This is a genomic window from Geodermatophilus sp. URMC 65, assembly GCF_053502545.1.
In genome coordinates, this window is sequence record NZ_CP199954.1 from 2,721,064 (window position 1) to 2,834,664 (window position 113,601).

105 protein-coding genes, 4 pseudogenes and 1 riboswitch (2 of these 110 cut by a window edge) are annotated in these 113,601 nt (G+C 74.5%); of the genes and pseudogenes, 58 read left to right on the plus strand and 51 right to left on the minus strand.

Annotated features, from left to right (window positions below; all coding sequences use genetic code 11):
- The 4 genes from ACWIX7_RS13205 to ACWIX7_RS13220 all read right to left on the minus strand — a co-directional run.
- Positions 1 to 52: the start of a hypothetical protein gene (locus ACWIX7_RS13205; RefSeq protein WP_448621986.1), read on the minus strand. 413 nt of this gene lie to the left of the window's left edge; only the first 52 of its 465 coding nucleotides appear in the window; the start codon lies at positions 50 to 52; its stop codon lies off the left edge, out of view.
- A 235-nt stretch (positions 53 to 287) separates the two neighbouring features.
- Positions 288 to 488, minus strand: a complete 201-nt coding sequence (locus ACWIX7_RS13210; RefSeq protein WP_448621987.1) for a hypothetical protein — start codon at positions 486 to 488, stop codon at positions 288 to 290.
- A 99-nt stretch (positions 489 to 587) separates the two neighbouring features.
- On the minus strand, positions 588 to 1,796 hold the full coding sequence (locus tag ACWIX7_RS13215) for a fatty acid desaturase family protein (RefSeq protein WP_448621988.1): 1,209 nt from the start codon (positions 1,794 to 1,796) through the stop codon (positions 588 to 590).
- Positions 1,797 to 1,822: 26 nt separating this feature from the next.
- Complete coding sequence (locus ACWIX7_RS13220; protein ID WP_448621989.1) at positions 1,823 to 2,923, minus strand: ferredoxin reductase; 1,101 nt, start codon at positions 2,921 to 2,923, stop codon at positions 1,823 to 1,825.
- Between the two features lie 105 nt (positions 2,924 to 3,028).
- Here ACWIX7_RS13220 and ACWIX7_RS13225 point away from each other — a divergent pair, with 105 nt between their 5' ends.
- Positions 3,029 to 4,216, plus strand: a complete 1,188-nt coding sequence (locus ACWIX7_RS13225; RefSeq protein ID WP_448621990.1) for a PucR family transcriptional regulator — start codon at positions 3,029 to 3,031, stop codon at positions 4,214 to 4,216.
- A gap of 93 nt (positions 4,217 to 4,309) precedes the next feature.
- On the opposite strand, the gene ACWIX7_RS13230 is transcribed toward ACWIX7_RS13225, so the two are convergent.
- Positions 4,310 to 4,915 (minus strand): class I SAM-dependent methyltransferase, encoded by a 606-nt coding sequence (locus ACWIX7_RS13230; protein WP_448621991.1) that lies wholly within the window; start codon positions 4,913 to 4,915, stop codon positions 4,310 to 4,312.
- 134 nt (positions 4,916 to 5,049) lie between these two features.
- Here ACWIX7_RS13230 and ACWIX7_RS13235 point away from each other — a divergent pair, with 134 nt between their 5' ends.
- Positions 5,050 to 5,310: a hypothetical protein gene (locus tag ACWIX7_RS13235; RefSeq protein ID WP_448621992.1), complete on the plus strand. Its 261-nt coding sequence runs from the start codon at positions 5,050 to 5,052 to the stop codon at positions 5,308 to 5,310.
- On the opposite strand, the gene ACWIX7_RS13240 is transcribed toward ACWIX7_RS13235, so the two are convergent.
- Positions 5,282 to 6,661: a DNA polymerase IV gene (locus ACWIX7_RS13240; RefSeq protein WP_448621993.1), complete on the minus strand. Its 1,380-nt coding sequence runs from the start codon at positions 6,659 to 6,661 to the stop codon at positions 5,282 to 5,284. The two genes, ACWIX7_RS13235 and ACWIX7_RS13240, sit on opposite strands and share 29 nt — an antisense overlap.
- Positions 6,662 to 6,926: 265 nt before the next feature.
- On the opposite strand from ACWIX7_RS13240, the gene ACWIX7_RS13245 reads away from it, so the two are divergent.
- Positions 6,927 to 7,406, plus strand: a complete 480-nt coding sequence (locus ACWIX7_RS13245; protein WP_448621994.1) for an NfeD family protein — start codon at positions 6,927 to 6,929, stop codon at positions 7,404 to 7,406.
- A 69-nt stretch (positions 7,407 to 7,475) separates the two neighbouring features.
- Here the strand turns inward: ACWIX7_RS13245 and thiD are convergent, their stop codons facing one another.
- From thiD to thiM, 3 genes are all read right to left on the minus strand, one after another.
- Entirely contained in the window at positions 7,476 to 8,354 is an 879-nt protein-coding gene (gene thiD, locus ACWIX7_RS13250; protein WP_448621995.1) for a bifunctional hydroxymethylpyrimidine kinase/phosphomethylpyrimidine kinase, read from the minus strand.
- Positions 8,351 to 9,025: a thiamine phosphate synthase gene (thiE, locus tag ACWIX7_RS13255; RefSeq protein ID WP_448621996.1), complete on the minus strand. Its 675-nt coding sequence runs from the start codon at positions 9,023 to 9,025 to the stop codon at positions 8,351 to 8,353. Before thiE ends, thiD begins: the two co-directional genes overlap by 4 nt.
- A gap of 73 nt (positions 9,026 to 9,098) precedes the next feature.
- A complete protein-coding gene (gene thiM, locus ACWIX7_RS13260; protein WP_448621997.1) occupies positions 9,099 to 9,887 on the minus strand; it encodes a hydroxyethylthiazole kinase in 789 nt (262 codons plus the stop codon).
- Positions 9,881 to 9,976, minus strand: a riboswitch (TPP riboswitch). (Overlaps the previous gene by 7 nt.)
- A gap of 80 nt (positions 9,977 to 10,056) precedes the next feature.
- Between thiM and ACWIX7_RS13265 the strand changes: the two genes are divergently transcribed.
- Positions 10,057 to 10,791, plus strand: a complete 735-nt coding sequence (locus ACWIX7_RS13265; RefSeq protein ID WP_448621998.1) for a TSUP family transporter — start codon at positions 10,057 to 10,059, stop codon at positions 10,789 to 10,791.
- 130 nt (positions 10,792 to 10,921) lie between these two features.
- Here the strand turns inward: ACWIX7_RS13265 and ACWIX7_RS13270 are convergent, their stop codons facing one another.
- The gene (locus ACWIX7_RS13270; RefSeq protein WP_448621999.1) at positions 10,922 to 12,664 is read right to left on the minus strand and encodes a helicase; all 1,743 of its coding nucleotides are present in this window, start codon (positions 12,662 to 12,664) and stop codon (positions 10,922 to 10,924) included.
- A 70-nt stretch (positions 12,665 to 12,734) separates the two neighbouring features.
- Here ACWIX7_RS13270 and ACWIX7_RS13275 point away from each other — a divergent pair, with 70 nt between their 5' ends.
- From ACWIX7_RS13275 to pgm, 5 genes are all read left to right on the plus strand, one after another.
- A complete protein-coding gene (locus ACWIX7_RS13275) occupies positions 12,735 to 13,583 on the plus strand; it encodes an alpha/beta fold hydrolase (protein WP_448622000.1) in 849 nt (282 codons plus the stop codon).
- A 262-nt stretch (positions 13,584 to 13,845) separates the two neighbouring features.
- Positions 13,846 to 15,372, plus strand: coding sequence for a methyl-accepting chemotaxis protein (locus ACWIX7_RS13280; RefSeq protein WP_448622001.1), 1,527 nt, complete (start codon positions 13,846 to 13,848; stop codon positions 15,370 to 15,372).
- A 165-nt stretch (positions 15,373 to 15,537) separates the two neighbouring features.
- Positions 15,538 to 17,289: a 5,6-dimethylbenzimidazole synthase gene (gene bluB, locus ACWIX7_RS13285; RefSeq protein WP_448622002.1), complete on the plus strand. Its 1,752-nt coding sequence runs from the start codon at positions 15,538 to 15,540 to the stop codon at positions 17,287 to 17,289.
- Positions 17,290 to 17,424: 135 nt separating this feature from the next.
- The gene (locus ACWIX7_RS13290; RefSeq protein WP_448622003.1) at positions 17,425 to 17,853 is read left to right on the plus strand and encodes a DUF4190 domain-containing protein; all 429 of its coding nucleotides are present in this window, start codon (positions 17,425 to 17,427) and stop codon (positions 17,851 to 17,853) included.
- 91 nt (positions 17,854 to 17,944) lie between these two features.
- On the plus strand, positions 17,945 to 19,579 hold the full coding sequence (pgm, locus tag ACWIX7_RS13295) for a phosphoglucomutase (alpha-D-glucose-1,6-bisphosphate-dependent) (protein ID WP_448622004.1): 1,635 nt from the start codon (positions 17,945 to 17,947) through the stop codon (positions 19,577 to 19,579).
- Positions 19,580 to 19,643: 64 nt separating this feature from the next.
- Here pgm and glpK (ACWIX7_RS13300) read toward each other — a convergent pair whose 3' ends face one another.
- The 4 genes from glpK (ACWIX7_RS13300) to ACWIX7_RS13315 all read right to left on the minus strand — a co-directional run bounded on the left by glpK (ACWIX7_RS13300) (position 19,644) and on the right by ACWIX7_RS13315 (position 24,417).
- Positions 19,644 to 21,161, minus strand: coding sequence for a glycerol kinase GlpK (gene glpK, locus ACWIX7_RS13300; RefSeq protein ID WP_448622005.1), 1,518 nt, complete (start codon positions 21,159 to 21,161; stop codon positions 19,644 to 19,646).
- A gap of 44 nt (positions 21,162 to 21,205) precedes the next feature.
- Positions 21,206 to 21,928, minus strand: coding sequence for an MIP/aquaporin family protein (locus ACWIX7_RS13305; protein WP_448622006.1), 723 nt, complete (start codon positions 21,926 to 21,928; stop codon positions 21,206 to 21,208).
- Positions 21,929 to 22,082: 154 nt separating this feature from the next.
- Entirely contained in the window at positions 22,083 to 23,591 is a 1,509-nt protein-coding gene (gene glpK / locus ACWIX7_RS13310; protein ID WP_448622007.1) for a glycerol kinase GlpK, read from the minus strand.
- A 73-nt stretch (positions 23,592 to 23,664) separates the two neighbouring features.
- Positions 23,665 to 24,417 carry an IclR family transcriptional regulator gene (locus ACWIX7_RS13315; protein WP_448622008.1) on the minus strand — a complete coding sequence of 251 codons (753 nt, stop codon included), beginning with the start codon at positions 24,415 to 24,417 and terminating at the stop codon, positions 23,665 to 23,667.
- A 111-nt stretch (positions 24,418 to 24,528) separates the two neighbouring features.
- Between ACWIX7_RS13315 and ACWIX7_RS13320 the strand changes: the two genes are divergently transcribed.
- Complete coding sequence (locus ACWIX7_RS13320) at positions 24,529 to 26,256, plus strand: glycerol-3-phosphate dehydrogenase/oxidase (RefSeq protein WP_448622009.1); 1,728 nt, start codon at positions 24,529 to 24,531, stop codon at positions 26,254 to 26,256.
- Positions 26,257 to 26,636: 380 nt separating this feature from the next.
- On the plus strand, positions 26,637 to 27,782 hold the full coding sequence (locus ACWIX7_RS13325; protein WP_448622010.1) for a M20 family metallopeptidase: 1,146 nt from the start codon (positions 26,637 to 26,639) through the stop codon (positions 27,780 to 27,782).
- Between the two features lie 48 nt (positions 27,783 to 27,830).
- Here the strand turns inward: ACWIX7_RS13325 and ACWIX7_RS13330 are convergent, their stop codons facing one another.
- A complete protein-coding gene (locus tag ACWIX7_RS13330) occupies positions 27,831 to 28,721 on the minus strand; it encodes a diguanylate cyclase domain-containing protein (RefSeq protein WP_448622011.1) in 891 nt (296 codons plus the stop codon).
- 134 nt (positions 28,722 to 28,855) lie between these two features.
- Here ACWIX7_RS13330 and ACWIX7_RS13335 point away from each other — a divergent pair, with 134 nt between their 5' ends.
- Positions 28,856 to 29,794 carry a hydroxymethylglutaryl-CoA lyase gene (locus ACWIX7_RS13335; protein ID WP_448622012.1) on the plus strand — a complete coding sequence of 313 codons (939 nt, stop codon included), beginning with the start codon at positions 28,856 to 28,858 and terminating at the stop codon, positions 29,792 to 29,794.
- Between the two features lie 28 nt (positions 29,795 to 29,822).
- A complete protein-coding gene (locus tag ACWIX7_RS13340) occupies positions 29,823 to 30,338 on the plus strand; it encodes a flavin reductase family protein (protein WP_448622013.1) in 516 nt (171 codons plus the stop codon).
- Here ACWIX7_RS13340 and ACWIX7_RS13345 read toward each other — a convergent pair.
- A complete protein-coding gene (locus tag ACWIX7_RS13345; RefSeq protein ID WP_448622014.1) occupies positions 30,335 to 32,644 on the minus strand; it encodes a SpoIIE family protein phosphatase in 2,310 nt (769 codons plus the stop codon). The genes ACWIX7_RS13340 and ACWIX7_RS13345 overlap by 4 nt on opposite strands.
- Positions 32,645 to 32,793: 149 nt before the next feature.
- On the opposite strand from ACWIX7_RS13345, the gene ACWIX7_RS13350 reads away from it, so the two are divergent.
- Positions 32,794 to 33,537 carry a hypothetical protein gene (locus tag ACWIX7_RS13350; protein WP_448622015.1) on the plus strand — a complete coding sequence of 248 codons (744 nt, stop codon included), beginning with the start codon at positions 32,794 to 32,796 and terminating at the stop codon, positions 33,535 to 33,537.
- A 33-nt stretch (positions 33,538 to 33,570) separates the two neighbouring features.
- Here the strand turns inward: ACWIX7_RS13350 and ACWIX7_RS13355 are convergent, their stop codons facing one another.
- The 3 genes from ACWIX7_RS13355 to ACWIX7_RS13365 all read right to left on the minus strand — a co-directional run bounded on the left by ACWIX7_RS13355 (position 33,571) and on the right by ACWIX7_RS13365 (position 35,498).
- Positions 33,571 to 33,981 carry a hypothetical protein gene (locus ACWIX7_RS13355; protein ID WP_448622016.1) on the minus strand — a complete coding sequence of 137 codons (411 nt, stop codon included), beginning with the start codon at positions 33,979 to 33,981 and terminating at the stop codon, positions 33,571 to 33,573.
- A complete protein-coding gene (locus tag ACWIX7_RS13360; protein ID WP_448622017.1) occupies positions 33,974 to 34,339 on the minus strand; it encodes a hypothetical protein in 366 nt (121 codons plus the stop codon). Before ACWIX7_RS13360 ends, ACWIX7_RS13355 begins: the two co-directional genes overlap by 8 nt.
- 166 nt (positions 34,340 to 34,505) lie before the next feature.
- Positions 34,506 to 35,498, minus strand: coding sequence for an aldo/keto reductase (locus tag ACWIX7_RS13365; RefSeq protein WP_448622018.1), 993 nt, complete (start codon positions 35,496 to 35,498; stop codon positions 34,506 to 34,508).
- Positions 35,499 to 35,605: 107 nt separating this feature from the next.
- On the opposite strand from ACWIX7_RS13365, the gene ACWIX7_RS13370 reads away from it, so the two are divergent.
- Genes ACWIX7_RS13370 through ACWIX7_RS13385 form a run of 4 tightly spaced genes read left to right on the plus strand, consistent with a single transcriptional unit; the run spans position 35,606 to position 39,354 of the window.
- The gene (locus ACWIX7_RS13370; RefSeq protein WP_448622019.1) at positions 35,606 to 36,556 is read left to right on the plus strand and encodes a siderophore ABC transporter substrate-binding protein; all 951 of its coding nucleotides are present in this window, start codon (positions 35,606 to 35,608) and stop codon (positions 36,554 to 36,556) included.
- 4 nt (positions 36,557 to 36,560) lie between these two features.
- A complete protein-coding gene (locus tag ACWIX7_RS13375) occupies positions 36,561 to 37,589 on the plus strand; it encodes an ABC transporter permease (RefSeq protein ID WP_448622020.1) in 1,029 nt (342 codons plus the stop codon).
- Positions 37,586 to 38,599, plus strand: coding sequence for an iron chelate uptake ABC transporter family permease subunit (locus ACWIX7_RS13380; protein WP_448622021.1), 1,014 nt, complete (start codon positions 37,586 to 37,588; stop codon positions 38,597 to 38,599). The genes ACWIX7_RS13375 and ACWIX7_RS13380 overlap by 4 nt, the downstream gene beginning before the upstream one ends.
- Positions 38,596 to 39,354 carry an iron ABC transporter ATP-binding protein gene (locus ACWIX7_RS13385; protein WP_448622022.1) on the plus strand — a complete coding sequence of 253 codons (759 nt, stop codon included), beginning with the start codon at positions 38,596 to 38,598 and terminating at the stop codon, positions 39,352 to 39,354. Before ACWIX7_RS13380 ends, ACWIX7_RS13385 begins: the two co-directional genes overlap by 4 nt.
- A gap of 18 nt (positions 39,355 to 39,372) precedes the next feature.
- Here ACWIX7_RS13385 and ACWIX7_RS13390 read toward each other — a convergent pair whose 3' ends face one another.
- The 3 genes from ACWIX7_RS13390 to ACWIX7_RS13400 all read right to left on the minus strand — a co-directional run bounded on the left by ACWIX7_RS13390 (position 39,373) and on the right by ACWIX7_RS13400 (position 42,279).
- On the minus strand, positions 39,373 to 41,061 hold the full coding sequence (locus ACWIX7_RS13390) for an alpha/beta hydrolase (protein ID WP_448622023.1): 1,689 nt from the start codon (positions 41,059 to 41,061) through the stop codon (positions 39,373 to 39,375).
- A gap of 517 nt (positions 41,062 to 41,578) precedes the next feature.
- Entirely contained in the window at positions 41,579 to 41,917 is a 339-nt protein-coding gene (locus ACWIX7_RS13395) for a DUF1330 domain-containing protein (protein ID WP_448622024.1), read from the minus strand.
- Entirely contained in the window at positions 41,914 to 42,279 is a 366-nt protein-coding gene (locus tag ACWIX7_RS13400; protein WP_448622025.1) for a nuclear transport factor 2 family protein, read from the minus strand. The genes ACWIX7_RS13395 and ACWIX7_RS13400 overlap by 4 nt, the downstream gene beginning before the upstream one ends.
- Positions 42,280 to 42,435: 156 nt before the next feature.
- Between ACWIX7_RS13400 and ACWIX7_RS13405 the strand changes: the two genes are divergently transcribed.
- The 3 genes from ACWIX7_RS13405 to ngg all read left to right on the plus strand — a co-directional run bounded on the left by ACWIX7_RS13405 (position 42,436) and on the right by ngg (position 46,948).
- Complete coding sequence (locus tag ACWIX7_RS13405) at positions 42,436 to 43,227, plus strand: helix-turn-helix domain-containing protein (protein WP_448622026.1); 792 nt, start codon at positions 42,436 to 42,438, stop codon at positions 43,225 to 43,227.
- A 185-nt stretch (positions 43,228 to 43,412) separates the two neighbouring features.
- A complete protein-coding gene (locus tag ACWIX7_RS13410; protein WP_448622027.1) occupies positions 43,413 to 45,194 on the plus strand; it encodes an N-acetylglutaminylglutamine amidotransferase in 1,782 nt (593 codons plus the stop codon).
- A 38-nt stretch (positions 45,195 to 45,232) separates the two neighbouring features.
- Positions 45,233 to 46,948, plus strand: coding sequence for an N-acetylglutaminylglutamine synthetase (gene ngg / locus ACWIX7_RS13415; protein ID WP_448622028.1), 1,716 nt, complete (start codon positions 45,233 to 45,235; stop codon positions 46,946 to 46,948).
- A 63-nt stretch (positions 46,949 to 47,011) separates the two neighbouring features.
- Here the strand turns inward: ngg and ACWIX7_RS13420 are convergent, their stop codons facing one another.
- Positions 47,012 to 47,299, minus strand: coding sequence for a helix-turn-helix transcriptional regulator (locus ACWIX7_RS13420; protein ID WP_448622029.1), 288 nt, complete (start codon positions 47,297 to 47,299; stop codon positions 47,012 to 47,014).
- Between the two features lie 176 nt (positions 47,300 to 47,475).
- Here ACWIX7_RS13420 and ACWIX7_RS13425 point away from each other — a divergent pair, with 176 nt between their 5' ends.
- The 10 genes from ACWIX7_RS13425 (at position 47,476) to ACWIX7_RS13470 (ending at position 59,528) form a co-directional block, all read left to right on the plus strand.
- Positions 47,476 to 48,519: a TerC family protein gene (locus ACWIX7_RS13425; RefSeq protein WP_448622030.1), complete on the plus strand. Its 1,044-nt coding sequence runs from the start codon at positions 47,476 to 47,478 to the stop codon at positions 48,517 to 48,519.
- A 100-nt stretch (positions 48,520 to 48,619) separates the two neighbouring features.
- A complete protein-coding gene (locus tag ACWIX7_RS13430; protein WP_448622031.1) occupies positions 48,620 to 48,997 on the plus strand; it encodes a fluoride efflux transporter FluC in 378 nt (125 codons plus the stop codon).
- Entirely contained in the window at positions 48,994 to 49,347 is a 354-nt protein-coding gene (locus ACWIX7_RS13435) for a fluoride efflux transporter FluC (protein WP_448622032.1), read from the plus strand. Before ACWIX7_RS13430 ends, ACWIX7_RS13435 begins: the two co-directional genes overlap by 4 nt.
- Before the next feature lie 47 nt (positions 49,348 to 49,394).
- The gene (locus ACWIX7_RS13440) at positions 49,395 to 50,810 is read left to right on the plus strand and encodes an alpha,alpha-trehalose-phosphate synthase (UDP-forming) (RefSeq protein WP_448622033.1); all 1,416 of its coding nucleotides are present in this window, start codon (positions 49,395 to 49,397) and stop codon (positions 50,808 to 50,810) included.
- The gene (otsB, locus tag ACWIX7_RS13445) at positions 50,807 to 51,571 is read left to right on the plus strand and encodes a trehalose-phosphatase (RefSeq protein ID WP_448622034.1); all 765 of its coding nucleotides are present in this window, start codon (positions 50,807 to 50,809) and stop codon (positions 51,569 to 51,571) included. Before ACWIX7_RS13440 ends, otsB begins: the two co-directional genes overlap by 4 nt.
- A gap of 183 nt (positions 51,572 to 51,754) precedes the next feature.
- Positions 51,755 to 53,365 (plus strand): methyl-accepting chemotaxis protein, encoded by a 1,611-nt coding sequence (locus ACWIX7_RS13450; protein ID WP_448622035.1) that lies wholly within the window; start codon positions 51,755 to 51,757, stop codon positions 53,363 to 53,365.
- 286 nt (positions 53,366 to 53,651) lie between these two features.
- The gene (locus ACWIX7_RS13455; protein ID WP_448622036.1) at positions 53,652 to 55,262 is read left to right on the plus strand and encodes a methyl-accepting chemotaxis protein; all 1,611 of its coding nucleotides are present in this window, start codon (positions 53,652 to 53,654) and stop codon (positions 55,260 to 55,262) included.
- A 130-nt stretch (positions 55,263 to 55,392) separates the two neighbouring features.
- Entirely contained in the window at positions 55,393 to 57,777 is a 2,385-nt protein-coding gene (locus tag ACWIX7_RS13460; protein ID WP_448622037.1) for a chemotaxis protein CheW, read from the plus strand.
- Positions 57,774 to 58,229, plus strand: coding sequence for a chemotaxis protein CheW (locus ACWIX7_RS13465; RefSeq protein WP_448622038.1), 456 nt, complete (start codon positions 57,774 to 57,776; stop codon positions 58,227 to 58,229). Before ACWIX7_RS13460 ends, ACWIX7_RS13465 begins: the two co-directional genes overlap by 4 nt.
- Before the next feature lie 402 nt (positions 58,230 to 58,631).
- The gene (locus tag ACWIX7_RS13470) at positions 58,632 to 59,528 is read left to right on the plus strand and encodes a hypothetical protein (protein WP_448622039.1); all 897 of its coding nucleotides are present in this window, start codon (positions 58,632 to 58,634) and stop codon (positions 59,526 to 59,528) included.
- Positions 59,529 to 59,715: 187 nt separating this feature from the next.
- Here ACWIX7_RS13470 and ACWIX7_RS13475 read toward each other — a convergent pair whose 3' ends face one another.
- Positions 59,716 to 60,900, minus strand: a complete 1,185-nt coding sequence (locus ACWIX7_RS13475) for a glucose-1-phosphate adenylyltransferase family protein (protein ID WP_448622040.1) — start codon at positions 60,898 to 60,900, stop codon at positions 59,716 to 59,718.
- Between the two features lie 358 nt (positions 60,901 to 61,258).
- On the opposite strand from ACWIX7_RS13475, the gene ACWIX7_RS13480 reads away from it, so the two are divergent.
- From ACWIX7_RS13480 to ACWIX7_RS13505, 6 genes are read left to right on the plus strand one after another with little or no spacing between them, the layout of a single operon-like run.
- Positions 61,259 to 62,380, plus strand: coding sequence for a protein-glutamate methylesterase/protein-glutamine glutaminase (locus ACWIX7_RS13480; RefSeq protein ID WP_448622041.1), 1,122 nt, complete (start codon positions 61,259 to 61,261; stop codon positions 62,378 to 62,380).
- Positions 62,377 to 63,201 carry a CheR family methyltransferase gene (locus ACWIX7_RS13485; RefSeq protein ID WP_448622042.1) on the plus strand — a complete coding sequence of 275 codons (825 nt, stop codon included), beginning with the start codon at positions 62,377 to 62,379 and terminating at the stop codon, positions 63,199 to 63,201. Before ACWIX7_RS13480 ends, ACWIX7_RS13485 begins: the two co-directional genes overlap by 4 nt.
- 1 nt (position 63,202) lies before the next feature.
- A complete protein-coding gene (locus ACWIX7_RS13490) occupies positions 63,203 to 63,586 on the plus strand; it encodes a response regulator (RefSeq protein ID WP_091223508.1) in 384 nt (127 codons plus the stop codon).
- Positions 63,583 to 64,128: a chemotaxis protein CheX gene (locus tag ACWIX7_RS13495; RefSeq protein ID WP_448622043.1), complete on the plus strand. Its 546-nt coding sequence runs from the start codon at positions 63,583 to 63,585 to the stop codon at positions 64,126 to 64,128. Before ACWIX7_RS13490 ends, ACWIX7_RS13495 begins: the two co-directional genes overlap by 4 nt.
- Positions 64,125 to 64,487, plus strand: a complete 363-nt coding sequence (locus ACWIX7_RS13500) for a response regulator (RefSeq protein ID WP_091223512.1) — start codon at positions 64,125 to 64,127, stop codon at positions 64,485 to 64,487. The genes ACWIX7_RS13495 and ACWIX7_RS13500 overlap by 4 nt, the downstream gene beginning before the upstream one ends.
- On the plus strand, positions 64,484 to 64,984 hold the full coding sequence (locus tag ACWIX7_RS13505; protein WP_448622044.1) for a hypothetical protein: 501 nt from the start codon (positions 64,484 to 64,486) through the stop codon (positions 64,982 to 64,984). The genes ACWIX7_RS13500 and ACWIX7_RS13505 overlap by 4 nt, the downstream gene beginning before the upstream one ends.
- 118 nt (positions 64,985 to 65,102) lie before the next feature.
- Here the strand turns inward: ACWIX7_RS13505 and ACWIX7_RS13510 are convergent, their stop codons facing one another.
- The 3 genes from ACWIX7_RS13510 to ACWIX7_RS13520 form a co-directional block, all read right to left on the minus strand.
- The gene (locus tag ACWIX7_RS13510; protein WP_448622045.1) at positions 65,103 to 65,561 is read right to left on the minus strand and encodes an ATP-binding protein; all 459 of its coding nucleotides are present in this window, start codon (positions 65,559 to 65,561) and stop codon (positions 65,103 to 65,105) included.
- Between the two features lie 120 nt (positions 65,562 to 65,681).
- Positions 65,682 to 67,376 carry a SpoIIE family protein phosphatase gene (locus tag ACWIX7_RS13515; RefSeq protein ID WP_448622046.1) on the minus strand — a complete coding sequence of 565 codons (1,695 nt, stop codon included), beginning with the start codon at positions 67,374 to 67,376 and terminating at the stop codon, positions 65,682 to 65,684.
- Positions 67,377 to 67,532: 156 nt separating this feature from the next.
- Entirely contained in the window at positions 67,533 to 68,459 is a 927-nt protein-coding gene (locus tag ACWIX7_RS13520; protein ID WP_448622047.1) for an alpha/beta fold hydrolase, read from the minus strand.
- Positions 68,460 to 68,839: 380 nt separating this feature from the next.
- On the opposite strand from ACWIX7_RS13520, the gene ACWIX7_RS13525 reads away from it, so the two are divergent.
- On the plus strand, positions 68,840 to 69,403 hold the full coding sequence (locus ACWIX7_RS13525) for an alpha/beta fold hydrolase (protein ID WP_448622152.1): 564 nt from the start codon (positions 68,840 to 68,842) through the stop codon (positions 69,401 to 69,403).
- Here the strand turns inward: ACWIX7_RS13525 and ACWIX7_RS13530 are convergent.
- The 3 genes from ACWIX7_RS13530 to ACWIX7_RS13540 form a co-directional block, all read right to left on the minus strand.
- Positions 69,390 to 70,091, minus strand: a complete 702-nt coding sequence (locus ACWIX7_RS13530; protein WP_448622048.1) for a hypothetical protein — start codon at positions 70,089 to 70,091, stop codon at positions 69,390 to 69,392. The two genes, ACWIX7_RS13525 and ACWIX7_RS13530, sit on opposite strands and share 14 nt — an antisense overlap.
- A gap of 138 nt (positions 70,092 to 70,229) precedes the next feature.
- Positions 70,230 to 71,426, minus strand: coding sequence for an ATP-binding protein (locus tag ACWIX7_RS13535; RefSeq protein WP_448622049.1), 1,197 nt, complete (start codon positions 71,424 to 71,426; stop codon positions 70,230 to 70,232).
- 44 nt (positions 71,427 to 71,470) lie between these two features.
- Complete coding sequence (locus ACWIX7_RS13540; protein WP_448622050.1) at positions 71,471 to 71,908, minus strand: thiol-disulfide oxidoreductase DCC family protein; 438 nt, start codon at positions 71,906 to 71,908, stop codon at positions 71,471 to 71,473.
- A gap of 126 nt (positions 71,909 to 72,034) precedes the next feature.
- On the opposite strand from ACWIX7_RS13540, the gene ACWIX7_RS13545 reads away from it, so the two are divergent.
- The 3 genes from ACWIX7_RS13545 (at position 72,035) to ACWIX7_RS13555 (ending at position 78,209) form a co-directional block, all read left to right on the plus strand.
- On the plus strand, positions 72,035 to 72,403 hold the full coding sequence (locus ACWIX7_RS13545; protein WP_448622051.1) for a phage holin family protein: 369 nt from the start codon (positions 72,035 to 72,037) through the stop codon (positions 72,401 to 72,403).
- An 84-nt stretch (positions 72,404 to 72,487) separates the two neighbouring features.
- Positions 72,488 to 77,437 carry an NAD-glutamate dehydrogenase gene (locus tag ACWIX7_RS13550; protein WP_448622052.1) on the plus strand — a complete coding sequence of 1,650 codons (4,950 nt, stop codon included), beginning with the start codon at positions 72,488 to 72,490 and terminating at the stop codon, positions 77,435 to 77,437.
- 112 nt (positions 77,438 to 77,549) lie between these two features.
- Positions 77,550 to 78,209, plus strand: a complete 660-nt coding sequence (locus ACWIX7_RS13555; protein WP_448622053.1) for a maleylpyruvate isomerase family mycothiol-dependent enzyme — start codon at positions 77,550 to 77,552, stop codon at positions 78,207 to 78,209.
- Between the two features lie 96 nt (positions 78,210 to 78,305).
- Here ACWIX7_RS13555 and ACWIX7_RS13560 read toward each other — a convergent pair whose 3' ends face one another.
- The 3 genes from ACWIX7_RS13560 to yaaA form a co-directional block, all read right to left on the minus strand.
- Complete coding sequence (locus ACWIX7_RS13560; RefSeq protein WP_448622054.1) at positions 78,306 to 79,709, minus strand: amidase; 1,404 nt, start codon at positions 79,707 to 79,709, stop codon at positions 78,306 to 78,308.
- 136 nt (positions 79,710 to 79,845) lie between these two features.
- Positions 79,846 to 82,449 (minus strand): SpoIIE family protein phosphatase, encoded by a 2,604-nt coding sequence (locus ACWIX7_RS13565; RefSeq protein WP_448622055.1) that lies wholly within the window; start codon positions 82,447 to 82,449, stop codon positions 79,846 to 79,848.
- A gap of 162 nt (positions 82,450 to 82,611) precedes the next feature.
- Positions 82,612 to 83,370, minus strand: coding sequence for a peroxide stress protein YaaA (gene yaaA, locus ACWIX7_RS13570; RefSeq protein ID WP_448622056.1), 759 nt, complete (start codon positions 83,368 to 83,370; stop codon positions 82,612 to 82,614).
- 217 nt (positions 83,371 to 83,587) lie between these two features.
- Here yaaA and fdhA point away from each other — a divergent pair, with 217 nt between their 5' ends.
- Positions 83,588 to 84,808, plus strand: coding sequence for a formaldehyde dehydrogenase, glutathione-independent (gene fdhA / locus ACWIX7_RS13575; protein WP_448622057.1), 1,221 nt, complete (start codon positions 83,588 to 83,590; stop codon positions 84,806 to 84,808).
- A 73-nt stretch (positions 84,809 to 84,881) separates the two neighbouring features.
- On the opposite strand, the gene ACWIX7_RS13580 is transcribed toward fdhA, so the two are convergent.
- Complete coding sequence (locus ACWIX7_RS13580; RefSeq protein WP_448622058.1) at positions 84,882 to 86,273, minus strand: spore photoproduct lyase family protein; 1,392 nt, start codon at positions 86,271 to 86,273, stop codon at positions 84,882 to 84,884.
- A 1,100-nt stretch (positions 86,274 to 87,373) separates the two neighbouring features.
- On the opposite strand from ACWIX7_RS13580, the gene ACWIX7_RS13585 reads away from it, so the two are divergent.
- Complete coding sequence (locus ACWIX7_RS13585) at positions 87,374 to 88,126, plus strand: ANTAR domain-containing protein (RefSeq protein ID WP_448622059.1); 753 nt, start codon at positions 87,374 to 87,376, stop codon at positions 88,124 to 88,126.
- 548 nt (positions 88,127 to 88,674) lie between these two features.
- Here the strand turns inward: ACWIX7_RS13585 and ACWIX7_RS13590 are convergent.
- Both ACWIX7_RS13590 and ACWIX7_RS13595 read right to left on the minus strand, forming a co-directional pair.
- Positions 88,675 to 88,755: a cold-shock protein gene (locus ACWIX7_RS13590; RefSeq protein WP_448622153.1), complete on the minus strand. Its 81-nt coding sequence runs from the start codon at positions 88,753 to 88,755 to the stop codon at positions 88,675 to 88,677.
- A 58-nt stretch (positions 88,756 to 88,813) separates the two neighbouring features.
- Positions 88,814 to 88,873 (minus strand): annotated as a pseudogene (locus ACWIX7_RS13595) (cold-shock protein); the annotation flags it as partial.
- A gap of 1,074 nt (positions 88,874 to 89,947) precedes the next feature.
- Here ACWIX7_RS13595 and ACWIX7_RS13600 point away from each other — a divergent pair.
- The 5 genes and pseudogenes from ACWIX7_RS13600 to ACWIX7_RS13620 all read left to right on the plus strand — a co-directional run.
- A complete protein-coding gene (locus ACWIX7_RS13600) occupies positions 89,948 to 90,916 on the plus strand; it encodes a collagen-like protein (protein WP_448622060.1) in 969 nt (322 codons plus the stop codon).
- A 155-nt stretch (positions 90,917 to 91,071) separates the two neighbouring features.
- Entirely contained in the window at positions 91,072 to 91,299 is a 228-nt protein-coding gene (locus tag ACWIX7_RS13605) for a hypothetical protein (RefSeq protein WP_448622061.1), read from the plus strand.
- A gap of 117 nt (positions 91,300 to 91,416) precedes the next feature.
- Positions 91,417 to 91,710, plus strand: a pseudogene (locus ACWIX7_RS13610) (relaxase domain-containing protein); the annotation flags it as partial.
- A gap of 10 nt (positions 91,711 to 91,720) precedes the next feature.
- Positions 91,721 to 92,017 carry a tyrosine-type recombinase/integrase gene (locus ACWIX7_RS13615; protein ID WP_448622154.1) on the plus strand — a complete coding sequence of 99 codons (297 nt, stop codon included), beginning with the start codon at positions 91,721 to 91,723 and terminating at the stop codon, positions 92,015 to 92,017.
- Positions 91,960 to 92,124 (plus strand): annotated as a pseudogene (locus ACWIX7_RS13620) (tyrosine-type recombinase/integrase); the annotation flags it as partial. The gene ACWIX7_RS13615 and the pseudogene ACWIX7_RS13620, both read left to right, overlap by 58 nt.
- 164 nt (positions 92,125 to 92,288) lie before the next feature.
- Here ACWIX7_RS13620 and ACWIX7_RS13625 read toward each other — a convergent pair.
- Positions 92,289 to 93,092 carry an exodeoxyribonuclease III gene (locus ACWIX7_RS13625; RefSeq protein ID WP_448622062.1) on the minus strand — a complete coding sequence of 268 codons (804 nt, stop codon included), beginning with the start codon at positions 93,090 to 93,092 and terminating at the stop codon, positions 92,289 to 92,291.
- 211 nt (positions 93,093 to 93,303) lie between these two features.
- Between ACWIX7_RS13625 and ACWIX7_RS13630 the strand changes: the two genes are divergently transcribed.
- The 3 genes from ACWIX7_RS13630 (at position 93,304) to ACWIX7_RS13640 (ending at position 95,462) form a co-directional block, all read left to right on the plus strand.
- Positions 93,304 to 94,887 (plus strand): LCP family protein, encoded by a 1,584-nt coding sequence (locus ACWIX7_RS13630; RefSeq protein ID WP_448622063.1) that lies wholly within the window; start codon positions 93,304 to 93,306, stop codon positions 94,885 to 94,887.
- A 60-nt stretch (positions 94,888 to 94,947) separates the two neighbouring features.
- Entirely contained in the window at positions 94,948 to 95,142 is a 195-nt protein-coding gene (locus ACWIX7_RS13635; RefSeq protein ID WP_448622064.1) for a hypothetical protein, read from the plus strand.
- 119 nt (positions 95,143 to 95,261) lie between these two features.
- The gene (locus ACWIX7_RS13640) at positions 95,262 to 95,462 is read left to right on the plus strand and encodes a hypothetical protein (RefSeq protein WP_448622065.1); all 201 of its coding nucleotides are present in this window, start codon (positions 95,262 to 95,264) and stop codon (positions 95,460 to 95,462) included.
- Positions 95,463 to 95,477: 15 nt separating this feature from the next.
- Here the strand turns inward: ACWIX7_RS13640 and ACWIX7_RS13645 are convergent, their stop codons facing one another.
- From ACWIX7_RS13645 to ACWIX7_RS13680, 8 genes are all read right to left on the minus strand, one after another.
- Positions 95,478 to 95,852 carry a DUF1801 domain-containing protein gene (locus ACWIX7_RS13645; RefSeq protein WP_448622066.1) on the minus strand — a complete coding sequence of 125 codons (375 nt, stop codon included), beginning with the start codon at positions 95,850 to 95,852 and terminating at the stop codon, positions 95,478 to 95,480.
- A 58-nt stretch (positions 95,853 to 95,910) separates the two neighbouring features.
- The gene (locus ACWIX7_RS13650; RefSeq protein WP_448622067.1) at positions 95,911 to 97,122 is read right to left on the minus strand and encodes an acyl-CoA dehydrogenase family protein; all 1,212 of its coding nucleotides are present in this window, start codon (positions 97,120 to 97,122) and stop codon (positions 95,911 to 95,913) included.
- A gap of 61 nt (positions 97,123 to 97,183) precedes the next feature.
- Positions 97,184 to 97,519 carry a DUF3040 domain-containing protein gene (locus ACWIX7_RS13655; protein WP_448622068.1) on the minus strand — a complete coding sequence of 112 codons (336 nt, stop codon included), beginning with the start codon at positions 97,517 to 97,519 and terminating at the stop codon, positions 97,184 to 97,186.
- A gap of 225 nt (positions 97,520 to 97,744) precedes the next feature.
- Complete coding sequence (locus ACWIX7_RS13660) at positions 97,745 to 98,188, minus strand: DUF4383 domain-containing protein (protein ID WP_448622069.1); 444 nt, start codon at positions 98,186 to 98,188, stop codon at positions 97,745 to 97,747.
- Positions 98,189 to 98,551: 363 nt separating this feature from the next.
- Positions 98,552 to 100,195 (minus strand): carbamoyltransferase family protein, encoded by a 1,644-nt coding sequence (locus ACWIX7_RS13665; protein WP_448622070.1) that lies wholly within the window; start codon positions 100,193 to 100,195, stop codon positions 98,552 to 98,554.
- A 125-nt stretch (positions 100,196 to 100,320) separates the two neighbouring features.
- Entirely contained in the window at positions 100,321 to 102,024 is a 1,704-nt protein-coding gene (locus ACWIX7_RS13670; protein ID WP_448622071.1) for a RecQ family ATP-dependent DNA helicase, read from the minus strand.
- Between the two features lie 82 nt (positions 102,025 to 102,106).
- A complete protein-coding gene (locus ACWIX7_RS13675; protein WP_448622072.1) occupies positions 102,107 to 103,330 on the minus strand; it encodes a DUF2786 domain-containing protein in 1,224 nt (407 codons plus the stop codon).
- A gap of 93 nt (positions 103,331 to 103,423) precedes the next feature.
- Positions 103,424 to 105,751, minus strand: a complete 2,328-nt coding sequence (locus tag ACWIX7_RS13680) for a putative bifunctional diguanylate cyclase/phosphodiesterase (protein ID WP_448622073.1) — start codon at positions 105,749 to 105,751, stop codon at positions 103,424 to 103,426.
- A gap of 168 nt (positions 105,752 to 105,919) precedes the next feature.
- Between ACWIX7_RS13680 and ACWIX7_RS13685 the strand changes: the two genes are divergently transcribed.
- The 7 genes and pseudogenes from ACWIX7_RS13685 (at position 105,920) to ACWIX7_RS13715 (ending at position 110,159) form a co-directional block, all read left to right on the plus strand.
- Positions 105,920 to 106,312, plus strand: coding sequence for a TOBE domain-containing protein (locus ACWIX7_RS13685; protein WP_448622074.1), 393 nt, complete (start codon positions 105,920 to 105,922; stop codon positions 106,310 to 106,312).
- A 109-nt stretch (positions 106,313 to 106,421) separates the two neighbouring features.
- Entirely contained in the window at positions 106,422 to 107,204 is a 783-nt protein-coding gene (gene modA, locus ACWIX7_RS13690; protein ID WP_448622075.1) for a molybdate ABC transporter substrate-binding protein, read from the plus strand.
- On the plus strand, positions 107,201 to 108,001 hold the full coding sequence (locus ACWIX7_RS13695; RefSeq protein ID WP_448622076.1) for an ABC transporter permease: 801 nt from the start codon (positions 107,201 to 107,203) through the stop codon (positions 107,999 to 108,001). The genes modA and ACWIX7_RS13695 overlap by 4 nt, the downstream gene beginning before the upstream one ends.
- A pseudogene (locus ACWIX7_RS13700) lies at positions 107,968 to 108,474 on the plus strand (ATP-binding cassette domain-containing protein); the annotation flags it as partial. The gene ACWIX7_RS13695 and the pseudogene ACWIX7_RS13700, both read left to right, overlap by 34 nt.
- Positions 108,475 to 108,594: 120 nt before the next feature.
- Positions 108,595 to 109,050 (plus strand): TOBE domain-containing protein, encoded by a 456-nt coding sequence (locus tag ACWIX7_RS13705; RefSeq protein WP_448622155.1) that lies wholly within the window; start codon positions 108,595 to 108,597, stop codon positions 109,048 to 109,050.
- A gap of 120 nt (positions 109,051 to 109,170) precedes the next feature.
- Positions 109,171 to 109,752, plus strand: a complete 582-nt coding sequence (locus ACWIX7_RS13710) for a nucleotidyltransferase family protein (protein WP_448622077.1) — start codon at positions 109,171 to 109,173, stop codon at positions 109,750 to 109,752.
- Positions 109,749 to 110,159 carry a molybdenum cofactor biosynthesis protein MoaE gene (locus ACWIX7_RS13715; RefSeq protein WP_448622078.1) on the plus strand — a complete coding sequence of 137 codons (411 nt, stop codon included), beginning with the start codon at positions 109,749 to 109,751 and terminating at the stop codon, positions 110,157 to 110,159. The genes ACWIX7_RS13710 and ACWIX7_RS13715 overlap by 4 nt, the downstream gene beginning before the upstream one ends.
- Here the strand turns inward: ACWIX7_RS13715 and ACWIX7_RS13720 are convergent.
- The 6 genes from ACWIX7_RS13720 to ACWIX7_RS13745 form a co-directional block, all read right to left on the minus strand.
- Positions 110,156 to 110,485, minus strand: coding sequence for a hypothetical protein (locus ACWIX7_RS13720; RefSeq protein ID WP_448622079.1), 330 nt, complete (start codon positions 110,483 to 110,485; stop codon positions 110,156 to 110,158). The two genes, ACWIX7_RS13715 and ACWIX7_RS13720, sit on opposite strands and share 4 nt — an antisense overlap.
- A 193-nt stretch (positions 110,486 to 110,678) precedes the next feature.
- The gene (locus ACWIX7_RS13725; protein WP_448622080.1) at positions 110,679 to 111,182 is read right to left on the minus strand and encodes a GAF domain-containing protein; all 504 of its coding nucleotides are present in this window, start codon (positions 111,180 to 111,182) and stop codon (positions 110,679 to 110,681) included.
- A gap of 52 nt (positions 111,183 to 111,234) precedes the next feature.
- Positions 111,235 to 111,438 (minus strand): hypothetical protein, encoded by a 204-nt coding sequence (locus ACWIX7_RS13730; RefSeq protein WP_448622081.1) that lies wholly within the window; start codon positions 111,436 to 111,438, stop codon positions 111,235 to 111,237.
- A gap of 86 nt (positions 111,439 to 111,524) precedes the next feature.
- Positions 111,525 to 111,872 (minus strand): MoaD/ThiS family protein, encoded by a 348-nt coding sequence (locus ACWIX7_RS13735; protein WP_448622082.1) that lies wholly within the window; start codon positions 111,870 to 111,872, stop codon positions 111,525 to 111,527.
- 3 nt (positions 111,873 to 111,875) lie between these two features.
- Complete coding sequence (moaA, locus tag ACWIX7_RS13740) at positions 111,876 to 112,928, minus strand: GTP 3',8-cyclase MoaA (RefSeq protein WP_448622083.1); 1,053 nt, start codon at positions 112,926 to 112,928, stop codon at positions 111,876 to 111,878.
- A gap of 101 nt (positions 112,929 to 113,029) precedes the next feature.
- Positions 113,030 to 113,601, minus strand: partial view of a hypothetical protein gene (locus ACWIX7_RS13745; protein ID WP_448622084.1) — the 3' portion only. Its footprint extends 301 nt past the window's final position; 572 of the gene's 873 nt are visible here — the last part of the coding sequence; the start codon falls outside the window, past its right edge; the stop codon is at positions 113,030 to 113,032.

The window sequence follows — 113,601 nt, forward strand, 5'->3', positions numbered from 1 at the left end:
GCCCGATCGGGACCACCCGGGTCATCGTGGCCTCGAAGGCGTAACCGTCCACGCGTTGCTCCCCTCGCTCGGCAAGGCAGCCACGTCAGCGGCGCGGACGAGAGGACGACAGGGCCGTGGGACCCGGTGTGCGGGCTTGCACCACCCAACGGGGTCGCACGATGACGGAGGGTGGGCGGGTCGCGATCAGGCGGGCACGTCCGCAGCGGGCTGCGCGGTCGACCGGACGCTCCAGCACGGCGACGCGGGAGGTGACGTCGACGTCGGTGGACAGCGAGCTCGGTTCCTCAGGAGCCAGCCCGGTGAGCGGCGACTCGCACAGCAGTCCGGGGTCCATGGCGGTCCGTCCCGGCCAGGCGGTAGGGGTGCCGGGTCTGCACCCCGGCGCCGTACTGGACGATCAGCCGGGCCAGCCGGTCGCCGGCGATGAGGATGACGCGGGCGTTGATGGTCGCCGCCACCGAGCGCTCGGGCTCGGCGTCCGACACCGGAGGCCTCCCGGGTCCCGCGTCAAACTGTCACGACACAGGAACCGGGGCCGGGTTCCACGTGGAACCCGACCCCGGTCGACGAGGTGCGCAGCCGCGTCAGGCGGCGGCAGCCGCCGTCCACTCCGCCTGCAGGCGGCGGCGCATGCGCCGGTCGCCGGTCGTCGCCTTGTAGAGCTTCACCAGCTGCGACGGCAGGTTCTTCCGGTTGGTGGCGTCCAGCCAGCCGTTGGGCAGCGACAGCCGGATGATCTTGTGCCAGGCCGAGCCGACCTGCTTCGGCAGCGGCGCGGTGTGGTAGTTCAGGCCGTAGCGGTCGAACAGGTCGCGGATCTGCGGCGCGATCTCGGCGTACCGGTTGCTCGGCAGGTCCGGGAACAGGTGGTGCTCGATCTGGTGCGACAGGTTCCCGGTCATGATGTGCATGGCCTTGGAGCCGGAGATGTTGGCCGAGCCGAGCATCTGGCGCAGGTACCACTCGCCGCGGGTCTCGCCGTCGATCGACTTCTTCTCGAAGGTCTCGACGCCCTCGGGGAAGTGCCCGCAGAGGATGACCGAGTTCGACCAGAGGTTGCGCACCAGGTTGGCGGTGAAGTTGGCCGCCAGCGTGGACAGGAAGTTCGGGCCCGACAGCAGCGGGTGGGCGACGTAGTCCTTGGCCACCTGCTTGCCGATCTTGCGCAGCACGGCCTTGGCGCGCGCCCGGAACTCCGGGTCCCCGGTCCGCTTCTTGGCGATGGTCCCGGCGAGCTCCAGGTCGTAGGCGGCGATCCCGTACTCGAAGAAGCAGGCGTTGATGAAGCTCCACAGCGGCTGGCCGAGGTGGAACGGCTGCCACGGCTGGTCCTCGTCGACCCGCATGATGCCGTAGCCGAGGTCGTTGTCCTTGCCGACGACGTTCGTGTACGTGTGGTGCAGCTCGTTGTGCGAGTGCTTCCACTGGTCGGCCGGGCTGGCCATGTCCCACTCCCACGTCGTGGAGTGGATCTTCGGGTCCCGCATCCAGTCCCACTGGCCGTGCAGGATGTTGTGCCCGATCTCCATGTTCTCGAGGATCTTGGCGACCGAGAGGCCGATCGTGCCGACGATCCACGCGGGCGGGAAGCCCGAGGCGAGCAGGACGGCGCGGCTGCCCAGCTCGATCTTGCGGTGGACGTCGATGACCGTGCGGATGTAGCGGGCGTCGTCCTCGCCGCGGGTGTCGATCACGCTCTGGCGGATGTCGTCGAGCTCCTTGCCGAGGAGCTCGACGTCCTCGGCGGTGAGGTGCTCGATCGGGTTGTCGGCCTTCTTCTGCAGAACGGTCATGGGGGGCTCCCAGCGGGTCTCGGGGATCAGTGGTCGATGTCGCAGGCGCCGGCGGCGGCGCTGATGCAGGTCTGGATCAGGACGCCGTCGCCCGGCGCGGCCGTGGTGACCTCGCCGTTGCGCAGGTCCCGGACGGCGCCCTCGCGCAGCGGGAGGACGCAGCCGTAGCAGATGCCCATGCGGCAGCCGCTGGGCATGAGGACCCCGGCGTCCTCGGCGGCGTCGAGGATCGGGGTGGCCCCGTCGGCCTCGAGGCTCGTGCCGTTCCTCGTGAAGGTCACCGTGCCGCCCTCGCCGGCGACCACGACGGTGGGCCGGAAGCGCTCGGTGAACAGCCGGTCGGCGATGCCGGCGGCGCTCCAGTGCTCCTCCAGCGCCTCGAGCATGCCGACCGGGCCGCAGGCCCAGGTGGCGCGCTCGGCGAGGTCCGGGACCAGTTCGGCGATGGCGGCGGCGTCGAGCATCCCGGCGCTGTCGGTGTGCTGCTCGACGAGGCGGATGCGGCCGGCGGCGGCCAGCTCCCGCAGGTCCGCGCCGAAGACGACGTCCTCCGGCGTGGGAGCCGAGTGCACGACGACGACGTCGGCCAGCTCGTCGTGGTTGCGCAGGATGCCCATGACCGGGGTGATGCCGGAGCCGGCGGTGACGAACAGGACCTTGGCGGGGGCCTGCGCGGGCAGGACGAACTCGCCGGTGGCCTGGTCGAGGTGGACGAGGGTGCCGGGCTGCGTGCGGTGCACCAGGTGGTGGCTGACCTTGCCGCCCGGGATGGCCTTGACGGTGATGCTGATGCAGCCGTCGGGCCGGTCCAGGTGCGAGGTCAGCGAGTAGGCGCGCCACATGCGCACGCCGTCGACGTCGACGCCCATGCGCACCCACTGGCCGGGCACGTGGCGCTGCCAGTCGGCGCCCGGCCGGATGACCAGCGTGGCGGCGTCCCGGGTCTCCCGGTGGACGGCGACGATCCGGCCGCGCAGGTCCGCGCCCGCGCGCAACGGGTTGACCATGTCCAGGTAGTCGGCCGGCAGCAGCGGGGTGGTGACGAGCTCGGCCAGGCGCATCGCGCGGTCGCGCAGCGCGCTCAGAGCGGGACGGGCCGCAGAAGGGCGCGGGACGGTCGCGGTCATACCCCTGATGGTTCCCAGCGCCCCGCGCAATTACCTGTGCCCTGGACGTGAACGTGCGGCGGTCTACTGTTCCCTGCGAACAACGGCGGTCGACGAGGAGGTCCGGTGGCGCCCGAGCAGGACACCTTCGCCGCGGAGGTCGCGGCGGCGATGCACGCCGAGCTCCCCGCCGTCGCCGAGCAGACCGTCGCCGCGATCGTCGTGGAGGTGCCCAGCTACGCCGAGGCCTTCTCCGGGCCGATGGGCCGCCGGATCGAGAACGCCGTCCAGCTCGCCCTGGGCGGCTTCCTGGAGCTGGCGACGACCCCCGGCGGCGTCGACCCCAGCCGGCCCATCGGCCCGGCCCTGGAGGAGGCCTTCAAGCTCGGCCGGGGCGAGGCGCGCAGCGGGCGCTCGATGGACGCGCTGCTGGGCGCCTACCGGGTGGGCGCCCGGGTGGCGTGGCGGCACATGAGCGAGACCGCGGTGGCGGCCGGCATGCCCGCCGGGTCGCTGGCCCGCTTCGCCGAGCTGGTGTTCGCCTACATCGACCAGCTGTCGGCGGCCAGCGCCTCCGGGCACGCCGAGTACCTGGACAGCAGCGGCCGGCTGCGCCGCCGGAACCTGGAACGGCTGGCCGAGCTGCTGCTCACCGGCGCGCCCCCGTACGACCTCGCCGCCGCCGCCGAGCGCGCGGACTGGGCGCCGCCGCGGACCCTGACCGCCGTGCTGCTCCCCGAGTCCCGCGTGCGCGCCGCGCTCGGCGTGCTCGACGTCCGCACGCTGCAGGCCGGGGAGGACCTGCCCGGCACCGAGCCCGGCGCCGAGCGCGCGGTGCTGCTCGTGCCGGACGCCGACGGGTACGCCCGCACCCAGCTGGTCCGGGTGCTGAGCGGGCGGGAGGCCGTGGTCGGCCCGGCGCGGCCGTGGCAGCAGGCCCACTCCTCCTACTCGCGGGCGCTGCGGGCGCTGCAGCTGGACCTGGTCCCGGACGGCGACCTGCCGGTCGACACCGAGCTGCGGCTGGCCGACCTCGTGCTGCACGCCGACGGCGAGGCGCTCGCGGACCTGCGCGCCCAGGTGCTCGCCCCGCTCGACGGGCTGGGCCCCGGCCCCCGCGAGAAGCTGGTGGAGACGCTGCGCTCCTGGCTGCTGCACCACGGACGCCGGGAGAAGGTCGCCGCCGAGCTCTTCGTGCACCCGCAGACGGTCCGCTACCGCATGGGCCAGCTGCGCGACCTGTACGGCGAGCGCCTCGAGGACCCGCGGTCGGTCCTCGACCTGACCCTGGCCCTGGGTGCGGTGGAGCGCTGAGCGGCGGTCCTCCCGTCGAGATCACGTGATGTCGCCTGTCCGAAGCCCCGTGGGCGCCGAGATCGCGCGATCTCGACGGTCCGGCGCGGCGGCTCAGGCGGGGCGCAGGACGGCGACCAGGAAGTCCGACCCCGGCGTGAACGGCCGCAGGTCCCAGGTCGACAGCAGCAGGTCCTCCGCCCAGCCGGCCGTGCGGGCGTCGGCCCGGAAGTCGTCGAAGGCGTAGCCGCGGCCGGCGCCGAAGCCGATCGCCGCCCGCCCGCCGGGGGCCACGTGCGCACGCAGCCGCTGCAGGACGGCGACCCGCGTGCTCGGCGCCAGGAAGGCCATCACGTTGCCCGCCGACACGATGGCGTCGAACGGCTCGGGGATGCCCCGCGCGGGCAGGTCGAGCTCGGCGAGGTCACCCACCAGCCACCGCGGCCCGGGGTGGTCCTCCTCGGCGGCGACGATCAGCACCGGGTCGACGTCCACCCCGACGACGACGTGACCGGCGCGGGCCAGCCAGCCGCCGGTGCGCCCCGGCCCGCAGCCGGCGTCGAGCACGCGGGAGCCGCGCGGCAGCATCGCGTCGACCAGCCGCGCCTCACCGGCGAGGTCGAACCCCTGGGCGGCGAGGTCCCGGAACCGCTGCACGTAGGCGGCCGAGTGGCCGGGGTCCTGCTGGGTGATCCGCGCCCACGCGCTCTGCTCCGTCACCCGCCCATGGTCGCCGACCGGCGCAGACCCCTAGGCAACCGGCACCCGACGTCCAGCTGAGCCACAGGTGCGTCCCCGAGGCTCGACCCCACCAACGGCCCACCCGGGGCCGGAGGACGACGGGAGGCACCGCCATGACCCAGACCCTGACCGGACGCCGGTCCCGCGGCCGCACGCCGCTGCCGACCCCACCTGCCGCCGCCCTCGACCCCGACCTCGAGCTGCGGGTGGCGGCGGCCGCTCTCGGCGAGCACCCGGGCGCGACGGTGAACCGGGTCGAGGTGGACGGCGAGGGTCGCTACGCGGTCCACCTGGTCACCTGGTTCGGCCAGCAGATCGTCGTCCCGGTCGACCGGGACCTCACCGTCATGGGGTGGATGGCGCTGGCGCGCTGACCCGCCACTCCGGCGGCTCGGCCGGGTGCAGGGCCGGGTCGTCGGCGGTCAGCGTGCGCACCGGCCCGGGCGGGGTCAGCGGCCCCTCGAAGCGCACGGTGACCCGGCCGAGGCCGCGACCCCACACCCAGCCGGCGCCGTGCTCGTCGTGCCGCACGTCCTGGCCCGGCCACCAGCGCGCCTCCGCGGTCAGCGGCTCGGGGACCTCCTCGACCTCGGCGCCGGGCGCCTCCACGGCGTCGTCCACCGGCTCGTCGTCGGTGGCGAACAGGTCGCCCTGCGCGTAGAGCGAGAGCCCGGAGACCCCCACCCCGAGCAGCCGCAGGCCGCCCTGGGTGCCGGCCTCGGCCAGCAGCCGCGCGGCGATCGAGGCGATCACCCGCGGGTCGTCGGTCGGGTGGGGCAGCGTCTGCGAGCGGGTGAGCGTGGTGAAGTCGTAGCGGCGCAGCTTGAGCGTCACCGTCCGGCCCGAGTACGCGGACGCGCGCAGCCGGCTGCCGACCCGCGCGGCCATGCTGTCGACGTACCGGCCGAGCACCGTCAGGTCGGTGAGGTCGTGGGCGAAGGTCTCCTCCTGCGAGATCGACTTGGCCTCCCGCTCGGCGACCACGGGGCGGTCGTCCTCGGCGCGGGCCAGCGCGTACAGCCCCGTGCCGTGCGCCCGGCCGGCCAGCGCGACCAGGTCGGGCAGCGACTTGGCGGCCAGGTCGGCGACGGTCTTCACGCCCACCTGGTGCAGCCGCTCGGCGGTCGCCGGTCCCACACCGCCGAGCCGGGTCACCGGCAGCGGGTGCAGCACCTCGAGCTCGCGCCCCGGCGGGACGACGACCAGCCCGTCGGGCTTGTCGAGGTCCGAGGCGATCTTGGCCATCAGCTTGGAGCTGCCGATGCCGACCGACCCGGTCACCCCGCCGGTGGCCGCGGCGATCCGCTCCTTGAGGCCCCGGGCCAGCTCGGTGACGCCGCCCACCGACAGGTCGAGGCCGTCGCCGGGGTGGGTGGCTGAGCCGGCAGCGAGGTCGACGTAGGCCTCGTCGATCGACACCGGCTCGACCAGCGGGGAGAGCTCGCGCAGCAGCGCCATCACGACGTCGGAGGTGCGGCGGTAGGCGGCGAAGCGGCCGCCGAGGAACGCCGTCCCGGGCGGGCAGCGGCGGCGCGCCTCGGCGGTGGACATCGCCGAGCGGGCGCCGTAGGCCCGCGCCTCGTAGGACGCCGTCGCCACCACGCCGCGCCCGCCCACGCCGCCGACCACGACCGGCCGGCCCCGCAACGAGGGCTTGTCGCGCTGCTCGACCGCGGCGAAGAAGGCGTCGAGGTCCAGGTGCAGGATGCTCGCCTCCCGCCGCACGCCCCACCTCCTCGTCCTCGCCGCCGGCCCGCTCCATGGTCGCCCGTCCTCCCCAGGGGTGAGGACGGACGCACCGGTACAGCAATCGGTTGATCTTGAGCCGTCGCGGCTGCGCGGGTGCGTCGCCGGACACCGACGGGGAGGACAGCGTGGAGGCGGTCTTCCTCGTCGTGGGCGCGCTGGGCTCGAGCGTCCTGCTGCTGTCGCTGGTGGTCGGCGAGGTCGGCGACCTCGCGACGCCGACGGCCCTTTCTCCGTCCCGGCGGTGGCCGCGCTGCTCGGCGGGGTGGGCTTCGGCGGGGCCGCCGCGGCCACGCTGCTGCCCGAGACGCTCCCGGACGCCGGACGCGCGCTGCTCGCCCTGGTCGCCGGGCTGCTCCTCGCCGTCCCGCTGGCCTGGGCCGCGGTGCGGCTGTCCCGCGGGCTGCGCGACATGCCGACCGCCGAGACCCTGACCCGCTCCCACCTGGCGGGAACCCAGGGCGTCGTGGTCTCCGCGATCCCCAGCCCCAGCCCCGGCTACGGCGAGGTGCGGCTGACCGTCGCCGGGCAGTCCCTGAAGTTCGCGGCCCGCAGCGACGTCCCGCTGCGCGCCGGCACGCCCGTGTACGTCGTCGAGGCGCTCAGCGAGACCGCCGTCCACGTGGTCTCCACCGCGCCCGAGCTCGGTGGCGCGGCGCCCACCACGGACGGCGCCACCCGCGTCCCGATCAGGACGGCCGACGGGGAAGAGCCCACCCGCTGAACCCTGTCCACCGTGATCTTCGGCGTCTGGGTGCCCGACACGCCGACGCGGGCAGCCAGATGACGATGATCAACGCGGGAGTGGCGCCCAGATGCCGGCGAAGTGGTGCACCGGGCCGTGGCCGGAGCCGATGCCCAGGCCCTCCCCCGCCTCCAGCGCGCGGTGCAGGTAGTCGCGGGCGGGGTCGACCAGCCGGGACCAGTCGTCGGTGCGCTGGCGGGCGGCCAGGGCGGCGAGCGCCGAGGACAGCGTGCAGCCGGTGCCGTGCGTCGAGGTGGTGTCGACCCGCGGCCGCCGGGTGACCGTGACGCCGTCCGCGGTGGCCAGCACGTCGACGCTGTCGTCCCCACCCAGGTGGCCGCCCTTGAGCAGCACCGCGCGCGGGCCGAGCCCGAGCAGCGCGGTGGCCTGGCCGGGCAGCTGGTCGACGTCGGTGGCCGGGGACACGTCGAGCAGGACGGCGGCCTCCGGCACGTTCGGCGTGACCAGGTCGGCGAGGGGCAGCAGGTCGGTGCGGACGGCGTCGATCGCGGCGTCGTCGATGAGCCGGTCGCCGCTGGTCGCGACCATCACCGGGTCGCACACGACCGGGCCGCCCGGGCGGTCGGCCAGCCCCGCGGCGACGGCGCGCACCACGCCGGCGGTGCCGAGCATGCCGAGCTTGGTGGCGTGCACCTCGACGTCGGCGAACAGCGTCGCCAGCTGCTCGGCGACGAACTCCGGCGGGACGCCGTGCACGCCGGTGACGCCGCGGGTGTTCTGGGCGGTCAGCGCGGTGAGCACCGCCGTCCCGTAGACCCCCAGCGCGCTGAAGGTCTTGAGGTCGGCCTGGATGCCGGCGCCGCCGCTGGGGTCGCTGCCGGCGACGGTGAGCGCGACCGCGACGCCGCTCGGGCCTCCTGGTTCGCTCCCGCCCTGCGGAGCCGGCGAGGCGGCAGAGCCGCTCACCGGACCACCTGCGCGAGCCGGCCCCGGTCGATGGCCGAGCGGAGCGCGCGGGCGGCGGCGTCCGGATCGGGTGCCGCGCAGAGCGCGGAGACGACGCACACGCCGTCCACCCCGGTCGCGGCCACCTCGGCGGCCCGGTCGACGTCGATGCCGCCGATCGCGACGGTGGCGAACCCGGCGGCGCGGGCCGCCTCGGCCAGCCCGCGGACGCCGTCCGGGCCCAGGGCGCTGCCGGCGTCGGGCTTGGTGGGCGTCGTCCACACCGGGCCGATGCCGACCAGGTCGACGGTCCCCGCCGGCAGCGCGCGGGCGACGTCCAGCTCGGCGACGGAGGAGACGCTGAACCCGAGCAGCCGGTCGGGCCCGAGCAGGGTGCGCACCTCGGCCGGGGGCAGGTCGTCCTGGCCGACGTGCACGCCGTGCACGCCGGCGAGCAGCGCGACGTCGACGGCGTCGTTGACCCAGAGGACGACGTCCGGCCGGTCGGCCAGCGCCGCCTGCACCGCGCGGGTGAGCGCGAGCAGCTCGCGGCGGGAGGCGGTCTTGTCCCGGACCTGGACGGTGGTGACGCCGCCGGCGACCGCCGCGCGGACCACGTCGGCCACCGGCCGCGGGGCGGACAGCGCGGTGTCGGTGACCAGGTAGAGGGTCGGGTCGAAGCCGCGGCTCACGGGACCTCCTCGCCGGCGCTGGTCGCTCTCGTGACCCAGGCTGCTGTGCCCCTGCACGACCTCGCGAGCTCGGTCACGAGACGTCCGCCGCGGCCAGGGCCTCGCCGTCGACGGCGTCCAGCGCGTCGAGCCAGGCGGGTGCGAAGGTGCCCGGGCCGTGCGCCACCTGCGCGGCCCGCTCGGCGGCGACGGCGACGTGCGCGTGCGCGGCCACGGTCCCGGCCAGCGCGTCGCCGGTGGCCGCGACGTAGGCGGCGACGAGGGCGCCCAGCGCGCAGCCGGCGCCGGTGGTGCGGGTCAGCAGCGCCGATCCCCCGCCGACGCGGACGGTACGCCGTCCGTCGGTGACCAGGTCGACCTCGCCGCTGACCGCGACGACCCCACCGGTGCGCGCCGCGAGCTCGGCAGCCGCCTTGGCCGCGTCGTCGGTGCTGTCGGTGCTGTCCACGCCGCGACCGCCGCCACCCGCGCCGGTCAGCGCCATGACCTCCGAGGCGTTGCCGCGGACGACGGTGGGCCCCAGTCCGACCAGCTCGGTGGCCAGCCGGGTGCGGTAGACCAGGCCGCCGACGGCGACGGGGTCCAGGACCCACGGCGTCCCGGCGGCGCCGGCCGAATGGGCCGCCAGCCGCATCGCCTCGGCGGTGCGGGCGTGCACGGTGCCCACGTTGACCAGCACGGCGGAGGCGACGGCGGCGAAGTCGCCGGCCTCCTCCGGGGCGTCCACCATCGCCGGGGCGGCGCCCGCGGCGAGCAGGGCGTTGGCGGTGATCGTCTGGACGACGGTGTTGGTCAGGCAGTGCACCAGAGGGGTGCGTGCGCGCAGCGCCGCGCGGGCGGCGCGCAGGTCGACGGCCGGCATGCCGGTGACATCCCTTCGCCAGTGCGAACTGGAGCAGGTTCGACGGGTGTGCTCTCAGTCCCCGGTCGGGGACACCCCGTGCCACGTGCGCCTCCGAACGTAACACCGCTCCGCCGTGGTGCTCCCGCCGCGCGGAGCAGCAGCCGGGGCCTGCGACAGGATGGCCGGCGTGCTGCTCGCCTGCCTCGCCGTCCTGGTGGGCGCGACCGTGCAGTCCGCCGCCGGGTTCGGGCTGGCGCTCATCGCCGGACCCGCTCTCGTGGCCGTGCTCGCCCCCACGGAGGCGGTGACCACGCTGATCGTGCTGGCCACGACCACGACCCTGCTCCTGCTGCTGGTGCGCCGCGGGTCGCGGCCGGCCATCCGGTGGGCCGACGTCCGCGTGGTGGTCCTCGCCGCCGTCCCCGGGGTCCTGGCCGGCGTGCTGGTGCTCGCCGTGGTCAGCAAGCCGGCGCTGCAGTTGGCGGTGGGCGTGGGCGTGCTCGCGGCCGTGGCGCTGCAGGTCCTGCGGCGCCCGGTCCCCGGCCAGCCGAGCCCGTCCCGGTGGGCCACGCTCGGCGTGGGACTCCTCGCCGGCGTCCTCACCACCACGACCAGCACCAACGGGCCGCCGCTGGTGCTCTGGCTCGAGCGGCGGCACGTGCCCCCGGCGGAGATGCGCGACACCCTCGCGGCGCTGTTCCTCGCCCTCAACCTGCTCGGCGCCGCGGCGCTCACCGCGTCGGGGCGGGTCGGGCAGGCCTTCCGGCCGGAGGTCGTGCTGGTGCTGCTGGTAGCGGCCGTCATCGGCCACGCGGCGGGCCGCCGGCTGTTCCACCTGCTGGACGTCCGCCGGTTCCGGGTGGCCGGGCTGACGCTGTCGGCGCTGGCCGGGGTGGCCAGCATCGTCGCGGCGCTGGGCTGAGGTCGCCGTCCGGGGGGCGGCTCCTCCCTCCCCCTCCGGTGTTGATCATGGGGTCGTTGCTCGACGGCGTGCCAGAAGGCGGCGTGTCGTCCGACGACAACCCCGTGATCGACGCGAGCCGGAGGTGGTCTCAGGCGTCGGTGAGCGCGACCGGCGGCAGCCAGTCGGCGTCCAGCAGCTCGGCGATCTCCTGCAGCGCCGAGGTGTCCGCCCCGGCGGTGGAGCCGCTGACCGCCAGCCGCTCCACCATCACCCGGGCCACCTGCTCCTCCACGGTGTCCTCGGCGAAGGCCACCCGCCACGGGGAGACCTGGCCGTCGCGGTGCGTGCGACCGGTGACCTGGCGGGCCTGGATGCCGGAGAAGCGCGGCTGGTGGAACAACCCGACCCGCGGCGTGGTCGACGCCGTGCGCCCCGACGGCGGTAGCTCGCCGGCGTGCAGGCTGATCGAGGCGGTCACGGTGAACACGCACACCGGCGCCTCGCCCGTCTGGAACCGCAGCCGCTCGGCCTCGACGTCGAACCGATCGCGGCCGTAGATGGCGGCCACGCCGATGCCCGCGTCGAGCAGCGCCTCGCGGATCGGGTCGGCCGCCGTCTCGACGAACTCCACCGACACCGCGACCTGCCGCTCGGCCTCCACCTGGGCCTTGATCCAGTCGACGGTGGCCTGCGCGCGGATCAGCCCGGCCTTCTGCCGGAAGCGCAGCAGCGCGGCGCGCCCGCGCGCGGTCTGGCGGGCCTTCCGGGCCAGCTGCATCTCGGCGCGGAACTCCTGCCACCCGGACTCGTAGGCGGCCTGCTCCGCCGGCGTCAGGGCGACCGGCGTCCCGGTGACCGACACCGGCCCCCAGGGCGCCGGCCGGTGCAGCGTCGCGGGCGGCTCGCCGTCGGCCAGCCAGCCCTGCAGCCGGGCGAGGTCGGCGCGGCGGGCGTCGGCGTCCTCGGTCCACGCCCACCCGTAGCGGCTGCGTTCCACGTGGAACCCGTGCTCGGCGAGCTTCGCCGGCAGGTCGGCCCAGGCGCGCAGCGGCTCGCCGTGGCGCCGGGCGAACTGGGGGGCGAGGTAGGGCAGCTCCAGCGGCGTGTGCGCCGGGGTGGCGGTGGCGGCGATGACGAAGGGCACGTCCGTCGCCCGCCCGGCGCCGGAGACACCCTTCCAGTGCTTCCACCGCTGCGTCGTCGTGTGCCGGACCATGTGCGCCTCGTCGGCGATGACGACGTCGAAGCGCAGCTTCGCGACCTTGGCCAGCCGGTCCCAGGTGGTGACGCACCAGCGCAGCCCGCCGTCGCCGAAGCCGGCGATCGAGCGGGTCCAGTGCGGGATGGTGATCGCCGCCGGGCGGTCGGCCACGACCAGCACCCGGTCCCCGCCGCGCAGCTCGCAGACCTCCCGGGCGGCCAGGACGGCGGTCCCCGTCTTGCCCACGCCCGGGTCGTCACCGAGCAGGAAGACCCGGTGCCCGGCCGCCGCGGAGGCGACGACGGCCGCAGCACCCGTGGCCTGCTCCTCGCGCGGGACCAGGGGACGGCCCGGCGGCACCGGCCGCGGGGTCTCGTTGAGCTCGTCCTCGAGGAACCGCTCGAAGGTGTACGGGGGCGGGTCGTAGGCGGCCAGCTCCGGCGGCAGCTCCCGGCCCACCCACACGTGCGCCTGCAGGTCCGGCCGCCACTGGGCGCCCGGCGCCGGCGCGCGGAACGGGACGGCGAGCACCCACACCCGCTCCCCCGGCCCGGCGACCGGCCGCTCAGGTGCGGGCTTGGCGGTGCGGCGGGCCGGCGCCTCCCGGCGGGTCGTCGTCGTGGTGCGGGTCGTGCTGGTCGAGCGGCTCCGGCTCGTCGACCGGGCTGTGCGGCGGCGCCGTCCGGGCACGGGTGTCCTCCTCTGCGTCGGTCGACGACGGTAGGTCGGCGGCGCGACGGGATCTGGTGGAATCGCCGACGTGACGGCGAACTCCGAGGACGAACGGCTGCACGCCCGGACGCTGGGCTCCGCCGGGCCGCGGGTGGTGTTCGTGCACGGCCTGTTCGGACAGGGCAAGAACTGGACGACGATCGCCAAGGGCCTCGCCGCGGACCACCGGGTGACCCTGCTCGACCTGCCCAACCACGGGCACTCGCCGTGGACCGACCGGGTCGACTACGTCGACATGGCCGAGCTGGTCGCCGCGGAGCTGCGCTCGTTCGGCGAGCCGGCCACGCTCGTCGGGCACTCGATGGGCGGGAAGGTCTCGATGCAGCTGGCGCTGCGGCACCCCGAGCTGCTGCGCGCGCTGGTCGTCGTCGACATCGCCCCGGTCGAGTACCCGGTCTCCGGCGGCCGCACCGACGACCCCGACGAGGAGGCCTCGCCCTTCGCCGACTTCATCGCGGCGATGCGCGCCCTCGACCTCGACCGGCTGAGGACCCGTGAGGACGCCGACGCCGCCCTGCGGGCTGCCGTCCCGAGCCGGATGGTGCGCTCGTTCCTGCTGCAGAGCCTGGTGCGCGAGGGGGCGGGCGCCGACGGCGGGTGGCGGTGGCGGCTCAACCTCGAGCTGCTCGGTCGCGACCTGGGTGAGCTGCGCGGCTTCCCCGAGCCGCCGCCGGGCGCCCGCTACGACGGCCCGGTGCTGTGGATCGCCGGCGCCACCAGCCACTACGTGCTGCCCGAGGACCGGGCGCGCATGGAGGAGCTGTTCCCGAACACCCGGCTGGTGCGGGTGAAGAACGCCGGCCACTGGGTGCACTCCGAGCAGCCGGAGGTCTTCCTCCAGACGGTTCGGCTCTTCCTCGACGCAGTCGAGCGGTGACGGGGTCTCGACGCAGTCGAGCGGTGACGGGGTCTCGACGCGGTCGAGCGGTGACGGGGTCTCGACGCGGTCGAGCGGTGACGAACGGAGACCTCGGTCCCTGATCGCCGCGCACGGGTCCACTTCGGACGATGTCGGCCGAACCCCTCGGTTGCCCTGTCTCGTCGTCCCCGAGGTGCTCCGTGCGGCTCTCCGTCCCGTCCCGTCTGCTCGCGCTGCCCCTGCGCGTCAAGGTCCTCGCGGCGGTCGCCGCGGCCTGTGTGTGGTCGCCCTGACCGTCGGCATCGTCGGCGTCCTGCAGCTGGGCGCCCTCCAGCAACGCAGCCAGGAGATCAACACCGACGCGCTGGTGCCCTCCAACGAGATCGCCGAGGTGCGCCGGGCCTTCCTGCAGACCCGCATCGACGCCCTCGCCGACGAGCTCCTGCCCGACGCCGCCGCGGCCAAGGCCCACGAGCTGTACCTGGCCGACATCGAGGCCATGGACGCCGCGATCGAGGCCTACGCCGAGAGTGGACTGACATCCGCCCAGGAGCAGCAGGTCGCGGCGCTCTCCGACGCCTGGGAGCACTACGAGTCGCTGGTGAGCAGCGACGCCTACCGACTGGCGGTGCACCAGGGCCGGTTCGCGGACTTCCTGGCGATGCGCAGCAACACGATCGCCCCGGTGGCCGCGGAGGTCAACGCCGCACTGGACGAGCTGCTGGCCAGCGAGGCCGCGGCCGCCGAGTCCTCGGTCCAGGCGGCGACGGACACCTACCAGTCGGCCCGGACCCTCGTGCTGGTCCTGCTCGTGGTCGGGCTGGCCGCCGCCGTCGTGCTGGCGCTGCTGGTCGCGCGACTGATCACCCGGCCGGTGGTGGCCGTGCGCAACGGCCTCATGGCGATGGCCGCCGGTCACCTGACCGCCCGCGTGGAGGTCTCCTCCGGCGACGAGGTCGCCCAGAAGGCCGAGGCGCTCAACCAGGCGGCCGAGAGCCTGCGCGGCACTGTCTCCTCGACGGCCGAGTCGGCGTCCGCCCTCGCCACCGCGGCCGAGGAGCTCAGCGCCTCGTCGGAGTCCATCGCCGGCAGTGCGGAGGAGGCCGCGAGCCAGGCCGGCACCGTGGCCGCCGCCGCCGAGCAGATCTCCCGCAACGTGCAGACCGTCGCCTCCGGGTCCGAGGAGATGGGCGCCTCGATCAACGAGATCGCCCAGAACGCGTCCGAGGCCGCCCGCGTCGCGGGCACCGCGGTCCGGGCTGCCGAGGAGACGACGCAGACGGTGACCAAGCTCGGCGTCTCCTCGCAGGAGATCGGCGAGGTGGTCAAGACCATCACGAGCATCGCCGAGCAGACCAACCTGTTGGCGCTCAACGCCACCATCGAGGCCGCCCGCGCCGGGGAGGCCGGCAAGGGCTTCGCCGTGGTCGCCAACGAGGTCAAGGAGCTGGCCCAGGAGACGGCCAAGGCCACCGAGGACATCGCCCGCCGGGTCGAGGCCATCCAGGCCGACACCGCCGGCGCGACGACGGCCATCTCCGGCATCGCGGCGATCATCAGCCAGATCAACGACTTCCAGCTGACCATCGCCTCGGCGGTGGAGGAGCAGGGGGCGACCACCGCGGAGATGAACCGCAGCGTCAGCGAGGCCGCCACCGGCAGCGGCGAGATCGCCGGCAGCATCAACGGTGTCGCGCACGCCGCGTCCGCCACCACGTCCGGTGTCGCGCAGACCCGGCAGGCGGCCGAGGAGCTGGCCCGCATGTCCGGCGACCTGCAGGAGCTGGTGCAGCGCTTCCGCTACTGACCCCGAGGTGACCCCGATGCGCGTCCGACGGGCGCCGTGGACCTGCGTGTCCGCGGCGCCCGTCGTCGTCCCGGGGGCCGCTGGTGGCCCGTCGCAGGCCCGGCCGGACCGGAACTACAGTCGGCCCGCCCGGGACCCGGGCACACCGCGTGGGGAGGGGAGCCCGTGGCGGAGACGTGGCCGCGACCGGTACCGCTGGTCGGCGACGCGACCTCGGCGTCCCAGCGGGCCGCCGACCCCACCGGCTGGGCGATGGGCGAGCAGGTCCGGGACGCCCTGCACCGGGTGGTCGGCGCCCGCCGCGACGTCCGGCGGTTCCGGCCCGACCCCGTCCCGGCCGACGTCCTGGAGCGCGTGCTGTCCGCGGCGCACGCCGCCCCGTCGGTCGGCCACAGCCAGCCGTGGCGGTTCCTCGTCGTGCAGGACGCCGGGACCCGGGACCGGGCGGCGGTGCTCACCGACCGGGAACGGCTGCGCCAGGCCGCGCAGCTGGAGCCGGACGCCGCCCGCCGGCTGCTCGACCTGCAGCTCGAGGGCGTGCGGGAGGCGCCCCTCGGGGTGGTGGTCTGCTGCGACCGGCGGACCCCGGCGGCCGGGGTGCTGGGGCGGGCCACCTTCCCCGACGCCGACCTGTGGAGCTGCGCGGCGGCCATCCAGAACCTGTGGCTGGCGGCGCGGGCCGAGGGCCTCGGACTGGGCTGGGTGACCCTGTTCCGGCCCGAGGAGCTCGCCGGGTTGCTCGGCCTGCCGGACGGCGTCGTGACCCTGGGCTGGCTGTGCCTGGGCTGGCCCGACGAGCGGCCGCCCGCTCCGGGCCTGGAGCGGGCCGGCTGGTCCCGGCGGCTGCCCCTGTCCGACGTCGTGCTGCACGACCGGTGGCCCGTCGAGGACGCCGGTGCCCCGGCCGCGCCGCCGTCGCACCTGCGGGCGCCGGGCCGGCAGGCGGTCGTCGCGGCGCGGGACGAGGCCGACCGGCTGCTCACCCCGCCGGGCTCGCTCGGCGTCCTGGACCGGGCCGTGGACGGCGTGGTGGCGCTCGGTGGCGCCGGGGCCCCCGGCGGGACCCTGGTGCTCGTGGCCGCCGACCACCCGGTCGCCGCCCACGGGGTGTCGGCCTACTCCCCCGGCGTCACCCGGGACGTCGTCCGCGCGGCCGTCAGGGGGACCTCGCTGGGCGCCACGGCCGCCCGGACCGCCGGCCTCGGGGTGTGCGTCGTGGACGCCGGGGTCTCCGGCGACCCCGTCCCGGGTGCGACGGTGCTCCGTCCGGTCGACCCGCGCGGGGACCTCGTCGGCCGGCCGGCGATGACGCCAGGGGACGCCCGGCGGTCGCTGGACGCCGGCCGCGATCTGGGCCGGGCAGCGGCGGCCGCGGGACTGGTGGCCCTGGGTGAGGTCGGGGTCGGCAACACCACCGTGGCGGCGGCGCTCGCGTGCGGCCTGCTGGACGCCGACCCGACCGACGCCGTCGGGCTGGGGTCGGGCGCCGACGCAGACGTCCTCGCCCGCAAGCGGCAGGTGGTCGGCGAGGCCGTGGGCCGGGCCCGGCGGGACTCCCCGGCCCTGACGCGGGACCCGGTGGTGGCGCTCGCCGAGCTGGGCGGCCCCGAGCTCGCCGTCCTGGCCGGGGTGGTCCTGGGTGCGGCGGCGGCCGGGTCGGCCGTGGTGCTGGACGGCTACGCCACCTCGGTCGCCGCCCTCGTGGCCGTGCGGCTGGAGCCGGGTGTGCAACCCGCCCTGGTCGCGGGGCAGCGCAGCCGCGAGCGCGGGCACGAGCTCGTCCTCCAGGACCTGGGCAGGGAGCCGCTGCTGGACCTGCGGATGCGCGCCGGTGAGGGCGTCGGCGCGGCCCTGGCCGGTGGCCTGCTGCTCGCCGGGCTGGCGCTGCGTCGGGAGACCGCGCGCGTCGACTCCTGACCCGGCCGCGGATCCCGATCGGCCCCGGACATGTCTCCCCAGTCGGGGTGGCCGGGCCGCGCGCCGCGCCCCTGGGACCCCCACCGGCCGTCACCATGTGGTCGACCGCCGGACGCAGTGATCAGGAGCGAGCAGATGACACACCCAGGTCCGCACCCGCCCGGTGCCGAGGACCCGTACGGCACCCCGGGGCCGGTCCCGCCGGGTGGGTGGCAGCAGCCGGCCTCCTACGGCGGCTACCAGGGCGCGCCGCCGCAGGGCGGCTATCCGCAGCCCTACGGCCAGCAGTACGGCTCGCCCTACGGCGGTTACCCGTACGCGCCGCCGCAGCGCACCAACGGCATGGCCATCGCCTCGATGGTGCTGGGCATCCTCTGGCTGTACTGGATCGGCAGCATCCTGGCGCTGGTCTTCGGCTACACGGCCAAGAAGCAGATCCGGGAGCGCGGCGAGGCCGGGGGCGGCATGGCCACCGCCGGCATCGTGCTCGGCTGGGTCGGCGTCGGCTTCCTCGTGCTGGCCTTCCTCGTCGCGGCCGTCTCCTCCTCGTCCTCCGGCTTCTGAGCGGGACGGCGGCTCGGCGCACTCCCGCGCCGGGTCGCCGCCGCGCCGGCCGGGGTCGCGGGGGCAGCGGGTGGAGGGCCAGGATCGGCGCATGACCGAGCCCCGTGCCGGACAGCCGGCTGCCCCCAGCGACCTGGTCGACATCGCCTCGCTGGTCACCGCGTACTACACGCTCGAGCCGGACCCGGCCGACCCGGCCCAGCAGGTCGCGTTCGGCACCTCAGGGCACCGCGGGTCGGCGTTCGACCGGGCGTTCAACGAGGCGCACATCGTCGCCACCACGCAGGCGATCTGCGAGTACCGCACGGCGCAGGGCTACGACGGCCCGCTGTTCATCGGCCGGGACACCCACGCGCTCTCCGAACCGGCCTGGGCCTCGGCGCTGGAGGTGCTGGTCGCCAACGACGTGACCGTGCTGGTCGACGCCGCGGACCGCTACACACCCACCCCGGCGGTCAGCCACGCCATCCTGCGGGCCAACCAGGGGAAGACCTCCGGCCTGGCCGACGGCATCGTCGTCACCCCGTCCCACAACCCGCCACGGGACGGCGGCTTCAAGTACAACCCGCCCAACGGCGGCCCGGCCGACACCGACGCCACCAAGGTCATCGCCGCCCGCGCCAACGAGCTGCTGCAGGACGACCTGAAGGGCGTGCGGCGGATCCCGTTCACCCGCGCCCGGGCGGCCGCGCAGGCGCACGACTTCCTCGGGAACTACGTCGACGACCTGCCCTCGGTGCTCGACCTCGACGCGGTCCGGGACGCCGGCGTGCGCATCGGTGCGGACCCGCTCGGCGGCGCCAGCGTCGACTACTGGGGGGCGATCGCCGAGCGGCACCGCCTCGACCTCACCGTCGTCAACCCGCTGGTGGACCCGACCTGGCGGTTCATGACGCTGGACTGGGACGGCAAGATCCGCATGGACTGCTCCTCGCCGTCGGCCATGGCCTCGCTCATCGGCAAGCGGGAGCAGTTCCAGATCGCCACCGGCAACGACGCCGACGCCGACCGGCACGGCATCGTGACCCCTGACCGCGGGTTGCTGAACCCCAACCACTTCCTCGCCGTCGCGATCTCCTACCTGTTCGCGCACCGCCCGGAGTGGGGCGCCGAGGTGGCGGTCGGCAAGACGCTGGTGTCGTCGTCCCTCATCGACCGGGTCGTCGGCGGCCTGGACCGGCGGCTGGTCGAGGTGCCCGTCGGCTTCAAGTGGTTCGTCCCCGGCCTGCTCGACGGGTCGGTCGGCTTCGGCGGCGAGGAGTCCGCGGGCGCCTCGTTCCTGCGGCGGGACGGCGGCGTGTGGACGACCGACAAGGACGGCATCCTGCTGGCGCTGCTGGCCAGCGAGATCCAGGCGGTGACCGGCAGCTCGCCGTCCCAGCTGCACGCCGAGCTGACCGCCCGCTACGGCGAATCGGCCTACGCCCGCATCGACGCGCCGGCCACCCGCGAGCAGAAGGCGGCGCTCGGCAAGCTCTCCCCGGAGGACGTGACGGCGACCGAGCTGGCCGGCGAGCCGATCACCGCCAAGCTCACCCGCGCGCCGGGCAACGACGCGGCGATCGGCGGGCTCAAGGTGACCACCGAGAACGCCTGGTTCGCCGCCCGCCCGTCGGGCACCGAGGACGTCTACAAGGTCTACGCGGAGTCGTTCAAGGGCCCCGACCACCTGGCGCTGGTGCAGGAGGAGGCCAAGGCGGTGGTCTCCGCAGCGTTGGGCGCCTGACCTCTGGACGCCGAGGGCCCGTCCTCGCGGGGAGAACGGGCCCTCGGCGTTCAGCGCCCGGTCGTCACCGCACGTCCTCGTCCACCCAGTCGAGGCTCTTGGTGACCGCCTTCTGCCAGTTCCGGTAGTAGCGCTCGCGCTCCTCGGCCGGCATCTGCGGCTCCCAGCGCTTGTCCTCGGCCCACTTGGCGGTCAGCTCGTCCAGGTCGGACCAGAAGCCCACGGCCAGCCCGGCCGCGTAGGCCGCGCCGAGCGCCGTCGTCTCGGCGATCTTCGGCCGGATCACCGGGACGTCGAGGATGTCGGCCTGGAACTGCATGAGCAGTTCGTTGCCGACCATGCCGCCGTCCACCCGCAGCTCGGTGAGGTCGACCCCGGAGTCGGCGTTCATCGCGTCGAGCACCTCGCGGGTCTGGTACGCCGTGGCCTCGAGCACGGCCCGGGCCAGGTGCCCCTTGTTGACGTACCGGGTGAGCCCGACGATGGCGCCGCGGGCGTCCGAGCGCCAGTGCGGCGCGAACAGCCCGGAGAAGGCGGGCACGAAGTACGCGCCGCCGTTGTCCTCGACCGAGCGGGCCTGGTCCTCGATCTCCGGGGCGGTCTTGATCATCCCCAGGTTGTCCCGGACCCACTGCACCAGCGACCCGGTGACCGCGATCGAGCCCTCCAGGGCGTACACCGGCTTGCGGTCGCCGAGCTGGTAGCACAGCGTCGTGAGCAGGCCGTTCTGCGACGGGACGGCCTCCTCACCGGTGTTGAGCAGCATGAAGTTGCCGGTGCCGTAGGTGTTCTTGGCCATGCCCTTGGTGAAGCAGACCTGGCCGAAGGTGGCCGCCTGCTGGTCGCCGAGCGAGCCGGCGATGGGCACCCCGGCGAGGAAACCGGCCTTGCGGCCCCGGCCGTACTCCTCGGAGTTGGACCGGATCTCCGGGAGCATGGACGTCGGGATGCCCATCTCCTCGGCGATGTCGGCGTCCCAGGCCAGCGTCCGGTAGTCCATGAGCATCGTGCGGGAGGCGTTGGAGACGTCGGTGAGGTGCAGCCCGCCGTCGGCCCCACCGGTCATGTTCCAGATCAGCCAGGAGTCGATGGTGCCCATGAGCAGGTCACCGCGCTCGGCCCGCTCCCGGGCGCCGTCGACGTTGTCGAGGATCCAGCGCACCTTGGGTCCGGCGAAGTAGGTGGCCAGCGGCAGGCCGACCTTGTCCTTGTACCGGTCGGCGCCGCCGCCGAGGGCGCCGAGCTGCTCGACGATCGCCGTGGTGCGGGTGTCCTGCCAGACGATCGCGTTGTAGACCGGCCGCCCGGTGTTCCGGTCCCAGACGACGGTGGTCTCGCGCTGGTTGGTGATGCCGACGGCGACCACGTCCGAGTGCCCGACGTTGCCCCGGGCGAGCGCCTGGCCCACCACCTCGCGGGTGTTCGTCCAGATCTCGTCGGCGTCGTGCTCGACCCACCCGGCGCGCGGGAAGATCTGCTGGTGCTCCTTCTGGCCGACCGAGACCACGGCGCCGTCGTGGTCGAAGATCATGCAGCGGGTGCTCGTGGTTCCCTGGTCGATGGCTGCCACGTACTGGCTCACGGTGGTTCCTCTCGCTTCGTCGCGGTGGGGTTGGGGAGCTGCGGTCAGAGGGGGACGCGGGACAGCAGGCCGCCCAGGACGGCCCCGATCAGCGGGCCGACGATCGGCACCCAGGCGTAGCCCCAGTTGCTGTCCCCCTTGCCGCGGATCGGCAGCACGGCGTGGGCGATGCGCGGGCCCAGGTCGCGGGCGGGGTTGATGGCGTAGCCGGTCGGCCCGCCGAGTGAGGCGCCGATGCCGACGACGAGCAGCGCCACCGCCAGCGGGCCGAGCTCGCTGGGCGTGTCGCCGAAGCGCAGGATGAGGTAGATCAGGACGAACGTGCCGACGGCCTCGGTGACCACGTTCCACGCGGGGCTCGCGATCGCCGGGCCGGTGGAGAAGGTGCCCAGCACCGGCTCGGTGGCCGCGTCGTAGTGCCTGCGGTACGCCAGCCAGGCGACGACGGCGCCGAGGAAGGCCCCGATGAGCTGGCCGAGCACGTAGACCACCGACGACGCCAGGGTGATCGGCACGCCGGGCGCGTACTCGTTCGCACCGCTCACCGCCAGACCGAGGGTGACCGCCGGGTTGAGGTGCGCCCCGGAGCTCGCGCCGGCGAAGACGCCCGCGAAGACGCCGATGCCCCAGCCGAAGTTGATGAGCAGCCAGCCTCCCCCGTTGCCCAGGGTCTGGGGCAGGACGACGTTGGCGACCACGCCGACGCCGAGGAGTATCAGGACGCCGGTGCCGACGACCTCGCTGCCGAACACGGTCCACAGGCTCATGCGGTGCTCCTCATCGCCGGTGATGCGGGGGTGCCACGGGCTCGGCGCCGGACCGCGGGACGGCCGGTCGACGACTGGCGCGGTGACGCTATTCACACAGGTCGAGGGCGGACAACGGGCGCTGTACGACCATGTCGGACAGCGCGATCCCACGTCAGGGGCGTTCGCCCCAGGCGATGCTCAGCTGCACGGCGCGCTCCCACTCCGGGTAGGCGGCGTCGAGCGCGGCCACCCGCTTCGGGTCGGGCACCCACTGCGCGGAGCGGTGCCAGTTGCGCCGCAGCGCCTCGGTGTCCGACCACACCCCCACGGCGAGCCCGGCCGCGTAGGCCGCGCCGAGCGAGACCGTCTCCCCCACCATCGGGCGCACCACCGGGCTGTCGAGAACGTCGGCCAGGAACTGCATGAGCAGGTTGTTGGTGGTCATCCCGCCGTCCACCCGCAGCGCGGTGACCGGCAGGCGGGAGTCGGCGTCCATGGCCCGGACGACGTCGCGGGTCTGCCAGCCGGTCGCCTCCAGGACCGCCCGGGCCAGGTGCCCCTTGGTGACGTAGGAGGTCAGACCGGCGACCAGCCCGCGCGCCCGGCCCGCCCAGTGCGGGGCGAGCAGCCCGGAGAACGCCGGCACGACGTAGCACCCGCCGTTGTCCGAGACGCTGCGGGCGAGGGTCTCCACCTCGGGCGCCGAGCCGATCAGCCCGAGGCTGTCCCGGAGCCACTGCACCAGGGCGCCGGTGACCGCGATCGAGCCCTCCAGCGCGTAGTGCACCGGCTCCCCCGCCAGCTGGTAGGCCACCGTGCTGATCAGCCCGTGCGTGGAGCGGACCAGGTCGGTGCCGGTGTTCTGCAGCAGGAAGCTGCCGGTGCCGTAGGTGCACTTGGCCTCGCCGGGGGCGAAGCAGGTCTGCCCGAACAGCGCCGCCTGCTGGTCGCCCAGCGTGCCGCCGATGAGCAGCGGCACCGGCAGGGCGGTCGCGGTGCCCAGCACGCCGACCGACGGGCGGATCTCCGGGAGCATCGCGGCGGGGACGCCGAAGAAGTCGAGCAGCTCGGGGTCCCAGCGACAGCGGTGCACGTCCATGAGCAGGGTCCGGCTGGCGTTGGTCACGTCGGTGACGTGCACCCCGCCGGCCGGTCCCCCGGTGAGGTTCCAGACCAGCCAGCTCTCCATCGTGCCGAACAGCAGCTCGCCGCGTTCGGCGCGCGCCCGGGCGCCCCGGACGTTGTCGAGCACCCAGAGCAGCCGCGGCCCGGCGAAGTACCCGGCCAGCTCCAGCCCGGTGCGCTCGCGCACCACGGCGGCCTCGGGCCGGGCAGCCAGCTCCTCCACCAGCGGTCCGGTGCGGGTGTCCTGCCAGACCAGCGCGCGCACCAGCGGCCGGCCGGTGGCGCGCTCCCAGACCACCGTCGTCTCGCGCTGGTTGGCGATGCCCAGCGCCACCACCTGTCCGGCGGAGCCGGCGACGTCGCGCAGCGCCTGGGCGGCGGTGAGCTGGGTGTTGGCCCAGATCTCCTCCGGGTCGTGCTCCACCCAGCCGGGGCGGGGGAAGTGCTGGCGGTGCTCCCGCTGCCGGACGGCGACCAGCCGGCCGGCGCGGTCGAACACGATCGACCGGGTCGAGGTGGTGCCCTGGTCCACCGCGAGCACGTACCGCTCGGTCACGGACCCTCCTCGCCGGCGCTCGTCGTGTCCGTGCCCGGCGGTGCTGTGTCTCTGCGTGACCTCGCGAGCTCGGTCACGAGGCCAGCTCCCGGGAGACCGCGGCCGCGGCCTCGACCACCATCGCGCGCAGCGCCGGCCGCGCCGCGTCGGCGAAGAGCTCCTCGATCGGGCCGCTGACGCCCAGCGCGCCGACGACCAGGCCGCCCGGCCCGTGCACCGGTGCGGCGATCCCGCCCACGCCCAGCCGGTACTCCCCCAGCTGCTCGGCCCAGCCCCGCGCGCGGACGGTCGACAGCTCGGTCAGCAGCGCCGCCGGGTCGACGACGGTGCGCGGGGTCAGCACCTCGAGCCGGGTGTCGGCCAGCATCCGGGCGATCGCCGGGCGGGAGGCCAGCAGGACCTTGCCCACCGCGGTGGCGTGCGCCGGCAGCACGGACCCGACCTCCAGCTCCTGCGGCGAGTCGTCGGGCCGGAACACGTGGTGGACGACGACGACCTGCAGGCCCGCCGGCGTCCCGAGCCGGACGGCGAACCCGCTGCGCGCGGCCAGCGAGTCGGCCCAGTTCGACGCCCGGGACCGCAACTCGTTGGCGTCCAGGTAGTGCGAGCCCAGCCCCAGCAGGCCGGCGCCGAGGGTGTAGCGGCCGGTGCGCTGGTCCTGCTCGACGAACCCGACCGCCAGCAGCGTGCGCAGCAGCCCGTGGGTCGTCGTCTTCGGCAGCCCCACCGCACCCGCCAGTTCGGTGACGCCCATCTGGCCCCCCGACTCGACGATGGCGTGCAGCAGGGTGGCGGCGCGCTCGATCGACTGCACGGTGCCCGGCACGGCGCGTCACCCTAGGCCCTCTGCGTACGACGATGTCGAACGCAGCACGTCGACGGCCCAGGAGCACCCGCCTACCGTTGTCGGTGAGCAATCCCCGCCAGAGGAGTCGGCATGCCCGTAGTCCCCGCACTCGGCCCTGATCAGCGCGCGCGAGCCTGGGCGGAGCTGGCCGAGCAGTCCTTCGAGGTCCTCGTCGTCGGAGGGGGCGTGACCGGTGCCGGTGTCGCGCTCGACGCGGCGACCCGCGGCCTGCGGACGGCGCTGGTCGAGGCCCGCGACTTCGCCAGCGGCACGTCCTCGCGCTCGTCCAAGCTCTTCCACGGCGGGCTGCGCTACCTGGAGTCCTTCGACTTCGGCCTGGTGCGCGAGGCCCTCCACGAGCGCGACCTGAGCGTCAGCCGGCTCGCGCCGCACCTGGTCAAGCCGGTGCCCTTCCTGTACCCGCTCACCCACCACTGGGAGCGGCCCTACGTCACCGCCGGGCTCACCCTCTACGACGGGCTGGCCCGCATCGGCGCGCTGTCGACCCCGCTGCCCCCGCAGAAGCAGCTCACCCGCACCGGCGCCCGCAAGCTGTTCCCCGCGCTCAAGCCGGACGCGCTGGTCGGCGCGGTCCGCTACTACGACGCCCAGGCCGACGACGCCCGGCACACCCTCACCGTCGCCCGCACCGCCGCGGCCTACGGCGCCACCGTGCTCAACTCGGCCGAGGTCGTCGCCTTCCACCACGCCGGCGGCCGGGTCACCGGGGTCCGGGTCCGGGACGTCGAGACCGGGCGCGAGGTCGACGTGAGGGCCGAGGTCGTCGTCAACGCCACGGGGGTGTGGACCGACGACATCCAGACCCTGGTCGGCGGGCGCGGCCGGTTCCACGTGCGGGCCAGCAAGGGCGTGCACATCGTCGTCCCCCGCGACCGGATCAACGGCGAGACCGGGCTGATCCTGCGCACCGAGAAGTCGGTGCTGTTCGTCATCCCCTGGGGAAGCCACTGGATCGTCGGGACGACGGACACCGACTGGACGCTGGACAAGGCCCACCCGGCGGCGTCGCGGGCCGACATCGACTACATCCTCGAGCACGTCAACAAGGTGCTGACCACGGAGCTCACCCACGACGACATCACCGGGGTCTACGCGGGGCTGCGCCCGCTGCTGGCCGGGGAGTCGGAGCTGACCAGCCAGCTGTCCCGTGAGCACGCGGTCGCCCGGCCGATGCCCGGCGTGATCGCGGTGGCCGGCGGCAAGTACACGACCTACCGGCCGATGGCCGCCGACGCGGTGGACGCCGTCGCCGTCGACGTCACGCGGCCGGTGCCGCCCAGCGTCACCGACAACATCCCGCTGGCCGGCGCCGAGGGCTACGCGGCGATGCACAACTCCCTCGACGCCCTCTCCGAGCGCTGGGGCATCCCGCACTTCCGTGCCGAGCACCTGCTCAACCGGTACGGGTCGCTCACGCCGGAGGTCCTCTCGCTCGCCGCCGGGGACCCGGCGCTGCTGGCGCCGGTCCCCGGCGCCGAGGAGTACCTCATGGTCGAGCTGGTCTACGGCGCGGCGCACGAGGGTGCCCAGCACCTCGACGACCTGCTCGCCCGCCGCACCCGGATCTCGATCGAGACGCCGCACCGAGGGGTGGAGTCGGCCGAGCCGGTGGCCCGCGCGGTGGCCGGGGTCCTCGGCTGGGACGAGCAGCGGATCACCAACGAGGTGGAGAGCTACCGCGCCCGGGTCGACGCCGAGCGTCGCTCGCAGGAGGCGGCCGACGACCAGGCGGCCGACGCCGTCCGGGTGGCCGCGCCGGACACCCGCGCCGTCGCGGTGGGCCGCGCGCTCGTGTGACCTCGTCGGCCTACCGGCCGACACCGCGGCCAACGGCCGTCCCCGGCTGCCGTGGAGCCGAGACCCGTCCCTGCTCGGGGGAGCCTCCGGCCCCCCGCTCCCAGGGACCCGCACCGCGGCCAACGGCTGGCGCTGAGCCGCTGCCCGTGTCCCGGTCGGTGGAAGGACCTCCCTGCCCCCCGCCACTCGCGAGCTCGCGGCGGGACCCTGCAGGGAGGCCACGAGGCGGTCGGTGGACCCTGCGGGCCCCGCGACCGGTCCACCCCGGCCAGGTGCCGTCCCCCGACCCTCGAGGACCCGTCGTCAGCTTCGTCCGCGGTCTGCGCTGACCCGCGCCCGTGTCCCGTGCCGTCCCGGGGCGGCGGGGGCAGGATCGGACCATGACGGCCCCTGCTCTGGACCTGGTGGCGCTCGTGCGGGAGCTGGTGCGCCACCCCACCGTCTCCGGCGACGCCGGCGCGCAGCGCGACGTCCTGGGCACGCTCACCGAGGTGCTGCGCGAGCGCGCCCCGCACCTGCAGGTGACCGAGGGCCGCGACCGCGACCACCCCTGGACCCTGCTGCGCACACCGGCCGACCCGGGACGTCGGCAGCTGCTGCTCGCCTGCCACGTCGACACCGTGCCCGCGACCGACCCGGCCGCCTGGCAGCGCGACCCCTTCGACGGCGACCTCGACGGGGGCCGGGTGTGGGGCCGAGGTGGCAGCGACATGAAGGCCGGTGTGGTGGCCGCGGCGGCCGCGCTCGCCGCCGCCGACCCGGGGACGCCGGTGGCCCTGCTGCTGACCAGCGACGAGGAGATCGGCTCGCAGGGGGCCGCCGCGGCGGCCGCGGCCATCGCCGAGCTCCCCGTGGGCGCGGTGGTCGTCCCGGAGGCCACCGGGAACCAGGTGGTCCTCGGCCACAAGGGAGCGCTGTGGCTCGCCGTCCGGACCGCCGGCCGGGCCGCCCACGGCAGCACCCCGGAGCGCGGGCACAACGCGGTGCTGGACCTGGCCGCCCTGCTCGCGCGGGCCGGCGGGGTGCTGCCCTTCCGCACCGACCCGTTCCTCGGCACCGAGACGTGGAACCCCGGGGTCGTCGCGGGCGGCACGGTGCCCAACGTCGTCCCCGACCGCGCCGAGGTGGTCGTCGACATGCGCACCGTGGCCGACGGCGGCGACCTGCTGGCCTGGTGGCGGGCGCAGCCGGAGGTGGCCGACGTCGAGGTGCGGGTGGACCTGCCGCCGGTCGGCACCCCCGCCGACGACCCGTGGGTGGCCTCGCTGCCCGCGCCGGTGCTGCCCACGCCCGCCACCTACTTCACCGACGCCTCGGTGCTCGTGCAGGTCGTCCGGGGCGCCCCGATCGTGGTCTGGGGGCCGGGCACCCCGGCGGTCATGCACGCCGTCGACGAGTACGTCGAGCTGGCCGAGGTGGAGCAGGCCGCGGCCGCCTTCACCGACGTCGTCGGCCGCTGGAACGGCCTTCCTGCAGGGTCCCGCCCGGCCCCGTCCGGAGGCTCACCGCGAGCTTGCGAGCGGTGAGGAGGACGGGGTCCTCTTACGAGTGGTGCGGGGTAGGAGGGTCCTCCTTCAGTCCTGCCAGCGGGCCTTGTCGACGTACATCGCGTCGTCGGCCTCCCGCACGAGGGCCTCGAACGCCCGCTCGGGGTCGACGTCGCCCTCGGCCGTGCCGATCCCGATGCTCACCGTCAGCGGGAGCGTCAGCCCGCCGGCCAGGCGCAGCGGCTCGCTCACCCTGTCCCGCAGCCGGGTGGCGAGTGCCTCGGCGTCGAGCCGCCCGCTGTTCTCGCAGACGATGCTGAACTCGTCCCCGCCGACCCGGGCTGCGGTGTCGCTGGCCCGCAGCACCGAGGTCAGCCGCTCGGCGACGGCGACGAGCACCTCGTCGCCCACCGGGTGGCCGTACTGGTCGTTGATCTGCTTGAAGCCGTCGAGGTCGATGCCCAGCAGGCTGGTCGGCGTCCGCTCCCGGCGCCCCCGTTCCAGGGCGTGGTGCAGCCGGTCGCTGAACAGGATCCGGTTGGGCAACCCGGTCAGCGGGTCGTGCAGGGAACGGTGGACCAGCGCAGCCTCCAGGGCCTTGCGGTCGGTGATGTCCTCGACGATCGCGACCACGTGCGGCGGGTCGCCGTCGGGCGTCCCGTCCACCCAGGACGAGGTGACCTGCACGGGCACCACGCCGCCGTCCGCCCGCACCAGCCGGGTCTCGTGCCGCATCATCCTGCGCTCCTCGAGGAGCTCGGCGAACGCCTCGACGGCGGCTGCGCGGTTGTCGGGGTGGACGAGGTCGAGCATCGAGCGGCCGTAGAGCTCATCGGTGGTGGACGCGAGCATCGCCGCCAGCGCCGGGTTGGCGTCGACGATGAGACCGGCCGGCGTGGCGAGCACGATCCCCATGGGCGCGTTGGCGAACGCGCTCCGGCGATCCGCCGGGGGCAGCGTGTCCGCCGCATCGGTCACATCTCACCTCCGTGCCGGTCATCCTGCGCCGACACGGCCCGTTGCTGCAGCTCTTCGGCCCAGGAGCGTCCGCGTGGTTCCACGTGGAACCCGGCGCCGGGGCAGGATGTCACGTGATCGACCGAGGAGGGCCCGTGAACGAGTTCGACCTGGTGCTGCCCGCGACTGTGGACGTCCGCGAGGTCGGCATGCGCGACGGTCTGCAGCTGGAGGTGCCGGTGCCCCTGGAGGGGAAGCTGGCGATGCTCGAGGCCCTCGTGGCCACCGGCGTCCGCCGGATCGAGGTGACCTCGTTCGTCTCGCCGAAGGCCGTGCCGGCGCTCGCCGACGCCGACCAGGTGGCCGCCGAGCTGCACGCCTTCGACGGCGTGCTCTTCTCCGCCCTGGTCGCCAACGCCCGGGGCGCCACCCGCGCGGTGGACGCCGGCGTCGCCGACCTGGAGTACGTGGTCTCGGCCTCCGACGGGCACAGCCGGGCCAACGCCGGCCGCAGCACCGCCGAGGCGGTGGCGGCGGTCGGCGAGATCGCCGCCCTGGCGCACGGCGCCGGGGGCTCGCTGGAGGTGGTGATCGCGACCGCCTGGGACTGCCCCTTCGACGGCCGCACACCGATCCCCCGCACCGTGGACGTCGCCCGCGCGTCGGTCACCGCCGGTGCCGACCGGCTCTGCCTGGGCGACACGATCGGCACGACCACCCCGATGCGGGTCGTGCAGCTGCTCGACGCCGTGCGCCGGGCCTGCCCGGGCGTCGACGTGGGCGTGCACTTCCACGACACCCGCGGCACCGGGCAGGCCAACGCGCTGGCCGCCGTCCAGGCGGGGGTGACCCAGCTGGACTCCTCGGTCGGCGGTCTCGGCGGCTGCCCGTTCGCGCCCGGCGCCAGCGGCAACATCGCCACCGAGGAGCTGGTGTACATGCTCGAGGAGTCCGGCGTGCGCACCGGGCTGGACCTCGACGCCGTCCTCGCCGCCGCCCGGGTCACCGAGGAGGCCGTCGGGCACGAGCTGCCCAGCTCGCTGTACCGGGCGGGGGGTCGCTCGGTGCCCCGCTCGTCTCCCGTGGCGGGGTGACCGGCACCTGCGTGGTTGGCTGGAGGTCATGAGCCAGCCGCCGTCGGGGGGCGGGACGGTCGACCCCCGCACCATGCGTGACGTCCTCGGACACTTCGCCTCCGGCGTCACCGTGGTGACCGCCCAGGGCGAGCACGGGCCGATCGGTTTCACCTGCCAGTCGTTCAGCTCGCTGTCCCTGGACCCGCCGCTGGTGGTCATCGCGCCCGCGCGCGCCTCCCGCACCTGGCCGCGGCTGCGCGAGCTCGGACGCTTCTGCGTCAACGTGCTCGCCGAGGACCAGACCGCGCTGTCGGCCCGGTTCGCCCGGTCCAGCGCCGACAAGTTCGCCGGGGTGTCCTGGCGGCCCAGCCCGCAGGGCCAGCCGGTGCTCGACGACGTCGTCGCCTGGATCGACTGCGAGCTGTGGGCGGAGTACGACGGCGGTGACCACACCCTCGTCGCTGCCCGGGTGCTGGACCTCGGTGCGGATCCCGGACGGCGGCCGCTGCTGTTCCACCGCGGCGCCTACGGCCTGCTGGAGACCCGCGCGGCCGAGGGCTAGGACAGCTGGCGGAACCGGACGGCGATCAGCGCGACGTCGTCCCGCCCGTCGAGGGAGCCGGCGACCGCGGCGTCGCACAGCGCGCGCGGGCCCGCCTCGACCGGGGCGGCCGCCAGCCGGCCGACCAGCTCGGCGATGCCCTCGTCGAGGTCGGTGCCCGGCCGCTCGATGAGCCCGTCGGTGTAGGCCAGCAGCGTGGCGTCGCGCGGCAGGTCGATCGACGTCGTCCGCCGGGGCAGGCTGCCGTCGACGCCGATCAGCAGGCCGGTCACGCCGTCCAGGAGCTGCACGCCGCCGTCCGCGGTGCGTAGCAGCGGCGGCGGGTGGCCGGCGCTGGCCAGGTGCAGCCGCCACGGTGCGCCGTCCTCGGTCGGGGGCACCGCCCGGGCGTAGACCATCGTCGCCATCGAGGCCACGCCCAGGCCCTGCACCAGTCGGTCCACCCGCGCCAGGACGACGCCGGGGTCGGGGTCGGGCGCCTCCCAGGCGCAGGCGCGGATCAGCCCGCGCAGGTGGCCCATGGCCGCGGCGGCCGCGATGTCGTGGCCGACGACGTCGCCGATGACCACGCCGATCGACCCGTCGGGCAGGTGCAGCAGGTCGTAGAAGTCACCGCCCACGTCGGCCGCCGTGGAGGCGCTGACGTAGTGGGCGGCGGACTCCACGCCGGGGATGGCCGGCAGCTCGGGCAGCAGCGAGCGCTGCAGCGTGTCGGCGACCGTGTGCTCCTGCTGGTAGAGGCGCACGTTGTCCATGGTCAGCGCGGCGCGGCGGACGAGGTCCTCGGCGAGGTCGACGTCCTCCTGGTCGAAGGGCCGCTCGGTGTCGGCGCGGGCCAGCAGGATGGCGCCGCGGGTCCGCCGGCGGGCGACCATGGGGACGGCGAGCAGCGACCCCGTGCCGAGCCGCTCGGCGGCCTCGCGGGCGGCCTCGGAGGTGAACAGCTCGTCGAGGTCGGCGCCGGCCCGCTGGACGAGCACCGGCCGGGAGCCGGCGATGCTGCGCCGGGTCGGCGAGCTCTCCGGCAGGTGCGGCGCGTGCTGGGTGGCCAGCACCCGCAGCTCCTCCTCGAGGCCGTCGCGGTGCCGGGAGGCGGTCTCGCGGATCGTCCCGGTGTCGTCGACCAGGGAGATGAACACCCAGTCGGCGAGCAGCGGCACGCACAGCCGGGCCAGCCGGTCGAGGACGTCGGTGAGGTCCAGCGTGGCGATCAGCGTGCTCGTCGCCTCGGCCATCAGCGCCAGGCGGCCCTGGATGCGCTCGGCGTCCGCGCGGGCCCGCTCGGCGTCGGCCCGTGCCTGCTCGGCCGCCGCCCGGGCCAGCTCGGCCTCGTGGCGGGCGGTCTGCTCGGCGGCGAAGGCGGCCTCCCGCTCGTGCTCCACCCGCACCCGCTCGGTGACGTCGGTCTGCACGCCGACGAAGCTGACCAGCCCGCCCTCGCCGTCGAAGACCGGGCTGATCGACAGCTGGTTCCAGAAGGCGGTGCCGTCCTTGCGGTGGTTGAGCAGCGTCGTGGTGACCGCCCGCTGCTGCGCCACCGCGGTGCGGATCGCGGCGACGGCCGCGGGGTCGGTCGCCGGCCCCTGCAGGAAGCGGCAGTTGCGGCCGACGGCCTCGTCGTACCCGTAGCCGGTGATGCGGGTGAAGGACGGGTTGACCCACACCAGCGGGTTGCCCGGCTCGCTGGGGTCGGTGATCGTGAAGGCGATGTCGGTGGCGACCACAGCCCGCTCCCGCAGCGCCTGCAGCGGGTCGCCGGCGGCGTCGCTCTCGCCGGGATCGACCTCGAGGAAGACCACGAGCGACAGGTGCTCGTCGCTCTCGGGTCGGGACAGCGGGAAGCCGGTGACCCACAGCAGCTGGTCGGGGCGGTCGCCGGGGTCCTGGTCGGGCAGGCCGTCGTCCGCATGGCCCGGCACGATCCGCACCGCCTCGCCGGTGACCGGGAGACCCTGGGCGACCAGCGACAGCGGGCCGGACGTGCTGGCCAGGGGCCGGCCGCCCAGGTCGGTGAGGCCCACGGAGGCGCCCCACGTGTCGATGTCGACGGGGAGGCGGACGTTGCCGGCCAGCTCGACCGCTGCGCTGTTGGCGTAGGTGACCGCCCCGGCGCCGCGGTCGATGAGCAGCACCGCCACCGGGACGTCGGCCAGCACGGCGGGCAGCGCGGACGACGCGGCACCGGTGCCCGAGTGCTCGACGACGGCGGCGGCGGCGCTGACGACGCCGGCCTCCTCGCGGCCCACCACGCCGTCGGGGCGCTGGAGGAGGGACGAGTCCTGCGGTCGGTCCCGCTCGGCCGGCACGGCACCGACCCTAACCGCGCACCTCGCGCCCCGGCCACCACGGTCCGGGACGTTGACCAGCGGGTCCACGCCCCCACGTGTGGGACGCGGCCCCGCGGGAACCCCTCCGGCGGGGTACGCCGTTCCCCGACCGGAGGGAGACGATCGCCATGGGACTGCTCGACCGGCTCTTCGGCCGCCGCCGTTCCGACCACGACCGGTACGACGGGTACCAGCACACCGCGCCGCAGTACGACGGCTACCAGACGTCGCCCCCGCCGCAGGGTGGGGCGCCCACCGACCAGCAGGCCATCGAGCGCTACCGGTACCTGCTGCGCACCGCGCCGCCGGACAAGATCGAGGAGGCGCACGCGGAGGCCTTCGCCCAGCTCTCGCCGCAGCAGCGGCAGGAGGTGCTGGTCCAGCTGGCCGCCGCGGTGCCCTCGTCGGAGCGGCCGCGCTCGGACGACCCGCGCTCCCTCGCCCGCGCCGCCACCCGCGCGGAGGTGCGCCAGCCGGGCACTCTCGAGCGGGCCTTTGGCGGCGGCTTCGGAGCGGGCGGCTACGGACCGGGGTACGGCGGTGGCTACGGCCCCGGGTACGGCGGCGGCTACGGACGTGGCTACGGCGGGCCCGGCTTCGGCAGCACCCTGGGTGCCAGCCTGCTCGGCACCGTCGGCGGCCTGGTGGTCGGCACGGCGGTCGCCGACGCGCTGTTCGACACCGGCCTCGGTGACGGCGGTCTGTTCGGCGGCGGCGACGAGGAGGCCTACGCCGAGGGCTACGAGGACGGCGCCGGCGCTGACGGGGGCGACTACGGCGGCGACCCGGGTGGGGACTTCGCCGCCGGTGCCGACGGCGGTGACTTCGGCGGGGGCGACTTCGGCGGTGACTTCGGCGGCGGGGACTTCTGAGAGGACCTCGCTGCCCCCACCGCCGCGGGCGGGTCAGCGGGACGGCGCCTGCGCGGTGCGGCGCAGGTAGAGCAGCCCGACGACCGGGAGCACCAGCGGGATGAACAGGTAGCCGCGGCCGTACGCCGACCACACCGTCTCGTCGGGGAAGGCGGCGCGGTCCACCAGCGACAGCGTGCCGACGACGAGGACGCCGACCAGCTCGACGGTGATCGCGACGAGGGCGACCCGGCGTCCCCCACGGGCCAGGGCCACGGTGGCGACGACGTAGACGACGGCGGCCAGCGCGGAGAGCAGGTAGGCCACAGGGGCCTCGGCGAAGCGGGTCGACAGCTGGACGGCGGCCCGCGCGCCGGCGGCGAGGGCGAAGACGCCGTACACCGCGACCAGCACCCGGCCGGGCCCGCCGGCGGTCCCCGACCGGTCCCCCGTCGTCTCAGCCACCCGTCGCCTCCCACAGCTCCTGCAGCCGCCAGATCATCACGCCCACCGCCCCGGCCGCCACGGCCAGCACGGTGCCCGCCCAGCGGCTCGGCTCCGTCCGTGCCCACAGCGCCCCGGCGACTGGCAGCAGCACGATGCCGGCCAGGTAGCCGAGGAAGGTCGGGGTGTCGGCCAGCCGCTCCCCGCGCAGCAGGGGTACGACGGCGAGGGCCGCCTGCACCAGCAGCAGGACCTCCAGCAGTCCTGCGCCCCACAGGTGCAGCAGGCCGATCCGCCGACGGGCGAGGGTGGAGGCGACCCCGGCCAGGGCCAGGAGCCCGGCGGTCACGGTCACCGCGACCACCAGCGGGAGGGTCACCGGGCGGACCCCGCGGCAGGAGTGTCGGGCACGGCCGCCATCCTCCCGTGCAGGGGGCGGCTCACCATCAGGGCCCGCTGGCCCCGTCCCGGGCTCCGCCCTGAGCCTGCGGAGGGTGGGGAGGAGGGGGTCCTCCCCCGAGGGGTGGGGGCAAGGTGGTCCTGTTTCAGCGGTGCACGCTGGACATGTCCGGGTAGCGGTCCCCCGCCGTGGCGCCCACGGGCGCGGCCTCGTCCAGCCGGCGCAGGTCGTCGTCGGTCAGCCGGACGTCGGCGGCCGCGGCGTTCTCCTCGAGGTAGGCCACCCGCTTGGTGCCCGGGATGGGCACGATGGTCGGGTTGCCCGCGCGGTCGCTCTGCGCCATCACCCAGGCCAGCGCGAGCTGGGTGGCGGTCACGCCCTTCTCGTCGGCGATCTCGCGGACCCGGTCGACGAGCTCCAGGTTCCTCGCGAAGTTCTCGCCCTGGAAGCGCGGGTTGTCCCTGCGGAAGTCGTCGGGGGCGAGGTCGTCGATGCTGCGGATCTGGCCGGAGAGGAAGCCGCGGCCGATCGGTGAGTAGGCGACGAAGCCGATGCCGAGCTCGGCGCAGGTGGCCAGCACGCCGTCGTCCTCGGGGTCGCGGGTCCACAGCGAGTACTCGGTCTGGACGGCGGTCACCGGCTGCACCGCGTGCGCCCGGCGGATGGTCTCCGGCGCGGCCTCGGAGATGCCGACGTGGCGCACCTTGCCCGCCTCGACCAGCTCCCCCAGCGCGCCCCAGGTGTCCTCCACCGGGACGGTGGTGTCGACCCGGTGCTGGTAGTACAGGTCGAGGACGTCGACGCCGAGCCGCTGCAGCGAGGCGTCGCAGGCGCGGTGCACGTAGTCGGGCCTGCCGTTGATGCCGAGGAACGAGCCGTCCTCACCGCGCTCGTTGCCGAACTTGGTGGCGAGCACCACCTCGTCGCGCCGGCCGGCGATGGCCTTCCCGACGAGCCGCTCGTTGGTGAAGGGGCCGTACATGTCCGCGGTGTCGAGGAAGGTGACGCCGAGGTCCAGCGCCCGCTGGATGGTGCGCTCGGCCTCCGCCCGGTCCCCGGTGCCGTAGAACTCGCTCATCCCCATGCAGCCCAGTCCCTGGGCCGGGACGGTCAGCCGTCCCAGTGTGCGGATCTCCATGGTCACTCCCCTGCCCGACAGGACCCGGTTGACACGTGCAACGAGGGGTGTGGCAGGTTAGGCATGCCTCACTTAGCCACGCCTCACCTCTGTACGACAGGAGCACGATGCGCACGCAGGCCCGGCCGCTGGCCGCCCTCTCCCTCACCGTGGCGACCGCCCTCGCCGTCAGCGCCTGCGGCGGCAGCGAGGACACCACCGCCGAGGCCGCCGCGGGAACCGACGAGGTCACCGTCACCCACGCGCAGGGCGAGACCGCCGTCCCGGCCGACCCGCAGGAGGTCGTCGTCTTCGACGTCGGCGTGCTGTCGACGCTGGACAGCCTCGGCGTCGAGGTGGCCGGCGTGCCGGAGGCGACCTACCCGGAGTCGCTGGCGAAGTACTCGGGGGACGAGTACGCCAAGGTCGGCTCGCTGTTCGAGCCGGACTACGAGGCGGTCAACGCCCTCGAGCCGGACCTGATCATCGTCGGTGGGCGCTCGGCCGCGGTGTACCCCGAGCTCGCGGAGATCGCCCCCACCATCGACCTGACGGTCGACAACCAGGACTTCCTGGCCTCCTTCGAGGAGCGGGTGACCACCCTGGCGGAGGTCTTCGGCCAGGAGGACGCCGTCGCCGACCGGCTGGCCGCGCTCGACCAGCGGGTCGCCGAGGTGCGGGCGGCCGCGCAGGGCGCCGGCGACGCGCTGTTCGTGATGACCAACGCCGGCGAGGTCAGCGCCTACGGCCCCGATACCCGCTTCGGCCTGGTCTACGACGAGCTGGGGCTCACCCCCACCGACGAGGGGCTGACCGCCGCCGACCACGGCGACGCCGTCTCCTTCGAGTACATCGCCGAGAAGGACCCCGACATCCTGCTGGTGCTCGACCGTGACGCCGCCATCGGCGAGTCCGGTCAGGCTGCGCAGCAGGTGCTCGACAACGAGCTGGTCCGCGGGACGACGGCGTGGGAGGACGACGACGTCCACTACCTCGACTCGTCCGTCTGGTACATCGCGCCGAACGGCCTGCCGTCGGTCGAGCAGATGGTCGAGGAGGTCGGCGCGGCCGTCGCCTGACCCGATGACGAGTACCGACGAACGACGCGGCGGCGCCGCACCCACCGGGGTGCGGCGCCGCCGCGGTGTGCAGCGGTGGCACGTCGCCGCCGCGCTGGTCGGCCTCGTGGTGGCGGGCTCGGCGTCCCTGTTCATCGGGGTCGGCGACCTGGCACCGGCCGACCTGCTCGACCCCGACGAGGCGCAGGCGCGGGTGCTGTGGACCAGCCGGGTCCCCCGGCTGCTCGCGATCCTGCTGGCCGGCTCGGCGATGGCCGTGGCCGGGATGGTGATGATGCACCTGACGCGCAACCGGTTCGTCTCCCCGCAGACCGCCGGGACGACGGAGTGGGTGGGCCTGGGCATCGTCGTCGCCACGCTGTGGTTCGGCGGGAGCTCCGTGCTCGGCAAGATGTCGATCGGCGTGGTGTTCGCCCTGGTCGGCACCGCGCTCTTCGTCTGGCTGCTGCAGCGGATGGTGCTCACCGACGTGGTGGTGGTCCCGCTGGTCGGCATCCTGCTCGGCGGTGTGGTCACCGCGGCGACGACCTTCCTGGCGTACCGCTTCGACCTGCTGCAGTCGATGGACGTGTGGATGAACGGCGACTTCTCCGGCGTCCTGGCCGGCCGCTACGAGCTGCTCTGGCTGGTGCTGGCCGCCACCGTGCTCGCCTACCTGTGGGCCGACCGGTTCTCCGTGGCGGGGATGGGCGAGAGCTTCGCGATCAACCTCGGCGTCGCCTACACCCGCGTGGTCGTGGTCGGCCTGGCCATCGCCTCGGTCGTCACTGCGATCGTCGTGGTCAGCGTCGGCTCGATCCCCTTCCTCGGCCTCGTCGTCCCCAACCTGGTGACCCTGGCGATGGGTGACAACCTGCGCCGGGTGCTGCCGGTGACCGCGCTGACGGGGGCGGCGTTCGTGCTGGTCTGCGACGTCCTGGCCCGCACCATCCGGTACCCGTACGAGGTGCCGGTCGGCATGATCGGCGGGGTCGTCGGCGGCGTGCTGTTCATCTGGCTGCTGCTGCGAGCCCGGAAGCGGGCGTTCACGTGACCGAGCTCGCGAGGTCGCGCCGGAGGCAGGGCGCCGCCGTGCTCACCGCGCCGCAGCGGGCCACCCGCCGGCGGCGCACGCTCGTCGTACTCGGCGTCCTGACCGCCGTCGCCGTCGCCGCGTTCCTCACCGTCGACGTCACCGGCTCCTGGGACTACGCGCTGCAGCAGCGCGGGCGCCGGCTGGCCGCCATGGCGGTCGTCGCCGTGGCGGTCGCGGTCTCCACCGTGCTGTTCCAGACGGTCACCAACAACCGGATCCTGACCCCGGAGATCATGGGGTTCGACCGGCTGTTCGTGCTGATCCAGACGGTCGGGGTGTTCTTCCTCGGCGCCTCCACCGTCACCACGACCGACCCGCGGCTGCGCTTCGCGATCGAGGTCGTCGTGCTGATCGGCTTCGGCGCCGTCCTCTACCGGTCGCTGTTCGGCCGCACCGAGCGCGACGTGTACGTGCTGGTGCTCCTCGGGGTGGTGCTCGGCTCCACCTTCACCAGCCTCACTCTGCTGGCCTCCCGGCTGATCGACCCCAACGAGTTCCTGACCCTGCAGGACCTGCTGTTCGCCAGCTTCAACTCCGTCGACCGGCAGCTGCTGGCGCTGTCCGCCGTCCTCGTCGTCCTGGTCACCGCAGGGGTGTGGCGGCTGCTCCCCCGGCTGGACGTCATCGCGCTGGGGCGGGACACCGCCGTCGGCCTGGGCGTCGACCACCGCCGGGTGGTCAACCGAGCGCTGCTGGCCGTCGCCGTCCTCGTCGCCGTCGCCACCGCGCTGGTCGGGCCGATCACCTTCCTCGGCCTGCTGGTGGCCAACCTGGCCCGCCAGCTGCTGGGCACCCACCGGCATGCCTGGGTGCTGCCCGGTGCGGCCCTGCTCGGGCTGCTCGCCCTGGTCGGCGGCCAGCTGGTCCTCGAGCAGGTGTTCGGCTTCAACTCCAGCCTCAGCGTCGTCGTCAACTTCGTGGGCGGGATCGTCTTCATCGCCCTGTTGATCCGGGAGCCCCGCCAGTGATCGAGATCGAGTCCGTCTCCAAGTCCTACGGCGCCGTCCGCGTGCTGGACGACGTCTCGCTGACCATCCCGACCGGCGGCATCACCTCGCTGATCGGCGCCAACGGCGCGGGCAAGTCCACGCTGCTCTCGGTCGCCGCCCGGCTGCTGCCGGCCGACAGCGGCCGGGTGCGCGTCGACGGTCTGGACGTGGCGACGACGCCCGGCCCGGTGCTGGCCCGTCGGCTGGCCGTGCTCCGGCAGGAGAACGCGATGTCGGTGCGGCTGACCGTGCGCGAGCTGGTCGCCTTCGGCCGCTTCCCGCACTCCGGCGGTCGGCTGACGCCCGAGGACCACCGCCAGGTCGACGAGGCCATGGCGTGGTTCGAGCTCGGCCCGCTGGCCGACCGGCACCTCGACCAGCTCTCCGGCGGGCAGCGGCAGCGCGCCTACGTGGCGATGGTGATGTGCCAGGGCACCGACCACGTGCTGCTGGACGAGCCGCTGAACAACCTCGACATGCGGCACGCCGTCCAGATGATGCGGATGCTCCGCGGCATGGCCGACGAGCTGGGCCGCACCGTCGTCCTCGTCGTGCACGACGTCAACGTGGCCTCCTGCTACTCCGACCGGATCGTCGCGATGCGGGAGGGACAGCTGGTCGCCGAGGGCCCGACGTCCGAGCTGATGACGCCGGAGCTGCTGCGCAAGGTCTTCGACGTCGAGGTCGAGGTCCACGAGCTGGCCGGACGGCGGATCGGCGTCCCCTGGTCCTGACCCGACCGGGTGAACGGCCTACCCGACTGCCACGCCCGTCCGGATGGCGCCGGTGAGGGCGGATGCCGGCACCGGGTCGAACGCCCCGCGGTCCTGGGTGCACACCGTCCCCGCCGGTGGAGTGGCCCCGGTGAGCAGGTACAGCGTGGTCGCCGAGGCCGCGCAGGTGCTCGTGCCGAGCGAGGTGTGCCCGACGCCGTCGACGGTGAGCAGGGTGCTGTTGGGCAGCAGGTCGTGCACGACCACCGCGTTGCGGTAGGGGGTGGCGGGGTCGTACCGGTTGCCGATGACGAGCACCGGGTTGCGGGTCCAGCTGTTCCACGGGCCGGTGTGGCGCTCGGTCGAACGGCCGGCCCACGGCGCGCACACCAGCCCGAGGTAGGCCCACCGGGAACCGACGTAGGGCGCGGTCGTGGCGTCCAGCGCGCGCCCGACCTCGCCGTAGCGGTAGGGGTCGTCCGGGTTGTCGGTCTCGGCGCAGGTGATGGCGGCGCTCGCGTCGGGGTAGTTGGCGTAGCCCTCCGGCGTCGGCGGCTCCGGCAGGCTCTCCAGGACGGCGGCGACACCGGTGCCGTCGCCGAGGTACACCGCCTCCAGCAGCTCGCCGAGGACCGGCCACGTGTCCGGGGTGTAGAGCAGGCTCACGGTTCCCGCGACCAGCATCGAGTAGGTCACCGGCTGCGCCGGCTGGTCGGGCATCGGGACCATCAGCGGGGCCGTGCGCAGCCGGGCGGCGAGCTCGGCGTACTTCTGTTCCGGACTCCCGTCGGCGGCGAACGCGCACAGCTGCGGTCCGGCCTCCCCGCACAGCTCGAAGAACCGGTTCAGGGTCTCGGTGCTGCCCACCTCGCCGCGCTCGCGGACCGAGCTGATGGTGCCGGGAGGGCCGCTGGCCCACGCGGGGTCCACCGCGCCGTCGAGCACCAGGGCGCCGGTGCGGGTGGGGAAGGTGTTGGCGACCACCTGGCCGAGGAAGGTGCCGTAGGACAGGCCGTACAGGTTGATCCGCTCATCCCCCATCGCCGCGCGCAGCACATCCAGGTCGCGGGCGAACTGCAGGGTGCCGACGTGGTCCAGCAGGTCGCCGTTGCGTGCCCGGCACTCCTCCGCGAACGCGCGCACCTGCGCGATGGCCTGCTCCTCCTGGACCCGGTCGGTGGGGAAGTCGGCCAGCGTGGCGTAGGGCAGGGCGGCCTGCTCGGCGGTGCTGCCCGTGCAGCGTACCGGCTTGCTCTCGCCGGTCCCGCGGGGGTCGACGCCGACGAGGTCGTAGCGCGCGAGTACCTCGGGCGGGAGCAGGAGCCGGCCCACCTCACGCACGATGTCCGCCGCTGAGCCGCCCGGGCCGCCGAAGTTGACGAACAGGGCGCCGATCCGGTTCGCCGGGTCGGCCGCGGGCAGGCGCACCATGTGCAGGCTGAACGCGCGGCCCTGCGGGTCGGCGTAGTCGTACGGGACGTCGACGTCGGCCTGCTGGTAGCCGTCGCCTGCGTCCACCCAGGTGATCGACGGCACCGGCACGCCCGGTACGCCACCCGGTGGGGGCTCGCCGCGACCGTCACCCTGCGGCTCCGTGGCGGCGGGCGCTGCCGGAGCGGCGGCCGCGACGCCGCCGAGCGGGACGGCGAGCAGGGCGGCGGACGTCGCCGCCGCACAGGCAGCGGCGGCGATCCGGCGCCGCAGGCGGTGGCATGAGGTGATCGGCATGGGTCCCCCCGTGGTCGGCTCGCGCACCTGGCCGTCTCGGGCTCGTCCGGCTCCGTCCGCCGAGCACTGTGCCGGTGTCCCCACCGCCCGCGGAAGTGCCGACCGCGCGGTGCCTTCTGCGATGCCGAGGTCGTCGAGGTGGTCGCCGGCCTGCGCCGTTCCGGTGGGTCCGTCCCTGCAGGTCGACGTGACCTCGGAAGTGTCAGTGGCCGAACGTGCGTTCGGGTCGTGCAGGAGGTCGCGGGTCCGGGGTCGCCGACCACGGCGTCCCCCACGCCCACGGTGGGGCCACCGACTGCGCCAACCTCTGCTGCCTGTGCCGCAGCCACCACCGGCTCAAGACCTCCGCCCGCGGCTGGTGGTTCACCATGAGCGACGACGGGGTCCTCACCGTCACCACCCCGTCGGGCGTCTCCCGCAGCACCCGGCCACCCGGCATGCGACGACTCGCCTCCTTCCTGACCGAGGGCGCCCACCGGATCGACGGCCCGGGATCGACGTCCCGGGCCGCCCGCGGTCACGGAGCCGGAGCCAGGACGTCGGTGGCGCGGTGCGGCCCGGTGACGCCTTCCACCAGGACCGCCCAGCCGGTGCTGGACCCCGTCCGGAGGCCCACGATCTCCTGGTAGGCCGCCGACGAGTACCAGGCGCGGGCACCGTCGGCGTCCGGGAAGCCGATGACCACCAGGTCGCCCTGCCACGGGCCCTCGACGACCTCGGCGCGGGCGCCGTGCACCAGGAACTGCCCACCGAAGGGCTCGAGAGTGGCGTCGATCCGGGCCAGGTACTCGGCGATCCCGGGGCCCATCATCACCGTCTCGAGGTGGGCGACGGCATAGGAGCCGAACCCGCTCACTGCTGCGGGACCCGGTCGAGGAAGCCGGAGACCCGGGCGAAGCGGCCGTCCCCGTCGGTGACGGCCACGTCGGAGCCGATCACCGGCGGCTCCTCGCCCTCCGGACCCAGGCTCCAGGTGAACCGCACCTGGTCGTGGTGGGCGTCGACCGGCCCGGCGAGCCGGAAGACCCAGCCCGGGAACTGCTCGTGCACCGCGACGATCGCCGCCTCGATGCCGTCGTGCCCGCGGACGTCGACCAGCGGGTCGACGTAACGGGCGTCCTCGGTGAACAGCGCCGCGACCGCCCGGCGGCGGGCCTGCGGCTCGGTCTCGTTCCACGCGGCGATGTACCGCTGGACCTGGGTGGTGTCCTCGGGCACGGTGCGTCCTCCTCGCTGTCGGGTCGGCGCCGGGGTGGCTCCGGCCTGGACCCGAGGCTGCGCGAGGACGGGCCGCCCGTCGATGACCTGGCAGGTCATGCGCACCTACCTCCGAGGTAGGTGTCGGGCGGCCGCGGCGCCCGTAGCGTCCGGGCCGTGACGGCGACCCCGACCCGCTCCACCTTCGGGCCACTGCTGCGTCAGTGGCGCACCCGGCGCCGGCTCAGCCAGCTCGACCTGGCCGTCGAGAGCGACGTCTCCGCGCGGCACATCAGCTTCCTGGAGACCGGCCGGTCGCAGCCCAGCCGCGAGATGGTGCTGCGGCTGGCCACCCAGCTCGACGTCCCGCTGCGCGAGCGCAACCAGCTGCTGCTCGGGGCCGGTTACGCACCCGAGTACCGCGCCCGCTCCCTCGATGACGCGGAGATGGCCCCGGTCCGCGCCGCGGTCGACGCCGTGCTGCGCGCCCACGCACCGCACCCGGCCCTCGCCGTCGACCGGCACTGGGACCTGGTGAGCGCCAACGCCGGCGTCGACCTGCTCACCCGCGGGGTCTCGGCGCACCTGCTCGAGCCACCGGTCAACGTCCTGCGACTGAGCCTGCACCCCGACGGGCTGGCCGGCCGGATCCGCAACCTGGCCGAGTGGCGTGGCCACGTGCTCGGCCGGCTGGCCCGGGAGCTCGCCGTCACCGGCGACCCCCGGACGCGGGCGCTGCTGCACGAGCTGGCGGCGCTCCCCGGCGGCCGCAGCCACGGCGCGACGAACGCCGTCGCCGTCCCCCTGCGGCTCGACGCCGGCGGCCGGGAGCTGGCGTTCCTCAGCACCGTCACGACCTTCGGCACCGCCGTCGACGTCACCCTCGCGGAGCTCAGCATCGAGGCCTTCCTGCCCGCCGACGCGGCGACGGCGGAGGTCATGGCCGCACTGGCGGCCGACGGACCCTGAGGCCGCCCGCACCCCCACCACGACCAGCGGGACGTCGACGGCGCGGCCGCTGGGACGCCGATCGGCGGAGCGAACGCGGTGGCGGGTCCGCCCCGCTGTTCCACGTGGAACTCGGCTGTGTTGCACCGGTGTGACGTGAGCCCCGGCCGCTCGCGCAGGCCCGGCCGGTGGGGTTGGATCACCACATGTGCGGCCTCTCCGGTGAGATCCGGTTCGACGGCTCCCTGGCCGACACCACCGCCGTGGCGCGGATGGTCGAGTGCCTGGTCCCCCGCGGGCCGGACGGCCAGGGTGCCTGGAGCAACGGGCGGGTGGCCTTCGGGCACCGCCGGCTGTCGGTCATCGACCTGTCGCCGGCCGGCAGCCAGCCGATGGTGGACAACGAGCTCGGCCTCACCGCGGTCTTCAACGGGTGCATCTACGACTACAAGGAGCTGCGCGCCGAGCTCGAGGGCCACGGCTACCGCTTCTTCTCCACCTCCGACACGGAGGTGATCCTCAAGGGCTACCACCACTGGGGCACCGCGGTGGTGGAGCACCTGCACGGCATGTTCGCGTTCGTCATCACCGAGCGCGACACCGGCCGCGTGGTGCTCGCCCGCGACCGGCTGGGCATCAAGCCGCTCTACCTGGCCGAGACGCCCGGTCGGCTGCGCTTCGCCTCCTCCCTGCCGGCGCTGCTGCAGGCCGGGGACGTCGACACCTCCATCGACCCGGTGGCGCTGCACCACTACCTCACCTGGCACGCCGTCGTCCCCGCGCCGCGGACGATCGTCAACGGCGTCCGCAAGCTGCCCCCGGCCACCGTGCGGGTGGTCGAAGCCGACGGCACCTCCCGTGAGCACCGCTACTGGGAGGCCCGCTACGAGCGCCGTCCCGAGCACGCGAGCTGGTCCGCCCGCGACTGGGAGGACGCGATCGAGGAGGCGCTGCGGGTCGCCGTCCGACGACGGCTGGTGGCCGACATCCCGGTCGGCGTGCTGCTCTCCGGCGGCCTGGACTCCAGCCTGATCGTCGGCCTGCTCGCCGAGGAGGGGCAGTCCGGCCTGGCCACCTACTCGATCGGCTTCGAGGCGGTCGGCGGCCGCGAGGGTGACGAGTTCCAGTACTCCGACGTCATCGCCGAGCGGTTCAGCACCGACCACCACCGCATCCGGGTCGCCTCCGACGAGCTGGCCGCGGCGCTCGGCCACGCCATCCACGCGATGGCCGAGCCCATGGTCAGCCACGACGTCGTCGCCTTCGACCTGCTCTCGGAGCGGGTCAGCCAGTCGATCCGGGTGGTGCAGTCCGGGCAGGGCGCCGACGAGGTCTTCGCCGGCTACCACTGGTACCCGCCGCTGCAGGGCGTGGACCGCGAGCAGGCGGTGGAGACCTACGCGAGGGCGTTCTTCGACCGCGACGCCGCCGACATGGCCCGGCTCGTGACCGACCGCTACGCGGTGGACGGCGACCCGAGCCTGGAGTTCGTCCGCCGGCACATGTCCGCGCCGCACGCCGACACCGCCGTGGACGCCGCGCTACGCCTGGACAGCGAGGTCATGCTCGTCGACGACCCGGTCAAGCGGGTGGACAACATGTCCATGGCCTGGGGGCTGGAGGCCCGGGTGCCCTTCCTCGACCACGACCTGGTCGAGCTGGCCGCGATGTGCCCGCCGGAGCTGAAGCTGGCCGACGGCGGCAAGGGCGTGCTCAAGGCGATCGGCCGGCGGATCATCCCGCCGGAGGTCATCGACCGGCCCAAGGGCTACTTCCCGGTCCCGGCGATCACCCACCTCGAGGGCAAGGTGCTCGACCTGGTGCGCGACGCGCTGACCGACGACGCCGCCCGCGAGCGCGGGCTGTTCCGGCCGGAGTACGTCGACCGGCTGCTGGGCGACCCGAACGGCGAGCTCACCCCGCTGCGCGGCAACAAGCTGTGGCAGCTGGGTCTGCTGGAGCTCTGGCTGCAGGCCCACGGGGTCTGAGCGTGCCCCGGATCGCGGGGCACCGGCGGCGCCTCCCGGTGTCCGAGACCCCCTCCACCAGCCGCCCCTGGCAGCAGGTCTCCGAGCACCAGCGGCAGGGGATGGCCTCCGACGTCGTCCTGGACCTGGCCTGGGGCCGGCTGGTCTTCGGGCAGACCTTCTCCAGCCTCGAGGGCATCGTGAAGGCCCTGCGCTCGGAGGAGAGCGGTCGGCGCGACATCTGCATCTACCCGCGCGACCCGCACGTGATGGTCGGGATGGCGCCCGACGAGCTGTTCATCGACCCCAGCTACGTCTACCGGCTCGACCTGCACCGCTACCGGCCCCGTGCCGAGCTCATCCGCGGCGTCTTCGTGCGCACGGTGACCGCGCTGGACGAGATGCGGCAGGTCAACGACATCTACGCACGCAACGGCATGGTCACCGGGGACGCCGACACCATGTGGGCCAACCACCGCACCCGGTGCTTCACCTACCTGGTGGCCGAGGACCGGCGGACCGGCCGGATCGTCGGCACGGTCACCGGCGTCGACCACGTGCTCGCCTTCGGCGATCCGGAGGGCGGGGCCAGCCTGTGGTGTCTGGCCGTCGACGCGCAGGACGCCCCGCCCGGCACCGGTGAGGCGCTGGTGCGGGTGCTGGCCGAGCGCTACGTGGGCCGCGGCCGCGCCTACCTCGACCTGTCGGTCATGCACGACAACACCGGGGCGATCGCGCTGTACCGCAAGCTCGGCTTCCACCGGGTGCCGGCGTTGTGCGTGAAGCGGAAGAACCCGATCAACACGCCGCTGTTCGCCGCCCGCCCGCCGGGGCTGGCCGAGCTCAACCCCTACGCGCGGCTCATCGCCGAGGAGGCGCTCGAGCGCGGCATCCGCGTCGAGGTCAACGACGCCGAGTGGGGCGAGATCCGGCTGTCGCTGGGCGGGCGCACCGTGCTCACCCGGGAGTCGCTGTCGGAGTTCACCAGCGCGGTCGCGATGAGCCGCTGCGACGACAAGCGGGTCACCCGGCGGATCATGGAGCGGGCCGGCGTCCTCGTGCCCCGCGGCGCGACCGTCACCGAGGACGACCTGGAGGCCGGCCGCACACTGCTGGCCGAGTGCGGCGAGGTCGTGGTCAAGCCCGCTCGCGGGGAGCAGGGACGGGGCATCACCGTCGGTGTGCGTGAGGAGGCGGCGCTGGACCGGGCGGTGCGCCTGGCCCTGCACTACTGCCCCGACGTGCTGGTCGAGGAGCTCGTCGAGGGCCAGGACCTGCGGGTCGTCGTCATCGACCACGAGGTGGTGGCCGCCGCGGTGCGCCGTCCCGCCGAGGTGGTCGGCGACGGCCGCTCCCCCGTCACCGAGCTGGTGCGCAGCACCAGCCGCCGGCGGGAGCGGGCCACCGGCGGTGAGTCGAGCATCCCGCTCGACGACACGACCGCCGAGGTGGTCGCCGAGTCCGGGTACGCCATGGACGACGTCCCGCCGGTGGGTGAGCGCGTCCAGGTCCGGCGGACGGCGAACCTGCACACCGGCGGCACCATCGAGGACGTCACCGACCGACTGCACCCGGCGATCGCGCAGGCCGCCGTCCGGGCCAGCCGGGCCATCGGCATCCCGGTGACGGGGCTGGACTTCCTGGTGCCCGACGTCGAGGGCCCCGACCACGTGTTCATCGAGGCCAACGAACGGCCGGGGCTGGCCAACCACGAGCCGCAGCCGACCGTGGAGCGCTTCGTCGACCTGCTCTTCCCCGAGACCCGCCGGCGCTGAAGGAGGACCCCGTCCCCCCACCTTCCGCATGCTCGGGGCGGGACCAGGGACGGGGCCGACTCGTCACCGGGTGAAGATGGCGAGCAGGTCGTCGACCTCGCGGTGGGCCGTGCTCGGGTGCCGGAACGGCCGGTGTGGCCGAACCTCGTAGTGGGTGCGGCGGCCCCGGCGGCTGCGGGTGACGTAGCCGGCCTCCTCGAGGTCGCGCAGGATGGCCAGGACGGCGCGGGACGTGATGCCGACCCGTGCGGCGATCTCCTCGACGCGTGCGTCCGGATCGGCGGCGACCGCGAGCAGCACGTGGCCGTGGTTGGTGAGGAACGTCCACGACGGACGCGGGTCGTCGGTCACGGGTCTCCTCGGCGGGCTGGCACGGACAGCTGAAGTCTGCTTCACTCGTCCTCGGAGGGGAGTATCCCCGCAGCGCTCCGTCGCCAGTACGTCCCCAGCTGGAGGGGTCCGGCGGAGCGAGCCCGAGACGGGGCTGGGAGAGACCTCCGGTCGGTTCCGATCGGAGGAGGTCCCCCGTGGACGTCTCGCTGTCCCTCTGGCTGGCCGTGCTCGGCCTGATCGTCGGCATGCTCGCCGTCGACCTGTTCGCCCACCGCCGCGCGCACGTGATCGGCGTGCGCGAGGCGGCCGCGTGGTCGGCGGTGTGGGTGGTCATCGGCGTCGCGTTCGGGGCCTGGGTCTGGTGGGCCCACGGCGCCGAGTTCGGCCAGCAGTACTTCGCCGGCTACCTCATCGAGAAGTCGCTGGCCGTGGACAACGTCTTCGTCTGGGCGATCGTCCTCACCTTCTTCGCCGTGCCGCGCGAGTACCAGCACCGCGTGCTCTTCCTCGGGGTGCTCGGCGCGCTGGTGCTGCGGGGGCTGTTCATCGCCGGCGGCTCGGCGCTCATCGGGAGCTTCAGCTGGGTGCTGTACGTGTTCGCGGCCTTCCTGATGTGGACCGGGTACCGGATGCTCCGCCAGCGCGACGAGCACATCGACCCTGCTCGGTCCCGGACGCTGCGGCTGTTCCGCCGGTACGTGCCGATGACCGACGCCTACCACGGGCAGCGGTTCCTCATCCGGCGGGACGGCGTCCTGCTGGCCACCCCGCTGCTGGCCGTGCTGGTGCTCGTGGAGGTCACCGACGTCGTCTTCGCCGTCGACTCCATCCCGGCGATCTTCGCCGTCACCGAGGAGCCCTTCCTCGTCTTCACCGCCAACGCCTTCGCCGTCCTCGGCCTGCGGGCGATGTACTTCCTGCTCGCCGACCTCATCCACCGGTTCGTGTACCTCAAGGTGGGCCTGGCGCTGGTCCTGATGTGGGTCGGCGTCAAGATGCTGCTCAAGATCGACGTCTACTACATCCCGACGACCGTCAGCCTGGCCGTCATCGCCACGATCCTCGGCGTGGCGGTCGCGGCGAGCCTGCGCGCCACCCGCGGCCAGGGGCCGCAGGCGCTGCAGCCGCCGACCACTCCCCCGTTCCGCGTGGCGACCCAGGAGGAACTGGCGGCGCTCGAGCCGGTGTGGCGTCGCCGACGCGACACCGTCGACGAGCCGGTGCAGCCGGCCTCCTGATGCCCGGCGATCATGGACCTGCGGTGGTGACACACCGGAAGGATGCGGTGTGTCGCTCCCGGCACGTCATGATCGCCGCGGATGACGGGAGGACGGGACCGTGGCGTACCTGCTCGCGGCGCTCGGTGGCGCGCTCGGCGCGCTGGCCCGCTGGGGTGTGGCGACGGCGCTGCCGCACTCCCCCGGCGGGTGGCCGTGGGCCACGCTGCTGGTCAACCTCACCGGCTGCCTGGTGTTCGGCGCGCTGATCGCGGTCCTGACCGCCCGCTCCCCCGAGCCGCCGTGGGCGCGGCCGTTCCTCGCTGTTGGCGTGCTGGGCGGCTACACGACCTACTCCGCGTTCGCGGTCGAGACGGTGGGGCTGGCCGAGGCCGGCGAGCCGCTCCTGGCCGCCGGCTACGTGCTCGTCTCCGTCGTCGGCGGCGTGCTGGCCGTGGCCGGCGGCGCCCTGGCGGTGCGGGCCGCCCGCGACCGGTGACGCCGCTGCTCGTGGTGGCCGGTGCGCTGGTCGGCGCCCCGCTGCGGCTGCTGGCCACCCGGCTGGCGGCCCGCAGCGGGGGCGACCCGGCCCGCGGCACGCTGACCGTCAACGTCGTGGGCAGTGCACTGCTCGGCCTGGTGCTGGGGGCCGCCGCCACTCCCCCGGCGGTGGTCGCCCTGGTGGGCACCGGCTTCTGCGGGACGCTCACGACCTTCTCGACGTTCGGCGCCGACGTGGTGCGGATGGTCGAGCAGCGCCGGCTCGCCCGCGGGCTGGCCCACGTGCTCGCCACCGTCGTCCTGGGGGTGGGGGCGGCCGCGCTGGGGTACGTCATGGCCCCGGGGTGAGCATGGCGCTGCCGGTTCCGGCCGCGCTCAGTAGGGTCGGGGGCGGTATGGCTGGGACAGCGGCAGGAGACGAGAAGGCGGACAGCCCCGTCGTCGTGGTGGCCAACCGGCTGCCGGTCGACCAGGTCACCGACCCCGACGGCAGCACCCGCTGGCAGCGCAGCCCCGGCGGCCTGGTGACCGCGCTGGAGCCGTTCGTGGCCGGCCGTGGCGGCGCCTGGGTCGGCTGGTCGGGGTCGGCCGGCGAGGCGCCCGAGCCCTTCGAGTCCGGCGGGATGTCGCTGGTCCCCGTGCCGCTCTCCGAGGAGGAGGTCGACCAGTACTACGAGGGCATGTCGAACGCCTCGCTGTGGCCGCTGTACCACGACGTGGTCGAGAAGCCCGAGTACCACCGGACGTGGTGGGACACCTACGTCCAGGTCAACAAGCGTTTCACGGAGCGGGCCGCCGAGGTGGCCGCCGAGGGCGCGATCGTGTGGGTGCACGACTACCAGCTGCAGTTGGTGCCGGCCATGCTGCGCCAGCAGCGCCCGGACCTCACCATCGGCTTCTTCCTGCACATCCCCTTCCCGCCCTACGAGCTGTTCACCCAGCTGCCGTGGCGGTCGGCCATCGTCGAGGGCCTGCTCGGCGCCGACCTGGTGGGGTTCCAGCGGCCCGCCGCGGCGGCCAACTTCGTGCAGCTGGCCCGCCGGCTGCACGACCTGCCCGCCCGCGGCTCGACGATCGAGTACGACGGCCGCACGGTCACGGCGCGCGCCTTCCCCATCTCCATCGACGTCAAGGCGTTCGAGGAGCTGGCCAACCGGCCCGACGTCGTCAAGCGGGCGGAGGAGATCCGCGCCGAGCTCGGCAACCCGCGGAAGATCATCCTGGGCGTGGACCGGCTGGACTACACCAAGGGCATCGCCGTCCGGCTCAACGCCTTCCAGGAGCTGCTGGAAGACGGCGTCGTCGAGGTCCCCGACACGGTGATGGTGCAGGTCGCCACGCCCAGCCGGGAGCGGGTCGAGCACTACGTGCACATGCGCGAGACGATCGAGCAGCAGGTCGGCCACGTCAACGGCGTCTTCGGCACCCTCGGCGGGCCGGCCGTCCACTACATCAACCAGTCGGTGCCCCGCGAGGAGCTGGCCGCGCTCTACCGGGCCGCAGACGTCATGCTCGTGACGCCCTACCGCGACGGCATGAACCTCGTGGCCAAGGAGTACGTCGCGGCCCGCAGCGACCTCGGCGGCACCCTGGTGCTCTCCGAGTTCGCCGGCGCCGCCGCCGAGCTCAAGCAGGCCTTCCTGGTCAACCCGCACGACATCGCCGGGGTCAAGAACCAGCTGGTGCGGGCCCTCCGGATCGAGCCGGCCGAGGCGGCCAAGCGGATGCGCGCGATGCGCCGCCACCTGGCCCGCAACGACCTCGAGCACTGGGCCAACTCCTTCTTCGACGCGCTGCAGGCGAAGGCGTGAGCCGGCCGGCGGCGGCCACCGGCGCGCTGCCGGCCGACCTCGCCGAGGCGCTGGCGGGGGTGGCCGGACGGCGGCCGCTGCTGGTGGCCAGCGACTACGACGGCGTCCTCGCGCCCCTGGTGGACGACCCCTCGGCCGCCGTGCCGCTGCCGGGGGTAGCAGGAGCGTTGGCGCGGCTCGCCGCCCGTGACGGCGTCACGGTGGCGCTGGTCAGCGGGCGGGGCGTGGCCGACCTGCGGGCGGTGAGCGGCTTCGAGGGCCCCTACCGATGGGTCGGCAGCCACGGGGCCGAGTACGACAGCCCGCTGACCGGCGAGCTCGCGGCCCGCCGCGACGCGCTCGCGGAGCGGCTGGCCCCGCTCGTCGCCGCAGTGCCGGGCGCCCGGCTGGAGGTCAAGCCGGCCAGCGCGGCGGTGCACGTGCGGCAGGTGACCGACCGCGCCGCGGCGGCCGCGCTGCTGGAGCGGGCCCGCGCCGCGGCTGATCCGTCACTGACGCTGAAGCCGGGCAAGGAGGTGCTCGAGCTCGCGGTCACCGACGCCGACAAGGGCACCGCGTTGCTGCGGCTCCGCGACGACCTCGGTGCCGTCGCGGCGGTCTACCTCGGCGACGACCGCACCGACGAGGACGCCTTCCGCGCCCTCTCCCCCGGCGACCTCACCGTCAAGGTCGGCGAGGGCGAGACCGCGGCCCGCTACCGGGTCGCCGACCCGGCCGCCGCCGTCCGCCTGCTCGAGACGCTCGCCGACGCCCTGGACTGACGACCATCCCGGCGCCCGGGAATGGCGCGGGATGTCGACAAACCGGTCCGCGGAATGCGGTCGCCGACATTTCTCGGGCGGAGTCGCGCGACACGCTCGGAGATGGGGTGGACGCGACGAGGGAACGGTTCACCATTTCCGCCGCACACACCTCGTCGTGCCATCCGGCCCTCAGGAGCACCCATGTCTGATCGCACTTCCTCCCCCTCCGGGCGCTCCGGAGGCTGGTTCGCCGACCGCCCGATCGGCGTGAAGATCGGGGCCGCCGTCGCGGTGCTCGCAGTGGTCGCGGTCGCGATGACCGTCCTCGCCGTCCTGCGTATCGGGTCGCTCAACGCCGCCGCGGCCCGGATCAACGACAACGTCGTCACGCTGTCCGACCTGGCCGAGATCCAGCGCTCTTACCAGGGCGACCGCGCCCGGTACACGCAGTACGGCCTGGCCGACCCCCAGACCCGGGCCACCCTGCGCACCGAGCTCGCCGAGCGGCGGCAGACCCTGGAGGGCCAGCTCGACGCCTACGCCGAGGTGACGGTCAACAAGGAGGCCTTCACGACCTTCCGGGGTCACCTGGACGACTACTACGCGATCGCCGACGGGCAGCTGGTCCCCGCGGCCGACGCCGGCAACCTGGTCGCCGCCGGGCAGATCCTCAGCGGTCCCCTGCAGCAGGCCACCGACGTCATCATGGACGAGTACTCGGCCATGCAGGAGCGCCGCGTGGCCGCTGGGCAGACCGACACCGACGACGCCCAGAAGATCGCCGACACCGCCGTCCTGACCCTGTGGCTGTCGCTCGCCGCCGGCATCACCGTCGCCGGTGGGCTGACCGTGTTCGTCGTCCGGCGGATCACCCGGACGGTGCGGTCGGTGCAGACGTCGGTCGAGGCCCTCGCGGCCGGTGACCTGACGGTGGCGCCCGAGGTGCGGGGCCAGGACGAGCTGGGCCGGATGGCTGGCGCGCTGGGCGTGGCCCAGGAGAGCCTGCGCGCCGTGCTGTCGTCCGTGGCCTCGTCGGCCGACGCGGTGGCCGCGTCGTCGGAGGAGCTGTCGGCGTCCTCGGCGCAGATCTCCGCGTCGGCGGAGGAGACCTCCGCGCAGTCGGGCGTGGTGGCCGGTGCCGCCGAGGAGGTGTCGCGCAACGTGCAGACGGTGGCGGCAGGTGCCGAGCAGATGGGCGCGAGCATCCGGGAGATCGCGACCAACGCCGCCGAGGCCTCCGACGTCGCGGCCCGCGCGGTCACCGCTGCCGAGACGACGACGGCGACGGTCGCCAAGCTGGGGGAGTCCTCGGCGGAGATCGGCAACGTGGTGAAGGTGATCACCTCGATCGCCGAGCAGACCAACCTGCTGGCGCTGAACGCCACCATCGAGGCCGCCCGCGCCGGGGAGGCCGGCAAGGGCTTCGCCGTGGTGGCGAACGAGGTCAAGGAGCTGGCCCAGGAGACGGCCAAGGCGACCGAGGACATCGCCCGGCGGGTGCAGTCCATCCAGGGTGACACCAGCGCGGCGGTGGCCGCGATCGGGGAGATCTCGCACATCGTCGCGCAGATCAGCGACCGGCAGACGACGATCGCGAGTGCGGTGGAGGAGCAGACCGCGACCACCACGGAGATGTCCCGGTCGGTGGCCGAGGCCGCCGGCGGCTCGGGGCAGATCGCCGAGAACATCACCGGGGTGTCGGCCGCGGCCGACTCGACGACGCAGGCGCTCACGCAGACGCGTGCGGCGGTCGACGAGCTCTCCCGCATGGCCGCCGACCTCCGGACCTCGGTGGCTCGTTTCACCTACTGACGCACTGCACTGCGGCTCCCGGGGCGGCGGTCGGGGATCCCCCGGCCGCCGCCCCGTCGCCATTCCGACGGCTGATCAGGAATGGCGACGCATCGCTGCACAGTCGTCGAGTCGACACCTCCAGGACGGTGACCGAACCAATTCGGCCCTCCGTCCTGGACACGCCCGGAATTGCGCCGGACGGATCACTTCCGTACTTACCGTTCTGCCAGTGACGCCGGCGCCCCGAGACGGGGGTCCCGACGGCGCGCTCCCCGCATCGTCTGCACCTGCCCAGGAGGGCTCCATGACCACCCCTGCCCGCCCGCCCCGCTCCCGGGCGAGCTGGTTCGCCGACCTGCCGATCGCTGCCAAGATCCTCTCGATCATCTCGTTCAGCGCCCTGGTGGGCGTGCTGCTCTGCGTGGTCGCCGTCGGCCGCATCGGCGACCTCGACGAGAGCCAGCGGGACATGTACCAGGGCAGCGTCGTCGCCTTCTCCGACCTGGACGCCATCCAGGCCACCTACGAGGAGGTGCGGCAGGGCTACACCGCCTACTTCCTGGCCGACCCGGTGACCCGGACCAGCCTGAAGACGCAGCTCGCTGCCGGGCAGGCCGCCCTCGGCGAGCAGCTGGACGCCTACGCGCAGATCACCGAGCACCCGGACCGCTTCACGACCCTGCGCGGCGACATGGAGAGCTACCTCGAGATCAGCGACGGCCAGATGGTCGCCGCGCTCGACGCCAGGGACGCGGCGACGGCCGGCGCCGTCGCGGCCGGACCGCTGGTGCAGGCGCAGGACGCCGTCACGGCGGACCTCGCCGACCTGCGGACGGTGCTGCGGGACGAGGCCGACGTACAGGCACACGAGGGCGCCGAGGAGGCGACCTCGGCCACGGTGATGCTGTGGACCATCCTCGGCGTCAGCGTCGGCATCGGGCTGGTCCTGGCCCTGCTCGTGGTGCGGCGGATCGTGCGATCCGTGAAGTCGGTCCAGCGCTCGGTGGACGCCCTGGCCGCCGGCGACCTGACCGTCGCCCCCGAGGTGACCGGCGGCGACGAACTGGGCCGGATGGCGCTCGCTCTGACGACGGCGCAGCAGAGCCTGCGCCAGGTCATGGCATCGGTGGTCTCGTCGGCGGACGCGGTGGCGGCGTCGTCGGAGGAGCTGTCGGCGTCCTCGGCGCAGATCTCCGCGTCGGCGGAGGAGACCTCCGCGCAGTCGGGCGTGGTGGCCGGTGCCGCCGAGGAGGTGTCGCGCAACGTGCAGACGGTGGCGGCAGGTGCCGAGCAGATGGGCGCGAGCATCCGGGAGATCGCGACCAACGCCGCCGAGGCCTCCGACGTCGCGGCCCGCGCGGTCACCGCTGCCGAGACGACGACGGCGACGGTCGCCAAGCTGGGGGAGTCCTCGGCGGAGATCGGCAACGTGGTCAAGGTGATCACCTCGATCGCCGAGCAGACCAACCTGCTGGCGCTCAACGCCACCATCGAGGCCGCGCGGGCCGGGGAGGCCGGCAAGGGCTTCGCCGTGGTGGCCAACGAGGTCAAGGAGCTGGCCCAGGAGACGGCCAAGGCGACCGAGGACATCGCCCGGCGGGTGCAGGCGATCCAGGGCGATACCACCGCGGCGGTGGCCGCGATCGGGGAGATCTCGCACATCGTGGCCCAGATCTCCGACCGGCAGACGACGATCGCCTCGGCGGTGGAGGAGCAGACCGCGACCACCAACGAGATGTCCCGCTCGGTGACCGAGGCGGCGTCCGGCGCGGGGCAGATCGCGCTGAACATCAGTGGGGTCTCCGGGGCTGCTGATTCGACGACCCAGGCGCTGACCCAGACCCGCACCGCGGTCGACGAGCTCTCCCGCATGGCCGCCGACCTGCGCACCAGCGTCTCCCGGTTCAGCTACTGAGCACTCCCCGCCGGCCGGGCTCCCCGGCCGGCGGGGTCGGGTCTCCCCGTTGGGCTTGACCTGGCCACCCCTCCCGCCGATCACCTCCCAGAGCGCACGCGCCCTCCTGGTACGAAGAGAGAAGAGCAACGTGGACGGTCTGGACGACATCGTCGAGGAGTTCCTGGTCGAGTCGCACGAGAACCTCGACCAGCTGGACACCGACCTGGTCGCCCTCGAGCAGGAGCCCGACTCGCGCGAGCGCCTCTCGAGCATCTTCCGCACGATCCACACCATCAAGGGGACCAGCGGCTTCCTGGCGTTCCACCGCCTGGAGGAGGTCACCCACGTCGGCGAGAACATGCTGTCCCGGCTGAGGGACGGCGCCCTGGAGCTGACCCCGCAGCGGACCAGCGTGCTGCTGCGGATGGTCGACACCGTCCGCTCCCTGCTCGCCTCCATCGAGGCATCCGGCGGGGAGGGCTCGGTCGACGTCTCAGCCGTCGTCGCGGAGATCAGCGCGGCCATGGAGGACACCCCCACCGCTGCCGCGCCGACCCCGGCTCCGGCCGCCGAGCCGGTCCCCGCCGTCGCCGAGCCGGCCGAGGCCGTCGTCGAGGTCGTGGAGGTCGTCGAGGTCCCCACGGCGGAGGCGCCGGTCGAGCCCGCGCCCGTGGCCGAGGCGCCCGCTCCCGTCGCCGGGGTCCAGGCGGTCCCTGCCGTCCCGGCCCCCCGCCCGGCGCCGGCCGCCGAGGTCGCCCCCGAGCCCGAGGCCGTCGCCGACGGCGGCGGCAGCGGTCAGGCTCGTCGCGGGGTCGCCGACAGCACCATCCGGGTGGACGTCGACCTGCTCGACGAGCTCATGCTGCTGGTGGGTGAGCTGGTGCTCACCCGCAACCAGATCGTCCAGTACGTCGGGCGCTCCAACGACACCGACCTGGTGCGCGCCTCGCAGCGGCTCAACCTCATCGCCAGCGAGCTGCAGGAGGGCGTCATGAAGACGCGCATGCAGCCGATCGACCACATCTGGTCCAAGCTGCCGCGCGTCGTCCGGGACCTGGGTCTGCAGCTGCAGAAGTCGATCCGGCTGGAGATGGAGGGCCGCGACACCGAGCTGGACAAGACGCTGCTCGAGGCGGTCAAGGACCCGCTGACCCACCTGGTCCGCAACTCCGTCGACCACGGCGTCGAGGACGCCGAGACCCGGGTCCGGGTCGGCAAGCCGGTCGAGGGTGTGCTCACCCTGCGCGCCAAGCACGAGAGCGGCCAGGTCGTGGTCGAGGTCGCCGACGACGGCGCCGGCATCGACCCGGCCCGGGTGGGCGCCAAGGCCGTCGAGCGCGGGCTGATCACGCAGGAGGCCCTCGGCCGGATGAACCCGCAGGACGTCCTGCAGCTCATCTTCCTGCCCGGCTTCTCCACGGCCGCGAGGGTCACCAACGTCTCCGGCCGCGGCGTCGGCATGGACGTCGTCAAGACCAACATCGAGTCCATCGGCGGCACCATCGAGGTCGAGTCGGTTCCAGGCAAGGGCACCTGCACCCGGCTGCGCATCCCGCTGACCCTGGCGATCGTCCCGGCGCTGACCGTCGAGTGCGCCGGCGACCGCTACGCCATCCCGCAGATCAGCCTGCAGGAGCTCGTCTCGCTCGACGCCGAGAAGGCCGCCAACGCGGTCGAGGAGGTCGGCGGCGCCCCGGTGTACCGGCTGCGCGGCGAGCTGCTGCCGCTGGTCCGCCTCACCGACGTCCTCGGGCTGACCTCCGACCGGCACGACGGGCACGTGGTCATCGCGGTCCTGCGGTCGGAGGGCCGGCGCTTCGGCCTGGTCGTCGACCGGGTCATCAACACCGAGGAGATCGTCGTCAAGGCCGTCGGCGGCCAGCTCAAGGCGATCGGTCTCTACTCCGGCGCGACCGTCCTGGGCGACGGCACCGTGGCGCTCATCCTCGACGTGCAGGCCCTGGCCCGCCGGGCGCTGCGCACCGAGACCAGCGAGCGCGGCCAGGAGGCGGCGCGTGAAGCCGCCGCGGGCGCCGCCGCGAGCGACACGGAGCGGCAGCGGATGCTGCTGGCGGCCATCGGCGGGGGCCGCCGGGTCGCCATCCCGCTGGACACCGTCACCCGCCTCGAGCAGGTGCGCACCGAGTCGGTCGAGAAGGTCGGCAACCGGGAGGTCGTGCAGTACCGCGGCGCGATCCTGCCGATCGTCCGGCTCGACCGGCACCTGGGCGCCTACGGCGAGAGCGACCGCGAGGTCCTCGAGGTGATCGTCTACAGCGACCACGGCCGCAGCGTGGCCATCGTGGTCGAGGAGATCCTCGACATCGTCGACGGCGAGGCCGCGGTCCGCAGCGACATCGACGACATGGGCCTGCTCGGCTCCGCCGTCCTCGGCGACAAGGTCACCGAGCTGCTCGACGTGCGCGCCGCGATCCTCGCCGCCGACCCGGCTTTCTACTCGACCCTCCCCGCCGCCCTCCCTCCCCTGACGCCGGACGGCGTCCCTGCGTCCCTCCTGGAGGCCTCCCTGTGACCACCGCCCAGGCCGCTGCCCAGACCGCTGCCATCGGCGGCCAGCTGGCCACCTTCTGGCTCGACGGCGACCTCTACGGCGTCGAGGTGGCACACGTGCAGGAGGTGCTCAAGAGCCAGGGGCTGACCCGCGTGCCGCTGGCGCCCGCCGCCGTGGCCGGGCTGATCAACCTGCGCGGCCAGGTGGTGACCGCGATCGAGCTGCGCGAGCGGCTCGGCCGGCCGCCGCGGCCCGAGGGCACCGATGCCGTCGTCATCGTCGTCCGGCTGCACGGCGAGGCGGTCAGCCTGCTGGTCGACGCCATCGCCGACGTCGTGGACGTCGACCCGGCCGACTTCGAGGCGCCGCCGGACACCCTCGACGGCGCCGGCCGCGAGCTGATCCGCGGGGCGTTCAAGCTGGACGGCCACCTGCTGCTGGCGCTGGACGTGCACAAGGCCGTCAGCGCCTGAAGGAGGACCACCCTTCCCCCACCCCTCGTAGAAGGAACCCCATCCTCCTCACCGCTCGCAAGCTCGCGGCGAGCCCCTGGACGGGGCCGGCGGGCCCCTGAAGGGTGGCCGTTCCAGTACCTCACCACTCGGGCGCGGCCGGTCTTCCCCGGCGGCCACGCTCCTCCCCCCGACCCCCGGTCGGGCGGCCCCTCTCTCCGGAGGGCCGCCGGGCCGGGGGTCGCGGCGTTCTCGGGCCGTGCCCATTACGCAGAGTCACCGGCCGGGGACGGTGCAGCACGGCACACGACACCCCACCCGTCGGGGGTCGGGCGAACGGGTGACGCTCACGTGGCGCGGTGTCGCCGTCACGGTCAGTCTGGGTCGACCTCACCTCGGGGGACGTCGACTGGGAGGCCTGCCGTGCCCTACTCGCTGGTCAGTGCCGCCACGCTCGGCTTCGACCTGGTCCGCCTGCCGGCCGGCCGCGCCGTCGCGGACGCCCTGCTCGCCGGGCTCGCCGCCGACGTCCCGGCGCTGGAGCAGCTGGCCGCGGTCCACCCGGCCGCGGGCCGCGATCGCGAGCAGCGGGCCGTCCTCGCCGTCCGGTCGCGCAAGGCCCGGGAGCTCGCCGCCGCCGTTCCGCACCTGCGCACCGCCGCCGACGCCCTCCCCGGCGCCGACCGGGCCGCGGCGCTGGTCGCCCAGCTCGAGCGCAGCACCATCGGGGACGCCGCCGCCGTCGAGCGCGTGCTCCGCGAGGACGTCCTCGGCCCCGAGCACCCCGCCGCAGCGCTCGCCGACGAGCAGGTCCGGGAGGCCGCCGCCGACGTCCTCGCCGACGCCGCTGTGGGGGCCTGGGCCGCCGCCGTGCTGCCGCCGCTGGTCCGCCGCCAGCTCACCGGCCCGTTCCTGCTCGCCACCTCGACCGGCGTGCCGACCACCCCCGACCTCGACCTCGGCCCCGCCACCGGCGAGCTGTCCGAGCTGCTGACCGGCCTGCGCTCGCTGGACGCCGCCGGCCGCGCCCGCTGGATGGCCGCCGTCGACGCCTCCCGCGCCGAGCGCCGGCCGTGGGCGGCCGCGATGCACGAGGCCTCGTGGGCGGCGCACGTCTCCGGCCGCACCCGCACGCTCGCCACCGCGCAGCTGCTCGCCGTCCGGGCGTTCCTCGACGCCGGCTTCGACGCCGCGGCCGCCGCCGCGGGTGCCTGGAACGCCGTCGCCGGGTGCGTGCAGGGCGTCGTCATGGCCGACCTGCTGGGCAGCGACGCCCTCGCGGTGCTGTCCTCCCCGCGGCCGGGCGCCGTCCCTCGCTGAGCTGAGCCCACCCCGCACCCGATCGCGGGAGCTTCCCGCCCCCTCCCCTCGCCGCCACCCGAGTTGATCATGGGGTTGTCGCAGGGGACACGCGTGGACACGCCGCTGGCGGCTGCAGGAACCCCATGATCACGCCGGACGGCGGGGGAGCGGACGCTGGACGCCGGAAGCCGGACGAGGCGGTGGGTCAGGACTCCGCGTCGGGGTCGGGGAGGCGGGCGCCGGCGGGGAGCTCGCTGCCGGCCTGCACCTCGGCCCGCCGGCCGACCAGGGTGACCTCGCCGTCCCCACCGACCGTGGCGCGCTCGCCGACCACGACACCGTCGTCGAGCACCGTGCGGGTCACCGTGGCGCCGGCCCGCACGCGCGCACCCGGCAGGAGCACCGAGTCGACGACGGTCGCCCCGGCCTCCACGACCACGCCGGGGGAGAGCACCGAGCCGTGGACGTTCCCGAGCACGCGGGTGCCGCCGGAGATGAGGCTGTTGTCCACCGCCGAGTCCAGCAGCACCCTCGCCGCGCTGTGCCGGCCGCCGCGGGTGTGCAGCGGCCAGCGCGGGTCGTCGAGGTCCAGCGGTGGCTCGGCGGACAGGAACTCCTGGTGGGCCGCCCAGTAGGCCTCCACGGTCCCCACGTCGCGCCAGTAGCCCTCGAACGGGTGCGCGCGGGCCAGGCCGTCGCGGGTCTGCCCCGGCAGGAGGTGGGTCCCCAGGTCCTCCAGGCCCTCCTCGCCGTGCTCGGCGGCCAGCGCCTCCAGCCGGTCCAGCGTCGGGGTGGGGGAGAAGACGAAGACCTCGTTGGTGGCGGTGGTGGTGCGCGGCTGCTCGGGCTTGTAGGCGTAGTCGGCCACCTCCCCACCGCTGCCGACCTCGACGATGCCGTAGCGCGAGGCGTCGTCCTTCGCGACCTCGGTGGTGACCATGGTGACCTCCGCGCCGGAGCCCAGGTGCCCGTCGACGACCTCGCGGTAGTCCAGCTTGTAGACCGCGTCGGCACTGACCACGACGAGCGCGTCGGGGTCGAAGTCACGGACCAGCGGGGCGTAGCGCCACAGCGAGTTCGCCGTCCCGGAGACCCAGCCGGCGCGGTCGGTGCCCTGGTACGGCGGCAGCACGAGCAGCCCGCCGTCGGTGCGGTCGAGGTCCCACGGCCGGCCGTTGGCCAGGTGCTGCGACAGCGACGTGGGGTGGAACTGCACGGACACCCAGACGTCGGCCAGGTGCGAGTGCTGGCAGTTGCTCAGCGGGAAGTCGATCAGCCGGTAGACGCCCCCGAAGGGGACGGCGGGCTTGGCGCGCTGCTCGGTGAGCAGTTCCAGCCGCCCGCCGGCGCCACCGGCCAGGACGAGGACGAGGACCCGGGGGAGTGCCATGGCCCCCGGCTACCCGAGGAGACGACGTTCACCCTCACGAGCACTCTCTACAACTTTCTAGCACGGACGCCAGAAAATCTTAGACGGTGCTCGACACGCTGACCGCTCGCTCCTCCGGGGACATGTCGACGGAGAACGGGAATGGCCGGTGATCGTTTTCCCGGCCGTTCCGAGGACGTGGTGCGGAATTCCCGATATCGGCTCAAGTGCGGGGGAGGGGCGGCCGACAACACCCCTGACAGGCGCCTCCGGGACCCCGGGCGGACGCCGGCCGCACCCGTCCCCGACCGCCGGGCGGTGCCGACCCACAGCGCCAGCTCGCCCCTGGCAGGCCCCCGCACGGGGAGACGGAGGACGCATGGACCCGATCCGGGTGTTGGTCGTCGACGACTCGGTGGTCGTCCGCAAGATCGTCACCGACGTGCTCTCGGAGGACCCGGCGATCGAGGTCATCGGCACCGCCGTCAACGGCCGCATCGCCGTCGGCAAGCTCGAGCAGCTCAAGCCCGACCTGGTCACGATGGACATCGAGATGCCGCAGATGAACGGCATCGAGGCGGTCCGCGCCATCCGCGCCCTGCGCAGCCGCGTGCCGATCATCATGTTCAGCACGCTCACCGAGCGGGGCGCGTCGGCCACCCTCGACGCCCTCTCCGCCGGCGCCAACGACTACGTCACCAAGCCGGCCAACGTCGGCAGCGTCGCGCAGTCCATGGAGAGCGTGCGCCAGCAGCTGATCCCCAAGATCAAGGCGCTCACGGGGCGCCCGGTCACCGCCGGTCCGGTCCGTGCCGCCGCACCCGCCCCGGCCGCGGTCCGCCCGCCGGCCCCGCGCGTCGGTGCGGTCAAGCAGCCCGCCGTCCTGGTCATCGGCTCCTCCACGGGCGGCCCGGAGGCGCTGGCGAAGGTGCTGCCGGCCCTGCCGGCGTCCCTGCCGGTCCCGGTGCTGGTCGTGCAGCACATGCCCCCGGTGTTCACCCGCCAGTTCGCCCAGCGGCTGGACCGCCTCTGCCCGCTCACCGTGGTCGAGGCCGTCGACGGCACCCCGCTGGCGCCCGGCACGGTGCACCTGGCCCCGGGCGACCACCACCTGACCATCCGCAGGACCGGCCGCGGCCTGTTCACCGCGCTGGACCAGTCGCCGCCGGAGAACTTCTGCCGTCCCGCCGTCGACCCGCTGTTCCGCTCCGCGGTCGAGATCTTCGACGGCGCCGTCCTCGGCGTCGTGCTCACCGGCATGGGCTCGGACGGGCGCATCGGCGCCGGCCGCATCCGCGAGGCCGGGGGCGCGGTCGTCGTCCAGGACCAGGCGACCTCCGTCGTCTGGGGCATGCCCGGCGCCGTCGCCACGGCCGGCTTCGCCGACGAGGTGCTGCCCCTCGACCGGGTCGCCGAGGCGGTCACCCGGCGGATCACCGGGCCGCGGGTCCCCGCCACCCGCCCGGCCACCGCACCCACGTTCGCCGGAGGACCACGATGAGCCTCACCGCGACCAGCTTCGACTGGGTCCGCCAGCTGGTGCACCGGGAGAGCGCGATCGTGCTCGCCCCGGGCAAGGAGTACCTGGTCGAGGCGCGGCTGCTGCCGATCGCCCGGTCCATGGGGCTGCCCGACGTCGGCCAGCTGGTCGACTCGGTCCGCACCCGGCCCAGCCCCGAGTCCACCCGCAAGATCGTGGAGGCGCTCACCACGAACGAGACCTCGTGGTTCCGGGACGGTGACCCGTTCACGGCCCTCACCTCGACGGTGCTGCCCTCGCTGCTGTCGGCCCGCGGGCCGGCCGAGCGGCTGCAGATCTGGTCGGCGGCCTGCTCCAGCGGGCAGGAGCCGTACACGATCGCCATGCTGCTCGAGGACGCGCTGCCCAACGCCTCGACCCGCGTCGCCATCACCGCGACCGACCTCTCCCGCGAGATGGTCGAGCGCACCCGGGCCGGCAGGTTCAGCCAGCTGGAGGTCAACCGGGGGCTGCCCGCGCCGATGCTGGTGCGGCACTTCACCCGGGCGGGCAACGAGTGGCAGGTCTCCCCGTCGCTGCGCCGCATGGTGACGGCGAGCGAGTGCAACCTGGCCGCTCCGCTGCCCCGCATGGGCCCGTTCGACGTGGTCTACCTGCGCAACGTCCTCATCTACTTCGACCTGCCCACCAAGCAGGCGATCCTCCGCCGGGTGCGCGCGCTCATGCGCCCGGACGGATGGCTCTTCCTCGGCGCCGCGGAGACCACCCTCGGCGTCGACGACTCCTGGGAGCGGGTCGTCATCGGCCGCAGCTCTGCCTACCGCCCGCTGAAGGGGAACTGACGTGCGTGCACTGGTGATCGACGACTCCCGCGCCATGCGGCGCATCGTGAGCGCGGCACTGGAGGGTTTCGGCTACGAGACCCGCCAGGCCGGCCACGGGCAGGAGGCCCTCGACGTGCTGCAGGAGGGCTACGTGCCCGACCTGTGCACGATCGACTGGAACATGCCGGTGATGGACGGGCTGCAGTTCGTCTCCGCCGTCCGGGCCAACCCGGCGTGGCGCGCCCTCACGCTCATGATGGTGACCTCGGAGAGCGAGCAGGGTCAGATCGTCCGGGCGCTCGCCGCGGGTGCGCACGAGTACGTGATCAAGCCGTTCACCGCCGACGCGCTCCGCGACAAGCTCGCGCTGCTCGGCATGCTCCCCGAGGAGGCCGTTCTGTGACGCTCGCACCCGGTGCGGTCACACACCCCACCCAGCCACGCCTGACCATCCCCGAGTTGATCGACGAGGCCACCGTCGAGGCGATCGCCGGTGAGGCCTGGGTCGCCCTCGTCGGGGAGGACGAGGTGCTCGTCCCGCTGCCCGGCGACCTGCCCGCCGAGACGGTCTCGGCGTGGGTGGACGTCGTCGGCCCGTGGACCGGCAGCGTCGTCCTCACCACCGGCCGGCAGACCGCGGCCGATCTGACCCGGGCGCTGCTCGGCCAGGCCGCGCCCGAGCTGCTCGACCACGAGGACGTCGCCGACGCGTTCGGCGAGATCGCCAACGTGGTCGGCGGCAACGTCAAGGCCGCTCTCCCCGGCCCCTCCACCCTGGGCCTGCCCCAGGTCGGCGAGGCCCCCGGCGTCCGCAACCCCGAGGACGTCTGCCGGCTCGAGGTCCTGTGGCGCGGCCAGCCCCTGGTCGTGTCCGTGCAGGGCGCACTGCCGGCCCTGTCCACCCCGCACCAGAACCCCCCGCACCCGAACGGAGCGTCACTGTGAAGATCCTCGTCGCCGACGACAGCCGCGTGATGCGGCAGATCGTCATCCGCACCCTGCGCCAGGCCGGGTACGACGACCACGACATCGTCGAGGCCGAGGACGGCCGCGACGCCTACGACAAGGTGCAGGCCGAGAACCCCGACCTGGTGCTGTCGGACTGGAACATGCCGAACATGACCGGGCTGGAGTGCCTGCAGGCGCTGCGCTCGGCCGGCTCCGGCGTCCCGTTCGGCTTCGTCACCTCCGAGGGCTCGCAGGAGATGCGGGACAAGGCCAGCGCCGCGGGCGCGCTGTTCCTCATCGCCAAGCCGTTCAACGAGGAGACCTTCCGCGAGAACCTGGACGGGGTGATCGCATGAGCGCCCCGCTGACCGTCGTCCTGCCGGACGCCAAGGCCGTCAAGGACATGCTCAGCGGCCTGGTCGGCAAGCCCGTCGGCGTGCTGCCGGGCGCGCCGGTGACCCCGACGCCGAAGTCGCCGGTGTCGGTGGCCGTGTACGTGGACCCGTCGATGAACGTGAACGCGCTGTGCGTCATGGACCTCGGCGCGTCCGCCTACACCGGCGCCGCCCTCGCGCTGCTGCCCCCCGGCGGCGCGCAGGACGCCGTCGAGGAGGACGGCGAGCTGACCACGATGCTCACCGAGGCGCTGCACGAGGTCGTCAACGTGCTCTCGGCGCTGTTCAACGTGCCGGGTGCGCCGCACTCGAAGCTCTACAAGCTCTACGCCCCCGGCGACGACCTGCCCGGCGACATCGCCGGCTCGCTGGCCGCCTTCAACCGGCTCGACCTCGCCATCGACGTCCCCGGTTACGGCAAGGGCGGGCTCTCCCTGGTCATCCCCTCGGGGGCCTGACCGAGCAGACGCCCCGGGACGGCGCCGGAGACCGCTCTCCCGCCGTCCCGGGCGCTCCACGACGACGGCCCCGAGGCACTGCGCCTCGGGGCCGTCGTCGCGTGTTGCACGTGGAACGTCAATTGAGCGCCGGCTCGCGGTCGTCGGTGCTCGTGGGCAGACAGGCCCAGACGTGCTTGCAGCCCTCGTCGACGTACCAGCCGTGGGCCACCGACAGCCGGGCCACCAGGTAGAGCCCCAGGCCGCCCTGGGCGGGATCGCGGTCGACGGCCGGGCGGGGCATGGTGTCGGGGTCGCGGTCGCTGACGTCGAGCAGCCAGCCGCCGCTACCGGCGACCACCGTGGCGACCACGGGGGACAAGCCGTGCCGCAGCGCGTTGGACGCCAGCTCGTCGAAGGCCAGGATCAGCCGCTCGGCCGCGGTGTCGTCGTCGTCCCGCGGGTAGCCGACGCCGTCCAGCCGCGCCCGCAGCACGGCACGGGCCGCCGGGAGCTCGGCGACGGCCTGCAGGTCCCACCGCCACACCTCGCCCCGGCCGTCCGGGAGCGGGCGCAACGGCCATGCGAGTCGACCCACTGCCCTCTCCCCGTCCGTCGCTGTCTCCGACACGCACGTGGGTTCCCAGGCGGCTGGACGCTCAACCGTGTCACCGGCGTTTCCGACCCCACGGAGCGAGGTGCCTGTCGTCCGTGCCGCTCAGCGCGGTGGGTGCACGCAGATCGCCACCAGCGCGACGTCGTCCCCCGGCGTGTCGGGCAGCATCCGCGCCAGCAGGTCGTCGGCCAGCTGCTCCAGCGGCCGGTCCGCCAGCGCGGCCAGGTGCCGGCGCAACCGGCCCACCCCGGTGTCGACGTCGCAGTCCCGGCGCTCCACCAGCCCGTCGGTGTAGAGCAGCACGACCGCGCCCGGACGCAGCGGCACGGTGGACTCCCGCCGCACCGTCGTCGGGTCCACCCCCAGCAGCAGGTCGCCCAGCCCGTCGGCGAGCACGGTCACCGTGCCGTCGGGGTCGGCGACCAGCGGCGGCGGGTGACCGGCGCTGGCCCAGCGCAGCCGGGTCCCGCCGTCCTCGAGTCGGGCGATCGCGGCGGTGGCCAGCGTGCCGGTGTGCATCGCGGCCATCGCGGCGTCCAGGCCGCGCAGCACCTCCGCCGGCCCGGCGCCGCTGTAGTGGGCGATGCCCCGCAGCAGCCCGCGCAGCTGCCCCATCTCGGCCGCCGCGGCGGTGTCGTGCCCCGTGACGTCCCCGATGACCACGACCGGGTCGCCGTCGGTGTGCAGGAAGGCGTCGTACCAGTCCCCGCCGACGCGGGCGGCCTCCGCCGCGGGGACGTAGCGGGCCACCACCTGCGCACCGGCGATGGTCGGCAGGTCGGTGAGCAGGCTGCGCTGCAGGCCCTCGGCGAGCTTGGCCTGCTCGCTCTGCCGGTGCACCCGGTCGACGGCGCGGCCGGCCTGTGCCGCGACCTCGCGCGCGGCGGCCAGGTCGTCGTCGTCCAGCGTGCGCCCGGGGTCGAGGTACAGGGTGAGGACGCCGACCGCGCGGCCGTCGGCGGTCAGCGGCAGGACGACGGCGGTGTCCGGGCCCAGCTCCAGGAGCAGGTCGCGGGCCGGGCCCGGCGGCATGAGCTCGAGGACGGCGGCCACCGGCTGCTGCGCCTCGGTGCCCGACCGCAGCGCGCGGGCGACGGGGGAGGCCGCCGGCAGGGTGTCCAGGCGCACCTCGGCGTAGCGGTCCAGCAGCGGGCGGCGAGCCGGGTCGACGTGCCAGGAGCCGACGTCGCGGGCTCGGCCCTCCCGGTCGACGACGGTGACCACGCAGCCGTCGGTGAGCGCGGGGACGACCAGCCGTGCCAGGCTGCCCAGCGCCGACTCGCTGTCCAGCGCGCCGGACAGCTCCCCGGTCACCGCCGCCAGCAGCGCCGTGCGGGCACCGGCCCGCTCCGCGGCCCGCCGGGCCGCCTCGGCGGCGCGCCGGGCCGCCTCGGCCTCGTCCTGCGCCTGCCGGCGCGCGGTGACGTCGACGAAGACGAAGGCGGCGCCGTCCGGCACCGGCCAGGCGTGCAGCGCCGACCAGCCCGGGCCGCCCCGGGGGTCGGGGACCTCGAGGGAGACCGGCCCGCCCGAGGCCACGGCCTCGTGGCAGGCCCGGGTCACGGCAGCGGCCGTGCCGGCGCACAGCACCTCGGTGACCGGCCGCCCGACGACGTCGGAGGCCGGGCGGTCGAGCAGCCGCTCGCCCTCGGCGTTGAGCAGCGCGATCCGCCCGGCGGGGTCGAGACAGCCCAGCGCGGCGGGCAGGGTGGCCAGCACCCCGGTGGCCAGGGCGGCGCTCCGGTCGAGCGGCTCCGGCCGTCCCCGCGGTCGCGGCTGTGGTCCTGGGGTTCCCACGAGGACCACCTCTCTCGGCGGGCCGACCCCCGCCCCGACCTCGGAGCGCGCCTCCCCGCCGCCCTGCTGGCCGGGAGGGTGCCCGGATCGTGGCAGCGAGCGGGCGCGCTGCCAAGGCGCACCGGCGTGGCGCGCTCGCCGTCCCCCCGGGTGTCCTCAGTCCCGCGCGGCGGCCGCGCGGACGGCGGCGGCGACCGCCTCGACCCCCTGCGACGCCCAGAGGATCGAGTAGTGGTTGGTGTCGGGCACCTCGCGGGCGGTGATCCCGCTGGGCTCCAGGCCCAGCTCGGCCAGCCGCCGCTCGTCGTAGAGGCCCGGGGGCTGGTCGAGCAGCCCGCGGGTCGCCCACAGCAGGGTGGCGGGCACGGGCAGGTCGGTGGTCGCCTCGAGCACTCGCTCGTTGAGCAGCACGTCGCCGCCGTCCACCCGCACCGCCTCGAGGACGCACGCGCTGCGCAGCGCCGGCGGCTCGCCCACCAGGTCGCGCGCCAGGTACGCCGCCACCGAGGGGACGTCGACCCACGGGCCGACGGCGGGGTGCTGCGCCCAGAAGGCCCGCACCGCGGCCAGGTCGGGGAAGGTCATCGACAGGCGGTCCAGGGACGGGCCGAGGAGGGCGGCGAGGATCGCGTCGAGGTCGGCGCCCGGCGGGGTCGGGTACGACAGGCCGCCGTCGACCAGCACCAGGCCGTGCACGCGGTCGCGGGCCACCCCCGCGGCCGCCAGCGCCGCGACGTACGCCCCCATCGAGTGCCCGACGAGCACGGCGGTGTCGGCTCCCCTGTCGCCGTCCGCGCCCAGGGAGTCCAGGACGGCGGCGACGTCGGCCGCGTGCCGCTCCAGCCCGTACGGCCCGGGCAGCCCGGCCGACGCGGCCCGGCCGCGCAGGTCCGGCGCGACCACCTCGAACTCGCCGGCCAGCGCGCCGGCCACCCGCGCCCAGGCCATGGCGTTGGCGGTGATGCCGTGCACGAGGACGGCGATGGGCGCACCGGGGGAGTCGGCGCGCCAGTGCAGCGCCGCGAGCTCACCGCCCTCCACCGGGACGCTGATCAGCTCGGGGTCTGGGGCGGGGGCGCTCACGGTCCCCAGCCTGCCCGGACCGCGCCGCGGTCGCAGCCGGACCCCACCCGGTCCCTGACCGGCAGGCCGGTCCCGCACGGTCCGGGACGTCACGCGGGCGGACGGTCGGTCCGGGCGTGCTCAGGCGGTGAGCGCCCCTGCACTCACCGCTTGAGCACCGAGCCGGAGGGCAGGACGACCCTGTACCTGCCCGGCAGCCGGCCGCACCGTGGTCGTGCGCGAGGGACGGCTCCGAGGGACCCCGTGTCCTGGACGACGCCGACCCTGCGCCACCACACCGTGCCCCTCCCCGGCGGCCTGCGGCTGCACGTCATCGAGCAGGGCGACCCCGGTGGTCCGCCCGTCGTCCTGGTGCACGGCTGGCCGGACTCCTGGTTCCCCTGGAGCCGCTCCTCGCCTCCCTGGACCCGCGGCTGCGCGCCGTCGCCTACAGCCAGCGCGGGTTCGGCGACTCCGACCACCCCGCCGGCGACTACGCCCTGGACCGGTTCGCCGACGACCTGCAGGGCCTCTGCGACGCGCTCGGCCTGCGACGGGCGCACCTGGTCGGCCACTCCTCCGGCAGCTTCGTCGTCCGCCGGGTGGCCGAGCAGCACCCCGACCGGGTCGACCGGCTGGTGCTCATCGGCTCGGCCGACCGGATGGGCGAGGTCCTCGTCGAGGAGGTGCGGGCGGCCATCGCCGACCTGCCCGAGCAGGTCCCCGACGACTTCGCGCGGGAGTTCGCCGCCAGCACCGTGCACCGCGAGGTGGCACCGGACTTCTTCGACGCGCTCGTCGCCGAGAGCCGCACGGCCCCCGGGTCGGTCCACCGCGACTCCTGGGAGGGGCTGGTCCGCGTCGACGACCGCGACCGGCTCCGCGCCGTCACCGCGCCCACGCTCCACTGGGAGCGCCCGGAGGACGTCGCGGCCGACCTGGACGCCTTCCTCACACCCCGCTGACCGTTCCGCCCGGGGGGCCGTGGTCAGCGGGCGGGCCGGCCGCCGCGCCGGTCACCCGGTCCGGGTAGGTGGCGGTGAACCGCACCATCGCGCAGATGACCACCACCGGCACCACCCAGTCGAGCACGAGCTCGAGGAGGTGGGTACCGGGGGTACCGGTCGCGTCGACTCCCAGGGCGGTGGTCAGGACCGACGCCGCTCCCATGGCGGTGATGGCCACCGCCCCGGCCGCGCTGAGCACCCGGTTGATCCTCCTGAACGTGGGGGAGTCCCAGTACTCGCGTGGCGTCGTCCGGCGGGCGTACTCGGCGGTGAACGGCAGCAGCGGCACGATCAGCAGGAGGTAGAGCCCCAGCACCACGCCGACCAGCGGCCTGCCCCACTCGAACAGCCACCGGTCGACGCCGGTGCCGCCGACGAACCCGGTGACGGCGATGACGGCGAAGAGGACCAGCGAGCCCAGGTCGAGGATCTGGGGGCCGTGCCGGCGGCGGTCCCGCAGGACCGCGACCGCCGCCATCGCGGTCGCGAGGAGCGCGCTCCACGCGACCGCGTCCGCGGCGAGCCGCTGCGAGACGACGGAGAAGACGATCCACGGCAGGAAGCCGGTGACCAGGGCCAGCGGGGTCAGCCCGGGCGGCGTCGACCGACCGGGACGAGCCGGTGCCGGGGCTGGGGTCGCGGTCATGGGAGGTTCCCCCATCGGCGGGCGGTCCTCGGGCGGCGGGACGCACCGTCCCGCCGTCCATGCTCGTCGCGCCGGTCCCGGGTGGACCAGGGCACTCGGTCCGTGCCGGGGTCGCGGAGGCAGGGACGGGGCCCTCCCCTAATCGGGGTGGCTGAGCAGGTAGCGGCCGAAGTGCGGGACGGTGAAGGCGATCTGGCCGCGCTCGGCGGAGAAGACCAGCCCCTTCTTGATCAGCGAGTCCCGCGCGGGGGAGAGGGACGCGGGCTTGCGGCCCAGCGACACCGCGACCTCCGAGGTGGACACCGCCGCCCCGGCCGGTCCGCCCAGCTCGGCCATCGCGTGCATGTACTCGCGCTCCGCCGGGGTGGCGCGGTCGTAGCGGGAGCCGAAGAAGCCCACCGCGAGCTCGGCCTCGGCGACGGGCGCGGCCATGGCGACGTCCGCGGCGGTGATGGGGGAGGCGGCGGCGACGTCCCAGGTGACCTTGCCGTAGGCCTGCACGAAGTACGGGTAGCCGTCGGCGGCCGCGTACAGCGCGTCGAGCGCCTCGGGCTCGAAGGTGACCTCCTCCCGCTCGGCCGGCGCGAGCAGCGCCCGGTCGGCCGCGGGGCGGTCCAGCCGGTCGATGCGCAGGTAGCGGAACAGCCGCTCGGAGTAGCTCTTGGACGCCGACAGCACCGCCGGCAGGTGGGGCAGCCCCGCGCCGACGACGATCAGCGGCGCGCCCTGCTGCGAGAGCTCGTGGCAGGCCGCGCAGATGGCCGAGACGTCGTCGCCCTGCACGTCCTGCATCTCGTCGATGAACAGCGCCACGCCCTTGCCGACGTCGGCGGCCAGCCCCGCGGCGTCGCTGAGCAGCTCGACCAGGTCGATCTCCATGTCGCCGGAGTCGGCCCGCCCGCTGGACGCCGGCACGTCGATGCCCGGCTGCCAGCGGTCGCGCACCTTGACCGTGCCTCCGTCCCCACCCACCCCGCGCAGCGCGAACGCCTTGAGCACCCCGAGGACGGCGTCCATCGACTCCTGGTCGGGGTGGCGCAGCTCGCGCAGCGCCATGTGCAGCGCCGAGGAGACCGGCCGGCGCAGCGACTGGTCCGGCCGCGCCTCGATCTTCCCCGTGCCCCAGCCGCGGCTGATCGCCGCCGAGCGCAGCTGGTTGAGCAGCACCGTCTTGCCCACCCCGCGCAGCCCGGTCAGCACCAGCGAGCGCTCCGGGCGGCCGTGCGCGATCCGCTCCAGGACGACGTCGAAGGCCGACAGCTCATGGTCCCGCCCGGCCAGCTCGGGCGGGCGCTGACCGGCGCCGGGGGCGTACGGGTTCCGCACGGGGTCCATGTCGGACACCGTATGCGCGCCTCTAGTCCGGCCCGTAGAAACGCCTAGATGGCGCGATCGTGTCGCTGCGAGGTCCGCGTGCCGTCACGCGCGGTGGGCACCCCGTCGGGCTGCGGCGGCGGGAGGGCGCAGGCCGCCGTTCCGCCGGGCAGCCGCATCCGGTTGGCCGCCACCACGCGGTAGACCCGGTCGGCCAGCACCCGGACCAGGGGCAGCTGCAGCAGCCGGCCCAGCAGCGCCCAGCCCGGGCCGGCCGCGCGCAGGGCGGCGGCCACCGCGCGCGCCCCGCCGACGACGTCCCCCGTGCGCGGCACCCACAGCACCTCCTGCTGCGCGCGCTCCGCGGTGGCGCCGACGGAGGCGAGGTCGGCGCCCTGCCACGGCATGACGGCGCAGTCGGCGGGCAGCACCCGCCGGGCGACGGCGGCCGAGCGGGTGCAGAACCCGCAGTCGCCGTCGAAGACCAGGGCCGGTCGCTGCACGGTCTCCCCCTCTCGTCCCGGGACGCGGTCGCGTGTCGTCGAGGCGGGTCCGGCCGTGGGTCCGGAGCGCCGCAGGACCGCCGGACACACAGGGTCCTCGCAGGTGCCGCCGCTAGCGTGAACGGGGTGTTGAGGTTCCTGGTCAAGGTCGTCCTCATGGCCGCCGTCTTCTACGGCGTCGCCTACCTGCTGAACGGCATCGAGGTGATCCCGAACCCGAACGGGCCGCTCGGCGAGCCCGGCACCTACCTGTGGATCGCGCTGCTCTTCGCGGTGGTCAACGCGGTCGTCGGGCCGGTCCTGCGGCTGCTGTCGTTCCCGTTCGTGCTGGTCACCCTCGGGTTGTTCCTGCTCGTCGTCAACGCGGCGCTGCTCGGCATCACCGCCGCGCTCAGCGACCGGCTGCAGGTCGACGGCTTCGGCACCGCGGTCGTCGGCGGCCTGCTGCTGGCCATCGGCGGCTGGGTCGCCGACCAGCTCACCGAGCGCCGCTGACCGTCCGTCGCCCGTCCCGTCCAGAGACTCGCCGCGAGTGTGCGAGCGGTGAGGAGACGGGGTCCTTCCACTAGCGTCGCCGTCATGGCCCGCACCACCGGCACGGTCCCGGCGATCCCGGTACCGGGCCCGGCGGACGACGGCACGCCCGTCGCCGCGACCGACCTCGCCGCCCTCGAGGCGGAACGCGACGAGAAGCGCCGCCGGCTGGAGCGGGCGGCCCGGGCGGCCGTGGGCGGCGCGCCGGGCCTGCCCGCCGGCTGCGACGCGGACGACGTCCCGGCCCTGCTGCGCCGCTACTACTGGAGCGAGCCGGCCGCGGAGGTGCTCGACCACGACCCGGCCGACCTCGCCGCCCTCGCACTGCGGCACCTGCGGCTGGCCGAGGTGCGTCCCGAGGGGTCGGCCACGGTCGACGTCCAGGAGCTGCCCGCCCGCGACGGCGCGGGGCCGCGCGCACTCGTGCTGGTCGTCACCGACGACATGCCCTACCTCGTCGACTCGGTGACCGCCGAGGTGGTCCGGCAGGGCTTCGGCCTCGAGCACGTCGTCCACCCGGTGCTGGTGGTCCGCCGCGACGTGACCGGCCGGATCCGCGCGTTCTGCGACAGCGCCGACCCCGACGTGTGCGGCGCCGACGCGCTCGCCGAGTCCTGGATGGCCGTCCTCCTCGACGGGCCGCTGGACGACGAGGCGGCCGGCGACCTGGTCGCCGGCCTGCGCACCGTGCTGGCCGACGTCCGGGCCGTGCACGAGGACGCCGCCCGGATGCGGACCCGCGCCCTCGAGCTCGCCGACCGGCTCGAGCGGACGGCCGTCCCCCAGGAGACCCCCGCCGACCCGGCCGACGACCCCGCCGAGGCAGCCGCGCTGCTGCGCTGGCTGACCGACGGCAACTTCGTCTTCCTGGGCGCGCGCGACGTCGACCTGGTCCGGACCGACGGCCGGACGACGGCCCACCCGGTCGCCGGCAGCGGGCTGGGCGTGCTGCGCAGCGACGCGGACATCGCCACCGCCCCCGGGTCCGCCCCCGGCACCACGCTGCTCGCGGTCACCAAGGCCGACGCCCGCTCCACCGTGCACCGCCGCACCTGGCTTGACCTCGTCACGATCACCCTCCCCGACCCGGACGGCGGCCCCGCCCGGCAGCACCGGCTTGTCGGGCTGTTCCCGACCGCGGCCGCCGCGCACTCGGTCCGCGACGTGCCGCTGGTGCGCCGCCGGGTGGCCGGGGTGGTCGAGCGCTCCGGCGTCCCCGCTGACAGCCACACCGGCAAGGAGCTGCTCGACGTCCTGGAGACCTACCCGCGCGACGAGCTCTTCCAGGTCGGCACCGACGAGCTGCTGCCGGTCGCGCTGGCCGTGCTGCACCTGCAGGAGCGCCGGCAGACCCGGCTGTTCCTGCGCCGCGACCCCGGCGACCGGTTCTGGTCGGCGATCGTCTACCTGCCCCGCGACCGCTACACGACCGAGGTCCGGCTGGCGGTGCAGCAGCTGCTGCTCGAGCGCCTCGGCGGCTCCAGCATCGCGTACACCGCCCGGGTCACCGAGTCGGTGCTCGCCCGGCTGCACTTCGTCATCCGCCCGCCGGTGACGCGGGGCGGACAGCCCACGCTGCCCGAGGTCGACGTCCCCGCGCTGCAGGACGCGCTGACCGCCGTCGTCCGCAGCTGGACCGACGAACTGGCCGACGCGCTCGCCGCCCGCTACGGCGCGGACGCCGAGCGCCGGCTGGCGCGGGTCGCCGACGCCTTCCCCGCCGCCTACCAGGAGGACTTCCCGGCCACGACCGCCGTCGAGGACCTCGAGCGGCTCGACGGGCTGGCCGAGGGCGAGCTCGGGCTGGTGCTGCGGCGCCCGGCAGGGGCGTCGGCGACCGAGCCGCGGCTGGCGGTCTACCGGGTGGGCCAGCGGCTGCTGCTCTCCGACGTGCTGCCGATGCTGCAGCACCTGGGCGTGGACGTCGTCGACGAGCGGCCCTACGAGATCGACCGGATCGGCGCCCCGCTGGCCTGGATCTACGACTTCGGGCTGACCGCGCCGGTCGGCGACCTGCCCTTCCCCGGCTCGCTGCCCGAGCGCTTCACCGAGGCGCTGTCGGCGGTGTGGCGCGGCGACGCCGAGGACGACGGCCTGGGCGCGCTGGTGCTGCTGGCCGGGCTGAACTGGCGGCAGGTGACCGTCGTCCGCGCGTACGTGCAGTGGCTGCGGCAGGCCGGCCTGCCCTTCGGCCAGCAGTACGTGGAGACGACGCTGGCCGCCCACCCCGATGTCGTCGCCCGGCTGGTGGCGCTGTTCGAGACCCGCTTCTCCCCGGGCCGGGACGGCGGGCGGGCGGCGCGCACCGACGAGCTGGTCCGGTCCCTGCGCGAGGCGATCGGCCGCGTGGAGTCGCTGGACGCCGACCGGGTGCTCACCGCGCTGCTCGCCGCCGTCCTGGCCACCCAGCGGACGACGTACTACGCGATGTCCGGCCCCCAGCCCACCCTGCTGGCGCTGAAGCTGCACCCGGCCGAGGTGCCCGACGTGCCCGAGCCGCGGCCGGCCCGCGAGGTGTGGGTGAGCTCGCCGCGGGTGATGGGCGTGCACCTGCGCTTCGGCGCGGTCGCGCGGGGCGGGCTGCGCTGGTCCGACCGGCACGAGGACCTGCGCACCGAGGTGCTCGGCCTGGTCAAGGCGCAGATGGTGAAGAACACCGTCATCGTGCCGACCGGCGCCAAGGGCGGGTTCGTCGTCCGCAACCCCCCGCCGGAGAGCGCCGGCCGCGACGCGTGGCTCGCCGAGGGGCAGGCCTGCTACCGGTCGTTCATCGGCGCGCTGCTGTCCCTGACCGACAATCTCGTGGACGGGAAGGTCGTCCCGCCCGAGCGGGTGGTCCGCCACGACGGCGACGACACCTACCTCGTCGTCGCCGCCGACAAGGGGACGGCGACCTTCTCCGACTTGGCCAACGCGGTGGCGCTGGAGCGCGGCTTCTGGCTGGGCGACGCCTTCGCCTCGGGCGGCTCGGTCGGCTACGACCACAAGGCCATGGGCATCACCGCCCGCGGCGCCTGGGAGTCGGTGACCCGGCACTTCCGCGAGCTGGACCTGGACGTGCAGAGCCAGGACTTCACCGTGGTCGGCGTCGGCGACATGTCCGGCGACGTCTTCGGCAACGGCATGCTGCTGTCCGAGCACATCCGGCTGGTCGCCGCCTTCGACCACCGGCACGTCTTCGTCGACCCCACGCCGGACGCCGCCACGTCGTTCGCCGAGCGCAAGCGGCTGTTCGAGCTGCCGCGCTCCTCGTGGACCGACTACGACCCCGCGCTGATCAGCCCCGGCGGCGGCGTGTGGCCCCGGACGGCGAAGGCGGTACCGGTCAGCGAGCCGATGCGCACCGCGCTCGGCCTGGCCGACGACGTCGACACGCTGTCCCCGGTCGAGCTCATCCGCGCCGTGCTGCTGGCGCCGGTCGACCTGCTGTTCAACGGCGGCATCGGCACCTACGTCAAGGCCTCCACCGAGAGCGCGCTGGACGTGGGGGACAAGGCCAACGACGCCGTCCGGGTCGACGGTCGTGACCTGCGGGTGCGCGTGGTGGGGGAGGGCGGCAACCTCGGCCTGACCCAGCGCGGCCGGGTGGAGTACGCACTGGGCGGCGGCCGGGTGAACACCGACGCCATCGACAACTCCGCCGGTGTGGACACCTCCGACCACGAGGTCAACATCAAGATCGCGCTGGACCGGGTGGTGGAGGCCGGCGAGCTCGGCGCCGAGGGCCGCGCGGCGCTGCTCGGCGAGATGACCGACGAGGTCGCCGCCGCCGTCCTGACCGACAACCACGCGCAGAACGCGACCCTCGCCGTCGAGGTGACCTCCGCGCGCAGCCTGCTCGACGCGCACGCCCGGTTCCTGCGGGCACTGGAGCGCTCCGGCCGGCTGGTGCGCAGCGTCGAGTTCCTCCCCGACGACCGGCAGCTGGCCGAGCGCCGGCGCGACGGGCAGGCGCTGACCGGCCCGGAGCTCTCGGTGCTGCTGGCCTACGCCAAGCTCGAGACCGGGGACGCGGTCCTCGCCTCGGACCTGCCCGACGACCCGGCGCTGGAGGAGCTGCTCGTCGGCTACTTCCCGGCCGAGCTGCGCCGCCGCTTCCCCGCGGCGGTCTCCGGGCACCCGCTGCGCCGGGAGATCGTGGCGACCGCGCTGACCAACCGCGCGGTCAACGTGGCCGGGGTGACCGGGCTGTTCCGGCTGTCCGAGGAGACCGGGGTCCCGCTGGCCGGGGTGGTGCGGGCGCACGCGGTCGCGCGGGCGGTGTTCGAGGTGGACCGGCTGTGGGACGCCGTCCGCCCGCTGGACAACCGGGTGCCCGCGACCACCCAGGTGGAGCTGCGCACCGAGGCGACCCGGCTGGCCGAGCGGGCGACGCGCTGGCTGCTGCGGCTGCCGGAGCTCACCGCGGCCGAGGCCACCCCGCTGGGCGACCTGACCGACCGCTTCGCCGCCCCGGTGGCCGCGGTGCGCGCCGGGCTGCCGTCGTGGCTGCTGGGCGCCGAGGCGGCCGCCTTCGCCGAGCGGACCGACCGGCTGCGGCGGACCGGGGTGCCCGAGCCGCTGGCCGCGGAGGTGGCCGCGGCGCCCCTGCTGCCGGCCGCGCTGGACCTGGCGGTCGTCGCCGAGCGCACCGGCGCCCCGATGGGGCTGGCCGGGCAGGTGCACCAGGAGGTGGCCGAGCGGCTGGCGCTGGTGCCGCTGCGCGAGCTGGTCGTCGCGCTGCCCCGCGACCGCCGCTGGCCGGCGATGGCCCGCGCCTCGCTGCGCGACGACCTGGCCGCCGAGCAGGCCGCGCTCACCGCCGAGGTGCTCGGCGGACGCTCGGCCGACGCCGAGGACGCCGGCGAGCTGGTGGCGCGCTGGGTCGAGGGCTGGGACGGCTCCCAGCAGCGGGCGGCCGCGCAGCTGGTCGACATCGCCGCGGGGGACCGCCAGGAGCTGGCCGAGCTGCTGGTCGCCGTCCGGACCCTGCGCGGCCTGCACCGCCGGAGCTGAGGGGAGGACCCTCCTGCCCCCCACCCCCCGCTGTCGCTCGGGGCGGGCCCCTGCAGGAGGGCCAGCTCCGCCGGGACCGATGAGTTCGCGAGTCGGCGGCGGTCGGACCAGCGTGACGGACGGATGGCAGGCGGTGGCGGCGGAGCGCGCGGCGCTGGTGGCGGACCTGGAGTGGCTCGGCGTCGGCGCCTGGCGGACACCGTCGCTGTGCGACGGGCTCAGCGTGGAGGAGGTCGTCGCCCACCTGACCGCGGGGGCGAGCTCGGGTCAGATCCGGTGGCTCACCGGCCTCGCGCGGTGCCGCTTCGACGTCGACCGGATGGTGGACATGCGCCTGCGCGAGCAGCTGGGCAACTCCCCGGACGAGACGCTGGCGCGCTTCCGCAGCGTCGTCGCCAGCAGGACGGCCCCGACGCGCGGGCACGTCGACGGGTGGCTCGGGGAGGTCGTCGTGCACGGTGAGGACGTGCGTCGTCCCCTCGGGATCCGGCACGCGTACTCCCCCGACGCCCTGGACCGGGTGGCGCGGTTCTACGCCGCGCGCGACTTCACGGTCCCGTCGAAGCGGCGGACGGCGGGGCTGCGGCTCGAGGCCTCCGACGGGCCGTTCGCCGTGGGGGAGGGGCCGCTGGTGCGGGGGCGCACCGTCGACCTGGTGCTCGCCATGGCCGGCCGGCCCGTCGCACTCGAGCACCTCGAGGGGCCGGGGCTGCCGACGTTCGCGGCTCGGGTGGCCGCGCCGTCGGGTCGAGCGCCGTCTACGGCTGTCTAGCGCCTGACCGAGAGAGCCACAGACACCGGTCGAGCGGGCGCGGTCGAGGCTCGTCTACGGCTCTCTGGCGTCAGTGCCAGAGAGCCGTAGACGGCGTCAGAGGGGCGGACGGCGCTCGCCGAAGCGGGTCGCCTGCTCGAAGGCGTGCCCCACCTCCAGCACCCGCCGGTCGGCCCGCGGCGGCGCGACGACCTGCAGGCCCACGGGCAGGCCGTCCGGGGTGAACCCGCCGGGCACCGAGAGCGCGGGGCAGCCGGTCGGCGTGATGAGCGTGCAGGAGCGCATCCAGGCGAGGTAGTCCTCCAGCGGCTCCCCGTCGATCTCGGTCGGGTACTCCAGCTCCACCGGGAAGGGCAGCACCTGCGTCGTCGGCGCCAGCAGGACGTCGTATCGGTCGAAGAACCCGACCACGCGTTCGTAGAGGGCCGTGTGGGCGATCTCGGCGCGGGCGACGTCGGCGCCGGTCAGCTTCGCGCCCTGGGCGGCGTTCCAGCGGATCGACTCCTTGAGCCGGTCCGGGTGCTGCCGGGCCAGGTCGCTGAACGTCGCGTCGAACACCCAGGCCCGCAGCGTGCCGAAGACGTCGTCGGCGCCGGAGAGATCGGGGCAGTCGGCCTCCACGGTGGCGCCCAGCTCCTCGAACACCGCCACGCTCCGCGACAGCACCCCGGTGATCGCCGGGTCCACGCGCACCCGGCCACCCAGGTCCGGCGCCCAGGCCACCCGCAGCCCGTCGAGGCGCTCGGGCAGCGGCGCGGCGAACGAGGTGCCGGGGTCGTCGAGGGAGATCGGCACGCGGCGGTCGGGCCCGGTCATCGCCGAGAGCACCAGCGCGACGTCGGCCACGGTCCGCCCCATCGGTCCATCCACGGACAGCTGCGACCAGCCCATCGCCGCCGGCCAGGTCGGCACCCGGCCCGGCGTGGGCCGCAGCCCGACGACGTTGCAGAACGCCGCCGGGTTGCGCAGCGACCCGCCGAAGTCGCTGCCCTCGGCGACCGGCACGAACCCCGCGGCCAGCGCCGCGGCCGCACCGCCGCTCGAGCCGCCGGCCGACAGCCCGTGCCGGTACGGGTTGTGGGTGACGCCGAACAGCGGGTTGAACGTGTGCGAGCCGGCGGTGAACTCCGGCACGTTCGTCTTGCCGACGCGCACCGTCCCGGCCGCGCGCAGCCGGGCGACCACCAGCTCGTCCTCCGTCGGCACGGTGTCGGCGAGCGGGGAGCCCCAGGTGGTGCGCATGCCAGCCGTGGCGTGGTTGTCCTTGTGCGCCACCGGCAGCCCGTGCAGCGGGCCGACGTCCTCGCCGGCGGCCAGCGCGGCGTCGGCGGCGTCGGCAGCGGCCCGGGCGCCCTCGGCGTCCAGCGTGACCACCGCGTTGACCCGGCCGTCGAGCTCGTCGATGCGCGCCAGGCAGGCGTCGGTCAGCTCACGCGCGGACAGCTGCCGGGAGCGGATCAGCGCGGCCAGCTCGGTCGCCGGCCGGAGGCACAGGTCCATCACACCGTCGTCCTACCGGACGACACCGCGATCACGTGCCGTTCCCCTGCTGCACGGAGCCCTCCCCGGCCCTCGTCGCGGAGGCCTCCGGCCCCCACTCCTCCAGCCGCCCCGCAGGGCGGCTCACCACTGGAGGCTAGAAGGTCGGCTCGGGTGGGACGACGTCCGGGACGTCGTTGGGGCCGGCCTCCACCGGGCGCGGGTGGTCCTGGCGGTGCAGGCGGACGGCGACCAGCGCTACGTCGTCCTCGGGCCGGCCGTCGACCAGCCGCTCGAGCACCTCGTCGAGCAGCTGCTGCAGCGGCAGGCGGGCGACGTCGACCAGCGCCTCGCGCAGCCGCACCAGCCCGGCATCGAGGTCGGCGTCGCGCCGCTCGACGAGGCCGTCGGTGAACAGCAGCACGGTGGACCCGCGGTCGAGGGTCACCACCGACTCCTGGCGCTCGACCTCGGCGTCCACGCCCAGCAGCAGGTCGCCCTTCCAGGCGGCCAGCTCGGCCACGCTGCCGTCGGGGTTGATGACCAGCGGCGGCAGGTGCCCGGCGTTCGCCCAGCGCATGCGGGTGAGGCCGCGCCGGCGCTCGTCGTCGGTCTGCTCGAAGCGGGCCACCGTGGCCGTCGCCAGCACGTGGGTCTGCAGCACCGCCATCGAGGCATCGAGCCCGCGCAGCACCTCCACCGGCGGCGCGTCGCTGTAGGTGGCGATGCCGCGCAGCAGCCCGCGCAGGTGGCCCATGGCCGCGGCCGCCTCGGTGTCGTGGCCGACGACGTCGCCGATGACCAGCATCGTCGCCCCGCTGGGCTGCAGGAACGCGTCGTACCAGTCGCCGCCGACCCGCGCGGCCTCGACGGCCGGCAGGTAGCGGACGGCGATCTCGGCGTGGTCGGGCTCGGGTGGCTCGGTGAGCAGGCTGCGCTGCAGCCCCTCGGCCAGCTGCTGCTGCTGCGCGTAGAGCCGGGTGTTGTCGAGGGCCAGGCCGGCGCGGTCGGCCACGTCCTGGGCGGTGGCCTGGTCCTCCCGCGACAACGTCTCGCCCGGGCCGAAGTAGAGGGTCAGCACGCCGAGGGTCCGCCCTCGTCCGCGCAGCGGCAGGCACACCGCCGAGCCCGGCGCCAGGGCGGTGAGCAGGTCGCGCGCCTCGCCGTCGGTCAGCAGCTCCCGCACCTCCCCGGCGTCCGCGCGCACGGTCTCGCCCGCCAGGAGGGCGCGGGCCACCGGTGAGGTGGCCGGCATGGCGTCGAGCCGGACGGCGGCGTAGCGCTCGAGCAGGGCCCGGGCGGCGGGCTCGGTGTGCCACCAGCCGACGTCCCGCGGCCGCCCGTCGCTGTCGACGACCGTGACGATGCACCACTGCGCGAGGCCCGGGACGACCAGGCGGGGCAGCCGGCTGGTGGCGGCCTGCGCGTCCAGGGTGCCGGCCAGCTCGGCGCTGACCTGGGCGAGCAGGGCCAGCCGCCTCGCGGAACGCTCGGCGTGGTCGCGCGCCCGCCTCCGCTCGGTCACCTCGACGAAGTAGACCGACAGGCCCTCGGGGCTGGGCCAGGCGCGCACCTCGTACCAGCCGTCGAGCGGCGCGGGGTAGTGCGCGTCGAAGCTGACCGGCTCCCCGGTCCGCACCGCGCCGCGGTAGCCCTCCTCGAAGACGCTGTTCACCGTCCCGGGGAACGACGTCCAGATGACCTCGCCGAGCAGCTCCTCGCGGCCGCGTCCGAGCAGCCGCTCGGCCTCGGCGTTGACGTGCGTGAAGCGCCACTCGTGGTCCAGCGAGTAGAAGCCTGCCGGCATGGCCTCCAGGACCCGGGTGACGCGGACATCGCCGGTGCGGTCCTCGGTGGTGTCGTAGGCCGCGCCCAGCACCCGGACGGCGGTCTCGTCCGGTCCGCCCAGCGCGCGGCCGCGGGCCTGCACCCAGCGGGTCTCGCCGTCCGGGCGCACGACCCGGTACTCCGCCTCGAAGTCGCCGCAGCCGTCGATGCAGGCGCGCAGCGCCTCGCTGACGCGGGGCAGGTCGTCGGGGTGCACCCGCCGGTTGAAGGCGGTGATCGAGCCGTCGAAGTCCGCCGGGGTGTAGCCGAACACCGCCATCAGCGGGTCGTCCCACACCAGCTCACCGGTGCGCAGGTCCCAGTCGAAGGTGCCGACACGACCGGCGTCCATCGCCAGCCGCCAGCGCAGGTGCTGGCGCTCGTACTCGCCGGTCAGCGCCGTGTACTCCAGCTCGGTCACCACCGAGGCGGCGAGCTGGCGCAGCGTGGCGGCGTCGGCCTCGGACCACTCCCGCGGCCCCGGGTCGAACACGCACAGCGTCCCGACGACGTGCCCCTCGCTGTCGGTCAGCGGGGCGCCGAGGTAGGCGATGACCAGCCCGCCGGTCACCGTGGGCAGGTGGGCGACCCGCTCGTCGGCCCGCGCGTCGGGGATGACCAGGACGTCGGCGCCGGTCGCGGCCAGGGCGCACGGGGTGTCGGGGAGCCCGGTCTCGCGGACCGCGCTGCCCGGGGGCAGTCCGGCGACGCCGGCGACGGACTGAACGTCGTCCAGCAGCGAGATCTGACCGGCCCGCGCGCCGAGCAGGCGTGCGGCCAGCTCGACCAGCCGGTCGAGGGCGGGGGAGCCGGCCTGCGCGACCCGGAGCCGGCGGGCGGCGCGCAGGCGGGCAGGGTCGCCGAGCAGCGCCTCCGCCGCCAGTTCGACGTCGGACGCGCGCGCAGCACTGTGCTGCCACGGGGATCGCTCCACCCGTACCTCTCCACTGTCGACGGCCGGTGCCGGGGTGCTCGGAGCCCGCCGGCGGCCACGGCTGTTCGAGCTGCGCGGGATCCCCGCAGTTATGTCACGCTCCTTCGGTTGGGTGCAACGATCCTGACGCAGATCACGCTCCCGACGACGGTCAGTGCCCGCTCAGCGCCTCGCCGGGTCCGCCGGGACGACGAGGGTCAGCGCCGTCCCCCCGGCGTGTTCCACGTGGAACCCGGCGCGCCGCAGCAGGATCCGCAGCCGGACGACGTCCGCCGGCTCACCGGTCGTGGTGGCGAGCAGCCGGGCGACGCGGCCCTTGTGCGCCTTGTTGGAGTGGCTGACCACCGTTCGGGTGCCGTCCGGGCGCTCGCTGAGGACCTCGAGGGTCACCGCGCCGGGCACCGGGGCCAGCGCGGCGTAGGCGCCGCTGCGCAGGTCGACCACCAGCTCGTCGACGCCGGCGAGCACCGGGCCCAGCGCCGGTCGCCAGAAGGTGCGCAGCGTCGGCAGGCCGGGCAGTGCCGAGCCGGCCGAGAGCCGGTAGGCGGGGATGCGGTCGGTGCCGCGGACCACCCCGAACAGCGCCGACCCGATCGCCAGCCGCCGGTCGGCCCGGGCGCGCTGGGCGCGGGCCAGCGAGCGCACGTCGAGGGCGTCGTAGAGGACACCGGTGTAGCGCTCCAGGGCGGGCATCGTCGGGGCACCGATCAGCTCGGCGTTGCGGGCCAGCTCGTCGTCCTGCTTCGCGGACAGGCCCAGCGCGGCCCGCGCGACCGGCCGGTCGGCGGCGAGCTCGACCAGCGCCTTCACCAGTTCGGCGCGGACGTCGGTCAGCTCGGGCCAGGACAGCGCGGCGAGGTCCAGCGGGGCGCCGTCCCCACCTGGGGCCTTGGTCTCGGACGGGGGCAGCAGGACGAGCACGGGCTGTCACGCTACGTCGTAACAGGCCGAGTGTCGGATCCAGGTCCGGTGTTCCGCTGAGCCGCACCGGGGGTGGCACGGACCACACTCGGTCCCCATCCGCCTCTGAGCCCCGGAGGTCCGTCGTGGACGGGGAGGACAGGCCACCGGGGCGCCCGGGCGGTGGACACCGCACGGCCGGCACAGAGGCGTGCCGGCCCGACGAGGAGGAGCGTCCGTGGCAGGCAACAAGGCAGTCAGGTACATGGGGCCGGGCAAGGTCGAGGTCGCCGACCTGGACTATCCGAAGCTGGAGCTGCAGTCCGGCCCGGGGGTGCACCCGTCCAACATCGGTCGCAAGACCCCGCACGGGGTCATCCTGCGGACCGTCGCCACCAACATCTGCGGCTCCGACCAGCACATGGTCCGCGGGCGGACGACGGCGCCCGAGGGGCTGGTCCTGGGCCACGAGATCACCGGGGAGGTGGTCGAGAAGGGCCCGGACGTCGAGTTCCTCAACGAGGGCGACATCGTCAGCGTGCCGTTCAACATCGCCTGCGGCCGCTGTCGCAACTGCAAGGAGGGCAAGACCGGCATCTGCCTGACGGTCAACCCCGACCGCCCGGGCTCGGCGTACGGCTACGTCGACATGGGTGGCTGGACCGGCGGCCAGGCGGAGTACGTGATGGTCCCGTACGCGGACTTCAACTGCCTGAAGTTCCCGGACCGGGACCAGGCGCTGGCCAAGATCCGCGACCTCACGATGCTGTCGGACATCTTCCCGACCGGCTACCACGGCTGCGTGACCGCCGGGGTGGGCACGGGGTCGACGGTCTACATCGCCGGCGCCGGTCCGGTGGGGCTGGCCGCGGCGGCGTCCGCGCAGCTGCTCGGCGCTGCCGTGGTCATCGTCGGGGACCTGGTCGAGGACCGACTGGCCCAGGCCCGCAGCTTCGGCTGCGAGACCGTCGACGTCTCGAAGGGCGACCCGAAGGACCAGATCGAGCAGATCCTCGGCGAGCCCGAGGTGGACTGCGGCGTGGACGCGGTCGGCTTCGAGGCCCGCGGCCACGGCAAGGACGCGCAGACCGAGGCCCCGGCCACGGTGCTCAACTCGCTGATGGACATCACGCGAGCGGGCGGTGCGCTCGGCATCCCCGGCCTCTACGTGACCGGCGACCCCGGTGCGGCCGATGAGGCGGCGAAGACCGGCTCGCTGTCCATCCGGCTGGGGCTGGGCTGGGCGAAGTCGCACGCGTTCACCACCGGCCAGTGCCCGGTCATGCGCTACAACCGCCAGCTGATGATGGCGATCCTGCACGACCGGGTGCAGATCGCGAAGGCGGTGAACGCCGAGGTGATCCCGCTGGAGGACGCGCCGCGGGGCTACCAGGAGTTCGACCAGGGCGCGGCGAAGAAGTACGTGCTCAACCCGAACGGCCTGATCCCGGCCGCCTGAGGGAGGACCCCGTCCTCCCCACCCTTCGCGAGCTCAGGGCGGGGCCCGGGACGGGGCCACGTCGAGGGCTGCCTCAGGTCCAGTACAGCAACCGGGCCTGGGGCAGCCGCTCGGCGAGCGCGGCCTCGAACCAGCCGCGCAGCTCGGCCATCGTCTCCTTCGGGTAGACGTGCTTGACCGAGCCGTACTTCCCGCGCTTGGTCGTGCGCCGGGCCTCGTCCATGTCGAGCTTCGTGCGCGGGTACCAGTCCAGCAGCGTCTCCTTGCTGCCGGGCGTGAAGCGGTGGGTGATGCACTCGACGGTGAGGTCCGCGTCTGCCGGGAGCGCGGCGGCGACGGTGTCGAGCAGGTCGCCGTACTCCTCGCGCCAGCCCTCGACCGGCATGATCGGCGCGATGGTCAGGCCCACCGGGTACCCGGCGGCGGCCACGGCGGCCAGCGCCGCGACCCGGCCGGTCACCGGCGAGGTCGCCCCCTCGAAGCGCCGCGCCACCGAGGCCGCGTTGACCGAGAACCGCAGGCGCGTGCGCCCGCCGTGCGGCAGGTCGAGCAGGCCGGCGACGTCGTCGAACTTGGTGGTCGCCCGCAGCTGCACCGGCCCGGGCCAGTCGTGCGTGCCGAAGTGCTCGACCATCCGCGCCAGGCCGCCGGTCAGGTGCTCGATGGCCAGCGGGTCGGTGTAGCAGGAGGCCTCGAACGTCGTCCCCTCGCCGCCGCGCTCGAGCGTGCCCGAGGTGACCTCGCCGCGCCCGACGTACCGATCGAGGCCGTCGAGCACCTCGTCGAGGTCGGCGAAGACGCGGGTGACCGGCGGGCCGGACAGCGAGCCGGCGAGATAGCAGTACTGGCAGTGCGCGGGGCAGCCCTCGGCCAGGTCGACGCGCCAGTCCGCCGATGGCGGGATCGGCTGCAGCCTGCGCTTGGACGGCGCGGGGACGACGAGCGCGAGGGTGTCCTTGGCGCGCATGAAGGCGGCGCGGTCGCCGTCCCCGCGGAGGTTGGGCAGCCGGTCGCCGGGCAGCAGCTCGACGTCGGACACCCCGGCGGCCTCGAGCCGCGCGAGGACGCGCTGCCCGTGCGGCCGCTCGGCGGCCGAGCGGGTGACGAGGACGCGCGAGGGCGTCCACAGGCGGGTCGGGGTCGGAGCGGTGGGGGAGGGGGCGACGGCGGCGGTCATCACCCGGTACAACACCGCGCGGGACCGGCCTCGTCCCGGCCACCGACTCGAATGGCCTCCCTGCAGGGCCCCCGCCGCCGGCCCCGTCCCGAGGCTCGTCCCGAGCTCGCGAGGGATGAGGAGGACGGGGTCCTTCTCCGGTTGGGGGGCAGGGAGGCCATTCCAGAGATCGACCACCACAGGGGCGTGGTCGCTGGCGCCCTTGCCCTTGCGCTCCTCGCGGTCGATGCGCGCGCCGCCGACCCGGGCGGCCAGGGCCGGTGAGCCCAGCACGAAGTCGATCCGCATGCCTTCGCGGCGCGGGAAGCGCAGCTGTGTGTGGTCCCAGTAGGTGCGACCGGGGTGTTCTGACCAGCGCAGCTGAAGCTCATCTGCGGCGTGACCTGCAATGACACATCCCGACCAATCAGGGCCGACCAGGGCCGATCACAAGATCATGTGCCCCAGATGTGCCCAGGAACGCGGGGATGTGGCGGAACAGGGGCCCTGAGCCCGCGCGGCTGTGATCATCAGTCAGCACGCGCGCAGTGGCCCTCAGGCACACGGCCTGGGTGGCCGTCCCTGGGCGCAACGTGACGCGCCGGTGTCCCGGCGCGCATCTGGCGAGAGTCGTTCATCACAGGGCAGGGGCGGTTCCCGCGAGGTCACACGCGCCATCTCAAGAGACGACCCCATCTGTGGGGCAGTGCCCTCCCCGCGTCTGGCCGCCCACCATCGCGGACTCGTCCACAAGTTGTGCAGCACCCTCGCCCTATCGGTGTTGGACTGGTCCGTCCGCGGTGTGCAAGGTCTGGTGCACAGGCGGAGGACCGGCTCGGCAGCCAACCATCACCGGCCCATCGCAGCCCCGAGCCGCACATGACGACAACACGGAGCCGGAGTCGAGCCTGCCAGTCCAGCCGAGTCAAGACGGGGCTGACCCCGTCCGCGCCGCCGCGTTCGAGGCGATTGCCATCGCCTTTCGCCTACCAGTCCGAGGTCATGACCCTGGCCAGGGTCCTAGCCTGCCCCCGCCATCACGGGCTGACCCTCAACGACCTCGCGCACGCGTCCGGGCTCGATCAGCCGTTCGTTGCCCGTCTGCTGGCGGAGCTGTGCGCCGGATGAGCTCGAGAAGGAGGCCGCGCCGTCAGGTCCCGGGGGATCCGCGCAGCCCGCCGTCCCGCCGCGGCGTCCACACCCGACTCGGAGGCGAGCTCTCGGGGTCAGGGACCGGACGCGGTGACGGCACCGGCGAACCTCGGAAGGGGGCGTAGGCTCAGCCAGACGCTCCGGTGCAGCCTGGGCGTCGATGTTGCGCCACCCAGCGGCGTAGCTCATTGCGGAACCCACCCTGGGCTTCGCCGCCGAGGTCGCTCCCCCGGTATGAATTGGACCGGAGGCCCGCGGTGGCCCGCAGCGAGGAGCAACGATCCACCGAAGCCGCCGAGGCGCTGGAGCACCTGGGCGGGTTGTCCTTGCGGGAACTCTCCATGGAGAGCCTGCTGCAATCGATGGCCGACCTCACCAAGAGAGTCATGCCCGGCGACCCCGAGGCATCGGTCACGCTGCTGATCAAGGACGAGCCGAGCACCGTCATCGACACTGGGCCACTGGCCCTCGACCTCGATGCGGCCCAGTACGAACGCGGGGAGGGGCCGTGTCTGCACACCGCCCGCACCGGCGTCCTGGTCGAGATCGCCGATACGCGAGCGGACGGTCGGTGGCCGGATTATGCGCGCTACGTCGCCGAACACGGCGTCCTGAGTGTGCTTGCCGTTCCGCTCATCCTCGCCAGGGAGGAGCAGGTCGGGGGATCGCTGAACATCTACGCCCGGACGCCGGACGCCTTCGACGAGGCCAGCCGGGCGGTGGCCACCGGGTTCGCCCCCTACGCGGCGGTCGCCGCCGGAACCGTCCAGGCTTATCGCACCGCCCGGAAGACGGCCGACAACCTCCAGATCGCGCTCGAATCCCGGGCGGTCATCGAGCAGGCCAAAGGCATCCTCATCGAGCGCCACAAGTTGACCCCCGACCAGGCATTCGAAGCCCTGGTCACCGTGTCGATGAGCAGGAACGTCAAGGTGCGTGACATCGCCGAGCACCTGGTCCTCACCGGTGAACTCCCACTCGTCCGGACCCGGTCGGCGTCGATCCGCTGACCAGGCGATCAAGCAGCGAGACCAATAGCCTCTCCTCGCAGGCCCCTTGCAGCCGCGGCGGCCTCCCGGGGGACTCGCCGCGGTCAGGCCCCGCCACTCCTGACCGTGGGGTGGCGGGGCCGCCTTCCCTGAGGGTCAGGCCAGCGCCCTCGAGTCAACTCCAATCCGACGAACAAGATCGGCAGGACAGGCCCTAGCTGGAGCACGCGAGCGCCACGCTAACGCTGCCCGTCTATCAGCACGTGCACCCCGGCATGGGCAGGGAGGCGGCTGACCGCTGCGGCGCCCTGCTGGAGGGCTGACGGGCATCGGAGTATCACGCGGGCATCACGGGCGCCCGTAGGGCCCCCAATACGGGAACACTCCGGCTTCCTGACCGCGAAACACCGAGGTGAGGCTGTGTTCGAGGGGCGACACGGTACTACGCACACGGCTGCCTTCCGTGCGATGAGCGCCCTGTGCCGTCCCAGGATGTCAGCGCGTCCCCGTAATGAACCACGCAAGGGAGGGAACACGGCCAGGTTTCGCCGTGTCCCCTCCCTCATTGCTCAGATTGCGCGGACGTTCTCCGCCCGCGGACCCTTCTGGCCCTGGGTGACGTCGAACTCGACGCGCTGTGCCTCGTCCAGCGACCGGTAGCCGCTGGCCGGTGATCGCCGAGAAGTGGCATAAGACGTCGGCGCCGTCCTGCTCGATGAAGCCGAGGCCCTTCTCCGCGTTGAACCACTTCACAGTGCCCTGAGCCATGTCGTTCTCGCTTCCGTGCTGTCGTGTCAGGACCGACAGGCACCGGTCCTGGGGCGCCGCACCGACCGGCAGGACCGAGAGGAACGTCAGGCAGAGACGACTACGGACGACCCGCACCTGTACCAGGGCAGACTCGTGGTCCAGGACCAGGCGGAGCCGTCCTGCCCGATCGAGATGCTGGGGCGCATCGTCCGGTCCAGGCCCGCCGGCTGGCTGATCGTGGTGGCAGCCCTCACTCAGGACGCCGAGATCGAGCCCTACCTGACCGACCGCATTCTGGCGGTCACTGGTCCCGAGGGATCGCAGCGACGGGGCATCAGCCGAGTGCGGGCGGTTGATCACGGCTCCCGACAGGCCGTGGGCCACTCGGTCACCAGCGCAGGGGGTCGGTCAGCTGGGACTGTGCCGTACGGCATGTCCGGCAGTATCCCCACGAGACGATGGCCAGCGGATCGGTGGGGGAGCCGCACTATGAGGCTTCCTCCGTCCCGCGTCGACGCTACTGCCTGCCGGTGCCTGCCGGCCCCCGCGACGCCGGCCCAGGCCATGTGTCCTGGCGGAGATGAGGCACTCCGGTCGGCTGAGGGGCGGCGAAGGCGAGCGATTGTCGGACGGAGCTACGCCTGCGGCGCTTCGCAGGCCGCGAACTGCTGCCAGGCCGCGTGGCTCGGTCAGGACCGATGCGGTCGACCCGCAGCACCATTCCGTCGGCGCCGGCGATGACCGCCTCCCGCGGTGAGATTGCGTTCGCGACGGCTGTTCGGATCCGGGCGACGTCGTTTCCTCGTACTCGGCAGCGGGTGGGACAAGGACGATCTCGCCGTGCAGGCGGCGGTGATTGACGTCAACCAGCGCCGGCCGTGGTGGTGGTGCGTCTCACAGGGGTCGGGTGCTTGCTACCGCTAGCGCAGGGGCATGGTGCGGGTAGTTGGTCTTCGGGCCAGACCCGTCCGATGCCGGCTGGGCCGGCATCAGCCCGATCTCCGCCGGAGGCCGGGACAGATTCCGGACCGCGGGTGTGATCCAGCGACGCCGCCCGCCACATGACCGCCTATCTGAGAGGCAGCTGCTGCCATGGCGCAGTCCAAGAAGACCACGTCCAGCGAGACCGTTGCGGTACCCGTCGACGTCACCGTCGAGGAGGGTGACCGCGGCGTGAAGGGCCCGACCGGCCCGGTCGGCCCCGCCGGGGAGCCCGGCGACAAGGGGCCCAAGGGCCCGACCGGTCCGGCCGGCGAGCGGGGTGACAAGGGCGAGAAGGGCCCGGTCGGCCCCGCCGGCGAGCCCGGTGAGAAGGGCGTGAAGGGCCCGACCGGTCCGGTTGGCCCGGTCGGTGAGCGCGGCGACAAGGGACCGATCGGCCCGCGCGGCGAGCAGGGCCCGAAGGGTGAGACCGGGCCGCGGGGCGCGCGGGGGCCCGAGGGGGAGACCGGCCTCCAGGGCGAGCAGGGTCTGCCCGGCTCCACCGGTCGCCCCGGCGAGCAGGGTGAGCAGGGTCCGCAGGGCCTGCCCGGGCTGCGCGGGGAGACCGGCCCGCGCGGTGTGGCCGGCGAGCGGGGTGAGCAGGGACCGCAGGGCGAGCAGGGCCTGCGCGGCGCCCAGGGCCCGCGCGGTGTGATCGGCGAGACCGGTGAGCAGGGCGAGAAGGGCCTGCCAGGTGTGCAGGGCGAGCGGGGCGCGCGCGGCGAGCAGGGCGCTGCTGGTGTTCGGGGCCTGCAGGGTCCGCAGGGCGTGCAGGGCCCGGCAGGTCCGGCCGGCCCGGCGGGTCTGCCCGGCGTCCAGGGTCCGCAGGGCCCGGCTGGTCCGGCCTGGCTCTACCAGCCCAGCCCCGCTGAGCTGGTGTCGAAGGTCAAGCAGGCGGCGCTAGATGTCACGCCGCGCACTGTGTACGACCCGCGGGTGGGTGTCCGCTACCTGGCGACGTTGACCTCGCGGCTGATCAAACTGCAGGGGGGACTTGTCCTGCGCACCATCGTCGACACCGACGGGGCGGCGAACCGACAGTCGGTCGCCGACCTGTCCAACGTGCGCTCCATCGCCTGACCAACGCAGCAGACCCGAAGGGCGCCCGGTTCCGCTACCGCGGAACGGGCGCCCTTTGCTGTCCGGGGCGCGCCTGCCCCGACGTGGCGGTCGAGGACAGGACGCCAGGCGCCAACTCCGTGGTCTGCCTCCGAGCCACAGGGAGTGGGAGCGCTGTGCCCGAGGAGCGTGACGTTGACGAACGGCTCGCCACGATTGCGCGCGAGCTGGGCAACGACCCAACTGCTGACCCTGAAGGACGTGGCAGCAGTTTTCCGCACCCCGGTGGCCACGTTGCGCTGTGGGCGATCCCCGATGTCGGTCTGGACGGCTTCCGCCTCGGCGGCCGCGTCGTCTACCGGCGCGAGGACGTGAACGGTTGGGTGATGGAACGGGGAACTTGACGGTCCGTGGCCACGAGGCTGCTACAGCCGTTCATCGGTGGGAGCCACAGCGGGGCGAGAGCGCCCGAGGCGTCGCCGACAGGGCTGAGCCGCTCCCGCACGCGGATGTCTACCGTGCGCCTGCGCACCGACGACCGCGCGGTCCGATTCGTCGAGGTGGTGGTCAACGGGCCGAAGTCCTGGTCCCTGGCCGCCGCCCTGCCCCCCGACGTCGCCGCCGCCTACGACGCCGCCCAGGACCACGCCGCGACCCAGATCATCGGCTGGCCGGCTGAACACGCCACCACCCGAGTCGGGCCGCGGGGCGGCCAGGTGCAGGTGCCGGTCGAGGCACTGGAGGCGGTGACGGTGCGGCATCACACCTCCCGCGCCGGGGATCCGCACCGGCACCTGCAACTCGACGCCCGAGCGCTACCGGAGGATGGTCCTCGCTCAGGCTGGGCTCGGGCTCCGGATCGGCGAGCTGCTCGCGCTCCGCGTCCAGGACGTCGACTTCCTGCGCCGCACCGTGCGCATCGAGTGGCAGTTCACCCAGGGGTCGAAGGGCGAGCGAAGCGAACCGAAGACACCCCGGTCGAAGCGGAGGATCCCGCTGCCTCGGGTGGTCGCCGAAGCGCTGGCCTCCATCTGGCGGCGTCCCCAGCGGCCGAGGACGGAACGATGTTCACCACCCGCGAGGGGGCTCCGCTGGGGCACGTCTACTACGGCCACAACCTGATGGGTCGGGCGGTGACCGAGGCGGGGCTACCGAAGGGGACGACGAGCCACGACCTGCGGCACCACTACGCCAGCGTCCTGCTGGCGGCCGGTGAGTCGGTCGTGGCGGTCGCCGAGCGACTGGGGCACGAGGATGCCTCACCGATGCTGAGCACCTACGGGCACCTGATGCCGAACTCGGACGACCGGACGCGCAGCGCCATCGACGCGGTGCGGAACGCGGTCAATGCCTCGTGTGCCCCAGATGTCCCCCAGGACGCTCCCTCGGTCCGTCAGTCGGCCAGCTCGACGACGACCGGCGCGTGGTCGCTGGCGCCCTTGCCCTTGCGCTCCTCGCGGTCGATGCGCGCGCCGCCGACCCGGGCGGCCAGGGCCGGTGAGCCCAGCACGAAGTCGATCCGCATGCCCTCGCGGCGGGGGAAGCGCAGCTGCGTGTAGTCCCAGTAGGTGTAGACGCCGGGGCCGGGGGTGTGCGGCCGGACGACGTCGGTGTACCCGGCGTCGACGATCGCGCGGAACGCGGCGCGCTCCGGCTCGGAGACGTGCGTGGAGTGCGCGAAGACCCGCACGTCCCACACGTCGTCGTCCTGCGGGGCGATGTTCCAGTCGCCGACCAGGGCGACCTGCGCGCCGGCGTCCTCGGCCAGCCAACCGGTGGCCGCGGTCCGCAGCGCCTCGAGCCACTGCAGCTTGTACTGGTAGTGCGGGTCGGTCAGCGTGCGCCCGTTGGGCACGTAGAGGCTCCACACCCGCACCCCGCCGCAGGTGGCGCCCAGCGCGCGGGCCTCCGGCGCGGGCTCGACGCCCTCCTTCGCCGACCAGGTCGGCATCCCGGGGAAGCCGACCTCGACGTCCTCCAGCCCGACGCGGGACAGCACCGCCACCCCGTTCCACTGCGAGTGGCCGACGTGTGCGACCTGGTAGCCGAGGTCGGTGAAGCGGGACTCGGGTAACTGGTCGTCGCGGCACTTCGTCTCCTGGAGTGCCAGGACGTCGACGTCCGAGCGTTGCAGCCAGGCGACCACGCGGTCGGCGCGGGTGCGGATCGAGTTGACGTTCCAGGTGGCGAGACGCACGGGAACCGACCATACGGAGTGCTCGACGGGCCCGGTCCGGGCTCCGGGCGGCCGTCCGGGGGTGAGCGGGCTCACCGCCGGGGTACACGGTCGGGTGTTCGTCCAGGGGTGGGGGTCGCGACGGCTCTGCGTCGGCGCGACGGGTGAGAGCATGGGCAGCAGACGGGCTGCCACGGGTCGCCCACGCCGAGACAGCCAGCGAGGAGGACCCGTGAGCGAGCACGACTGGGACGTGACGCGTCCCATCGGCCCGTCGCGGCCCCTGCCCCCACCGCCGGAGAACCCACGGGGGTCGCGCGCCCCCCGCGGCCGCGGGCTCGCCGCGACGCTGGGCCTGACCGTGCTGAACGCCGTCCTCCCGGGAACGGCGTTCCTCGCGGCCGGCCGGCGCCGGCTCGGCGCGCTGGTCCTCGTGGTGTTCCTGCTGCTCGTCGGCGGGGCTGCCTGGCTGGCGACCGCGGGTCGGCGGGCCGCCGCGCAGGTCGCCGTCGACGTGAATGCGCTGACCTGGGTGCTCGGCGGGATCGTCGTCCTGGGGCTGCTGTGGGTGGCCGTCGTCGTCGGGGGTTACCGGGCGCTGCTGTCGCCGCGCACCTCCCGCGGCGGGAAGGTGCTGGGCGGCGTCCTGGTGGCCGCGCTGGTGGCCGGCATCGCCTACCCGGTGGTCACGGCCGGCCAGGTGGCGCTGGCCCAGCGCGGGCTGCTCGACGGGCTCTTCGCCACCGACCGCGAGTCGGCCACGGTGGTCGACACCGCCGACCCGTTCGGCGACCAGGAGCGGGTCAACGTGCTGCTGCTCGGCGGGGACGGCGGCGAGGGCCGCGAGGGCGTGCGCACCGACACCGTCATCGTGGCCAGCGTCGACACCGAGACCGGGGACACGGTGCTGTTCAGCCTGCCCCGCAACCTCGAGGACCTGCCCTTCCCGGCCGACAGCCCGCTCGCGGAGGTGTATCCCGACGGGTTCGAGGGGGCCAACGAGTCCGACAGCCTGCTCAACGCCGTCTACCGCACCGGGCCGGCCTGGTACCCCGACATCCTCGGCCCCACCGACGACCCCGGCGCGGACTTCCTCAAGCTCGGCGTCGGCGAGGCGCTGGGCCTGGACATCGACTACTTCGTCCTGGTCAACCTCGACGGCTTCAGCCGGCTGGTCGACGCCCTCGGCGGGATCACCGTGAACGTCAACTACTACGTGCCGATCAACGGGATCTCCGGTCAGGAGCTGCCGGACGACTACATCGAGCCGGGACCGGACCAGCACATGGACGGCTGGACGGCGCTGCAGTTCGCCCGCGGTCGGTACGGGCTGACCGACTACGACCGGATGGACCGCCAGCGCTGCACGATCAACGCGATCATCGCGGCCGCCGACCCGGTGACCCTCCTGGAGCGCTACCAGGAGCTCGCCGCCACCACCCGGGACATCGTGAGCACCGACATCCCCCGGTCGGCCCTCGACGACTTCGTCGACCTGGCGTTCATGGTCAAGGACGCCGAGGTGCGCAGCGTGGTCTTCGACGACACCGTGATCAGCCCGGCCTACCCCGACTACGACCGGATCCGCGCGATCGTCGAGGAGGCGCTGGACCCCGCCCCGCCGGCCGACGACGACGCCGCGAACGGCACGCCCACGCCGACCCCGACGCCGACTCCCGGGTCGCCAACCGTGGCGCCGGGCGAACCGGGCAGCGAGCCCGGGGCGGCGACGGACGTGACCGACGCCTGCGCCTACGACCCCGCCCGGGCCGCCGAGGCCCGGGCGGCCGGAGAGCCGCCGAACAAGGCCGACTGACATGGACGGGGCCGCTCCGCCGGGCCGCCGGTGAGGGCGGCGCAGCCTAGGGTCGATCGCATGACCTCACCCGCGGGGGACCGCCGCGAGCGCCTCGTCGCCCTGCTCGTGGCCGGCGTGGCCGTCGTCCTGCTGGTGTCGTCGCCGACCTGGTTCGCCAGTGACCGGGTCGGCGTGGGGGTCGCCCAGCTCTTCCTCGGCGTGGTCCTCGCCGCGGTTGCGGGCTTGCTGTACCGGCGCGCGCAGCGCCGCTGACCACCACACCCGATGCGGACCCCGTCCCGCCTCGACCGTGGTCGCGGGCGGTCGCATTGCGCCACGACGAGACCGGCAGCACGCTGACCGGACCTGTCGATGACCGAGTGGAGGTCGGCGTGAAGCTGGACAAGCAGGAGCTGCTGCGGGTGCTGCACACGGAGGGCGACAACGAGACCGCCGACAAGGTGGCCGCCCAGCTGCCCGACGAGATCGACACCGAGCGGGACGGCGAGGCGCTCGACGGGCTCGGGCTGGACCGCACGCAGCTGATGGCCAAGCTCGCCGGCGGCGGCTTCGGCGGGACGATCGCCCCCTGACGTCGTCCCGGCGGCTCAGCGGGCGCGGAGCACGGCGCCCAGCTCGACGGCGTGGTCGAGGAACGGGACGACGACGGCGGGCTCGACCTCGTCCGGACCGGTGAACTCGAGGGCGCGGACCTGGCGTCCGGTGCCCGTCAGGCGCCCCGCCGGGTCGGGCAGCCGGGCGCCGTGCTCGAACACCAGCTGCACGCGCTCGGCCCCCGGGAAGAGGGCGCAGACGAAGCCCGCGACGGGATCGCGGTAGTTGATCGAGTGCCAGCCGCGCCGCACCCGCTCCTCGAGCTGCGGATGGGCGTCCAGCAGCACGGTGCGCAGCCGCTGCGCGGTGGCCGCCACCCCGTCGGGGTGCTCACCGAGCAGCTCGTCGGCGTCCGGGTCCCTGAGCACGGCCGGAGCCTGGCACCGGGCACCGACAGCCGGGAACGGCTGCCGGTGCCCGTACGGGTCAGCCGGTGTACGGCCGCTCGCGCGCCAGTTCCTCCTTGGCCACCCCCCGGATGTGCACGGCGTCCGGGCCGTCGACGATGCGCAGCGTGCGGGCGCTGGCGTAGAAGCGGGCCAGCACGGTGTCGTCGCTGACGCCGGCCCCGCCGTGCAGCTGGATGGCCCGGTCGATGACGTCGAGGGCGACCCGCGGGGCGGCGACCTTGATCGCGGAGATCTCGGTGCGGGCGCCCTTGGCCCCGTACTTGTCGATCAGGTCCGCGGTCTTGAGCACGTAGAGCCGGGCCTGGTCGATCTCCATCCGCGACAGGGCGATCGCCTCGCGCACGGTGCCCTGCTCGGCCAGCGGCCGGCCGAACGCCACCCGGGCCTTCGACCGTTCGACCATCAGCATCAGCGCCCGCTCGGCCATGCCGATCGCCCGCATGCAGTGGTGGATCCGGCCGGGGCCCAGCCGCGCCTGGGCGATCATGAAGCCGTCGCCCTCACCGGCCAGGATGTTCGATGCCGGCACCCGGACGTCGGTGAACCGCAGCTCGGAGTGGCCGTGCTGGTCCTGGTACCCGAACACCGGCAGGTGCCGGACGATCTCGAAGCCGGGGGTGTCCCGGGGCACGAGCACCATCGACTGCTGGCGGTGCGGCGGCCCGTCGGGGTCGGTCTTGCCCATGACGATGAAGATCTGGCAGCGCTCGTCGGCGGTGCCGGTGATCCACCACTTGCGGCCGTTGATGACGTACTCGTCGCCGTCGCGCACGATCGAGGTCTGGATGTTCCGGGCGTCGGACGACGCGACGTCCGGCTCGGTCATCGCGAACCCGGAGCGGATCTCGCCCTCCAGCAGTGGGGTGAGCCAGCGCTCCTTCTGCTCGGGCGTGCCGAACAGCATCAGGGTCTCCATGTTCCCGGTGTCCGGGGCCCCGCAGTTGGTCACCTCGGGGGCGATCACCGGCGACCAGCCCATGATCTCGGCGACGGAGGCGTACTCCAGGTTGGTCAGCCCGCCGAGCTCGTGGTGGAAGAGGTTCCAGAGGCCACGCTTGCGGGCCTCGACCTTCAGCTCCTCGAGCACCGGGGGGTGCTCGTGGTCGTCATGACCGCGTTCGGCGCGCCACGCCTCGTAGACCGGCTCGGCGGGGAAGACCTGCTCACGCATGAAGTCCCACATCCGGCCGCAGACGTCCTCGGCTCGTGCGGAGAGGGCGAAGTCCATGGACGCAACGTAGAGGGCGGCGTGACCGGCGTCTCGCCAGGGGTCCGCCCGTGGCCCCGGTTCAGGACGGCGGTTCGTCGTCCGGCCACCACTCCCCGGCGGGCAGCCAGCAGCTGAACGCGAACGGGCAGCCGATCAGCACCACCAGGGCCATCAGGCCGAAGGCGGCCGGCCCCAGCAGGAGGGGCGCGGCGACGGCCACCACCGCACCCAGGACCACCACCCAGAGCATGCCGCGGCCCGGCGGGTGGCCCAGGGTGGCCGGGCCGGCGGCCAGGCGAGCGGCCAGGTCGGGGTCGTCGCGGGCGAGGTCCTCGCCCAGGGCGCGCAGCACGGGGTCGTCGTCCACAGCACGGGCCTCCGGTTCCGGCACGTGCGGCGCCCCGGGCTCGGGCACGTGCGGGACGTCGTCCCCCGGGGTCGAGTCCCGCCCCTCCAGCCTCCGCCGCGGACCGGGGGATCGCCAGCCCCCCGTGCGCGCCGTCCGGCCCCGGACGCGCCGGAGGCCGGGCCTCTGCGGGACCCGGCCTCCGGGTGGTGCGCCGGCCCCTCTGCAGGGCCCCACCGGCCCCCTGCAGGGTCCCGCCGCGAGCCTGCGAGCGGCGGGGGAGGGGGTCCTCTCTCAGACGCGCGAGGTGCGGCCGGTCACGGCGCTGCGCACCGGGCCCAGCGCGATGACCAGACCCACGATCGCGGTGAGGAGGTGCAGGACGTTGTCAGCGGCGTTGATGCTGAGGAAGTCCCACGTCTTGCCGATCGCGATCAGCCCGTAGACGAAGGCGGCGCCGTAGCCGACGGCCAGCAGCCAGCCGTAGGTGCGCGCGCCGGCCAGGGTGCGGGCCAGCAGCAGGCCGGCCGCACCGATGACGATGTGGACGACGTTGTGCATGCCGTTGATCTCGAACCCCAGCAGGGTCCGGTTGGTGTCGTGGGCGAAGAAGTCCCCGAATCCGGTGACGAAGAAGCCGACGATCCCCACCAGCAGGTAGATGGCGCCGAACGCCAGTGCCAGGAGCTGCGGCCAGGTCCGCGCTCCGCTGTTCGTGTTGCCCGCAGTAGCGGCCATGGTGTCCTCCAGGGTGCAGTCGATCCGCCAGGGCGCGACGGTTCCGGGGCGGCGATACCCACCGGGGACGTTCCGGAACTGGTGTCACCCGTCCGAGTGGGCATCGCACACCGGCGGGATCGCCTCGCCGACGGGCCGCCGCAGCGACCCGCACCAGTCGTTCGTCGGCCGGGGCCCGGGCGGTTCACCGCCCCGGTGTCCGCGGCGTGTCGTGTACCCCGGACGGGGCACGTGCGACCTCCGCGTAGTCGGCGGCCGCGCCACTACGGTCGGGTCGTCACCCGGTCAGACCGGGCGGGAGGGGCCGGTCCTGACCCCGTGCGCCACGGGGGACCACGGGGTCAGGACCGCTCCCCTCCCTGCTCAGCGCCGCGTGGCCCGGGCCCGGCGGATGACGAAGGGGCCGATCGCCAGCAGGTCCACCGGGGCCGAGCCGAAGCACTCCAGCGCGTCCCGCGGGTCGTCGACCATCGGCCGGCCGGCGGTGTTGAGGCTGGTGTTGACCACGACCGGCAGGCCGGTGCGCCGCTCGAACGCCGCGATCATCCGGTGCACCAGCGGCTCGGTCTCGCGGTCGATCGTCTGGATGCGCGCCGTCCCGTCGACGTGGGTGACCGTCGGGATGCGGTCCGCCCACTCCGGGGCGACGTCGTGCACGAAGAGCATGTACGGCGAGGGGATCGGGCCGCGGCCGAAGATCTCGGGTGCGCGCTCCAGCAGCACCATGGGTGCCACCGGCCGGAACTGCTCACGGCCCTTGACGTCGTTCATCCGCTCGAGGTTCGCCTCGAAGCCGGGGTGGGCCAGCAGCGAGCGGTGGCCCAGGGCGCGGGGGCCGAACTCCGAGCGGCCCTGGAACCAGGCGACGATGCCGTTGTCGGCCAACACCTCGGCCACGGCCTCGGCGACGTCGTCGGGCCGCTCGTAGTCGATGGCCGCCGTCTGCAGCCACTGCTCGATCTCGTCGTCGGTCCAGCTGCGGCCCAGCGCGGCGCCCGGCATCGGCTCGGTGCGCTCGCCGAGCTCGGTGGCCACGTGCAGGGCCGCGCCCAGCGCCGTCCCGGCGTCGCCGGCAGCCGGCTGCACCCAGACCTCCTCGAACGGGCTCTCGGCCAGGATGCGGGTGTTGGCCACGCAGTTGAGCGCGGTGCCGCCGGCCAGGGTGAGGGTCTTCTCGCCGGTCTGCTCGTGCACCCAGCGGGCCAGGTCGACGAGCACCTCCTCGAGGCACTGCTGGACGCTGGCGGCGAGGTCGGCGTGCGCCTCGGTCCAGTCGTCGCCCTTGCCCAGGCGGGGGGCGAACTCGGCGAAGTCGATCCTCTCGGTGACGAAGCCGCCGTCCCCGGTGGCCCGGATGAGCTCCGACAGCTCGCCGACGAAGCGCGGCTTGCCGTAGGAGGCCATCGCCATGACCTTGAACTCGTCGGAGCTGCGCAGGAAACCGAGGTGGTCGGTGAGCTCCTCGTACATCAGGCCCAGCGAGTGCGGCAGCGTCTGTCCGGCAAGGATCTCCAGCCGGCCGTCGGTGTAGCGGCCGGCGAGGTGGCTGTGCGCCTCGCCGCGGCCGTCGAGCACCAGCACCGCGTTGTCCCGCTGCGGCGCGGCCAGCCCCGCGGACGCCGCGTGCGCCACGTGGTGCTTGACGAACCGGACCTTCGCCGGGTCGAGGCCGGGCAGGGCGTGGGCGAGGAAGTCCGGCGCCATCTCGGCGTACTTCTTGCGCATGACGTCGCCGCCGTCGAACAGCCCGGACCCCTCCGGCGTCGCCATCAGCGCGGGGTCGAAGGAGTAGGCGACCGCGTCGAGCTCCTCGGGGCGGACGCCGGCCTCCCTCAGGCACCACGCCGCGGACAGCTCGGGCAGCTCCCAGGCGCTCCACGGCAGGGGACGCTTGCCGTGCTTGCGCCGGCTGAACCGCTCCTCCTCGGCCGCGGCCACGACCTTGCCGTCGACGACCAGGGCCGCCGACGGGTCGTGGTAGATCGCGTTGATGCCCAGGACCTTCACCCGTGTACTCCTCCCGCCGCCGGGCTCGGAGGACGCCCGGTCTCTGTGGTGATCATCGAGCCGCCGGCAGCACTTCGCAGGACGAAGGCGTTCCGCCGTCCCCCGTCCGTGGTCGGCGGGGCCGGTCACTCGCGGCGCTCGAGCAGGTCGTTGTCCAGGACGGCGGCCAGCGCAAGCGTCTTGTAGCCGACCTCCTCGAACAGGACGACGAGCCGGTCGTCCTCGGTGCGCATGACCACGCCGGGCCCCCACTCGGCGTGCTGCACCGGGGTCTGCGCCGGGAACGGTGTCTCCTCGTCGTCGGGTTGCTCCTGGGACAGCCCGGCGTCGCAGTTGTCGCAGTTGCCGCACGGCTGCTCCAGCTGCTCGCCGAAGTAGCCGAGCAGGAACTGCCGCCGGCACTCGGTGGTCTCGGCGTAGCCGCGCATCATCTCGACCCGGCTCTGGTCGACCCGCTCGTGGTGCTCGGCGAGCTCGCGGGCGGCGGCCGCGGCCTCGCTGGGCGCGGGTGCGTCCTCGGCCGGGTGCGCGGCGCCCTCCTCGTCGAGGACGACGGCCGCCACCTGCTCGAGCAGGTTGAGGTCGCGGGCCAGGGGAGTCGCGGCGCGGCCGGTCTCCTCACGCAGCTGCCGGACGTCGACGCCGTCGTCGATGCCGGCGGCCTCGGCCGCGCCCACCAGCCCGGCGACCTGCTGCAGCTCCTCCTCGGCCGGGACGCCGGCGGCGAAGAACCTGCGCAGCCCCAGGTCCTCCTGGCGGTACACCAGCAGGGCCAGCGCGGGCTGCCCGTCGCGGCCGGCCCGGCCGATCTCCTGGTAGTAGCTGTCGACGGAGTCGGCCGGCTCGGCGTGGACGACGAAGCGGGTGTCGGGCTTGTCGATGCCCATGCCGAAAGCGGTCGTCGCGACGACGACGTCCAGCTCGTCGTCCATGAAGGCGCGCTGGGTGTCCTCGCGCTCGGACTTCCTCAGCCCCGCGTGGTACGGCCGCACCCGCAGCCCGCGCTCGGTGAGCTCGGCGGCGATCGACTCGGTGCCCTTGCGGGTGGCGCTGTAGACGATGCCCGGGGTCCGTCCCTCGCCGACGAGCTCGGTGACCCGGTCGAGCACCGCCTGCTCCTTGGTGTGGGCGTCGGCGTGCTGCGCCACCTCCAGCCGGATCTCCGGGCGGTCGAACCCGGCGACGACGACCCGGGCGTCGCGCATGCCCAGGCGCTCGACGATCTCCGCGCGCACCGGGGGTGCGGCGGTGGCGGTGAGGGCCAGCACGGTCGGGTGGCCGAGCTGCTCGATGACCCCGCCCAGCCGCAGGTAGTCGGGACGGAAGTCGTGGCCCCAGGCGGAGACGCAGTGCGCCTCGTCGACGACGAACAGCGCCGGGTGGGCGCGGGCGATGGCCTCCACGACGTCGGGCTTGGTCAGCTGCTCAGGCGCGAGGAAGAGGTGGCGGACCGTTCCGTCCACCAGGCCCTCGAGGGCCGCGCGCCGGTCGCCGGTGGAGAGGGCGGAGTTGAGCTGGGCGGCCCGGCCCTCGAGTCCGTCGAGCTCGTCGAGCCGGTCGACCTGGTCGCGCTGCAGCGCGATGAGCGGGGACACCACGAGCACCGGCCCGTCGACCAGCTGCCCGGCGACCTGGTAGACGGCGGACTTCCCGGCGCCCGAGGGCAGCACCGCGAGGGTGTCCCGCCCGGAGACGACCGACTGCATCGCCTCCTCCTGGCCGGCCCGGAACTCCTCGTAGCCGAGCAGCTCGCGGGCGGTCTGCCGGATGCGGCGGGTGCGGACGGAGGGCGACGCCCCGGCGGGGTCGGTCTGCTTCGTGCGGGACACCGGCACCCGCTGCCCGACCGCTGGGGTCGGCAAACGACGCGCAGGTGGACCACCCGGGCGTTCCCGCGGGACCGCCCGGACCTCAGCGCAGGCGCGCCTGGCGCGACCCCACGTCGGCGGAGTCGGCGGCCGCGCGGCCGGCCCAGTAGCCCCCGGCGTGCACCGACGACCGGCTGCGGGTGCTGCGCACCCGCGGGAACAGTTCGGTGAACGCGTCGTCGACCGCCTCCTGGCGCGAGCGCAGCACGGGCAGCAGGTCCACGCCCTGCTCCGCCGCCGCCGCTCTGGTCGCCCGCTCGCGGGCGCTCATCAGCCGCTCGCCGATGCGGCCCGCGTAGCCCAGCAGGAACGCCCGGCGGAACGAGCGGGAGGCCGACCGTCGTCCCGCGGCTCGCTCCGCGGTGCCCAGCGCCTGCCCGACCTGCAGGAGCAGCGAGGTGAACAGCAGCTCCACCGCGTCGAGGTCGGCGGCCATCCCGACCAGGTTGGCGATGCCCAGCCCCGGATACCAGACCAGCCGGACGCCGTTGGCGTCGGCGACCGCGCCCAGCAGCTGCGTCTTGGCCCGCACGTACGGGTCGTCGACGTGCAGCCGGCGGGTGGCGACGTCGGTGCGGTGCGGCGTCCCGCCGGGATCCAGGAGCACCGCGTCCACCGCGTGCCGGGTCATCAGTTCCTGGGCCTTGGCGGTCAGCGCCTCCGCCTCGTCCGGGTACTCGGTCGACTCGGCCTTGGCCAGCAGCGCCCGGATGCGGCGCAGCACCCGCGCGTCGTCGGGCGCGGCCACCGTCCCCACTCGGCACACGCCCGCACCCCAGCGGGACGGCGGCGGGACGAGCTGGTCGATCCGGGCCAGGCAGGTCAGCGCACCGGCGAGCAGCAGGACCGTGCGCCACGACTCCACGGCGGGCCGGCCCTCCGCGCGGTGCCAGGCGGCCACGACCGCCGGGTCCCCGGGCGTCAGGGCGTCCAGCTCGCGCAACTGGTCCACCCACACCTCCGGCGCCCGGGAGGCCGCATCGGTGACCCGCGCGTCCTCGGCGACCAGCGCCACCACCAGCCGTGCCGACCGGGCGGGGAACCGGCGGCGCACCGAGTGGACGACGTCGGCCGGCTGCCACCCCCGCTCCCAGGCCGCGGTGAGAGCCGACAGCAGCACCCGGGTGGCGCCCCCGGAACCGTCCACCGCCGGGTCGCGCGCGGCCAGGACGGCGGCCATCCCCTCCGCGTCGTCGCCGTCGGGGTGCCGGTCACCCCGGAGCAGGATCTCCTGGAGCCAGGGGTCGTCCGCGGTCGTGGTCGCCATGCCCGGGATGCTCCCCCGGCGGTCGGACGCCGGCGGTGCGGCGCTCTGGACGGCGGGTCGTCGTCCACAGGTCCGCTGCGCGGAGGACGCGGGTCACCTCGGACGGCGGAGCCAGTCCCGCTCGATCTCCTCCGCGGTCGCCGGGCTGCCCAGGAGGAGGCCCTGCACCTGCGGGCATCCCAGCTCCCGGAGCCGCTGCAGCTGCTCCTGCGTCTCCACGCCCTCGGCCGTGACGGTGGCGCCGAGGTGCCCGGCGAGCGCGAGCACGGCGGAGACGATCGCGTCGGTCGGGCGGTCGTCAGGCAGTCGCGCGACGAAGGAGCGGTCGAGCTTGAACGCCTGCGGCGTCCGTTCGCGCAACGCCGCGAAGCTGGAGTAGCCGGTGCCGAAGTCGTCCACGGCGAGCGTCACGCCCGCGGCGGTGAAGCGCTCCAGCGCTGCCCGTGCCCCCGGCTCCATGGCGCAGGACTCGGTCATCTCGAGCTCGAGGGCGTCCGCGGGCAGGCCGACACGGTCGAGCAGGGTCAGAACGCGCGGGGCGAAGTCCGCGGGGAGCAGCTGACGGGTCGAGACGTTGACCGCCACGCGCGGGGTCGAGGCGGGCCCGAAGGTGCGTCGCCACTGCGCCGCCTGGGTGCAGGCCCGCCCGAGCACCTGCATGCCGAGGTCGTGGATCAGCCCGGTCTCCTCGGCCACGGCGATGAACTCCGCCGCCGGCACGTCCCCCCGGTCGGCGTCGTGCCACCGGGCGAGCGTCTCGACCGCCGCGAGCCGGCCGTCGGGCACCCGCACGATCGGCTGGTAGACGACGGTCACCGCTCCGGCCGCGACCGCCCGGCGCAGCGCGGCGCGCAGCCCCAACCGGTCCCGGGTCTGGCGGCGCAGTGGTTCGTTGAACACCTCGTACCGGTTGCCCCCGGTCGCCTTGGCCCGCTGCAGGGCCAGGTCGGCCGCTCGGAGGACCTCCTCGGCGTGTCCGTCCTCGTCCGAGCCGGTCAGGCCCTCCCGCTCCCCGCGGAGCCGCGGGCCCGCCAGCCCCTCGGCGTCGGCGATCGCCACCCCGACGCTGCCCGTGACGACGACCTCCCGGCCGTCGACGGCACACGGCTCGGCCAGGGCGGCGAGCAGCCGATCGGCCACCCCCGCTGCCTCCTCGACGCCGGTCACGCCGTCGAGCAGGACGGCCAGCTCGTCCCCGCCGAGGCGGCTGACCAGGTCACCGGGCCGCACCGCCCTCTCCAGCCGGCGCGCGACCGTCACGAGCAGCTCGTCGCCGGCGTCGTGCCCGAGTTGGTCGTTGACGCCCTTGAAGCCGTCGAGGTCGCAGTAGAGCACCGCGAACCTGCTGTCCGGACTGCGCTCGGCCCGGTGCGCCGCGGCTTCCAGGCGGTCCATGAGCAGGACCCGGTTGGCCAGCCCGGTGAGCGAGTCGTGGACGGCCGCGTGCTCGGCGGCCTCGATGCTGGCCTGCCGACCCGTGACGAGCGCGCCGAGGGTCAACCCCGCCAGGGTGAGGGTCACCAGACCCAGCTGCAGTCGCAGCGGGCTGTCCACGACGTCCCGGCCGACCAGCGCCACGGCGACGGCGTTGGCGGCGAGGACGGCGAACGCCACCCGGGGCAGCCCGCCGCGGACGGCGATCCAGATCAGCGGTACGTACACCAGGTAGGCCAGGTCCAGCCCACCGACCGCCGGTTCGCCGTAGGCGAGGTACAGCGTCGCGAGCAGCAGGGTGGCCTGCCCGACGATCTCCAGCTGCGGGTCCAGCACCCGGGCGGCGAGCCGGCCGAGCCACCGTGGCCGGACCCGGACCGACCAGGACGGGCGCTCGTGCCGGCGCCGGAGCTGGGGTGGGGCGGGGAGCGCCGGGCGGTCGCGCCAGAGCGCGGGCACCCGCCGGCTCGCGACGAGCAGCGCGGGCGTCAGCACCCCGACGCCCGTGGCCCGGCCGGACCAGAAGCCGAGGACGCCGCGGAACAGCTCACCCCAGGTCAGCAGCCCGACGACGGTGTAGTGCAGGACCTGGACGACCGCGACGACGAAGGGCCCGGCGACGGCGGCCAGCCCCAGCAGCCACACGACGTCCCGCTGACCGGGGAGACGGGGGTCGATCCGCAGCCGCCGCAGCAGCAGCCAGGCCACGGCCGTGTAGACCCCCGTGCTGAGCACGCCGCCGAGCCAGACGCTGACCCAGCTGACGTCCGGGCTGCTCACCACCAGTCCGTGCAGCGGGTCGGTCAGCAGGAGGAGCGGGGCGTAGCGCAGCCCGAACACGAGCAGCAGGGCGAAGCTCAGCCCGGTCGGGGGGTACCACAGCGACACCTCCTGGCGTGCCTGGAAGACGCTGGCGAGGGCATCCAGCGCCAGCCAGAGCCCCAGGAACACCACCGAGACGATCAGCGGACCCTGCCACCGGCGCATGCTCTCCCGTCCTCCTGCTCTCCCGACGGGCAACGGGCGCCGGCTGCATCCGACCTCGTCCAGGTCTGGGTCCTACCCCGTCGGACGCGGTCCACCGGTGGTCGGCGGTGTAGATCGCGAAGCCGTCCACAGCCGGGGACGACGGTCCGCCCGGGCTAGGGTCGGACCGTGCCCGCCTACCGGATCGCCGAGGCCGCGGGCCTGCTCGGCGTCAGCGACGACACGGTGCGCCGCTGGATCGACAGCGGCCGGCTGCCGGCCTCCCGGGACGGCGGCGGTCCCGCGCACGTCGACGGCGCCGACCTCGCCCGACTCGCCGCGCAGCTGCACGAGGCCCCCGAGCCCGGCACCACCCGCGGCTCCTCGGCGCGCAACCGGCTGACCGGCATCGTGACCCGCGTGGTCCGCGACACCGTGATGGCGCAGGTGGAGATCCAGGCCGGGCCGTTCCGGCTCGTCTCCCTCATGTCGCGCGAGGCGGCCGACGAGCTCGGGCTGGACGTCGGCGTCCGTGCCGTCGCCTCGGTCAAGGCCACCCAGGTCAGCGTCGACATCCCCTGACCCGACCGCAGCAGCGGAGCGCTGCCCGATCGGGGAGTCGCACCTACGGGAGTCCGGCAGTTATCGTCCCGCAGGTGCGGACCACGGTGGTCCGCCGCAGGGAGGTCCCGTGTCCAGGCGTGCCCCGCTCGGAACCGTGCTCGTGCTCCTGCTCGCCGGCTGCGGCGGGTCGGCGGGCGACGGCGCGGCCGCGGCGCCGGGTCCGAGCGCCGCCGAGCTCGATGGCCCGCTCACCGTCTTCGCCGCCGCCTCGCTCACCGACGTCTTCACCGACCTCGGCGAGCGGTTCGAGGCCGACCACCCCGGTCTGGACGTGCAGTTCAACTTCGCCGGCAGCTCCGCGCTGGCCACCCAGGTCACCCAGGGCGCCCCCGCCGACGTCTTCGCCAGCGCCAACGCGGCGCAGATGGCCGTCGTCGCCGACGCCGGGCTGGCCGACGACCCGCAGGTCTTCGCCGCCAACGTGCTGCAGATCGCCGTCCCCGCGGGCAACCCGGCCGGCGTCACCGGTCCGGCCGACCTCGCGCGGGAGGAGCTGACGATCGCCGTCTGCGCGCCCCAGGTGCCCTGCGGCGCCGCGGCCGAGGACGTCCTCGCCGCGGCCGGGGTGACCGCCGCCCCCGACACGCTCGAGGAGGACGTGCGCGCCGCGCTGACCAAGGTCGAGCTCGGTGAGGTCGACGCCGCGCTGGTCTACACGACCGACGTCACCGCGGCCGGGGACGCCGTCGAGGGCATCGACGTCCCGGAGGCCGAGCAGGCGGTCAACGAGTACCCGATCGCGCCGCTGGCCGACGCACCGAACCCCGAGGCGGCCGCCGCCTTCGTCGAGCTGGTGCGCTCGGAGGAGGGTCAGCAGGCGCTCGCGGACGCCGGCTTCCGGGTCCCGTGAGGCGCCGGGCGGAACCCGGCGTCCCGCTCCCGCTGCTGGTCCCGGCGGTCCTCGCCGTCGCCTTCCTCGTCCTCCCCTTGGCCGGCCTGGTCATCCGGGCGCCGTGGAGCGAGCTCGGGCCGCAGCTGACCGGCCCGGCGGTCGGGCAGGCGCTGCGGCTCAGCCTGGTCTCGGCCACGGCCGCGACCGGGCTCTCCCTCGTGCTCGGCGTCCCGCTGGCCTGGGTGCTCGCCCGCTCCCGGGCCCGCGGCCGGTCGGTGCTGCGCGCGCTGGTCACCGTGCCGCTGGTGCTGCCCCCGGTCGTCGGCGGCGTCGCGCTCTTCCTCGTGCTGGGCCGCCAGGGCGTCATCGGGCGCTGGCTGGACCAGACCCTCGACGTCACCATCCCGTTCACCACCACCGCGGTGGTCATCGCCGAGACCTTCGTGGCGATGCCGTTCCTGGTCATCAGCGTCGAGGGCGCGCTGCGGGCCGCCGACGCCCGCTTCGAGGACGCCGCCGCCACCCTCGGCGCCGACCGGTGGACGACGTTCCGTCGGGTCACCCTGCCTCTGGTGGCGCCCGGCATCGCCGCCGGCGCGGTGCTCTGCTGGGCCCGCGCGCTCGGCGAGTTCGGCGCCACCATCACCTTCGCCGGCAACTTCCCGGGGACGACGCAGACCATGCCGCTCGCGGTCTACCTGGCCCTCCAGCAGGACCCGGACGCGGCGATCGTGCTCTCCCTGGTGCTGCTCGCCGTGTCGGTCGCGACGCTGCTCCTCCTGCGGGACCGCTGGCTCACCCGGGCGGTGCGGTGACCCTCGTCGCCGACGTCCGCGTCGCCCGCGGCCCGCTCGCCGTCGAGCTCGACGTGGAGGTGGCCGACGGCGAGGTGCTCGCCGTCCTCGGGCCCAACGGCGCCGGCAAGTCCACGCTGCTGCGCGTGCTCGCCGGCCTGCTGCCGCCCGACGGCGGCCGGGTCGCCGTCGCCGGCGAGACGTGGGACGACGTCCCCGCCGGCGTGCACGTCCCCGCCCACGAGCGCCGCCTCGGCATGGTCTTCCAGGACCACCTGCTCTTCCCGCACCTGTCGGTCACCGACAACGTCGCCTTCGGGCTGCGCACCCGGGGTGTGCGCAGGCCCGCCGCCCGCGCCGCGGCTGCCGAGTGGCTGGCGCGGGTGGGCATCGCCGAGCTCGGCGACCGGCGGCCCGGCCGGCTCTCCGGTGGGCAGGCCCAGCGGGCGGCGCTGGCCCGCGCGCTGGTGGGGGAGCCCGCGCTGCTGCTGCTCGACGAGCCGCTCTCGGCGCTGGACGCCCGCACCCGGCTCACCGTCCGCGCCGAGCTGCGTCGTCACCTCGCCGACTTCCCCGGCAGCAGCGTGCTGGTCACCCACGACCCGGTCGACGCGATGGCCCTGGCCGACCGGGTGGTCGTCGTCGAGGAGGGCCGCGTCGTGCAGGCCGGGACGCCCGCCGACGTCAGCCGCCACCCGCGCACCGACTACGTCGCCCGGCTGGTCGGCCTGGCGCTGCTCCCGGGCACCGGCGAGGGGACGGCGGTGCGGCTGGACGGCGGCGGCCGCGTCGCGGTGGCCGAGGAGACGGCGGGGCCGGTGTTCGTCGCCGTCCGCCCCGAGTCCGTGGCGCTGTGGACCAGCCGGCCCGAGGGCAGCCCGCGCAACGTCTGGCCGGCGCGGCTGGTGTCGGCCACGCCGCACGGGTCGACGGTGCGCTGTGAGCTCGACGGCGAGGTGCCGCTGGTCGCGGACGTCACCGCGACCGCCTTCGCCGAGCTGGGTCTCGCCCCCGGCGCGCCGGTGTGGGCCACGGTGAAGGCGTCCGACATCGCCGTCTATGCACGCTGAGCCCGCCGACGACGATCAGCTCAGCTCACCGTCCCGGCTCCTGGCTCACTCCCGGTGGTGAGCCAGGACCGGGGACGACCAGCTCAGCTGATCGTCGGAGCGCGCTGAGAGGGTGGCGGGATGAGCACGGTCGCGGGACTGGTCCTCGCTGCGGGCGGCGGGCGCCGCTACGGCATGCCCAAGGCGCTGGTCGAGTACGAGGGCAGCCTGCTGGTGGAGCGGGCGGTGCGGACGGCGCGGGCGGTGTGCGACCCGGTGCTCGTCGTCCTCGGTGCACAGGCCGTCGACGTCTGGCGGACGGCGGACCTCGGCGGCGCCACCGTGCTGGCCAACCGCGACTGGGAGACCGGCATGGCCTCCTCGCTGCGGACCGGCCTCGACGGGCTGCGCGGCTGGCCGGGCCGGGTCGACGCCGCGCTGGTCACGCTGGTCGACATGCCGGGCATGACGCCGGAGGCGCTGCGCGCGGTCGCCGCGCACGCCGCTCCGGACGCACTGGCGACCGCCACCTACGACGGCGTCCGCGGGCACCCGGTGCTGCTGGGCCGGGAGCACTGGGCCGGGGTCGCGGCGACCGCCACCGGCGACGAGGGCGCCCGTCGCTACCTCGCCGGCCGCGTCGTCACCGAGGTCGACTGCACCGGCCTGGCCGATCCGACCGACCTCGACGTGCCGCCGGGCGGGGTACCGTCGGCGCCGTGATCGCCCGGGTCGTCGACACCCCGCTGTCCGTCGCCGAGCACGAGGACGCCGTCGCCGACAAGGCAGCCGGCGCGGTCGTGTCCTTCGCCGGGGTGGTCCGCGACCACGACGGCGGCCGCTCGGTCACCGAGCTCGAGTACGTGGGTCACCCGACCGCCGAGCAGGTGATCGTCGAGCTGGCCGAGGAGTTCGCCGCCCGTCCCGACGTGCACGCCGTCGCCGTGTCCCACCGCGTCGGCATGCTGGGGATCGGTGACGTCGCGCTGGCCTGCGCGGTCAGCGCCTCGCACCGCGGGCAGGCGTTCGCCGCCTGCGCCGAGCTCGTCGACCTGGTGAAGGAGCGGCTGCCGATCTGGAAGCGGCAGGTCTTCACCGACGGCGACGAGGAGTGGGTGGCCTGCCCCTAGCGCGGCGCGGGCACCAGCCGCGCCTCGACGATCTTCGTGGCGCCGGCGGCCCGCGCGGCCACCTCGCCGCTGCGCTGCCGGACCCGGTCGAGCATCTCGGTGTCGTTGAGCGGCATCGTGGCGACCAGTCGCTCGGCCCGCCCCACCTCCGGGTCCGCGAGCACCGCGTCGACCAGGCGGGCCCCGGTGCCCAGCGGCAGGTGACCGGACTCCACGTGCATCGCGGAGGCGACGACGCCGGGCACCTCGGTCCGGCGGATCTCGGCCTCGGCGAGCACGCGGCCGTCGGCCTGCACCTGGACGACGGACAGGACGGACTGGGGCATCGTCGACGTCTCCAGGACTCGGCGGACGGGGCTGGCCCGGTGGACCGGCGGGGGCGGCCCCGCACGCGGGACCTGGACGGCGCGGGACCGCACCGTCACGGGACAGCCTCTCCCGCGCTCCGCGCGCCGGGGTAGGGACTTCCGTCCCGACCTCGAGGGGCCCCGCCACCGGGGGCGCCGGGTCGGTGCCCGGTCAGGCGACCGGGCCCGGCCCCGAGGGCGGGTCGGGGAGCGTCATGCCGGTGGAGATGAGCGTGCTCAACAGGCGTGCCATCGTCTCGACCAGGGGCAGGTCACGTGCGGCGCTGCGGGGCCGGGCGCGGAACCCCCAGGCGCACAGCGTGCCGAACAGTTCCCCGTCCGCGGTGATGAGCGGGACGCCGATGTAGGCGGCGATCCGCGAGGCGGGCCCGGTCCTGCGCCTGGCGAAGGCCGGGACGGCAGCGGTGACCGTGGCCGCTCGCGGGGCCTCCCCGGCGACCATGGCGCGACAGAAGGTGTCCGCCCACGGCAGCCAGGTCCCCGGTGGGATCACGTCGGGTGGATGGGCGTGGAGCACGACCTGCCGGTCGTCCACGACGCGGGTCACCACCCACACGTCCCAGCCCAGGCGCTCGTGCAGGGCTTCGAGCACCCCGCAGGCCGCGGCGGGGAAGTCCTCCCACGGGGCCACGTCCAGGACGGCGGAGGCGGCCATGCCCACCATCGTCCTCGCCGCGTTCCGCTTCCGGTACGGGATCGTGCGCAGATCAGCGGACGGGGGCTGCTCCGTCGTCCGGGTCCCGCCGGACGGCCTCGTCGCGCAGGGCGGCCTCCTCCTCGGCCTCGGCCTCGAGGCGCTGGGCCTCCCCGTGCAGCTGCGCGGCGGCGTCCCCGTGGGACTGGCCGTACACCTCCTCGGCGCGGCCGACCAGCTCCTCGACCTTGGCCTTGGCCCTGTCCCAGATGCTCATGTGCCCATCTTCCGGCTTCGTCTCCGCGACGGCCCCCTGCAGGGTCCCGCCGCGAGCCTGCGAGCGGTGGGGGACGGGGCCCTCTCTCAGCCTCCGGCGAAGGGCGGCAGCACGTCGACCACCACGCCCGGCCGCAGCGCCTGCGACCGGTCCCGGGTCTGCGTGCCGTCGACGAGGAAGGAGCAGGCGGTGAGCACCTTCTCCAGCCGCTCTCCGTGCGTCTCGACGATCTGGCCGACCAGCTCGGCCAGCGTGCCGGCGTCGCGGGTCTCGGTCTCCACGCCGGCGGCCGCGCGGGCGCCGGCGAAGTAGCGGACGGTGACCGTCGGGGTGGCGGGGTGGGTGGACGACGTGGCGGTGGCGGGGTGGGTGGACGACGTGGCGGTGGCGGGGTGGGTGGACGACGTGGCGGTGGCAGGGTGGGTGGAGGACACGGGTCAGCCCCCGATCGCCGACATCGGCCGGGACGGCTGCAGGAACGACGGGTCGTCGATGCCGTGGCCCGGGAGCTTGCCGAGGGTGGCGATCCGCCAGCGGTCGGCCAGCTCGGCGTCGGTGGCGCCCTCGCGCAGCGGCGTCCGCAGGTCGGACTCCTCGCGGGCGAACAGGCAGTTGCGCACCTGGCCGTCGGCGGTGAGCCGGGTGCGGTCGCAGCTGCCGCAGAAGGAGCGGGTGACCGAGGCGATGACGCCGACGGTCGCGGGGCCGCCGTCCACCAGCCAGCGCTCGGCCGGCGCGGAGCCGCGCTCCTCGGTGTCCGGCGTGAGGGTGTGCGCCGCCGAGAGCCGCTCGAGGATGTCCTCCGCGGTGACCATCTCGCCGCGGGTCCAGGCGTGATGGGCGTCGAGCGGCATCTGCTCGATGAAGCGCAGCTGGTAGCCGTGCTCGAGGCAGAAGTCCAGCAGCGGGACGGCGTCCTCCTCGTTCATCCCGCGCAGCAGGACGGCGTTGACCTTGACCGGCGTCAGCCCGGCGGCCTGCGCGGCGGCCAGCCCGGCCAGGACGTCGTCGAGCCGGTCGCGGTGGGTCAGCTGCTTGAACCGGTCGCGGTCGACGGTGTCGAGGCTGCAGTTGATCCGGTCGAGGCCGGCCTCGGCCAGGGCGGGGGCGACCCGGGCCAGGCCGATCGCGTTGGTGGTCAGGCTGACCTCGGGCCGCGGCGCCAGCGCGGTGGCGGCGGCCACGATGCCCGCCAGACCGGGGCGCAGCAGCGGCTCCCCGCCGGTGAAGCGGACCTCGCGGATGCCCAGCTGCTCGACGCCGATGCGGACCAGCCGGGCGATCTCCTCGTCGGTGAGCACCTCGACCTTGGGCAGCCAGTCCAGGCCCTCGGGCGGCATGCAGTAGGTGCAGCGCAGGTTGCACCGGTCGGTCAGCGACACCCGCAGGTCGGTCGCGACCCGGCCGTGCCGGTCCACCAGGCCACCGGTGCCGGGGGCGGGGTCCGGACGGCGGACCACGGGGTCCGGGAGCGGGCTGGTCGAGGTCACGCCTGTGAATGTAGTGCGGGAGGACGACGCCGCGCCGCTGCCCGAACGGGCGGTGGGGGGCGACCGGAGCTCCGGTCGCCCCCCACCGGGGGAGTGCTGGGTCAGCCGATCGGGGTCGGGTCGACCGGGTCCGGCGGCACCGGCACCGACCCCTGGATCCGGTTGCGGGCCTGGCAGTCGCTGGTGCAGTTGGTGGCGCCGGCGGACAGCTCGATCGCGTCCTCGCCGAGCACGCCGCCCATCCGGCCGCCCGAGGCGACCGACCAACGGGTGGTCGTGGCGGTCTGCTCCAGCTTGGTGGCCACCTGCGGGCTGTCCTTGCCGAGCAGCATCTGGTGGGTCGCGTCGGCCGCGACACCGTCGCCGAAGTTGACCTTCCCGGTGTACTCGTTGACGAAGTAGAAGAGCGTCGGGCCGAGGGTGTGCACGTACTCGACGGGGCCGCCGAACTCCTGTTCCATCTGGAAGATGCCGCCCTGCGGGGCGTCCTTGGCCTGGACCTTGAGCTTGCCGGCGGCGGTGGTGAACTCCGCGACGAGGACGCCGTCGCGCAGCCGCAGCTCGCCGATCCGCACGCCGCGCAGCTGGGCCGCGGTCAGCTGCGGCACCTTCGAGGCGAAGACGACGGTCGGGCCGGTCACCATCCGCTGCGGGTCCGGCGCGCCGGTCAGCG

Coding starts and splice junctions, on each gene's coding strand:
- ACWIX7_RS13215 (WP_448621988.1), bottom strand. CDS start 1,796: ATGACCGTTCTGCAGAAGAAGGCCGACAACCCGATCGAGCACCTCACC.
- ACWIX7_RS13220 (WP_448621989.1), bottom strand. CDS start 2,923: ATGACCGCGACCGTCCCGCGCCCTTCTGCGGCCCGTCCCGCTCTGAGC.
- ACWIX7_RS13235 (WP_448621992.1), top strand. CDS start 5,050: ATGACCCAGACCCTGACCGGACGCCGGTCCCGCGGCCGCACGCCGCTG.
- thiM (WP_448621997.1), bottom strand. CDS start 9,887: ATGCCGGCCGTCGACCTGCGCGCCGCCCGCGCGGCGCTGCGCGCACGC.
- ACWIX7_RS13290 (WP_448622003.1), top strand. CDS start 17,425: ATGACACACCCAGGTCCGCACCCGCCCGGTGCCGAGGACCCGTACGGC.
- pgm (WP_448622004.1), top strand. CDS start 17,945: ATGACCGAGCCCCGTGCCGGACAGCCGGCTGCCCCCAGCGACCTGGTC.
- ACWIX7_RS13305 (WP_448622006.1), bottom strand. CDS start 21,928: ATGAGCCTGTGGACCGTGTTCGGCAGCGAGGTCGTCGGCACCGGCGTC.
- ACWIX7_RS13320 (WP_448622009.1), top strand. CDS start 24,529: ATGCCCGTAGTCCCCGCACTCGGCCCTGATCAGCGCGCGCGAGCCTGG.
- ACWIX7_RS13325 (WP_448622010.1), top strand. CDS start 26,637: ATGACGGCCCCTGCTCTGGACCTGGTGGCGCTCGTGCGGGAGCTGGTG.
- ACWIX7_RS13340 (WP_448622013.1), top strand. CDS start 29,823: ATGAGCCAGCCGCCGTCGGGGGGCGGGACGGTCGACCCCCGCACCATG.
- ACWIX7_RS13350 (WP_448622015.1), top strand. CDS start 32,794: ATGGGACTGCTCGACCGGCTCTTCGGCCGCCGCCGTTCCGACCACGAC.
- ACWIX7_RS13365 (WP_448622018.1), bottom strand. CDS start 35,498: ATGGAGATCCGCACACTGGGACGGCTGACCGTCCCGGCCCAGGGACTG.
- ACWIX7_RS13370 (WP_448622019.1), top strand. CDS start 35,606: ATGCGCACGCAGGCCCGGCCGCTGGCCGCCCTCTCCCTCACCGTGGCG.
- ACWIX7_RS13375 (WP_448622020.1), top strand. CDS start 36,561: ATGACGAGTACCGACGAACGACGCGGCGGCGCCGCACCCACCGGGGTG.
- ACWIX7_RS13390 (WP_448622023.1), bottom strand. CDS start 41,061: ATGCCGATCACCTCATGCCACCGCCTGCGGCGCCGGATCGCCGCCGCT.
- ACWIX7_RS13410 (WP_448622027.1), top strand. CDS start 43,413: ATGTGCGGCCTCTCCGGTGAGATCCGGTTCGACGGCTCCCTGGCCGAC.
- ACWIX7_RS13440 (WP_448622033.1), top strand. CDS start 49,395: ATGGCTGGGACAGCGGCAGGAGACGAGAAGGCGGACAGCCCCGTCGTC.
- ACWIX7_RS13450 (WP_448622035.1), top strand. CDS start 51,755: ATGTCTGATCGCACTTCCTCCCCCTCCGGGCGCTCCGGAGGCTGGTTC.
- ACWIX7_RS13455 (WP_448622036.1), top strand. CDS start 53,652: ATGACCACCCCTGCCCGCCCGCCCCGCTCCCGGGCGAGCTGGTTCGCC.
- ACWIX7_RS13475 (WP_448622040.1), bottom strand. CDS start 60,900: ATGGCACTCCCCCGGGTCCTCGTCCTCGTCCTGGCCGGTGGCGCCGGC.
- ACWIX7_RS13480 (WP_448622041.1), top strand. CDS start 61,259: ATGGACCCGATCCGGGTGTTGGTCGTCGACGACTCGGTGGTCGTCCGC.
- ACWIX7_RS13485 (WP_448622042.1), top strand. CDS start 62,377: ATGAGCCTCACCGCGACCAGCTTCGACTGGGTCCGCCAGCTGGTGCAC.
- ACWIX7_RS13505 (WP_448622044.1), top strand. CDS start 64,484: ATGAGCGCCCCGCTGACCGTCGTCCTGCCGGACGCCAAGGCCGTCAAG.
- ACWIX7_RS13530 (WP_448622048.1), bottom strand. CDS start 70,091: ATGACCGCGACCCCAGCCCCGGCACCGGCTCGTCCCGGTCGGTCGACG.
- ACWIX7_RS13535 (WP_448622049.1), bottom strand. CDS start 71,426: ATGGACCCCGTGCGGAACCCGTACGCCCCCGGCGCCGGTCAGCGCCCG.
- ACWIX7_RS13550 (WP_448622052.1), top strand. CDS start 72,488: ATGGCCCGCACCACCGGCACGGTCCCGGCGATCCCGGTACCGGGCCCG.
- ACWIX7_RS13560 (WP_448622054.1), bottom strand. CDS start 79,709: ATGGACCTGTGCCTCCGGCCGGCGACCGAGCTGGCCGCGCTGATCCGC.
- ACWIX7_RS13580 (WP_448622058.1), bottom strand. CDS start 86,273: ATGCGGATCGACTTCGTGCTGGGCTCACCGGCCCTGGCCGCCCGGGTC.
- ACWIX7_RS13600 (WP_448622060.1), top strand. CDS start 89,948: ATGGCGCAGTCCAAGAAGACCACGTCCAGCGAGACCGTTGCGGTACCC.
- ACWIX7_RS13615 (WP_448622154.1), top strand. CDS start 91,721: ATGGTCCTCGCTCAGGCTGGGCTCGGGCTCCGGATCGGCGAGCTGCTC.
- ACWIX7_RS13635 (WP_448622064.1), top strand. CDS start 94,948: ATGACCTCACCCGCGGGGGACCGCCGCGAGCGCCTCGTCGCCCTGCTC.
- ACWIX7_RS13650 (WP_448622067.1), bottom strand. CDS start 97,122: ATGGACTTCGCCCTCTCCGCACGAGCCGAGGACGTCTGCGGCCGGATG.
- ACWIX7_RS13660 (WP_448622069.1), bottom strand. CDS start 98,188: ATGGCCGCTACTGCGGGCAACACGAACAGCGGAGCGCGGACCTGGCCG.
- ACWIX7_RS13675 (WP_448622072.1), bottom strand. CDS start 103,330: ATGGCGACCACGACCGCGGACGACCCCTGGCTCCAGGAGATCCTGCTC.
- ACWIX7_RS13680 (WP_448622073.1), bottom strand. CDS start 105,751: ATGCGCCGGTGGCAGGGTCCGCTGATCGTCTCGGTGGTGTTCCTGGGG.
- ACWIX7_RS13705 (WP_448622155.1), top strand. CDS start 108,595: ATGGCCCTGGCCGACCGGGTGGTCGTCGTCGAGGAGGGCCGCGTCGTG.
- ACWIX7_RS13710 (WP_448622077.1), top strand. CDS start 109,171: ATGAGCACGGTCGCGGGACTGGTCCTCGCTGCGGGCGGCGGGCGCCGC.
- ACWIX7_RS13720 (WP_448622079.1), bottom strand. CDS start 110,485: ATGCCCCAGTCCGTCCTGTCCGTCGTCCAGGTGCAGGCCGACGGCCGC.
- ACWIX7_RS13725 (WP_448622080.1), bottom strand. CDS start 111,182: ATGGCCGCCTCCGCCGTCCTGGACGTGGCCCCGTGGGAGGACTTCCCC.
- ACWIX7_RS13730 (WP_448622081.1), bottom strand. CDS start 111,438: ATGAGCATCTGGGACAGGGCCAAGGCCAAGGTCGAGGAGCTGGTCGGC.